The 115,343-nt window shown below is 60.4% G+C and carries 102 protein-coding genes and 1 tRNA gene (2 of these 103 only partly in view); 58 read left to right on the top strand and 45 right to left on the bottom strand.

Annotated elements, in window-relative coordinates:
• Both CFBP5499_RS21230 and CFBP5499_RS21225 read right to left on the bottom strand, forming a co-directional pair.
• Positions 1-966, bottom strand: the 5' portion of a protein-coding gene (locus tag CFBP5499_RS21230) for a polysaccharide pyruvyl transferase family protein (protein ID WP_080828510.1). 3 nt of this gene lie to the left of the window's left edge; 966 of the gene's 969 nt are visible here — the first part of the coding sequence; it begins with the start codon at positions 964-966; its stop codon lies off the left edge, out of view.
• A gap of 52 nt (positions 967-1,018) precedes the next feature.
• Positions 1,019-1,984 carry a glycosyltransferase family 2 protein gene (locus CFBP5499_RS21225; RefSeq protein WP_080828512.1) on the bottom strand — a complete coding sequence of 322 codons (966 nt, stop codon included), beginning with the start codon at positions 1,982-1,984 and terminating at the stop codon, positions 1,019-1,021.
• A gap of 117 nt (positions 1,985-2,101) precedes the next feature.
• Here CFBP5499_RS21225 and CFBP5499_RS21220 point away from each other — a divergent pair, with 117 nt between their 5' ends.
• The 10 genes from CFBP5499_RS21220 to CFBP5499_RS21175 all read left to right on the top strand — a co-directional run bounded on the left by CFBP5499_RS21220 (position 2,102) and on the right by CFBP5499_RS21175 (position 14,554).
• Positions 2,102-3,580, top strand: coding sequence for a lipopolysaccharide biosynthesis protein (locus tag CFBP5499_RS21220; RefSeq protein WP_080828514.1), 1,479 nt, complete (start codon positions 2,102-2,104; stop codon positions 3,578-3,580).
• Between the two features lie 371 nt (positions 3,581-3,951).
• The gene (locus CFBP5499_RS21215) at positions 3,952-5,100 is read left to right on the top strand and encodes an acyltransferase family protein (RefSeq protein WP_080830148.1); all 1,149 of its coding nucleotides are present in this window, start codon (positions 3,952-3,954) and stop codon (positions 5,098-5,100) included.
• Positions 5,101-5,104: 4 nt separating this feature from the next.
• Positions 5,105-5,896 (top strand): family 16 glycosylhydrolase, encoded by a 792-nt coding sequence (locus tag CFBP5499_RS21210; protein ID WP_080828516.1) that lies wholly within the window; start codon positions 5,105-5,107, stop codon positions 5,894-5,896.
• Between the two features lie 25 nt (positions 5,897-5,921).
• Entirely contained in the window at positions 5,922-7,103 is a 1,182-nt protein-coding gene (locus CFBP5499_RS21205) for a glycosyl transferase family 1 (RefSeq protein ID WP_080828518.1), read from the top strand.
• A gap of 17 nt (positions 7,104-7,120) precedes the next feature.
• Positions 7,121-8,119, top strand: a complete 999-nt coding sequence (locus CFBP5499_RS21200) for a glycosyltransferase family 2 protein (protein ID WP_080828520.1) — start codon at positions 7,121-7,123, stop codon at positions 8,117-8,119.
• Entirely contained in the window at positions 8,116-9,060 is a 945-nt protein-coding gene (locus tag CFBP5499_RS21195) for a glycosyltransferase (RefSeq protein ID WP_080828523.1), read from the top strand. Before CFBP5499_RS21200 ends, CFBP5499_RS21195 begins: the two co-directional genes overlap by 4 nt.
• A complete protein-coding gene (locus CFBP5499_RS21190) occupies positions 9,060-10,055 on the top strand; it encodes a glycosyltransferase family 2 protein (protein WP_080828525.1) in 996 nt (331 codons plus the stop codon). Before CFBP5499_RS21195 ends, CFBP5499_RS21190 begins: the two co-directional genes overlap by 1 nt.
• Positions 10,056-10,122: 67 nt before the next feature.
• Positions 10,123-11,028 (top strand): UTP--glucose-1-phosphate uridylyltransferase, encoded by a 906-nt coding sequence (locus CFBP5499_RS21185; RefSeq protein WP_080828527.1) that lies wholly within the window; start codon positions 10,123-10,125, stop codon positions 11,026-11,028.
• Positions 11,029-11,135: 107 nt separating this feature from the next.
• A complete protein-coding gene (locus tag CFBP5499_RS21180) occupies positions 11,136-13,484 on the top strand; it encodes a polysaccharide biosynthesis tyrosine autokinase (protein WP_173989506.1) in 2,349 nt (782 codons plus the stop codon).
• Positions 13,485-13,609: 125 nt separating this feature from the next.
• Positions 13,610-14,554 (top strand): 2-hydroxyacid dehydrogenase, encoded by a 945-nt coding sequence (locus CFBP5499_RS21175; protein WP_080830149.1) that lies wholly within the window; start codon positions 13,610-13,612, stop codon positions 14,552-14,554.
• A gap of 23 nt (positions 14,555-14,577) precedes the next feature.
• Here the strand turns inward: CFBP5499_RS21175 and CFBP5499_RS21170 are convergent, their stop codons facing one another.
• Complete coding sequence (locus tag CFBP5499_RS21170) at positions 14,578-17,553, bottom strand: PAS domain-containing protein (RefSeq protein ID WP_137066447.1); 2,976 nt, start codon at positions 17,551-17,553, stop codon at positions 14,578-14,580.
• A gap of 365 nt (positions 17,554-17,918) precedes the next feature.
• On the opposite strand from CFBP5499_RS21170, the gene CFBP5499_RS21165 reads away from it, so the two are divergent.
• The 3 genes from CFBP5499_RS21165 to CFBP5499_RS21155 all read left to right on the top strand — a co-directional run bounded on the left by CFBP5499_RS21165 (position 17,919) and on the right by CFBP5499_RS21155 (position 21,079).
• Complete coding sequence (locus tag CFBP5499_RS21165) at positions 17,919-18,917, top strand: ABC transporter substrate-binding protein (protein ID WP_080828530.1); 999 nt, start codon at positions 17,919-17,921, stop codon at positions 18,915-18,917.
• Positions 18,918-19,137: 220 nt separating this feature from the next.
• Entirely contained in the window at positions 19,138-20,025 is an 888-nt protein-coding gene (locus CFBP5499_RS21160) for an ABC transporter permease (protein ID WP_080828532.1), read from the top strand.
• Positions 20,018-21,079 carry a quaternary amine ABC transporter ATP-binding protein gene (locus CFBP5499_RS21155; protein ID WP_080828534.1) on the top strand — a complete coding sequence of 354 codons (1,062 nt, stop codon included), beginning with the start codon at positions 20,018-20,020 and terminating at the stop codon, positions 21,077-21,079. Before CFBP5499_RS21160 ends, CFBP5499_RS21155 begins: the two co-directional genes overlap by 8 nt.
• Here CFBP5499_RS21155 and CFBP5499_RS21150 read toward each other — a convergent pair.
• Positions 21,071-22,315 carry a TIGR03862 family flavoprotein gene (locus CFBP5499_RS21150; RefSeq protein ID WP_175416844.1) on the bottom strand — a complete coding sequence of 415 codons (1,245 nt, stop codon included), beginning with the start codon at positions 22,313-22,315 and terminating at the stop codon, positions 21,071-21,073. The two genes, CFBP5499_RS21155 and CFBP5499_RS21150, sit on opposite strands and share 9 nt — an antisense overlap.
• Positions 22,316-22,367: 52 nt before the next feature.
• Here CFBP5499_RS21150 and CFBP5499_RS21145 point away from each other — a divergent pair, with 52 nt between their 5' ends.
• From CFBP5499_RS21145 to CFBP5499_RS21135, 3 genes are read left to right on the top strand one after another with little or no spacing between them, the layout of a single operon-like run.
• Positions 22,368-22,955 carry an IMPACT family protein gene (locus tag CFBP5499_RS21145; protein WP_080830150.1) on the top strand — a complete coding sequence of 196 codons (588 nt, stop codon included), beginning with the start codon at positions 22,368-22,370 and terminating at the stop codon, positions 22,953-22,955.
• A gap of 49 nt (positions 22,956-23,004) precedes the next feature.
• Complete coding sequence (locus CFBP5499_RS21140; RefSeq protein WP_080828539.1) at positions 23,005-23,673, top strand: pseudouridine synthase; 669 nt, start codon at positions 23,005-23,007, stop codon at positions 23,671-23,673.
• Positions 23,674-23,681: 8 nt separating this feature from the next.
• Positions 23,682-24,308, top strand: a complete 627-nt coding sequence (locus tag CFBP5499_RS21135; RefSeq protein ID WP_080828541.1) for a class I SAM-dependent methyltransferase — start codon at positions 23,682-23,684, stop codon at positions 24,306-24,308.
• Here the strand turns inward: CFBP5499_RS21135 and CFBP5499_RS21130 are convergent, their stop codons facing one another.
• A complete protein-coding gene (locus CFBP5499_RS21130; protein ID WP_080828544.1) occupies positions 24,309-24,494 on the bottom strand; it encodes a hypothetical protein in 186 nt (61 codons plus the stop codon).
• Between the two features lie 184 nt (positions 24,495-24,678).
• On the opposite strand from CFBP5499_RS21130, the gene CFBP5499_RS21125 reads away from it, so the two are divergent.
• A complete protein-coding gene (locus CFBP5499_RS21125) occupies positions 24,679-25,902 on the top strand; it encodes a PQQ-dependent sugar dehydrogenase (protein WP_080828547.1) in 1,224 nt (407 codons plus the stop codon).
• Positions 25,903-25,989: 87 nt separating this feature from the next.
• Positions 25,990-27,006, top strand: a complete 1,017-nt coding sequence (locus CFBP5499_RS21120; protein ID WP_080828550.1) for a DNA topoisomerase IB — start codon at positions 25,990-25,992, stop codon at positions 27,004-27,006.
• A 3-nt stretch (positions 27,007-27,009) separates the two neighbouring features.
• Here CFBP5499_RS21120 and CFBP5499_RS21115 read toward each other — a convergent pair whose 3' ends face one another.
• Together CFBP5499_RS21115 and CFBP5499_RS21110 are read right to left on the bottom strand one after the other, a co-directional pair.
• On the bottom strand, positions 27,010-27,732 hold the full coding sequence (locus CFBP5499_RS21115) for a response regulator transcription factor (protein WP_080828556.1): 723 nt from the start codon (positions 27,730-27,732) through the stop codon (positions 27,010-27,012).
• Position 27,733: 1 nt separating this feature from the next.
• On the bottom strand, positions 27,734-28,969 hold the full coding sequence (locus CFBP5499_RS21110; protein ID WP_080828559.1) for a GAF domain-containing sensor histidine kinase: 1,236 nt from the start codon (positions 28,967-28,969) through the stop codon (positions 27,734-27,736).
• A 306-nt stretch (positions 28,970-29,275) separates the two neighbouring features.
• Between CFBP5499_RS21110 and CFBP5499_RS21100 the strand changes: the two genes are divergently transcribed.
• The 6 genes from CFBP5499_RS21100 to recX all read left to right on the top strand — a co-directional run bounded on the left by CFBP5499_RS21100 (position 29,276) and on the right by recX (position 35,349).
• On the top strand, positions 29,276-30,292 hold the full coding sequence (locus tag CFBP5499_RS21100) for an ABC transporter substrate-binding protein (protein ID WP_080828561.1): 1,017 nt from the start codon (positions 29,276-29,278) through the stop codon (positions 30,290-30,292).
• Between the two features lie 93 nt (positions 30,293-30,385).
• A complete protein-coding gene (locus CFBP5499_RS21095; protein ID WP_080828564.1) occupies positions 30,386-31,849 on the top strand; it encodes an ATP-binding cassette domain-containing protein in 1,464 nt (487 codons plus the stop codon).
• Positions 31,846-32,787: an ABC transporter permease gene (locus tag CFBP5499_RS21090; RefSeq protein ID WP_080828568.1), complete on the top strand. Its 942-nt coding sequence runs from the start codon at positions 31,846-31,848 to the stop codon at positions 32,785-32,787. Before CFBP5499_RS21095 ends, CFBP5499_RS21090 begins: the two co-directional genes overlap by 4 nt.
• Positions 32,784-33,731, top strand: coding sequence for an ABC transporter permease (locus CFBP5499_RS21085; protein ID WP_080828571.1), 948 nt, complete (start codon positions 32,784-32,786; stop codon positions 33,729-33,731). The genes CFBP5499_RS21090 and CFBP5499_RS21085 overlap by 4 nt, the downstream gene beginning before the upstream one ends.
• A 35-nt stretch (positions 33,732-33,766) precedes the next feature.
• Positions 33,767-34,687 (top strand): SMP-30/gluconolactonase/LRE family protein, encoded by a 921-nt coding sequence (locus tag CFBP5499_RS21080; RefSeq protein WP_080828574.1) that lies wholly within the window; start codon positions 33,767-33,769, stop codon positions 34,685-34,687.
• Positions 34,688-34,758: 71 nt separating this feature from the next.
• A complete protein-coding gene (recX, locus tag CFBP5499_RS21075; protein ID WP_130932541.1) occupies positions 34,759-35,349 on the top strand; it encodes a recombination regulator RecX in 591 nt (196 codons plus the stop codon).
• A 3-nt stretch (positions 35,350-35,352) separates the two neighbouring features.
• Here recX and CFBP5499_RS21070 read toward each other — a convergent pair whose 3' ends face one another.
• The 6 genes from CFBP5499_RS21070 to CFBP5499_RS21045 form a co-directional block, all read right to left on the bottom strand.
• On the bottom strand, positions 35,353-35,751 hold the full coding sequence (locus tag CFBP5499_RS21070; protein WP_175416843.1) for a c-type cytochrome: 399 nt from the start codon (positions 35,749-35,751) through the stop codon (positions 35,353-35,355).
• Between the two features lie 97 nt (positions 35,752-35,848).
• The gene (locus CFBP5499_RS21065; protein ID WP_003498285.1) at positions 35,849-36,376 is read right to left on the bottom strand and encodes a DUF992 domain-containing protein; all 528 of its coding nucleotides are present in this window, start codon (positions 36,374-36,376) and stop codon (positions 35,849-35,851) included.
• A gap of 247 nt (positions 36,377-36,623) precedes the next feature.
• Positions 36,624-37,433: an ATP-binding cassette domain-containing protein gene (locus tag CFBP5499_RS21060; protein ID WP_080828581.1), complete on the bottom strand. Its 810-nt coding sequence runs from the start codon at positions 37,431-37,433 to the stop codon at positions 36,624-36,626.
• Positions 37,434-37,467: 34 nt separating this feature from the next.
• Positions 37,468-39,432, bottom strand: coding sequence for a Fe(3+)-hydroxamate ABC transporter permease FhuB (gene fhuB / locus CFBP5499_RS21055; protein ID WP_080828585.1), 1,965 nt, complete (start codon positions 39,430-39,432; stop codon positions 37,468-37,470).
• On the bottom strand, positions 39,429-40,331 hold the full coding sequence (locus CFBP5499_RS21050; protein ID WP_175416842.1) for an iron-siderophore ABC transporter substrate-binding protein: 903 nt from the start codon (positions 40,329-40,331) through the stop codon (positions 39,429-39,431). The genes fhuB and CFBP5499_RS21050 overlap by 4 nt, the downstream gene beginning before the upstream one ends.
• Positions 40,332-40,359: 28 nt before the next feature.
• Positions 40,360-42,522: a TonB-dependent siderophore receptor gene (locus tag CFBP5499_RS21045; protein ID WP_175416841.1), complete on the bottom strand. Its 2,163-nt coding sequence runs from the start codon at positions 42,520-42,522 to the stop codon at positions 40,360-40,362.
• A 158-nt stretch (positions 42,523-42,680) separates the two neighbouring features.
• Between CFBP5499_RS21045 and CFBP5499_RS21040 the strand changes: the two genes are divergently transcribed.
• The 5 genes from CFBP5499_RS21040 to CFBP5499_RS21020 all read left to right on the top strand — a co-directional run bounded on the left by CFBP5499_RS21040 (position 42,681) and on the right by CFBP5499_RS21020 (position 48,053).
• Positions 42,681-43,592: a LysR family transcriptional regulator gene (locus CFBP5499_RS21040; RefSeq protein WP_080828588.1), complete on the top strand. Its 912-nt coding sequence runs from the start codon at positions 42,681-42,683 to the stop codon at positions 43,590-43,592.
• 256 nt (positions 43,593-43,848) lie between these two features.
• Positions 43,849-44,112, top strand: a complete 264-nt coding sequence (locus CFBP5499_RS21035) for a spike base protein, RCAP_Rcc01079 family (protein ID WP_080830154.1) — start codon at positions 43,849-43,851, stop codon at positions 44,110-44,112.
• Positions 44,113-44,307: 195 nt separating this feature from the next.
• Positions 44,308-45,975 carry a phosphoethanolamine transferase gene (locus CFBP5499_RS21030; protein WP_175416840.1) on the top strand — a complete coding sequence of 556 codons (1,668 nt, stop codon included), beginning with the start codon at positions 44,308-44,310 and terminating at the stop codon, positions 45,973-45,975.
• 66 nt (positions 45,976-46,041) lie between these two features.
• Positions 46,042-46,695 carry a response regulator transcription factor gene (locus tag CFBP5499_RS21025; protein WP_080828591.1) on the top strand — a complete coding sequence of 218 codons (654 nt, stop codon included), beginning with the start codon at positions 46,042-46,044 and terminating at the stop codon, positions 46,693-46,695.
• Positions 46,696-46,715: 20 nt separating this feature from the next.
• On the top strand, positions 46,716-48,053 hold the full coding sequence (locus CFBP5499_RS21020) for a sensor histidine kinase (protein ID WP_080828593.1): 1,338 nt from the start codon (positions 46,716-46,718) through the stop codon (positions 48,051-48,053).
• Positions 48,054-48,116: 63 nt separating this feature from the next.
• On the opposite strand, the gene CFBP5499_RS21015 is transcribed toward CFBP5499_RS21020, so the two are convergent.
• On the bottom strand, positions 48,117-49,421 hold the full coding sequence (locus CFBP5499_RS21015) for an MFS transporter (protein ID WP_175416905.1): 1,305 nt from the start codon (positions 49,419-49,421) through the stop codon (positions 48,117-48,119).
• Between the two features lie 224 nt (positions 49,422-49,645).
• On the opposite strand from CFBP5499_RS21015, the gene CFBP5499_RS21010 reads away from it, so the two are divergent.
• The 5 genes from CFBP5499_RS21010 (at position 49,646) to CFBP5499_RS20990 (ending at position 55,134) form a co-directional block, all read left to right on the top strand.
• Positions 49,646-50,761: an RHE_PE00001 family protein gene (locus tag CFBP5499_RS21010; RefSeq protein WP_080828603.1), complete on the top strand. Its 1,116-nt coding sequence runs from the start codon at positions 49,646-49,648 to the stop codon at positions 50,759-50,761.
• Positions 50,762-50,974: 213 nt separating this feature from the next.
• Positions 50,975-51,205 carry a helix-turn-helix domain-containing protein gene (locus CFBP5499_RS21005; protein WP_080828606.1) on the top strand — a complete coding sequence of 77 codons (231 nt, stop codon included), beginning with the start codon at positions 50,975-50,977 and terminating at the stop codon, positions 51,203-51,205.
• A gap of 227 nt (positions 51,206-51,432) precedes the next feature.
• Positions 51,433-52,677, top strand: coding sequence for an adenylate/guanylate cyclase domain-containing protein (locus CFBP5499_RS21000; RefSeq protein ID WP_080828609.1), 1,245 nt, complete (start codon positions 51,433-51,435; stop codon positions 52,675-52,677).
• A 215-nt stretch (positions 52,678-52,892) separates the two neighbouring features.
• Complete coding sequence (gene iolG / locus CFBP5499_RS20995; protein WP_080828612.1) at positions 52,893-53,885, top strand: inositol 2-dehydrogenase; 993 nt, start codon at positions 52,893-52,895, stop codon at positions 53,883-53,885.
• Between the two features lie 364 nt (positions 53,886-54,249).
• Positions 54,250-55,134: a DMT family transporter gene (locus CFBP5499_RS20990; protein ID WP_080828616.1), complete on the top strand. Its 885-nt coding sequence runs from the start codon at positions 54,250-54,252 to the stop codon at positions 55,132-55,134.
• Here CFBP5499_RS20990 and CFBP5499_RS20985 read toward each other — a convergent pair.
• Entirely contained in the window at positions 55,131-56,210 is a 1,080-nt protein-coding gene (locus CFBP5499_RS20985) for an ornithine cyclodeaminase (protein WP_080828619.1), read from the bottom strand. The genes CFBP5499_RS20990 and CFBP5499_RS20985 overlap by 4 nt on opposite strands.
• Before the next feature lie 13 nt (positions 56,211-56,223).
• Complete coding sequence (rocF, locus tag CFBP5499_RS20980) at positions 56,224-57,144, bottom strand: arginase (RefSeq protein WP_080828622.1); 921 nt, start codon at positions 57,142-57,144, stop codon at positions 56,224-56,226.
• Between the two features lie 130 nt (positions 57,145-57,274).
• Between rocF and CFBP5499_RS20975 the strand changes: the two genes are divergently transcribed.
• Both CFBP5499_RS20975 and CFBP5499_RS20970 read left to right on the top strand, forming a co-directional pair.
• Positions 57,275-57,712 (top strand): Lrp/AsnC family transcriptional regulator, encoded by a 438-nt coding sequence (locus tag CFBP5499_RS20975; protein WP_080828625.1) that lies wholly within the window; start codon positions 57,275-57,277, stop codon positions 57,710-57,712.
• Positions 57,713-57,834: 122 nt separating this feature from the next.
• A tRNA-Gln gene (locus CFBP5499_RS20970) sits at positions 57,835-57,908 on the top strand.
• A gap of 60 nt (positions 57,909-57,968) precedes the next feature.
• Here CFBP5499_RS20970 and CFBP5499_RS20965 read toward each other — a convergent pair.
• Positions 57,969-58,811, bottom strand: coding sequence for a LysR family transcriptional regulator (locus CFBP5499_RS20965; protein ID WP_080828628.1), 843 nt, complete (start codon positions 58,809-58,811; stop codon positions 57,969-57,971).
• 91 nt (positions 58,812-58,902) lie between these two features.
• Here CFBP5499_RS20965 and CFBP5499_RS20960 point away from each other — a divergent pair, with 91 nt between their 5' ends.
• On the top strand, positions 58,903-59,304 hold the full coding sequence (locus CFBP5499_RS20960; protein WP_080828633.1) for a tautomerase family protein: 402 nt from the start codon (positions 58,903-58,905) through the stop codon (positions 59,302-59,304).
• Between the two features lie 43 nt (positions 59,305-59,347).
• Positions 59,348-60,241 carry a DMT family transporter gene (locus CFBP5499_RS20955; RefSeq protein ID WP_080828636.1) on the top strand — a complete coding sequence of 298 codons (894 nt, stop codon included), beginning with the start codon at positions 59,348-59,350 and terminating at the stop codon, positions 60,239-60,241.
• A gap of 33 nt (positions 60,242-60,274) precedes the next feature.
• On the opposite strand, the gene CFBP5499_RS20950 is transcribed toward CFBP5499_RS20955, so the two are convergent.
• The 5 genes from CFBP5499_RS20950 to bioB are packed head-to-tail and all read right to left on the bottom strand — an operon-like array spanning position 60,275 to position 65,334.
• Complete coding sequence (locus CFBP5499_RS20950; protein WP_080828639.1) at positions 60,275-61,261, bottom strand: beta-ketoacyl-ACP synthase III; 987 nt, start codon at positions 61,259-61,261, stop codon at positions 60,275-60,277.
• A 2-nt stretch (positions 61,262-61,263) separates the two neighbouring features.
• Entirely contained in the window at positions 61,264-62,544 is a 1,281-nt protein-coding gene (locus tag CFBP5499_RS20945; protein ID WP_080828642.1) for an adenosylmethionine--8-amino-7-oxononanoate transaminase, read from the bottom strand.
• Positions 62,541-63,179: a dethiobiotin synthase gene (gene bioD, locus CFBP5499_RS20940; protein WP_080828643.1), complete on the bottom strand. Its 639-nt coding sequence runs from the start codon at positions 63,177-63,179 to the stop codon at positions 62,541-62,543. Before bioD ends, CFBP5499_RS20945 begins: the two co-directional genes overlap by 4 nt.
• Complete coding sequence (locus tag CFBP5499_RS20935) at positions 63,176-64,318, bottom strand: 8-amino-7-oxononanoate synthase (RefSeq protein ID WP_080830156.1); 1,143 nt, start codon at positions 64,316-64,318, stop codon at positions 63,176-63,178. Before CFBP5499_RS20935 ends, bioD begins: the two co-directional genes overlap by 4 nt.
• Positions 64,315-65,334 carry a biotin synthase BioB gene (bioB, locus tag CFBP5499_RS20930; protein ID WP_080828646.1) on the bottom strand — a complete coding sequence of 340 codons (1,020 nt, stop codon included), beginning with the start codon at positions 65,332-65,334 and terminating at the stop codon, positions 64,315-64,317. The genes CFBP5499_RS20935 and bioB overlap by 4 nt, the downstream gene beginning before the upstream one ends.
• Before the next feature lie 233 nt (positions 65,335-65,567).
• Between bioB and CFBP5499_RS20925 the strand changes: the two genes are divergently transcribed.
• The 9 genes from CFBP5499_RS20925 (at position 65,568) to CFBP5499_RS20885 (ending at position 72,523) form a co-directional block, all read left to right on the top strand.
• Positions 65,568-66,014 carry an acetyltransferase gene (locus CFBP5499_RS20925; protein WP_080828648.1) on the top strand — a complete coding sequence of 149 codons (447 nt, stop codon included), beginning with the start codon at positions 65,568-65,570 and terminating at the stop codon, positions 66,012-66,014.
• Positions 66,015-66,114: 100 nt separating this feature from the next.
• Complete coding sequence (locus CFBP5499_RS20920) at positions 66,115-67,014, top strand: AraC family transcriptional regulator (RefSeq protein ID WP_175416839.1); 900 nt, start codon at positions 66,115-66,117, stop codon at positions 67,012-67,014.
• 84 nt (positions 67,015-67,098) lie between these two features.
• Positions 67,099-68,019: a hypothetical protein gene (locus CFBP5499_RS20915; RefSeq protein WP_080828652.1), complete on the top strand. Its 921-nt coding sequence runs from the start codon at positions 67,099-67,101 to the stop codon at positions 68,017-68,019.
• A gap of 96 nt (positions 68,020-68,115) precedes the next feature.
• The gene (locus tag CFBP5499_RS20910) at positions 68,116-68,526 is read left to right on the top strand and encodes a hypothetical protein (protein WP_080828657.1); all 411 of its coding nucleotides are present in this window, start codon (positions 68,116-68,118) and stop codon (positions 68,524-68,526) included.
• Positions 68,527-68,613: 87 nt separating this feature from the next.
• A complete protein-coding gene (locus CFBP5499_RS20905; protein ID WP_080828662.1) occupies positions 68,614-68,844 on the top strand; it encodes a hypothetical protein in 231 nt (76 codons plus the stop codon).
• A complete protein-coding gene (locus CFBP5499_RS20900; protein ID WP_080828665.1) occupies positions 68,841-70,319 on the top strand; it encodes a TolC family protein in 1,479 nt (492 codons plus the stop codon). The genes CFBP5499_RS20905 and CFBP5499_RS20900 overlap by 4 nt, the downstream gene beginning before the upstream one ends.
• A gap of 14 nt (positions 70,320-70,333) precedes the next feature.
• Positions 70,334-71,683, top strand: a complete 1,350-nt coding sequence (locus CFBP5499_RS20895; RefSeq protein WP_080828670.1) for a multicopper oxidase family protein — start codon at positions 70,334-70,336, stop codon at positions 71,681-71,683.
• Positions 71,684-71,737: 54 nt separating this feature from the next.
• Positions 71,738-72,214, top strand: coding sequence for a cupredoxin domain-containing protein (locus CFBP5499_RS20890; RefSeq protein WP_080828673.1), 477 nt, complete (start codon positions 71,738-71,740; stop codon positions 72,212-72,214).
• A gap of 24 nt (positions 72,215-72,238) precedes the next feature.
• Positions 72,239-72,523, top strand: coding sequence for a copper-binding protein (locus CFBP5499_RS20885; RefSeq protein ID WP_080828675.1), 285 nt, complete (start codon positions 72,239-72,241; stop codon positions 72,521-72,523).
• Positions 72,524-72,582: 59 nt separating this feature from the next.
• Here the strand turns inward: CFBP5499_RS20885 and CFBP5499_RS20880 are convergent, their stop codons facing one another.
• Complete coding sequence (locus CFBP5499_RS20880) at positions 72,583-73,413, bottom strand: phosphatase PAP2 family protein (RefSeq protein WP_080828677.1); 831 nt, start codon at positions 73,411-73,413, stop codon at positions 72,583-72,585.
• Between the two features lie 171 nt (positions 73,414-73,584).
• Between CFBP5499_RS20880 and CFBP5499_RS20875 the strand changes: the two genes are divergently transcribed.
• Together CFBP5499_RS20875 and CFBP5499_RS20870 are read left to right on the top strand one after the other, a co-directional pair.
• Positions 73,585-74,283, top strand: a complete 699-nt coding sequence (locus CFBP5499_RS20875) for a response regulator (protein ID WP_080828679.1) — start codon at positions 73,585-73,587, stop codon at positions 74,281-74,283.
• Positions 74,280-75,437: an ATP-binding protein gene (locus tag CFBP5499_RS20870; protein ID WP_080828682.1), complete on the top strand. Its 1,158-nt coding sequence runs from the start codon at positions 74,280-74,282 to the stop codon at positions 75,435-75,437. Before CFBP5499_RS20875 ends, CFBP5499_RS20870 begins: the two co-directional genes overlap by 4 nt.
• Positions 75,438-75,541: 104 nt before the next feature.
• Here CFBP5499_RS20870 and CFBP5499_RS20865 read toward each other — a convergent pair whose 3' ends face one another.
• On the bottom strand, positions 75,542-77,062 hold the full coding sequence (locus CFBP5499_RS20865; RefSeq protein ID WP_080828685.1) for an MFS transporter: 1,521 nt from the start codon (positions 77,060-77,062) through the stop codon (positions 75,542-75,544).
• Between the two features lie 132 nt (positions 77,063-77,194).
• Here CFBP5499_RS20865 and CFBP5499_RS20860 point away from each other — a divergent pair, with 132 nt between their 5' ends.
• Both CFBP5499_RS20860 and CFBP5499_RS20855 read left to right on the top strand, forming a co-directional pair.
• Positions 77,195-78,049, top strand: coding sequence for a LysR family transcriptional regulator (locus CFBP5499_RS20860; RefSeq protein WP_175416838.1), 855 nt, complete (start codon positions 77,195-77,197; stop codon positions 78,047-78,049).
• Positions 78,050-78,159: 110 nt separating this feature from the next.
• A complete protein-coding gene (locus CFBP5499_RS20855; RefSeq protein WP_080828693.1) occupies positions 78,160-78,942 on the top strand; it encodes a pyrroline-5-carboxylate reductase in 783 nt (260 codons plus the stop codon).
• Between the two features lie 56 nt (positions 78,943-78,998).
• Here CFBP5499_RS20855 and CFBP5499_RS20850 read toward each other — a convergent pair whose 3' ends face one another.
• The 6 genes from CFBP5499_RS20850 to CFBP5499_RS20825 form a co-directional block, all read right to left on the bottom strand.
• Positions 78,999-80,597 carry an MFS transporter gene (locus CFBP5499_RS20850; RefSeq protein ID WP_080828695.1) on the bottom strand — a complete coding sequence of 533 codons (1,599 nt, stop codon included), beginning with the start codon at positions 80,595-80,597 and terminating at the stop codon, positions 78,999-79,001.
• Entirely contained in the window at positions 80,594-81,034 is a 441-nt protein-coding gene (locus tag CFBP5499_RS20845; protein WP_080828698.1) for a DoxX family protein, read from the bottom strand. Before CFBP5499_RS20845 ends, CFBP5499_RS20850 begins: the two co-directional genes overlap by 4 nt.
• Before the next feature lie 205 nt (positions 81,035-81,239).
• Complete coding sequence (locus CFBP5499_RS20840) at positions 81,240-83,222, bottom strand: amidohydrolase (protein WP_080828699.1); 1,983 nt, start codon at positions 83,220-83,222, stop codon at positions 81,240-81,242.
• Positions 83,222-83,512, bottom strand: coding sequence for a XapX domain-containing protein (locus tag CFBP5499_RS20835; protein WP_080830158.1), 291 nt, complete (start codon positions 83,510-83,512; stop codon positions 83,222-83,224). The genes CFBP5499_RS20840 and CFBP5499_RS20835 overlap by 1 nt, the downstream gene beginning before the upstream one ends.
• A gap of 73 nt (positions 83,513-83,585) precedes the next feature.
• Complete coding sequence (locus CFBP5499_RS20830; RefSeq protein ID WP_080828702.1) at positions 83,586-84,275, bottom strand: hydrolase; 690 nt, start codon at positions 84,273-84,275, stop codon at positions 83,586-83,588.
• Between the two features lie 141 nt (positions 84,276-84,416).
• Entirely contained in the window at positions 84,417-85,349 is a 933-nt protein-coding gene (locus CFBP5499_RS20825) for a ring-cleaving dioxygenase (protein WP_080830159.1), read from the bottom strand.
• 118 nt (positions 85,350-85,467) lie between these two features.
• Between CFBP5499_RS20825 and CFBP5499_RS20820 the strand changes: the two genes are divergently transcribed.
• From CFBP5499_RS20820 to CFBP5499_RS20805, 4 genes are all read left to right on the top strand, one after another.
• Positions 85,468-86,367, top strand: a complete 900-nt coding sequence (locus CFBP5499_RS20820) for a LysR family transcriptional regulator (RefSeq protein ID WP_080828705.1) — start codon at positions 85,468-85,470, stop codon at positions 86,365-86,367.
• A 642-nt stretch (positions 86,368-87,009) separates the two neighbouring features.
• On the top strand, positions 87,010-89,055 hold the full coding sequence (locus CFBP5499_RS20815) for a hypothetical protein (RefSeq protein ID WP_080828708.1): 2,046 nt from the start codon (positions 87,010-87,012) through the stop codon (positions 89,053-89,055).
• Between the two features lie 98 nt (positions 89,056-89,153).
• Positions 89,154-90,311 (top strand): UDP-galactopyranose mutase, encoded by a 1,158-nt coding sequence (glf, locus tag CFBP5499_RS20810; RefSeq protein ID WP_080828713.1) that lies wholly within the window; start codon positions 89,154-89,156, stop codon positions 90,309-90,311.
• Positions 90,312-90,549: 238 nt separating this feature from the next.
• A complete protein-coding gene (locus CFBP5499_RS20805; protein WP_137066445.1) occupies positions 90,550-95,742 on the top strand; it encodes a beta strand repeat-containing protein in 5,193 nt (1,730 codons plus the stop codon).
• Positions 95,743-95,849: 107 nt separating this feature from the next.
• Here CFBP5499_RS20805 and CFBP5499_RS20800 read toward each other — a convergent pair whose 3' ends face one another.
• From CFBP5499_RS20800 to CFBP5499_RS20755, 10 genes are read right to left on the bottom strand one after another with little or no spacing between them, the layout of a single operon-like run.
• Positions 95,850-96,560 carry a ribonuclease activity regulator RraA gene (locus tag CFBP5499_RS20800; RefSeq protein ID WP_080828718.1) on the bottom strand — a complete coding sequence of 237 codons (711 nt, stop codon included), beginning with the start codon at positions 96,558-96,560 and terminating at the stop codon, positions 95,850-95,852.
• 33 nt (positions 96,561-96,593) lie between these two features.
• Positions 96,594-97,391: an NAD-dependent epimerase/dehydratase family protein gene (locus CFBP5499_RS20795; RefSeq protein ID WP_080828721.1), complete on the bottom strand. Its 798-nt coding sequence runs from the start codon at positions 97,389-97,391 to the stop codon at positions 96,594-96,596.
• Positions 97,392-97,400: 9 nt separating this feature from the next.
• Positions 97,401-99,125, bottom strand: a complete 1,725-nt coding sequence (gene araD / locus CFBP5499_RS20790; protein ID WP_080828726.1) for an L-arabinonate dehydratase — start codon at positions 99,123-99,125, stop codon at positions 97,401-97,403.
• Positions 99,126-99,162: 37 nt separating this feature from the next.
• The gene (locus CFBP5499_RS20785) at positions 99,163-100,242 is read right to left on the bottom strand and encodes an ABC transporter ATP-binding protein (protein WP_080828728.1); all 1,080 of its coding nucleotides are present in this window, start codon (positions 100,240-100,242) and stop codon (positions 99,163-99,165) included.
• Positions 100,243-100,264: 22 nt separating this feature from the next.
• On the bottom strand, positions 100,265-101,308 hold the full coding sequence (locus CFBP5499_RS20780; RefSeq protein WP_130932542.1) for a carbohydrate ABC transporter permease: 1,044 nt from the start codon (positions 101,306-101,308) through the stop codon (positions 100,265-100,267).
• The gene (locus tag CFBP5499_RS20775) at positions 101,301-102,269 is read right to left on the bottom strand and encodes a carbohydrate ABC transporter permease (RefSeq protein WP_080828730.1); all 969 of its coding nucleotides are present in this window, start codon (positions 102,267-102,269) and stop codon (positions 101,301-101,303) included. The genes CFBP5499_RS20780 and CFBP5499_RS20775 overlap by 8 nt, the downstream gene beginning before the upstream one ends.
• Before the next feature lie 57 nt (positions 102,270-102,326).
• On the bottom strand, positions 102,327-103,598 hold the full coding sequence (locus tag CFBP5499_RS20770; protein ID WP_080828733.1) for an ABC transporter substrate-binding protein: 1,272 nt from the start codon (positions 103,596-103,598) through the stop codon (positions 102,327-102,329).
• A 22-nt stretch (positions 103,599-103,620) separates the two neighbouring features.
• Entirely contained in the window at positions 103,621-104,694 is a 1,074-nt protein-coding gene (locus CFBP5499_RS20765) for a Gfo/Idh/MocA family protein (protein WP_080828735.1), read from the bottom strand.
• Entirely contained in the window at positions 104,691-105,707 is a 1,017-nt protein-coding gene (locus CFBP5499_RS20760; protein WP_080828738.1) for a Gfo/Idh/MocA family protein, read from the bottom strand. Before CFBP5499_RS20760 ends, CFBP5499_RS20765 begins: the two co-directional genes overlap by 4 nt.
• Entirely contained in the window at positions 105,700-106,752 is a 1,053-nt protein-coding gene (locus CFBP5499_RS20755; RefSeq protein ID WP_080828744.1) for a Gfo/Idh/MocA family protein, read from the bottom strand. The genes CFBP5499_RS20760 and CFBP5499_RS20755 overlap by 8 nt, the downstream gene beginning before the upstream one ends.
• Before the next feature lie 103 nt (positions 106,753-106,855).
• Here CFBP5499_RS20755 and CFBP5499_RS20750 point away from each other — a divergent pair, with 103 nt between their 5' ends.
• Together CFBP5499_RS20750 and CFBP5499_RS20745 are read left to right on the top strand one after the other, a co-directional pair.
• On the top strand, positions 106,856-107,569 hold the full coding sequence (locus CFBP5499_RS20750; protein ID WP_080830161.1) for a GntR family transcriptional regulator: 714 nt from the start codon (positions 106,856-106,858) through the stop codon (positions 107,567-107,569).
• Between the two features lie 31 nt (positions 107,570-107,600).
• Positions 107,601-108,521, top strand: coding sequence for an SMP-30/gluconolactonase/LRE family protein (locus CFBP5499_RS20745; protein WP_175416837.1), 921 nt, complete (start codon positions 107,601-107,603; stop codon positions 108,519-108,521).
• 37 nt (positions 108,522-108,558) lie between these two features.
• On the opposite strand, the gene CFBP5499_RS20740 is transcribed toward CFBP5499_RS20745, so the two are convergent.
• From CFBP5499_RS20740 to nac, 5 genes are all read right to left on the bottom strand, one after another.
• On the bottom strand, positions 108,559-109,257 hold the full coding sequence (locus tag CFBP5499_RS20740) for an HpcH/HpaI aldolase family protein (protein WP_080828747.1): 699 nt from the start codon (positions 109,255-109,257) through the stop codon (positions 108,559-108,561).
• Positions 109,258-109,270: 13 nt separating this feature from the next.
• Positions 109,271-110,077, bottom strand: a complete 807-nt coding sequence (locus CFBP5499_RS20735; protein ID WP_080828751.1) for an SDR family oxidoreductase — start codon at positions 110,075-110,077, stop codon at positions 109,271-109,273.
• Between the two features lie 8 nt (positions 110,078-110,085).
• Positions 110,086-111,762 (bottom strand): hydantoinase B/oxoprolinase family protein, encoded by a 1,677-nt coding sequence (locus CFBP5499_RS20730; protein WP_080828755.1) that lies wholly within the window; start codon positions 111,760-111,762, stop codon positions 110,086-110,088.
• 11 nt (positions 111,763-111,773) lie between these two features.
• Entirely contained in the window at positions 111,774-113,837 is a 2,064-nt protein-coding gene (locus tag CFBP5499_RS20725) for a hydantoinase/oxoprolinase family protein (protein ID WP_080828758.1), read from the bottom strand.
• A 145-nt stretch (positions 113,838-113,982) separates the two neighbouring features.
• Positions 113,983-114,921 (bottom strand): nitrogen assimilation transcriptional regulator NAC, encoded by a 939-nt coding sequence (gene nac / locus CFBP5499_RS20720; protein WP_080828762.1) that lies wholly within the window; start codon positions 114,919-114,921, stop codon positions 113,983-113,985.
• A 344-nt stretch (positions 114,922-115,265) separates the two neighbouring features.
• Here nac and CFBP5499_RS20715 point away from each other — a divergent pair, with 344 nt between their 5' ends.
• Positions 115,266-115,343, top strand: partial view of an IS110 family transposase gene (locus tag CFBP5499_RS20715; protein ID WP_080825684.1) — the start only. It continues 852 nt past the right edge of the window; 78 of the gene's 930 nt are visible here — the first part of the coding sequence; its start codon is at positions 115,266-115,268; the stop codon falls past the right edge of the window.

Raw genomic sequence — 115,343 nt, 5'->3', positions numbered from 1 at the left:
AAGATAATCCCGCTTCACCGTTTCCAGAACGGCGGCAAAACGCTCCTTGCGCTCCTCCAGCCGGCCATCCGGACTGAGGCGCGGCTCCGCGCGGCTTGCCTGCCAGAGCGCCAGCGTCGAAGGTGCGGCCAGCACCTGCTTGGCCAGTTTGCGCAACGACCGGGGTTGCGTTTCCCGCGGCCGCACCAGCACGTCACCCTCATGGGCCGGGCCCTCATGCGCCGCGGCAGAACCGGCCTCGGTGATGGCGGGTGCTGATGGCGACGGGAAACTCATGCCCCAGAAACGCGAGCCCTTTTTCGCGGCCTCGGCGCGGGTGGAGACCGGAACATAACGCGGCTGATAGTCGACACCCACGCTGCCGGCCCAGTCGCTCCATTTGAAGCTGTTGATCGACAGCGAGGTGCTGACAGCAACCCACGGCACGCGGAAGGCATCGGCAAGGATTGCGCCGTGCATGGATTCGGCCACGATGAATTCCGACTGGGCAATGGCGCGGATGACCGCTTTTGCCTCACCGCGCGGGTCAAGATAGGTCAGCCCCGCCGGTTCGCACACGGTTTCCCACATGCCGAATTCCGCAGATTCCCAATGGGGAACAAAGGTCTTCTTGTAAAGCTTGGGCAGGCCTTTGAAGTCAGGCATCTCGGTGACCATGACGGCCGGATCGACAATGCCCTTTTCGGGTGCGAGCCCGAGCTTCGCCGCGGTTTTTTCGCCGCGCACGCAGCGAATATCCCAGAACTCGGTGCTGGTATCCGGCACTGCGCCATAACCATAACCGCTGCCGATCACCAGCTTGCGCTGTTTTCCGGGCAAAAGAATATCGTTCAGGACAGTGCCGACGCCGACCAGCATGACGTCATCATGCACATCGCGCAGGCCGGGGAGCAGAAAATCCCACAGCCACAGGTTGAGATCGTCACCAAAATTGCCATGATGAGATTCCCAGTGGTAAGGTTTCATGAGGTCACTCCTGGGTAAAAAAACATATAAATTCTTGCGGGCGAGAATTCGCTCATCTTGAGCGGACGATTTTTCCTGCACCCAGCTCGAAAGCGGCCCGCAGCAGTGCGGGATCGCGCATCGCCCATTTGAACAGCAGCCCGAACTGGGGTGCCCTGCGCCGTTTCAGATTGCCGGCCTGGCTCCACAGCGCCTGTTTGCGGGCGGTATTTTTATAGGAGGCGATGGAGGCCACATCGGCCGGCCGGCGTGAAAAACGCCCCTCCAGAGTATCGAGCGCCACCCAGGTATTGAACTGCTGGCGCAGGAATTCCGGCGAGGTATTGTCGATGCTGTGGAAGATATTGACCCCCATTCCGCGCATGGCGCCGGCGTCGTCACATAGAAGCGTGCGCTTCGATGCAAGGATGGAATCACAGAAAAACAGCACATCTTCGGCCGCCAGACGAAGCGCCGGATCGAAGCGAATCTTTTCAAAAAGAGAACGGCCGATCACCATGCAGGAGAGATGCAGGAAGCTCCAGTTACGCAGCATGACGCTTGCGAGATCCGGCAGTTCGATCACCAGCGGTTTCTCGGAAAGCCGTGCCGCGCCCTCATTCTTCTCCAGCTCGGAAATGGCGAAATGGTAATAAAATTCGTCACTTGCCTGCATGGATGCCCAGTAGCACTCACCGCCATAGGTCGTAAGCGCGAAGGCAGCATTTTGCAGATGGTCGGGTGTCCAGATATCGTCGGAATCGAGAAAGGCGACATAGTCGGTGCCATCAGGCACATGGTCGAGACCCGTGTTGCGCGCACCGCCCGGGCCGGCATTGGCCTGTTTAATGACGATAATCCGGTCTTTCTGTTCTTGCGAAAGTTCCGCAAGTTCCTTGTCGATCGGGTATGGCGATTCGTCATCTACGATGACAAGATCGAAGTCCTGGTAAGTCTGCGCAAAAACCGATGCGAGTGCACGTCCCAAGACACCGTGCTGCTTTTGGTAGTAGGGAATGACGACAGTAAATCTTGCCATTGTTTCGCCCCTTGCGTTGATCAAGAAGTGTCGGGCCCGATCCTAAAAGCGGCCCCGATGGTATCGGCAACTCCCAACCGGCTTCCTCCCGCCGGCCTCCAGAAACAGGATGCTTGTATGCCCCCAGCGCCAAATGTAAAGACCATCACCACGAATGTCGGCTGGAGCGTTTTATCAAAAACAGGGACATTCGGGCTTAAGTTTGTCACGGTCCCCATCCTCGCACGTCTCCTCTCTCCGGAAGAATTCGGGGTGGTGGCGGTAGGACTAACGGTTGTACAGTTCCTGACCATGATCGCCGGCGCGGGACTGACCTCTGCGCTGATCGTCGAGAAGGAAGAAGATATGGATACGATCCATACCGTCTTCTGGGCCAATCTGGCGATCTCCTGCACCATGGCCACTGTCCTCTACATCTTCGCGGAATTTTTCGGCGGGTTGCTCGGCGCGGTGGAAAGCGCCTACCTGCTGCGCATCATGGCCTTCCTCATCCCGCTGCAGCTGGCCGGCGATGTCGCCTATTCGCTGCTCGCCCGGCGCATGAATTTCAGCAAGGACGCATTGTGGAGCATGGCTTCGGAAAGCATCGCGGCGGTGGTTGCCGTGGCTCTGGCGCTTCTCGGTTTTGGCGTCTGGGCGCTTATCATCCAGCTTTTTGCCGCCGCCCTTATCCGTCTTGTCGGGCTTTATGCCGTCTCGCGCTATTGCCCGCGTTTCGTCATGAAACCGCGCCGGCTGGTGCCGCTTCTCGGCTTCAGCTCCGGGCTGATGGGCTCGGAAATTGCCAATTTCGTTACCTTCCAGTCGCCGATGGTGGTGATCGCCCGGCATCTCGGGCTGGCGGATGCCGGCGCCTATTCCGCCTCCAACCGCTTTGCCAGCATTCCCAATCAGGTAGTGCTATCAGCCGTCATGGGTGTTCTGTTCCCGGCCTTCAGCCGCATGATGGACGATCCCCAGCGCCGGCGCGACGCCCTGATGTTCAGCACGCAGGTGCTGACCGTGCTGCTCGCGCCGATGATGTTCGGCCTCTGGGCCGTGGCAGAGCCGGCCATGCTCGTCATCTTCGGACAGAACTGGGCCTATGCCTGGCCGGTTCTCGGTCTTCTCGCCCTTTCCAAGGCCATTCTCACCCCCTGCAGCACCTTCATCCCCTATCTCAAAGGGGCTGGTTACGGCCGCGTGCTGTTCTGGTCGGCGACGGTCCGCGCCATCGTCACCACGGTTGCGGTGTGGCTTGCCGCCCTTTATGGCACGCTGATCGACGCCATGGTGTGGCTCTGCATCGTCAATGCGGTGACACTGGTCGCCTATTCCTGGGCCGTATTCAAGGCAAGCGATACGCCGTTTTTCCGAGGCCTCTATGTCAGCAGCAGGCCGATGATCGCGGCACTGATCATGGCCGTTGCGGTGCGTTATCTGCTTCACGCCCTTGCGGGTCATATCCCGAGCGCTACCCTTCAAGTTCTTATCGGCGCGGCCGTGGGTGGCGCCATCTATGGCATCCTGATCCTGCTGACCGAACGGGCGCTGCTTGGAAAAATCCTTGGGATGGTGAAATCACGGCGCATGCGCGACACTGCAACCCAAGGTTAGAAATTTCACTGAAAAATGCGCCTCATTTCCGCCGCTAACCGGTCCCTGCCGCGGCAATCCCCTCCGCCGCGGCAAGGCTGGACACCGCTATTTTTGCAGCGCAGCATCACGGCAAATGACAATTCCACACAGTTCAGCGATTTTTAACGACGGCTAAATTTCATAAATCTTATTTAATTTCATACACTTGACTTTCCGCAACGATAAAAATGGCTAAAACGCCAGACATTCACCCGCAAAATCTAAGCTTGTGTTTTTCCCGCGTCGCCACATTTTATCCCAAAGTCGAAACCAGACTTTCCAGTGCGGGCTTAAGTTCGCTCTGGTTGCAACGCGGCGTGGGTGGACGCCGCCCAATAGGGGTGACTGATGTGACTGTCGATCAGAACCTATCCTCCCGTATCAATTTGATGCGCATATTGCTGATATCAGGAATCGTGTTCGTCCATGTGCCGCACGATGCCGAAACCAGCCCGTTTCTCGGCCTCTACGGCTTCTTCGACTGGCTAAGGGTTTTCCTCGGCGATGCGCTGTTTCGCATCGGCGTGCCCTGTCTCAGCGCCATTTCCGGTTACCTGCTGTTTCGTCGCGGCATGAGCGGTTTCGATTATCCGGCGACGATCCGTTCCAAGTCGAAAACCGTGCTTTTGCCCTTCCTGCTGTGGAATGGCGCGCTGTTTGCCGTTGTGCTGCTGATCCAGCTGTTCGATGTCGGCGTCGGTTATTTCCCCGATCTCTGGAACGCCAGCCCGCGTGAAATCATCAGCCACGGAACGGCGCTCGAAGAGCTGCCGGTGAATGTGCCGCTGTATTTCCTGCGCGATCTCTTCGTCTGCATTCTGCTGTCGCCGGTGCTCGCCTTTCTGATGCGCCGTTTCGCGCTGCCGACACTGGCAATCCTGCTCATCATCACCGCCATGCCGGATCTCACGATCTTCATCGTCCAGAAAAAATCCATCCTCTTCAGCTTTTCGCTCGGCATTGCGCTCGCGCTGCACCGGGTCGATGTCAAGGCGCTCGATCCCTATGCCTTGCCGATCATGGCGCTGACCTTCGCCGCCTCCGCCATGCTGGCGACCGGCCTTTATTTCACCGGCCCGGAATTCACCTTCTGGCTCAATATGTCGCGCAATCTGCTCGCCGTCTTCGGCGCACTCGGTTTCTGGGTCTCGTCCTCCATCCTGATCCGCAGCCGGCTTGGCCAGCGGCTTGCCGACACCGGCAGCCTGAGCTTCTGGATATTCTGCGCCCACTATCCGCTGCTCGTCATGATGTGGATGGTGTGGAACAAGGGCGGGCCGGATTTCTACCCCGCCTTCTATATCAGCGCGACGTTGTCCGCCTTCGTCATTCTGGTGATCAGCAACGCCCAGATCCGCAAATACCTGCCGGCCATTTATGGCGTGCTGACGGGAAGCCGTAACAGCAAACGCAAAACAAAAGCCGATTTTGCAGCCAAACGAACCTCCATGATCGGCCCGCCCACATCCGAAACGCTTTATTCGCAACGACAGAGGTGAACCAATGACAACATTTGTCACCCGCGTTCAGACACGCATTTTTCTTGCCGCCGCCCTCTCGGCCACGGCTTTCGCAACGCCGATGCACGCCCAGGAAGGCAACGGCACGTCCTTCATCGAGAACTTCGATTCTATGGACAGAAGCTTCTGGTACGTTTCCGACGGCTGGAACAACGGTGCACACCAGAACTGCACCTGGTCAAAGAAGCTGGCGACGGTCGAAAACGGCCAGCTGACGCTCGGTTTCGAAGAAGCCAAGGCCGGCGAGCGCAATTTCGCCTGCGGTGAAATCCAGACCAAGGGGCGTTATCGTTACGGCACCTATGAAGCCCGCATGAAGGCCGCCACCGGCTCTGGCCTCAACTCCGCCTTCTTCACCTATATCGGCCCGACCGACAAGAAACCGCACGATGAAATCGACTTCGAAGTGCTGGGCAAGAATACCGGCAAGGTGCAGCTCAACCAGTATATTGCTGCCAAGGGCGGCAATGAGAAGCTGGTGCCGGTGGAAGGTGGCGCCGATGCCAGCTTCAACGACTACGCTTTCGTCTGGGAGCCGCAGCGCCTGCGTTATTACGTCAACGGCAAGCTCGTCCATGAAGTGACGGACGAAACGAAAATTCCGCAAAACGCCCAGAAGATTTTCTTCAGCCTGTGGGGAACCGACACGCTGAAGGACTGGATGGGCGCGTTTTCCTATTCCGGCGCAACCCAGATGATCGTCGACCATTTTGCCTTCACGGCACTCGGCGACAAGTGCCAGTTCCCGGAATCCATCGCCTGCGCCCTCAACTGACCGATTTTAAAAACCGGAACCCCGCATGACCCATGTTCTTTATCTCGCGCATGATCTGTCGGACCCCGCCATTCGCCGGCGGGTGATGACCCTGCTTGCGGGTGGGGCACGGGTAACGCTGGCCGGTTTCCGGCGCGGACAGAACCGGTTGGCGGAGATCGAGCGTGTCGTTCCCGTCGTGCTCGGAGAAACCGCCGACGGGCAGTTTCTGCAGCGCATGGCGGCGGTGGCCAAAGCCAGCCTCTCGCTGGGCAAAACCTTAAGCGGCATTCCCGCACCCGACGTCATCCTGGCCAGAAATCTGGAAATGCTGGCTCTGTCGAAGCGAGCCATGTCGCTTTACGATCGCCAGCCGGCGCTGGTTTACGAGTGTCTCGACATCCACCGCCTGCTTCTGAACGAAGGCAAGCCCGGACAGATACTGAATGCCGCGCAGCGTTATTTCGCCCGTGATGCCAAGCTGCTGGTGACGAGTTCTCCGGCCTTCGTGGAGCATTATTTCAAGCCCATATCGGGCCTAGACCTTCCCGTCCTGTTGCAGGAAAACAAGGTGCTGGCGCTCGACGCCACCTTTGCCGCCACGCCGCAACCACGCGCACCGGCCCCCGGCGAGCCGTGGAAAATCGGCTGGTTCGGCGCACTTCGCTGCCGCAAGTCGCTCGAAATCCTCGCCGAATTTGCCCGCCGCATGGAAGGAGGGGTCGAAATCATCCTGCGCGGCCGGCCGGCCTATTCGGAATTTGCGGACTTCGACGGCTTCGTGACCGCCGCCCCGCATGTACATTTCCATGGGCCCTACAAAAACCCCGAGGATCTCGCCGCCATCTACAACGAGGTGCAGTTCACCTGGGCGATCGATTTTTTCGAGGAAGGCCAGAATTCCAGCTGGCTGCTGCCCAACCGGCTTTATGAGGGCGGCCTTTACGGCACCCTGCCGATTGCGCTTGCCGGCACGGAAACCGCCCGTTTCATCGAAAAACGCGATATCGGTTTTGTCCTGCAACAGGCGCGCCCGGACGACCTCGCCGTCCTGTTCGGCCAGATGACGTCGGAAACCTATGCGGACGCCTTCAACACCCTCTCGGCAATAGACAGGAAACAATGGCTGACGGACCGCGACGATTGCCGTCAGCTGGTCCAGCACTTGTCCTCACTCGCCAAATCCGCTTCCGGCCATGCCCGTGAAGCGCAGTTTTCACCCGTGTAGTGCGTAGGGGGCAAATCATGGAAGGTCTTGGTCATTCCGGCATCAGAACGCTGATCGTCATTCCCTGCCTCAATGAGGCAAAGACGATCGAAGGGCTGCTTGTCAAATTCACCGGCGCGATGCAGGGGCGTCTTTTCCGCATCGTGGTTGCCGATGGCGGCAGCACGGATGGAACCCGCGATATCGTTTCCGCCTTCGCGGCGACGGACGACCGCGTCACGCTTCTCGCCAATCCGAAGCGCATTCAGAGCGCCGGCATCAACCTTGCGGTCGCCACCTTCGGCGAGGATTTCGACTACCTCATTCGCATCGACGCTCACGGCGATTATCCCGATGATTATTGCCAGCGGCTGATCGAGGATGCGGAGCGCACCGGCGCGGATTCCGTCGTCGTCGCCATGGATACGGTCGGCCACGGCCTGTTTCAGAAGGCGACAGCCATTGCCCAGAATTCCAAGCTCGGCAATGGTGGTTCCAAGCACCGCGAAGGCGCCAAGGGTCACTGGATCGACCATGGCCACCATGCGCTGATGCGGATTGCCGCCTTCGATGCGGTCGGCGGTTATGACGAGAGCTTCAGCCATAATGAAGATGCCGAACTGGATTTCCGGCTGCGCAAATCCGGTTTCCGCATCTGGATGACCGACAAGACCCGCATGACCTATTACCCGCGCGCCAGCGTCATGCCGCTGTTCCGGCAATATCTCGCCTATGGCCGCGGCCGCGCGAAGAACCTCGTAAAACACCGGTCGATCCCGAAAATCCGCCAGATGATTCCGCTCGCGGTGCTGCCGGTCTTTATCTTCGCGCTGCTGTCGCTCATCCATTGGGCGGCACTTATTCCGCTCGGCCTCTGGATCGCCGCATGTGTGGGGTATGGCTTGTGGATGGCAATAGGTCAGAAAAACCCATACGGCCCCCTCGCCGCCTTTTCGGCGATGGTGATGCATCTGGCCTGGTCCACCGGCTTCTGGCTGGAACTCCTGAAATTCCGGGGAAGAAAGGCTGTCTCATGACCGACAACACCGTCACCCGCCCGCATGATTCGAAAACCGTCGATATCGGCATCTGCACCTACAGACGCCCGGCGCTGGTTGCCACACTTCTGTCACTCTTCGAGCTGGACGTGCCGGAAGGTGTGAAAGTTCGTTTGATCGTCGCCGATAATGATGAAGAGCCGAGTGCCAAAGCAAGCGTTGATCGCCTGCGCGAAACCGCCCCTTTCGAAATCACCTATGTGCATTGCCCGAAATCGAATATTTCGATTGCCCGCAATGCCTGCCTGTCGGAATGCAAGGCGGATTATCTCGCTTTCATCGATGATGACGAAACTGCTCCGCCGCATTGGCTCGCCGCCCTTCTCGAAAAGGCCGATGAGACCGGTGCGGAAACCGTCCTCGGCCCCGTCACTGCGGTTTACCGGGACAATGCGCCGGGCTGGATGAAACGTGGCGATTTCCACTCGACTGTTCCGGTCTGGGTGAATGGCGAAATCATCACAGGTTATACCTGCAACACGCTTCTCAAGATGGAAGCGCCCTCGGTGAAGGGCCGGCGCTTCGCGCTGGCGCTCGGCCAGAGTGGCGGCGAAGACACGCATTTCTTCTCGCACCTTCATGCCGCCGGCGGCCGCATCGTCTTTGCGGAAGATGCGGTGCTGTCGGAGCCGGTTCCGGAAAATAGGGCGAGCTTTATGTGGCTTGCCAAGCGCCGCTTCCGTTCCGGCCAGACCCACGGCCGGGTGCTGGCCGAGAAAAAGCCCGGCGCACGCCGCGTGGTGCAGGTGCTGAAGGCCGGCTCGAAGGTGCTTTATTGCGGCGTCTTCGCCGCGCTGAACGGTTTCAACGCCGTACGCCGCAACCGCTATGCGCTGCGTGCCGCACTGCATATGGGCTCGATGAGCGGCGCCTTCGGCGTGCGTGAAATCCGCCAATATGGTGCGGTGGAGGCGACCTGATGGAGAACCTTGCCTCGCCGCCCGATATCAGCTTCGTCATCGCCGCCTATAATGCCGCCGATACGATCGAAGCCGCCGTTCAAAGCGCGCTCGACCAGCGCGGGGTGACGCTGGAGGTGATCGTCGTGGATGACCGTTCCGCCGACGATACCATCCCGTTCGTGGAGGCGATTGCCGCCATCGATCCACGCGTCCGCCTGCTTGCGCTTGAAGAAAACCTCGGTCCGGGCGGTGCGCGCAATGCCGGCATCGAAGCCGCGACCGGGCGCTGGATCGCCGTGCTCGATTCTGACGACGTCATCCGCCCGGAACGCTCCGCCTGCGTGATGTGCCGGGCAGAGGCCGCAGGTGCGGTCATCGCGGTCGACAATCTCGATGTCGTCTACACCGATGGCAGACCGATGGAGACGATGTTTCCGGAAGAATTTCTGGAGGAACGAGCGGTTCTCACCCTTGAGGACTTCATTTCGTCCAACATCCTGTTCCGCTCCACTTTCAACTTCGGCTACATGAAACCGATGTTCCGACGAGATTTCCTCAATAGTGAGGTACTGCGCTTCCGCGAGGATATCCGCATCGGTGAGGATTATATCCTGCTCGCCTCGGCGCTCGCCGCCGGCGGTCTCTGCGTCATCGAACCGAAGCCGGGTTATATCTACAATATCCGCGAAGGCTCGATTTCGCGTGTGCTCGAACTTCATCACGTCGAGGCGATGATGCGGGCGGATCAGGAATTTCTGAGCCATTACACATTGCTGCCCGCCGCCATGGATGCGCAGCAGGCGAGAGCCCGCAGCCTGCGGCTGGCGCATAATTTTTTGACATTGGTGGAAAACATCAAGAGCCGCTCGATACTCGGCGCCTTGAAGACCACGATCAGGGATCCTGCCGTGCTGGGGCATTTGCGAATGCCTATTGCAGTGCGGCTGAGGAGGTTGCGGGACGCGATGTTTGCGCCCGCGGCGAATACAGGGGTGAAAAGGCAGATTTCGTGAAATTGACGCGTGGACGAAATCTGCGCGGGGACTGGGGACAGATCAAACCTTGATGAAGGAGAACGCGATGGACCTGAACAGAACTGTCAGAAAAGCCGTCATTCCGGTAGCCGGCAACGGCACGCGGTTTTTGCCCGCCACCAAGGCGATGCCAAAGGAAATGCTGACGATCGTCGATCGGCCGGTCGTGCAATATGCTGTCGATGAAGCCATGCAGGCCGGCATCGAACACATTATTTTCGTAACGAGCCGCAACAAGACCGCCATCGAGGACTATTTCGACAGCGCACCGGAACTCATCAACACGCTCACCCGCTCCGGCAAGACCGTGCAGGTGTTGCAGCTGGAAAAGATGCTGCCCGTCGCCGGCACCGTCAGCTATACGCGCCAGCAGGTGCCGCTCGGTCTCGGCCACGCTGTCTGGTGCGCGCGCGAACTGGTGGGCAAGGAACCCTTCGCCCTGCTACTGCCTGATATGGTTTCCTATGGCGCACGCGGCTGCATTGCCGGGCTGATGGAACTTTACGACGAGGTTGGCGGCAATATTCTCGGTGTCGAGGAATGCCTGCCGGAAGAAGTGTCTTCCTATGGCGTCGTCGGCGTCGGCCAGAAGGTCAACCACGGCTTTTCCGTCACCGAAATGGTCGAGAAGCCGGAACCCTCGAAGGCGCCTTCGAATTATTACCTGAATGGTCGCTACATCCTGCAGCCCGAAATCTTCGATATTCTCGCCAGGCAGGAGCGAGGCGCGGGCAATGAGATTCAGCTGACCGACGGCATGAAGCGGCTCGCCGAAAAGCAGCCGTTCCACGCGCAGAAATATTCGGGCCGCACCTTCGATTGTGGCAGCAAGCAGGGCTTCATTGCCGCCAACGTCGCCTTTTCGCTGATGCGTTCGGATATGGAGGCCCAGGTCCTCGCTTCGGTGAAGGAACTGGTGGCGAACCACGAAAGCCGCGTTCAGGCGGCCTGACTTTCATCGCGCCGCCGGGGAGGCGGCCGGCGCACCAATAACGGGAGGCGGGAAGGCGAGCGATGCTCGGCTTCCCGCGTACCATTTTTAGTTCACAAGGTAGGTCCATGCACCACAAGACCTTTAAATCCAACATCGGTTTTCCGGAATCCGGCAAGGATTCCGACACGTTTATCGACCTCGACCGCCTGTGGGCCGCCGTGGTGCGTCGTGCCAATGTCATTGCCGTCTCCGTCATTGCCGCCGTGGTTCTGGCCGGCCTTTATCTGGTGCTTGCGACCCCCGTTTACACCGCGATGACGCAGGTGCTGCTCGATGAAAGCCTTTCCCGTTATGCGGAAGAGGAATCGCCGGTGCCCGCCGCGCAGATCGTCGACAACCGCATCGCCAGTGCCGTGGAAATCCTCAAATCCAAGGAAATGGCGCTGACCGTGGTCGACAAGGCCAAGCTCGACGAGAACGACACCATCGTCAATCCGCCGATGTCGCCGGTCGAACTCGTCAAGATCTCCGTCCGCGGTATCCTCGATCTCGTCCTGCCGGGCGATCCGCCGGTTTCCGAAGCCGCGATCCGCGCCGGACGCCGCGAAAAGGCCGCCGCCGTGCTGCAGCAGTCGCTGACGGTGGAGCGTGTTGGCCGCAGCTCGGTCATCGCCATCTCCACCCGCTCGACCGACCGGCAGCTCGCCGCGCAGATTGCCAAGACCTATGCGCAGGCCTACCTGACCGAACAGCTGAACGCCAATTTCGACGCCAGCGAACGCGCTTCCGTGTGGTTGCAGGAGCGCATGACAGACCTCAATCAGCGCGCCCAGGCGGCCGAGCTCGCGGTCCAGAAGTTCAAATCCGATAACAACATCGTCTCCTCGCGCGGCGAGTTGATGTCGGAAGGCCAGCTTGCCGATCTGAACGGCCAGCTGATCGCCGCGCAGGCGGATGCCGCGACAGCTTCGGCCCGCTATGGCCAGTACAAGTCCATCATCGACCGGGGACCGGACGTGGCCGTCGACAATGCCGTCGTTTCGGCCCGCGACACCGACAATTCGGTCATTCAGGATCTTCGCAAACGCTACATCACCATTTCCGACCGGCAGCAGGGTATCGTGCAGCAATTCGGTGCGGACCATCCGCAGGCTGTTGCGCTGGACGCTGAAAAGAAAGAGGTTTCGCGGCAGATCTATCAGGAATTGCAGCAACTGACCGGCAGCCTGAAGAACGAATACGACGTTGCCAATTCCCGCGTGCAGTCGCTGCGCGACAATATTGAAGGCGTCGCGGGGCGCAATTCGCAGGCCAATATCACCATGGTGCAATTGCGCGAACTCGAGCAGCGGGCAACCGCATTGCGCACCCTCTATCAGTCCTATCTCGGCCGCTTCGAAGAGGCCTCGCAGAAACAGTCATTGCCGATCGCCAAGGCCCGCATCATTTCCGAAGCTGGCCTGCCGACATCGCCTTCCAGCCCGAAAAAGACCATGACCATGGCGCTTTCGGTCATCCTCGGCCTGATGCTGGGTGGCGGTATCGCAGCGCTTCTCGAATTCCGCGATCGCTTCTTCCACACCGGCAATGATGTGCGTGACAATCTGCGCATGCGCTTCCTGGGTTACCTGCCCTTCATCGGTGAAAGGGGCGTGGAAAATGCCAAGACCGGCAACAGCGCCGCGACCCCCGGCGGCGAGAACGCCACGCTTGACGAAAGCGGGCAGGTTTCCTTCCAGAAAATGCTGCGCCTTGCCGTCGACAGCCCGCGCTCCAGTTTTGCGGAAACGCTGCGCAACGTGAAGCTGACGGCGGATGTCGTCATTCAGGAGCGCCAGTGCCGGGTGATCGGCGTCATTTCCTGCCTGCCGAACGAGGGCAAATCGGTCGTGGCGCTCAATCTCGCCGGGCTGATCGCCTCGACAGGCAAGCGCACGCTTGTCGTGGACGCCGATATCCGCAATCCCGGCCTCAGCCGCATGCTGACGACACGCCAATCCGCCGGCCTTGTCGAAGTCGTGCTCGATGAAGTTCCGTGGACGCAGGCGGTGAAGGTGGATACGCGCACCAAGATGGGCATCCTGCCGGTTTCCACCAGCAACCAGTTCGCCCATTCGAGTGAGTTGCTCTCGTCCTCCGGGATGCGCAAATTCATCGATTCTGCCCGCGAAGCCTGCGATTACATCATCGTTGACCTTGCGCCCGTCGTTCCCGTCATCGACGCCAAGGCCTTTGCGCCGCAGGTGGACGGTTTCGTCTTCGTCACCGAATGGGGCAAGACGCCGATCCAGATGGTGCAGAACCTGATGGCCAACGAACCGCAGATCGCCAACAAGACGCTGGGCATCGTGCTCAACAAGACCGACATGACGGAATTGCAGCGTTATGCTGGCCCCGGCGGTTCGGAGCATTATCACGAGAAATTCTCGGCCTATTACGGCGACGCAAAGCCGCCGGTGAAGGAAGATGCCTGATCATGAAACGGCCCGGTGAAAACCGGGCCGTTTTTTCTGCGAGGGTTCCATCGACAAACCGATGGCATTGCCCAGCGAAATGCGCATTGATGGCGGAAAGCCAAATCGCAAGCAGGACCCATCTCATGCCATCACCCATCGCCTTTGTTTCACGGATGAATGCGGAAACGGAAGCCGTCTGGAAACAGGCGCTGCGCGCCGCCATGCCGGAAGAAGACATCCTCGCCTTTTCCGAATTGTCGGACGACCAGAAACAGGCCGTGGATTTCGCCATCGTCGCCAATCCCGACCCTGCCGATATTGCCGCACTTCCGGGCCTCACATGGATCCACAGCCTGTGGGCGGGTGTCGAGCGGCTGGTGCTGGAACTGGGCGACAAGGCTCCGCCCATCGTTCGATTGAAGGACCCCGAGCTTTCCCGTGTGATGGCGGAAGCTGTGCTGGCATGGACCTATTATCTGCAGCGCGACATGCCCGCCTATCGCGAGAACCAGGAAAAGGCGCTCTGGCAGGAGCTGGACTACCGCCACCCCGGCGAGATGACCATCGGCCTGCTCGGCCTTGGGGCGCTCGGCACGGCGGCGGCGGAGCGCCTCACCCAAGCCGGTTTCAACGTCGCCGGCTGGAGCCGCTCGGAGAAGGCAATCGCGGGTGTGGAAACACTGAAGGGGGATGACGGGCTGCAGGCATTGCTCGAAAAAAGCGACATTCTCGTCTGCCTCGTGCCGCTCACCGATGCGACGCGCGGCCTTCTCGATGCCGGCCGTCTCGCCGTGATGAAACAGGGGGCCGCACTCATCAATTTCGCCCGCGGCGCCGTCATCGTCGCCGACGATCTGATCGCTGCGCTAGATGCCGGCCGGATTTCGCACGCGGTTCTCGATGTCTTCGAACAGGAGCCGCTGCCCACGGCTTCGCCATTCTGGCGGCACCCGAAAGTCACCGTCCTGCCGCATATTTCCGCCCCGACAAGCCGGGAGAGTTCGGCCCGGATCGTGGCGGGCAATGTCCGTGCCTGGCGGCAGACCGGCGGCTTGCCGGAAACGGTCGACATGATCCGCGGTTACTGAGCCGTAACAGGACGCCGGGCGGCCTATTCCGCCCCCGTCGCCTTTGCCGTATGGGCCTGTTCGACGGCCGAGACGATCTGCTGCTCATCATAGGGCTTGGTCAGCAGGACCGCGCTTTCAGGCGCCCCTTCCGGCAGATGGCTGTCACCCGTCGCAAACACGATGGCAAGCCCCGGCTTGCGGCGCAGGGCCTCCACCGCCAGCTCGCCGCCCTTCATGTCGGGCAGGCCGAGATCGGTAACGAGAACGTCTATCCGGTCCGCCTCGATAACCTTCAGCGCCTGCGCGGCATTTCCCGCTTCGACGACGGCAAAGCCGCTTTCCGACAGCATCTCCGTCGAATTCATCCGGATCAACTCATCGTCCTCGACCAGAAGGACGCGGATCGACCTGTTTTCACTGTCGACCGCGCTCGCGGCTTCGGAAGGTTTCGCATAACCCGCTGTGGCCGCCGGCCGTGCTCTCGACAGCGATACCTGCTTGCGATTGGCAATCACATGGCGAATGCGCCGTGCCAGCGCTTCGCGCGTATAGGGCTTGGACAACAGCTCCACCCCCGCATCCAGCTTGCCGCCGTGCACGATGGAGTTTTCCGTGTAACCGGACGTGAAAAGAACGGCGAGATTGGGCAGCCGCTCCTGCGCGCGGCGTGCCATTTCCCGGCTTTTCAAAGGCCCGGGCATCACCACATCGGTGAAGATGACATCGATGGGAATGCCGCTTTCCACCACCGTCAGGCCGGCCTGCGCATCACGGGCGGTCAGCACCCGGTAGCCAAGATCACCAAGCGTCTCGACGACGGTGTTGCGCACCTCTTCGTCGTCCTCCACCACGAGAATGGTTTCCGTTCCTCCCTCGACGGGGCCGGTCGGCATCACCACTTCCCTGTCCTCATCGGCAGCGGAGCGCGGCAGATACATCTTCACCGTCGTGCCCTGCCCCACCTCGCTATAAATGTTGACGTGGCCGCTCGATTGTTTCGCGAAACCATAGACCATCGAAAGGCCGAGACCCGTGCCCTTGCCCTCCGGCTTTGTCGAGAAGAACGGCTCGAAGACCTTTTCGAGAATCTCCGGCGACATGCCTGACCCGGTATCGGTAACGGCGAGCATGACATATTGCCCTGCCGAAACCTCCGAATGCTTGCGGGCATAATCGCGATCGAGCACCGCATTGCCAACTTCGATGGTCAGCTTGCCGTGCCCTTCCATGGCGTCGCGCGCATTGATGGCGAGATTGAGCAGCGCATTCTCCACCTGGTTGGGGTCGGCATAGGTGTTCCAGAGACCACCTGACGTAATGACCTCCACCTCGATCGCTTCGCCAAGCGAACGGCGCAGCAGATCGTCCATGCCGGTGACGAAACGCGCGATGTTGATGACGCGCGGCTCCAACGCCTGCCGGCGGCCGAAGGCCAGCAGCTGACTGGCGAGCTTTGCACCGCGATGGACACCGGCGAGCGCATTTTCCAGCCGCCTTTCGGCGCGTTCATTGCCGGCCACATCCTTCGACAGCAATTGCAGATTGCCCGCGATCACCTGCAGAAGATTGTTGAAGTCATGCGCCACACCGCCCGTCAGTTGACCGATGGATTCCATCTTCTGGGCTTGCTGCAAGGCCTTTTCGGTCTGGCGGCGCTCCGCCATTTCCATCTCGACACGCGCTTCAAGGCCTTCGTTCAATTGCCGAAGCTGCTCTTCCGCCCGGATGCGGTGACGAATCTCGCGCTCGAGATTGCTGGCATGTTCCTTGAGGGTGTCTTCCGATCGCCGTTGCTCGGTAATATCCGTGTGAACCCCGACCCATTCGGCAATAGCGCCGTCCTTGTCGAAAATCGGCACGCCGCGGATCGAAAAGATGCGGTAGACGCCGTCATGGCGCCGCACCCGATGTTCCCAGATGTAGGTCGACTTTTCCGCAACCGCCCTGTTCCAGCTGTCGACGGAACTCTGCCGGTCTTCCGCGTGAACCGCATCCGCCCAGCCAAAATCCTGATATTCTTCAGGGGTTTGGCCGGTCATGGCGGCCCAGGCAGGCTGCTCGCCCCGCATCCTGCCATCGGCGCTGTTAGTCCACAATACGCCGTGCACCGCCTCTACTGCTGCGCGGAAACGGTTGTTGCTGATGAGGATTTCCTGCTCCGAGCGCTTGCGTTCCTCGATGTCGATGATCAGCACATAGATGCCATCGATGGAACCATCCGTAATATAGCGCGGTACATAGCGGATTTCGGCGGCGCGCAGGCTGCCGTCCGGCCTGCGGATCACCGTGTCGGAAACGATCTTCTCACCGGCAAGCGCCCGGTCGAGATAGGCCCTGCGGGCCTCGAAAAATTCCTTGCCGACGATGTCGGGCACACTGTGGCCGATCACCTCCTCGGCGCGCCGGCCGAACCATTCCAGATAGCCGTCATTGGCGAATTTATAGACGTAATCACGATCGACATATCCGACCAGAATGGGCAGGGCATTCGTAAGCCGGGTAAGCTCCTTGCGACTCTGCTCCAGCGCCTCGATCGCCTTCACTTTTTCGGTGTTTTCGAGCACGGTGCATAAAACACCGTCCACCGTGCCGCCCTCGTTATAGATCGGCGTGTAGAACAGATCGAAGATCACCTCTTCGGGCACGCCATGTCGCATCAGCGTCATTGGCTGGTCGCGATAGGCCATCACCTCGCCGCGGAAACCGGCTTCCAGGATGCGGCTGTTCCAGTCCCATATTTCCGGCCAGATGCCGGGCACCGTTCCGCCAAGTGCCTGCGGGTGATAATTGCCGGCGATCTCGGCATAGCCGTCATTATAGATCATCACATGATCGTTGCCCCACATCAGCACCTGCGGAATGGGGGAATTGACGACGGAATTGGCCTTTTGCCTCAAATTTTGCGGCCAGTCGCAAATAGGACCGAGCGATGTCTTCGACCAGTCGAAGCGGCGCACAAGCTCACCCGTTTCACCGCCACCGATCGGCCATACCGGGGCAGCACGAAGATTGGTCATTCAACATCACCACGAAAATCGAGAGGAAACCTCCCGTAATACATGACGAGAGAAAAGTCCAAGAAAACAGAAACTTCCGCTTATTGTTCCCGACATTTTTTTAAAAATTCGAAAAGTTCCACAGGTCCCGAAATATCGTGATGCAAGCGCTAAAGAACTTGAGATTTCAGTAGCTTCACACCACGAATTTCTCAAAGATATGCCTCCAGGCGCCTGTTTGCTTGACGATTGGCATCCTCAATACGCCAGAAATTGCCGCAAACGGAATGGCCACAAAGGAATTATTAAGCCTCAATAAGGGTGCTGGCGGTCGCGGTGCCGTCAGCGCCCGGGTCTTCGCCACACCGCGACCAGAGGGAACAAAAATGAAAATACTTTTGGGTGCCACAATTCTTTCTGCCGGCTTCGCCTTTTCAGGCGGCGCGGCCTATGCCGCCGACTGCGGAAACGTGACGATCGCCAGCATGAACTGGCAATCCGCCGAAGTCGCCGCCAATCTCGATAAATTCATTCTTGAAAAAGGTTATGGTTGCTCAGCCGAAATCGTGACCGGCGACACCGTGCCGACCTTGACCTCCATGGCCGAAAAAGGCCAGCCGGATATCGCGCCTGAGGCCTGGGTCAGCCTGCAGCCGGAAATCGTCAAGCAGGGCCTGGAAGGCGGCAAGGTCGTCGCAGCCGCCAAGATCCTGTCGGACGGCGCCGTCCAGGGCTGGTGGATTCCGAAATATCTCGCCGATGCCAACCCCGATCTCAAGACCATTCCTGACCTTTTCAAACACCCCGAACTGTTCCCCGCGCCGGAAGACAAGTCCAAGGGCGCCGTGTTCAACGGCCCGCAGGGCTGGGGCGGCACGGTCGTCACCGCACAGCTTTTCAAGGCTTTCGGCGGTGAAAAGGCTGGCTTCACCCTCGTCGATACCGGTTCCGCCGCAGGCCTCGACGGCTCCATCGCCAAGGCTTACGAAGCCAAGCAGCCTTGGGTCGGCTATTATTGGGCCCCCACCTCGCTGCTCGGCAAATATGAGATGGTGAAGCTCGGTTTCGGCACCGAATATGATGCCGCCGAATGGAAGCGCTGCACCTCGGTTGCCGATTGTCCGGACCCGAAGCCAAATGCATGGCAGGTCGATGACGTGCAGACGCTCGTCAGCAAGAGCTTTGCCGACCGTGCAGGCCCGGCTATGGACTATCTCAACAAGCGCGCCTGGACCAACAGCACCGTCAACAAGCTGATCGCCTGGATGACCGACAACCAGGCAACCGGTGAAGACGGCGCCAAGCAATTCCTGAAGGAAAACGAAGCCCTCTGGAAGGGTTGGGTTTCTCCTGAGGTCGCGGAAAAGGTCAAGGCCGCCCTTTAAAAAGCGCGTCCTCACATATCTGCCCGGCAACCGGCGTCCGCCAGTGGCGACGCCGCGCCGCATCGGTTCCGGGATGCCTGTCGGCTTCCGGGTGATGATGCGCCGGTTCAACAGAGCGTTCCGCCCTGCGTCCTGAAGGACGCGCGGCGCTCTGGCGATTTTACCCCCGGAGTGCGGAGGATATTGATCCCCGCCTCCGGTTCTTCATGGAGAACAGGATATGGAATGGCTTTTCAAATTTCCGACCATGAATGACGATGCTCTGCGCGCGCTGAAAAAAGTCATCGACGAGGGATTCCGGGGATTCACCCGAACCTATGGTGGCGCGATAGAGGGGCTGTTCACACCCCTGCAGAGCTTTCTCATCTGGGCGGAAAGGCTTTTGATCGGTGCGCCCTGGCCGGTCGTTATTCTTATTGTCGGCGCGCTTGCCTGGTTTGGCAGCCGCAGCGCCACCATCGTTTCACTGTGTTGCGGCATTCTTTTCGCCATCGGCTGGTTCGGCATGTGGGAAGACACGATGAAGACGGTCTCGATGATCTTCGTCTGCGCGGTGATGTCCATCGTCATCGGCCTGCCGATCGGCATCGCCATGGCACGGTCCAACCGCCTGCAGAACGTGGTCAATCCCGTCCTCGACGTGATGCAGACGATGCCGAGTTTCGTTTATCTCATTCCCGTCGTCATGCTGCTGGGCATCGGCCGCGTGCCCGGCGTCATCGCCGTCATCATCTACGCCATTCCGCCCATGATCCGGCTGACCAATCTCGGTATCCGCATGGTCGACCACGACGTGCTGGAGGCGGCCGACGCTTTCGGTTCCTCCAAGCGCCAGAAACTGTTCAAGGTGCAGCTGCCGCTCGCACTCCCCACCATCATGGCCGGCATCAACCAGACCATCATGATGGCGCTCGCCATGGTCGTCATCGCCTCCATGATCGGCGTGCAGGGTCTTGGTCAGCCGGTGCTGAAGGCCATCGCCAACCAGTATTTCACGCTCGGCGTGTTCAACGGGCTTGCCATCGTCGGCATCGCCATCATCTTCGACCGCATCAGCCAGGCCTATGGCCTTCGCCTGCAAAAACACCGGGAAGTGGCGCATGGCTAGTCAATCGATCGAAATTCGCAGCCTCTACAAGATTTTCGGCTCCAAGGCGGCAAATCATGTCGAAGCCGTGAAGGCCGGCATGTCCAAGGCCGAGCTCAACACCACGCATGGCCATGTGCTTGGCCTGCGCGACATCAACATCACCATGCCGGGCGGGCAGATCACCGTCATCATGGGCCTTTCCGGCTCGGGCAAATCGACGCTGATCCGCCACGTCAACCGGCTGATCGACCCGACTGCCGGCGAAATCCTCTATGGCGGCACCGATGTCTGTCGCCTCAACGAAGCAGATCTTCTGGAATTCCGCCGCCACAAGACGGCGATGGTATTCCAGAAATTCGGCCTGCTGCCGCATCGCAACGTGCTGCAAAACGTCGTCTACGGCCTTGAGGTGCAGGGCGTCGACAAGCGCGAGCGCGAGGAACGGGCCGAAGTCTGGATCAGGCGTGTAGGGCTCGAGGGTTTTTCCAACCATTATCCCAACCAGCTTTCCGGCGGTATGCAGCAGCGTGTCGGCCTCGCCCGCGCACTGACCAACAATGCCGAAATCCTTTTGATGGACGAAGCCTATTCCGCACTCGATCCACTGATCCGCGTCGACATGCAGACGGTGCTTCTGGAACTGCAGAAGGAGTTGAAGAAAACCGTGGTCTTCATCACCCACGATCTCGACGAGGCGCTGCGGCTCGGCGACAAGATCGCCATCCTGCGTGACGGCGAGATCATCCAGCAGGGCACGGCCGCCGAGATCGTCATGTCGCCAGCCGACAGCTATATCGAGGCCTTCGTGGAAGAGGTCAATCGCGGCAGGGTCATTCGCCTCGGCGCCATCGTGCAGCCGGAATTCTCCGGCCAGTCCCGCCTTCAGCTCGATGCGGATATGACGGTTGAGGAAGGCCTGCGTGCACTCGTCCGTGAAAATGTCAGCAGCGCCACGGTTGTCGGGGAAAATGCCAAGGTACTCGGCACTGTTACCACCGATGCCATCATGCGCTGCCTCGTCAGGACCGCGAATAGTGAGGAAGGCGGCATGGCGGAGCGGCTGTCAGGCTGAACCTTCAAGCCATCTGGCCATACCCTTCGCCGCCGCCTTGCCGGTGGCGAAGCAGGCGGTCAGCAGATAACCGCCGGTTGGCGCTTCCCAGTCCAGCATTTCCCCGGCAACGAATATGCCGGGGATGCGTTCCAGCATGTAGTTTTCATCGACACCGCTCCATGCGACGCCGCCGGCTGCCGAAATCGCCTCGGCAATCGGCCGCGGCCGCAGGAGCGGTATCTCCATGTGTTTTACTCTCGCTGCGGCAAAATCATCCGGCATGGCCGCGATATCGGGGAATATCTCCCGCAGCAGCCCGACCTTGACGGCGGAGAGGCCGGCGGCCTTACGCATGCGGTTTGCGAAACTCTCCTTCCGGCCAAGCTTTGCCAGGTCGCGGCTGAGCCGTTCCACCGTGCGTCCGGCTGCAAGATCAATCGCGAGTGACGCGCTGCCCGTCTGTTCCAGCCGGTCGCGCAGTGCGGTGGAATGGGCATAGACCACGCTACCCTCGATGCCGTGCTTCGTTATCACGAATTCGCCCTGAAAGGCTCCGGCCGGAGACATGGTCACGGTGGATTTCACGGCCTCGCCGGCAAAACGCTGGCGGAAAATCTCGCTCCAATCGACATCGAAACCGCAATTGGCGGGACGGAAGGGGGCGATCTCCACACCTTTGGCCGCCAGCACCGGCACCCAGGCGGCATCGGAGCCGAGCCGTGGCCAGCTCGCACCACCGAGCGCCATCAGCACGGCATCGGCCTTGATGATGACCTCGCCATCAGGCGTTGCAAACACCAGCCGGTCGCCCGAAAAACCCGTCCAACGATGCCGCGTCCTGATGGTGACGCCCTGCGCTTCCAGCCGGACGAGCCAGGCGCGCAACAATGGCGAAGCCTTCATCACCCTGGGAAACACCCGGCCGGAGGTGCCGACAAAGGTTTCCTGCCCCAGCCGCTCAGCCCAGCCGCGCAGCATGTCAGGCGTGAAATCATCGAGAGCAGCATGCAACCTCGGTTCCGCCTCGCCAAAACGGTGGCGGAAACTGTCGTAATCTTCGGCATGGGTGATGTTGAGGCCGGATTTTCCGGCCATCAGCAATTTGCGCGCCACGGTCGGCATCGCCTCGAACACCGTCACGGCATGGCCCGCGGACGAGAGCATCTCGGCCGCCATCAGCCCCGCCGGCCCGCCGCCGATAATCGCGACCTGCCTTCCCTCGCTCAAAACCCTCTCCATAGCCATCTTTACCATTGAGAGCCTTATACCGATTTCCGGGCGCGAATATATGCGATATTGAACGCGTATGTTCACCCTCGACCGCTCCGTCACCTTTTCGCAGGATATCAAAAAAAGCCGCTTCATCGCCTTTGCCGCACCGGTAACCGGTGAGGAGGATGCGAAGAACTTTCTGGCAGTGCATTCGGACCCCGATGCCAACCATAATTGCTGGGCCTGGCGAAGCGGCCAGACCTATCGTTTCAGCGACGACGGCGAGCCTTCCGGCACGGCGGGAAAACCGATCCTTCAGGCGATAGACGGTCAGGCGCTCGATAATGTCGCGGTTGTCGTCATCCGCTGGTTCGGCGGCATCCTGCTCGGCAGCGGCGGGCTGATGCGCGCCTATGGCGGCACGGCGGCGGCCTGCCTTCGGCTGGGCGAGACCTCACCCGTCATCGCCTATGTAAGCGCGACCTTGATCTGCCCCTTCTCCGATCTGGCGCTGGTGAAATCGCGGCTGTCTGCCACGCCGAACCTGCGACTGGAGAGGGAAGATTTCACCGGCACCGGCGCGGATATGCTGCTTTCCGTTCCGGCCGAAGAAACCGAACGGCTGACCCGGCTCTTGAGCGACCTGACCAGCGGGCGCGTCAATCTTCACATTCCGGACTAGAACATGTCCAGCGACTGTCCGAATGCGTAATTCGTGCTAAGGAAGCGATATGTCATCTGAGTTTTCCAACCCCATCTACAATCCGCCTCTCGACCCCTGGCTCACCATCGTGCACCGGGATGACGACCTGCTGGTGCTGGACAAGCCGAGCGGGCTTCTCTCCGTGCCAGGGCGCGATCCGGCGCTTTCCGACAGCCTGATGACGCGGGTGCAGAAACAGTTCCCCAAAGCGCTGATGATCAACCGGCTGGACAAGGACACGTCAGGCATCGTGCTGATGTCCCTGAACCGCAAGGCGCATGCGGCGATTGCCGCCCAGTTCGAGAAGCGTGAGACGCGCAAGTCCTATGTGGCCATCGTCTGGGGCGCGGTTGCGGGCGAAGAGGGCGAAGTGGACCTGCCGCTGGCAATCGATCCCGACAACAAGCCCCGCCACCGCGTAGACCATGAAAATGGCAAGCCGGCGCAAAGCCTTTGGCGGGTATTGGAGCGATTGCCGCTTCCTGCGACGAGGTTGGCGCTTACGCCCCTCACCGGCCGCACCCACCAATTGCGGGTGCATATGAAGGCGCTTGGCCACCCCATTCTCGGCGATGAATTTTATGCCGAAGGTGAAGCGCTCGCCGCCGCACCGCGTCTGATGCTGCATGCGCAAGAGGTGGGCTTTCGCCACCCCGATGGCCGCGACGTCATCTATACCGTGCCCTGCCCGTTCTGAGGTTGCAGATGAAGGAAGAAAACGAAAGTTTCGTGGTGGATTTTGTCGGCGGCGCGGTCGGCCACCGTTTCCGCTCCGGCGAAGGGCGCGGACAGGCCCTGCCGAAAGCCGCCGGTTTTACCAAAGGCCGCACGCCGAAAATCGTCGATGCCACGGCCGGTCTGGGGCGGGATGCCTTCCTGCTCGCGTCGCTCGGAGCTGACGTCACCCTTATCGAACGATCACCGGACATGCATGCCCATCTGGCCGATGGTATCAGCCGCGCCCTGGAGGCGGGCGGCGCTTATGCCGAGGCGGCGGCGCGCATGACGCTGCTGCAGGGTGATTCCCGTCAATTGCTGAAAGAGCTTTCACCCGAGGTTGTCGTCATCGACCCCATGCATCCGCCCCGCCACAATACGGCGCTGGTGAAAAAGGAAATGCGCGTGCTGCGGGAACTTGTGGGTTCCGATCCCGATCAGGTGGAGCTGATGCAGGTGGCGCTTGAACATGCGACGAAACGGGTGGTGCTGAAATGGCCGCTGCGGGCCGAGCCGATGCCGGGCATTCGCAAGCCCTCGCATCAGATAATGGGCAAAAATACCCGTTATGATGTCTTCATGATCTTCGGAAAATCTGCCGATCCGGAGGAATGATTAGCGGAAGCTGGGCTTGCGCTGCGCGTTCATCAGAAGCTCGTGCCGGGAGGCGAACTCGCCGAACAGCTTTCTGAGCCTGACTTCCTCGGTCTTATCCAGCCGGTAACGGCGGCAGAATTCCGCGACGTTGAGGATCGGCTTCGGTCTGTTCCCGTCTATCGTCTTGTTGTCGATGATCTGCATGGCACCCTCCGTGTATCAGAGGTCAAACGTCGCTCATGCCTCGCGGTTCCCTATGAATTCGCATGGATGAGAAAGAAGCGTGGCGTCTGCACGCGCAATGATCAAGTTTTCTTGAAACTCTCGAAGGAAACGAAATCCTCCCCAAATGGTTTCCTGCGTGACCTAAACGAAGGAAGGGAGACCCATGTTCCGCAACAACCGATTTCTGAGTTCGACGATCCTGTGCGCGATGCTCGCCGTGCCGCTTGCCGGCGCCGCCCACGCCCAGACCACCGCCGAGACGAAGCGGGCCAATGCACCGGATCAGAAACCGGCTTTTGAAGGTCAGACCCGCGCACCGCAGGCCGCCACCCAGCCAAGCATCGAAAAAACCGTTATCGCCGAGGGTTTGCCGCATCTGTGGTCCATGGAATTCCTGCCCGATGGCCGCATGATCGTCGCCGCCAAGGAAGGCGCCATGCACATCATCGCCGATGGCAAGGCCAGCCCGGCGATAGAAGGCGTGCCTGAGGTCGCCTCCGATGGGCAGGGCGGTCTTCTCGACATAGCACTGGCGCCGGATTTCGAGACATCGCGCAAGATATTCTTCTCCTTCTCCGAACCGCGTGATGGCGGCAACGGCACTTCAGTAGCCTCCGCCCAGCTGACCGAAGAGGGCGGCACGGCAAAGCTGGAAGACGTCTCGGTGATTTTCCGCCAGATGCCGACCTATGACGGCGACAAACATTTCGGCTCCCGCCTCGTCTTCGGCCCAAACAACGAGCTTTACGTCACTGTTGGCGAACGTTCGGACGCGAAGCCGCGCGTGCAGGCGCAGGATCTGTCGAGCGGTCTCGGCAAGGTCTTCCGCATCGATACCGAAGGCAAGGCGTTTGAGGGCAACCCCTTCGCCGGAAAGCAGAATGCGCTTCCCGAAATCTGGAGCTATGGTCACCGCAACATGCAGGCGGCGGCACTGGATGGAGAGGGCAGGCTCTGGACCGTAGAACATGGCCCCAAGGGCGGCGATGAGCTGAACCTGCCGAAAGCGGGACTGAATTACGGCTGGCCCGTCATCACCTATGGCGTCGAATATAGCGGCCGGTCCGTCGGTGACGGTGTCACGGCCAGGAAAGGCATGGAGCATCCGGTCTATTATTGGGACCCGGTCATCGGCCCGTCGGGCATGGCCTATTATGATGGCGAACTGATTCCCGAATGGAAGGGTGCCTTCATCGTCGGCGGTCTGGTGAGCCAGGGCCTCGTCATTCTGCACATTGACGGCGACAAGGTCGCGACCGAAAGCCGCCTGCCGCTCGAAGCGCGTATCCGCGACGTGAAGATCGGGCCGGATGGCGCGGTCTACGCCGTGACCGAAGAGCGCGGCGGTGGAGACTCGCAGATTCTGCGGATCGCCAAGGCCGGTTGAGAAAACTCATGATCGGAGCGACAGGCCGCCGGAACGAAGGCGGCCTGTTTTTCGTTTGCCGCAGCGTGAAACCTGCCGGGAAAAACAATGCCACAACCGCCGACCCGCCTTCTTGCCAAAATCGGACTTGCCTATGTCAATGATCAGGAGCCGGGTATTGCCCGCGAGAAACGCGGGCGCGGTTTCTGCTACCGGTTGCCGGGCGGCGAACTCCTCTCCGATAGCGTCGAACTGAAACGCATCAAATCGCTCGGCGTGCCGCCCGCCTACAGGGACGTATGGATATGCATCGACCCGGCAGGCCATCTACAGGCCACCGGCTTCGATGCGCGCGGGCGAAAACAATATCGCTATCATCCCGACTGGCACGCGCTCCGGGGTGAGACGAAGTTCTTCCAGCTGAAAAGCTTCGGTAAGGCCTTGCCCGCCATCCGCCGCCGGGCCATTGCCGATGTCGAAAAGCAGGATCACGGGCAGGAGATGACGCTCGCGGCGCTTACCCTATTGCTTGATGCGGCCTATCTGCGCGTCGGCAACCGCTCCTATCTCGAAACCAATGGCACCTATGGCGCGACGACCCTGCTGAAACGCCACGTCTCCTTCGGTGAGACCATCGAACTGCGGTTTGCCGCCAAGGGCGGTCAGAAAGTGAAGCGGCAGTTACGCCACCCGCGCCTTCAGAAAATCCTCGAGGAAATCGCCGATCTGCCCGGCAAGGAACTCTTCGTCTGGCAGGATAGCGAAAACCGGGTGCATTCCGTCGATTCCAGCGACCTCAACGCTTACCTCTCCCGCATTGGCGGTCAGGGCATTTCGGCCAAGACCTTCCGCACCTGGGGCGGAACGCTTGCGGCTTTCTGCAACGCGATGGAACATGTGGCGGCGGGTGAAAAACCGAGCATCAAGGGCATGTGCCAGGCCGCGGCAGCCGAGCTTTCCAATACGCCCGCCATCTGCCGCAAGAGTTATGTGCACCCCGCTGTTCTCGACATTGCGACAGAAGAAAAGGCACGAAAAAAACTCGGTCGCATCCTGAAGGTCGGCGCAAAGCCCGTCTCCGGCCTCAGGGCCGATGAAAGGCGGCTGCTCGCCTTTCTTCCCTAGCGGTCAGCGGCTAGCAGCCCACTCCGCCAGATCCCGCTCGGCCCTTTCGAGAGCGCTGTAATTCAGGAGCTTGCGCAGGAAAGCCACGGTCACGGCGCGGGTCCGGAGATTGTACCGCCCTTCCGCTTCGTCATCGCCGGCTGCCTGATGCACATTCAGTTTCTCATAAAGGCTCTGCAGCCGGTTTTGCACACTGCGCAGCGACAGGTTGCGGCGGCGCGCAATCGCTTTGTCTGTAAGGCCGAGCGCGACGTCGACAAGGATTTCATATTCGGAATCGGTAAAGCCATGCGCTTTTCCGAGGCTCTTTTCCTGCAACCCGCGCACTTCCCGGTCGATCACACATTGCGCCTCGATGAAGATGCTGCGCAGCGCCAGCCGCAGACGATCATCGGAGGCCGATTTCAGCACATAGCCGTAGGCGGCGCCTTCAGGCACGATGCGGGAAACACCGCGCACATAGGCCTCGTCCGAATAGTTCGACCAGAACAGGATGCGTGTGTCAGGCCTTTCCTTCCAGATGGTGCGCGCCGCCTCGATGCCGTTGCGCTCGTTCATCTGCAAATCCATGACGATATGGGCCGCCCGGTTTTCGCGGGCGAGTTTTTCGCCGGTTCTGCCATTTGCGGCCTCGAGAACCTTGTCGCATTCCGGCAGAGCAGCTCTGACAGCCTCATTCAGATAGGCGCGGTGCAGCGCATCGTCCTCGACGATCAGCACGTCCATGTCACACATCCTCCCGACTGTCGAAAGCACCTTCCGGCAAGGTCACGGTGATGCGGGTTCCCGCCCCGGTGCCGTTGCCGCCAATATCGAATCTCGCCGAAATCAGCCGCGCCCGCGTCTTCATGTTGCCGATGCCGAGACCGCCGGAGGCCGCGCCGTCGCCGCCTCCATTGCCGTCATCGCTGACCGTCACCCTCAGCCCGCCATCGACGGCGCTGAGGTTCACGGCAATCGTTTCCGGCTGGGCATGGCGAATGGCGTTATTGACCGCCTCCTGCACGATGCGGAAAAGGGAAATGGCCACCGTCTTGTCGAGCCTCTCCACCAGCCCGTCCGTCTCATCCGTGACAGACCACACGATTGCCGAACCGCTGTCGCGCACGGAGCGATCCACGTAGGTCTCGATCGCCTCAACGACGCCGAACAATTGCAGGATCGAGGGTTTTGCCTCCTCGATGATCTCACGCAGGTCCTGCATGCAATGCTGCAGGCTGCGCACAACCGGTTCCAGCATCTCGCCCGAGACATCGGTCGAATGGCTCATGCGCTCGATGCGACGCGCAAGCCGCGTCAGATCGGCCAGCGTCTGGTCGTGCAGGTCCATGCCGATGCGTTGCCGCTCGGCCTCCAGCGCCTCCGTCAATTGCAGCGCGCCGAGGCGCAGACCTTCTTCGCGGGCATTGGCGCGCGCCTCCTCGATGGCCGAGCGTTTGGCCTGTTCGGCGGCGCGGATGGCGTAGAAATAGGGCGCCAGCAGATCGGCGACCGCGCGGGCATTGGCCACATCCTCCATCGTATAGGCATTCGACTGGTGCGAAGAGCAACTGAGCGCGCCGATAATGTCGCCATGCACCTTCATCGGCACATGCAGGCGGCTATGCAGGCCAAGTTCGATGATCGGGCTTGAAAACGACCCTTCGAAATGAAAGCGCGGATCGGCGCATGCATCGCCACTCAAAAGATATTCGACCGCACCTGACAGCAGGGACCGGATCGGGCTGCCGGTCAACAGGGCGGGCGGCTGCCGGCTCCAGGCGCTGACCAGACCACTCTCATAGGCGATGTGATATTTATCATCCAGCTGCTTGATGCAGACATCCATATGGTCATGCGGGATGATATGGCTGATCTCGGTGGCGACAGCCTGAATGATGGCGTTAAATTCCAGCTGCCCGGCGAGCAGCCGCGAAATACCCATATAGTGGTGGAAAAGAGCGCTTTTCGGCGTATCCAGCATATACGGACGCCCTCCCAAGCGCCTGCCTTATCGACATCAGGCGGCGCAGTTCGACACATCAGTACGCCGCATCATTCATTCTGCGCCCGGCAATGCCGTTTCGTCCTGCGGGTTCCCGCATGCTTTCTGCGGAAACCCGCAGGAAGATTGCCGTGATCTGCCTATACAAGCCAAATCTTCTTGGTCATTCTCGCTTGTACTGGGGAACGGAGCTCCAGTGCAACGGGATTTCGTCTGCCGCCGAGGAGATTTGCGGCAGGTGAAGGTTCCGGACCCCGAAAGGGCAAGCCACCAGGGAGGAAATCAATGGCTTTCAGAAAGATGCTTCTGGCATCGGCCGCTGTCGCATGCGCAGCTCTGCCGATCACCGCTCAAGCCGATACGTCGGCTAAAAAAATTGCGCTTTCAAACAATTATGCCGGCAATTCCTGGCGTCAGGCGATGCTGACGAGCTGGGACAAGATCACCAAGCAGGCCGTGGCCGACAAACAGGTGGCCGCCGCTGACGCCTTCACCACAGCCGAAAACCAGGCGACCGAACAGGCTGCCCAGATCCAGAACCTCATCCTGCAGGGTTATGACGCCATCGTCATCAACGCCGCTTCGCCGACCGCGCTCAACGGCGCGGTGAAGGAAGCCTGTGATGCCGGCATCACCGTCGTGTCCTTCGACGGCATCGTCACCGAACCCTGCGCCTGGCGTATCGCCGTCGACTTCAAGGCGATGGGCGCAAGCCAGATCGATTATCTCGCCAAGGCCATGCCGAAGGGCGGCAACCTGCTCGAAATCCGCGGTCTCGCCGGCGTTTCCGTGGATGACGAAATCCATGCGGGCATCGCCGCCGGTGTCGCCAAGAACCCGCAGTTCAAGATTGTCGGTTCGGTCAATGGCGACTGGGCGCAGGATGTCGCCCAGCGCGCCGTCGCCGGCATTCTGCCCAGCCTTCCCGAAGTCGCCGCTGTCGTGACCCAGGGCGGTGACGGTTACGGTGCCGCACAGGCCTTCGCCGCTGCCAAGCGCCCGACACCCACCATCGTCATGGGCAACCGCGAGGACGAGTTGCAATGGTGGAAACAGCAGAAGGACGCGAGCGGCTACGAGACCATGTCGGTCTCCATCGCCCCCGGTGTCTCGACGCTCGCTTTCTGGGTGGCGCAGCAGATTCTCGACGGCAAGGACGTGAAAAAGGACCTGACCGTTCCGTTCCTGCGCATCGATCAGGGCAATCTTGAGGAGAACCTTAAGAACACCCAGAAGGGCGGCGTCGCGAATGTGGAATATTCGCAGGAAGACGCCAAGAAGGCCATCGCATCGGCCAAGTAAGGCCGGGCACCGTCCGATGTGACCGATTGCGGCGCCCCCAAAAAGGGCGCCGCAACAACCACCCATATCATCAGATCACTGGCGTAATTGCTCATGAATGACATCATCGAGGCGGAAGAAGTCGTCGCCGCGCGCGGCGTGAAGGTCGTGTTCGGCGCGGTCAAGGCGCTTGACGGGGTCGATCTCGTCATCCGTGCCGGCGAATGCCTCGGGCTCGTCGGCCATAATGGCGCGGGCAAATCCACCATCGTCAACGTCATCAATGGCGGGTTGACGCCGCATGAAGGCTCCATTTCCTACGGCAGTGACCAGAACCGCCACGGCATCGCGGCCGCGCGCGCCAGCGGCGTGCGCTGCGTGTTTCAGGAACTGTCGCTCTGCCCCAACCTGACGATCAGCGAAAATGTCCGCATCATGCATGCCACTATCAGCGGACGGAACTGGCGCGGTCGCGCCCTTTCCATGATCCGACAGACGCTGGACGAGATTTTTCCCGGGCATGGCATCGATTGCGAGCTGACGATTGCCGAACTTTCCATTGCCGAACGACAGATGGTGGAAATCGCCATCAATTTCTGCCGCACGCCTGACGCCCCGAGGCTGGTGATCCTCGATGAACCCACCTCCTCGCTCGACGCCGGCCTTGCCGAACAATTAATGGATTATGTCCGCCGTTTTGTCCGCACGGGCGGCTCGGTGCTGCTGATCTCGCATATTCTCGGCGAAATCCTTTCGACGGCCACCCGCATCGTTGTCATGAAGGATGGCCGTGTGGTGGCCGACCGGGCGGCGGGCGACTTCACGACGCGCACGCTGGTGGAAGCCATGGGCAGCGTCGTCAAGCCGCAGGACAGGCAGAAAAGCGAAAACCGCAAGGCGGGCGAAAAGGTGCTGTCCATGCCGGCGCGCCGGGGCGACGGTCTTGCCTTCAAGGCATTTCGGGGCGAGATCATCGGCCTTGCCGGTCTCGGCGGCCATGGTCAGACGGAAGCGCTTCTCGATCTTTACCTTGCCCGCAACAGCAGCTGGCTGCCGGCGCGCAAGACCGATATCGCCTTCGTGGCGGGTGACCGCAGCCTGAACGGCACCTTCCCGCTGTGGAGCATCCTCAAGAACCTGTCCATCGCTTCGCTCCGGGATATCTCATCCGCAGGCATGGTGGACAGGACGAAGGAAACCGAACGCGGCGATCAGTGGAAAAAGCGCATCGAAATCCGCACGCCCGATATGGGCAACAAGATCCTCTCCCTCTCCGGCGGCAACCAGCAGAAGGTGCTTTTCGCCCGCGCGCTTACCACCACAGCCAGCACGGTTTTGATGGATGACCCGATGCGCGGCGTCGATATCGGCACCAAACAGGAGGTCTATGACATCTTGAGAACCGAAGCCTCCCACGGCCGTACCTTCATCTGGTACTCCACCGAAATGGATGAAATCCGTCTCTGCGACCGGGTCTATGTCTTCCGCGATGGCGCCATCCAGGCGGAACTCGTCGGCGATGACATTACCGAGCAGAATGTACTGGCCGCTTCCTTTGCGGGAGAAGACCACGCATGAAACTCTCGGCAAACGCGCTCCGCCTCATCATTCCTGCCGCCTCGCTCGCCTTCCTGCTCGCCGCCGTCTTTTACATGCAGCCGCGCGCCATGAGCTATAACGGCCTTAACCTGCTGTTCAATCTGGCGGTGCCGATTGCGCTCGCCACCATTGCGCAGATGCTGATCATGTCCGTCAACGATCTCGACCTGTCGATGGGAACCTTCGTCAGTTTCTGCGCCTGCGTCACCGCCACCTTTCTGCAAACCTCGCCGCTGACAGGCATTGCGATCTTTGCCGGGGCGATTGCGGTTTACGCGGTACTGGGCGCGATGATCCACATACGCAACCTGCCTTCCATCGTCGTCACGCTGGGTATGAGTTTCGTCTGGGGCGGCCTTGCCGTCCTCATCCTCCCCTCGCCCGGTGGTCAGGCGCCCGCCTTCATCCGCACGCTGATGACGGCGAAACCGCCCTTCGTGCCAATCGCCATCGTCGCCAGCATCCTGATTGCGGTCGTCGCCCATTACATCGTCATGCGCTCCTCCTTCGGTGTGCTGATGCGCGGGGTTGGCGGCAATTTCCGCTCGGTCGAGCGCTCCGGCTGGTCGGTGGTCGGCATTCGCGCCGCAACCTTTGCGCTCGCCGGTTTCTTCGCGGTGCTTTCCGGCATCGCCCTTGTCGGGCTGACCACTGCGGCCGATGCCAATATCGCCCTGCGTTACACGCTGCTGTCGATCGCCGGCGTCATCCTCGGCGGTGGCGAATTCGTCGGCGGCAGGGTGTCGCCCATCGGCGCGGTCATCGGCGCGCTGACGCTGACGCTCGCCGGTTCCTTCCTCTCCTTCATGCGCATCTCGCCGGATTGGCAGATCGGCGCTCAGGGGGCGATCCTCATCATCGTGCTGGCGCTGCGCATCCTGCTCAACCGCCTCGAAAAGCGGGAGAAAAACCAATGAACGGACTTTCTTCCCTCACCAGAAAACCATGGATCTGGTCCTTTGCCGCAACGGTTGCGGTGTGGATCGTCACCGTGCTCTTTACCGGCGGCGCAAGCTCCTTCGGGCTGTCGCATGCGGCGCTCACCTTTGCGGCTTTCTCGGTCATCGTCGGCATCGGCCAGATGTTCGTCATCACGCTCGGGCCCGGGAATATCGATCTCTGCGTTCCCGCGACGATGACTTTGTCAGGCACGCTGGCCCTGAAATTCATGGATGTGTCGGACAGCCTCATCCTGCCCGGACTGCTGATCGCCATCCTGATCGGCATCGCCATCGGCATCGGCAATTATGCGCTGATCAAGCTCCTGCGCATTCCGCCGATCATCGCCACCCTCTCGATGAGCTTCATCGTGCAATCCATCGCCATCTGGTCGAACCGCGGCCTGCGCATCAAGCCGCCGGAAACATTGGCGACATTCGCGATCTCAAGCTCTTTCGGCATTCCGAATGTGGCGCTTGTTGCGCTGCTGCTCTCGGTCGTCGCCTGGCTGCTGCTCGACCGCACGTTTTACGGACGCTGGATTGCCGCCATCGGCCAGAGCACCTTCGCTGCCCGGATGACCGGCATTCCCGTGGATGGCGCCCGTTTCGTGACCTATGTGCTCTGCGCGGCGCTGGCGGCGATTGCCGGTTATCTGCTTGCCAGCTTTTCCGGCGGTGCTGCTCTCAACATGGGATCGGAATATCTGCTGATGTCCATTGCCGTCGTCGTTATCGGCGGCACGGCGGTGGCGGGCGGGGATTCCAATGTTCCCGGCATCTGGGGCGCCTCGCTTTTCATGTTTCTGGTGGTATCGATGCTGAACACCTATGGTTTCGGCGCCGGCATCCGCCTCATCCTTACCGGCCTCATCATCATTTCAGTCATTCTTCTGGCAAGCGGCCGCAAGGCCACGCGCTGAACCCCGAACGACAAGCCTAAAAGCGGACCACGCTCATGACCACAGACAAGACCTCCCCTTACGAAATCCACGATGACCGCTTCCGCCATCTGATCGTCGGCAATGCGGAACTGGAAGAGCTTTATTCCGGCTGCCGCTGGGCCGAAGGCCCGGTGTGGTTTGCCGATCTCAACTGCCTGCTGTTCAGCGATATCCCAAACGAGCGCATGCTGCGTTGGGTGCCGGATGGCGGTATCTCGGTATTCCGTCAGCCCTCCAACTTCACCAATGGCAATACCCGCGACCGGCAGGGGCGACTTGTCTCCTGCGAACATGGCGGCCGGCGCGTCACCCGCACCGAAGTCGATGGCTCGATCACCGTTCTTGCCGACAGTTACGAGGGCAAAAGATTGAACTCACCCAATGATGTCGTCGTCAAATCCGACGGCAGCATCTGGTTCACTGACCCCACCTACGGCATTCTCTCCGACTACGAGGGCTACAAGGCCGAGCCGGAACAGAAGACCCGCAATGTCTACCGGCTCGACCCCGCAACCGGAAAGATCGACATCGCCATCGACGATTTCGTGCAGCCGAACGGCCTTGCATTCTCACCTGACGAGACGAAGCTTTATGTCGCCGACAGCTCCTACAGCCATGACGTTTCCCGCCCGCGCCACATTCGCGTCTTCGACGTGGTGGATGGCGTGAAGCTCGCCAACGGCCGGGAATTCTGCAATCTCGACAACGGCCTGCCGGATGGCTTCCGCCTGGATACGGCCGGCAATCTCTGGACCAGTGCTGGCGATGGCGTTCACTGCTTCGCGCCCGATGGCACGCTCATCGGCAAGATCAAGGTGCCACAGACGGTGGCGAACCTCACCTTCGGCGGCCCGAAGAAGAACCGCCTGTTCATCACCGCAACCAAATCGCTCTATTCGGTCTATGTCGCCACAACCGGCGCACTGACGCCCTGAAACGCTGATATCAGGAGAATTCAGACCGGGAAGGAACTGGCAAGACGGCTCAAGCGCGTTATAAATGCGCCATGAGTGACGATTCCAGCCCCTTCCTGACTGACGATATGGAGTTCGACGGCGACGCGCAGGCCAATGAGCCCACCAGCCGAATGCGCTCCTGGGCGCGCAATTCCGCTCTCTACCGGCTGGAACAGCGCATGATGACGGAAAAGCAGCTGCGCGACGCCATCATGCGCAAGGCGCGGGAAAAATTCGAGGAAATCAGCCCGGCGCAAGTGAAGGCGCTTGGCGAATTTGCCGTGACCTTCGCTTATGGCATCAAGGCGATCGACGATACCGCCTATGCGGAAATCACCGTGCGAAGCGGCCAGCGCAGCGGCAAGTCGAAACGTGGGCTGGCGCAGAAACTCCAGATCAAGGGCATCGCCCGGGAAACGGCAACGGCCGCGTTGCAGGAGACCAACGATCTCATCGCCGCCGTCATTTTCGCGCGCAAACGCGCTTTCGGGCCTTATCGCCGTGTCGAACCGGACGAGAAACGCAAGGCCAAGGAATTTTCCGCTTTCGCCCGCAATGGCTTCGGCTTTGAGATCGGCGCAAAAGTGATGGCGATGAGCTTCGAAGAGGCGGAAGACATCCTCTCCCACGCTCCCCTCTGACATTTATTGCGGCAGGGGATGAGTCTTCAGATATTCGATCAGATCGGCAATATCGGTTTCGCTCCACAGCCCGAAAAAGCGCATCGCATTTCCGGGTATCGCCTTCTTCGGGCTGGAGAGAAATTTCTGCAGTTCTTCTTCCGTCCAGACCCGGCCAGCCGCGCCGGCGTCCTGTAGCGCCTGCGAATAATGGCCGTAATCGGCCACCGAAGCCATCGGCCTGCCGACCACACCCATCAGATGCGGCCCCATGCGGGTGCGCGGCGCATCCACGCTATGACAGGTGGAACAGCGGCTGAAAACCTTCTCGCCATGCGCCGCATCGCCCTCGGCAAACGCGCTTGCAGCAAGCAGGAGGAAAGACGCGGTCACGGCCGCAGCTTGTCTGGACACGGAAATCATGGCCCGGATAATACAACGCCCTCTCCGTCTGACAACGAAGAGGGCGTGTTTTGACATGCGACAGAATGCCCGGTTAAAGCACCGGGCACTTCGCCGATCAGTTCATGGCGGTCAGCGTCACGGACGTACCGGTCGCGGCAAGGTTGAGGCCAACCTGACCGGTCACGCTGACCGTCTGCAGCTGGATGGAGCCGGAGGTGCCGCCAACGAGAACGTTGGTGCCGACGCCGAGACCGACGGTGACTTCAGCCGTAGCGCCCTGGTAGAGGCCGCCCAGCGAACCACGGTGGTAACCGGCGGTCGGGGCGAAAACGGCCCAGACCAGACGGCCCTGCGTGGTGAAACCGAGGTCAACACCCATCTTGCGGATGGCGCCGGTGTAATGGTCCGTGCGACGCGCGCCCATGGTGGACTGGAAGGTGCAATCCAGTTCCTTGGCCGAGCCGATCACGTAACCGACGCCACCGCCGATATCGCAGGTGAGGTAACCGATCTTGACGCCGTTGCGATCGTCCTGCTCCTGCGGAGCCGGCTCATATCTTGCAAGGTCGGCAGCGAGTGCGGATACGGTTCCGCCAAGGCCCATCGTCAATGCGGCAAAAGTTACGGCAACAGCCTTTTTCATCTGATTTTCTCCTGTTTTATTCCTACCCGCAGCAGCCCTTCTTGCCCTCTCCGGATATTGAATTCCGCACTGTTAACGTTTGTTCCGAAAAATCGATCCAAAACAACTTAATTGGAGGCGATGAAAGCGGAACAGTTAACAATGTCTGATGGCGGTAGGCTGGCATTAAGACATTGTTAGGGCGGTAAATGCGCGCGGAATCACCATCAACAACAAGCGCTTCCGGCCGTTGTTTTGCTGCAACATCTCAAAGCGGCAAGGCGACGGGAAGGCCGGTGGCGGCATGGGTCATGACATCCATGCGCACGCCATAGATGCGCTCCAGCGTCTCCGGCGTCATGATCTCCCGCGGCGTTCCGCGCGCGATCAGTTGCCCGGAATGCAGCGCGACGATCTCGTCACAGAAACGAGCTGCCATGTTGACATCGTGCAGTACGACGATGACACCCAGGCCCTTTTCGCGCGACAGTCTCTGCACCAGAGACAGCACCTCGAGCTGGTGCGCCATGTCGAGCGCGGAGATGGGTTCATCGAGAAGCAGGCTTTCGGCATTCTGGGCCACCAGCATGGCAAGCCACACGCGCTGGCGCTCGCCGCCGGAAAGCGTGTCCACCAGCCGGTCGCGGAAGGCGACGGTATCGGTGAGTTCGATCGCCTCGTCCACCTTCTCCTGATCGGCCTTGCTGAATTGCCCCAGCGCGCCATGCCAGGGATAACGGCCGAGCGCCACCAGTTCACTGGCCAGCATGCCAGAGGCGGCCGGCGTATATTGCGGCAGATAGGCGAGCTTGCGCGCGAATTCGCGATTGCCCCAGGCATTTAACGGTTTTCCCTCGAACGAAACCCTGCCCGCGGTCGGCTCCTGCATGCGCGCCAAAATCTTGAGCAGCGTCGATTTTCCCGAACCGTTATGGCCGATGAGGCCGATGGTTTTGCCGGTCGCAAAACGTGCCGTCAGGGGTTGCAGCAAAGTCCTGCCCGGCACTTCCATGGTGACGCCATCAAGAGAAAAAAGCGGCATATCGTCGTGAGCGACCGCATTCGCTGCCTGACCCATGGTTTTCATCTCCGTAAATCGACTGGAAAAAACATCATCGCCTGCCTGACAGCCAGATCAGGTAAGGCGCGCCGGCCAGAGCCGCAAAAAGCCCGAGCGGCAGTTCATAGGGAAAGGTGACCGTTCGCGCGCCGAGATCGGAAAGCGCCATCAGCGCCGCACCGAACAGGAAAGAGGCGAGCAGATGATCGCGCGGCGTGGTGAAGCCGGCGCGCAGCGCAATATGCGGGGCCATCAACCCGACGAAACTCAAGGGGCCAACGAGCAGCGAGGCGGCTCCGGTGGCGATGCCCGCCACCGTGATGACGGCGACGCGCGCGGCGTTGAGCGGCAGGCCAAGCGAAAGCGGCACGTCACGGCCGAGCGGCAGGATCATCAGCCAGCGCGTCACCGAGAGGGCAGCTGCCAGAAGCACGACGGAAAGAATGGCGAGAAAGATCGCCGAAGCCGGGGTTGCCGTCGAACCCGAACCGCTGAGCCAGGCGAGAATCTGCCACGCCCGCTGATCGCCGATGGCAAGCAACGCCGAAAGCACCGCCGAGCAGAGAGAACTGACAGCAATGCCCGCAAGCAGGATTTTTTCCGGCGCCAGATGCCGGCGCACGGCGAAGAACAGCACGAGTATCATGACGACCGCCGAGCCGATGCCGGCGCCGCAAAACAGTTCGAACAGACCCGCCGCCGGAAAAATCGTGATGGCGGCGGCAAAACCGAGGCCGGCGCCACCGCTGACGCCGATGACCTCCGGGCTTGCCATGGGATTGCCTGTCAGTCGCTGCAAAAGAGCACCTGCCATGGCGAGAAGACCGCCGGCAGCTATGGCGGCCACCAGCCGCGGCCAGCGGAAGGGCAGAAGAGTTTGCAGGTCACCGGCCTTCAGCATTGTCCAGCCCTCAGGCCCCTTGCCGATGGCGAGTGCGGCAAACACCAGCACGGCCATGATGATGAGCACCGGCAGCAGAGCCGCAAGCCTGCGTCTTGTGGCAAGATCGACGCCTTCACCACGATGCACATCTGTCGGCCGGATTTTCGGCAGTAGCCATAAAAGCAGCGGCCCGCCGATCAGAGCCGTCACCGCTCCCGTCGGGAAAACTTCCGCCGTCGTACTCGCCAGAAGCTGCACGAGGCCGTCGCAGAACCAGAGGAGCAGACCGCCCAGCAGTGGTGAAACCAAGAGTACGGAGGATGACCGCCGCACACCAAGCGCCCGGGTGAGCGCCGGCGCGGCAAGGCCGATGAAGCTGACAAGGCCGACCACTGAGGCAACTAAGGCAGCCAGCGCGACCGCAACGGCGGCGACCGCCAGCCTGATTGAGAACAACGATACGCCAAGCGATCGCGCACCAGCATCGCCAAGACCGAGAACCGTCAACGGCTTTATCAGCAAGCCCGTGAGGGCAAGCCCTGCGAGAAGCTGAAAAACGAGCATAACGGCGTTCGACCAGTCCTGCTGGCTGAGCGAGCCGCCGTTCCAGACCACGAGGGACATCAGATATTCGCCCTGCGCCAGCGTCAGCGCCGCGGAAACCGACGCGGCGGTGATGCCGACCAGCAGCCCGGATACCACCATCGTCACCGGCTCAAAGGAGCGCCGCCAGCCGAGAAGGAAGACGATGCCAGCCGCAGCAGCCGCGCCGGCGAGCGCCACCAATGCGCGGTTGCCATCCAGCACCGAAGGAAAGAACAGGGCGGCGATGACGATGGCCAGCTGCGCGCCGGCCGAGATGCCGAGCGTCGAAGGATCGGCAATCGGATTGCGCAGCAATTGCTGGAAAAGAGCACCTGACAAGCCAAGCATCGCACCCGCAAGGATGGCGACCGCTGCGCGCGGCAGCAGGCTGAAAGCGAAGATGATCTGATCCATGGACATGGATGCGGCATCGAATGGCAGGCCCGGCCAAGCACCGAGCGGCAGCCGCTGCAGGCCGGCATGCAGGGAAAGGCCGCAGGCGAAAACAAACAGAAGCCCGAAGAAAAACGGGAGAGGCCGCACTGTCACAGGGCTTCCTCCTGCGCCGTCAGCGCCTCGGTCAGAAGCCGCGCAAACCGCATGCCGGCGGTGATGCCGCCATAGGGGCCGACGTTGCCGAGCGTCACCACCCGGCCTTGCCGCACCGCCGGAAGTGCGCGCCAGATGGCGCTGTTGCGCAGGCTTTCGCGGGCTTCCACCGGAATATCGGAAACGATGACGATACGTGCCTCGGGCGAAGCGGCAAGATTTTCAAGCGGCACCGGCGCCGCAAAGGTGAATTGTGACCGGTCCACCCACGCATTGGCAAGTCCCAGCCGGTCAAGGACATCGCCGAACATGCTATCCGCACCAAAGGCGCGAAAATGCCGGGCATCGCCGATATTGATGACATAGGTCGGCCGCGCGGAAAAACCGGCAAGACGGGTCCGCATGGCCTGCATGGCGGCGTTGGTTTCGATGAGAACCTTGCGCGCTTCCCCGGCGCGCCCGAGCTTTTCACCAAGCGCGGTGACCGCCGCCAGCGCCTTTTCGAACGGCGGCTCGCCCTTCACGTAAAAGGGCAGCGAAAACACCGGAGCGATCGCTTCCAGCCTGCCGGTATAACGTGTGTAGAAAGGCGAAATCAGGATGAGATCGGGCCGGGTGAGTTGCAGAAGCTCGAAATTCGGCGCGCCGCGCAGACCGAGATCGGCGACGCTTTCGGGGATATCAGGCTCGACCGCACCCGCACGGAACTGGATGAGCTCGGTCGCCGCCACCGGCATGATACCGAGCGCCACTGAGGTTTCGAGCATGGCCCAGTCGATGGCGGCAATGCGCGGGGTTGCCTGTGCCCGTGCCGAGCCGGCAAAGGCTGAAGCAGCGAGCAGGCCCAAAAATTCCCGCCGCCCCCAGAGGGGGGACATCCATCGATCCTTGCGCGTCATGCCCCTGCTGCTTCACTTTGATATGGCGTCACCAACGATAGGTCAGCTTGCCCATAACCGTTCTTCCGTCACCGTAATAGCATCCGAAAGTGGAGCAACTAGAAATATATTCTTTATCAGTCAAGTTTTGCACCTGAAGCGAGGCGCGGTAGCCGTTTTTCTCGTAATGCACACCGAGATCGAGCAAAGCGAGGCCCTTCATTTCGAAGGTATTGGCGGCGTCGCCGTAACGCTTTCCGACATACCGGACACCACCTCCGATGCCGAAACCCTCAAGCGCGGTATCTTCGGCAAAGGTGTAATCCAGCCAAAGGCTTGCGGCGTGCCGTGGCGTGCTATCAAGCTCCTTGCCATCATTCACACGGCCGGACACCTCGCTGTCCATGTAGGTATAGGCGGCGCGCAGGTCGAGCCCGTCGGTGAGGCTTGCGACGCCTTCCAGTTCGAGGCCTTTCACGCGCGCCTCGTCCATCTGCTGCGTTACACCGCCCACCGTCGTCGTGACGTTTTTCTGCTTCAGATCGTAGATCGCGGCGGAGAAGAAACCGTCGAAACCCTCAGGTTGGTATTTGATGCCCGCCTCCCACTGCTCGCCCGTGGTGGGCTTCGGCGCATCGCCGACAGCCGGCTGCGGCACCGGCTCGAAGGAGGTGGCGTAGCTGACATAGGGCGCGAAGCCGCCATCGAAAAGGTAACTGACGCCGACGCGGCCCGTCAGCTTGTGGTCGTCCTTGTCGAGCGCGCGGTAGGTCGAGCCGTTGAATGTGGTGCCGCTGGTGCTTGCCCAGTCCTGCCGCAGGCCGGCGGTGATGCGCCAGTTCTCTATCGCCATCTCGTCCTGCGCATAAAGACCGATCTGGGAAATATCCGTCTTCACATCGGCATAAAGCGTGCGCGGGGTCAGGCTGATCGGCCCGCCATAGACAGGGTTGACGGGGTTGAGCGGCGTCGCGGTCCAGAATTCGGTTTTGACGTTATTGTCGAAATAGCGGTAGTCCAGCCCGACGAGCAGGGTATGGTTGATCGGCCCCGTGGAAAAATCCGCCTGCAGGCTGTTGTCGATGTTGAAGGTGTTCAGCAACTCGTCCTGGAACGTCGCGTTGCGGCGGATGAGATTGCCGATCATGCCACCGCTGGTCGAAGACATGCCGAGCGCCCGGTAGGACCAGTCGAAATTGGAATAACGCGCATTCTGCCGGAAGGTGAAGGTCTCGTCGAAACGGTGCTCGAATTCATAACCGATATTGGTGAATTTACGGTTTGACGTGTCGAAGGAGGGATCGCCGACATAAAAGCTGCGATCCAGCATGTTGCCCGGCCGCGAATAAGTCAGCGCCGCCGGCAGGCCGGAGGGCGAACTGGGATTATCGTGCTGATACGAGGCAAGAACCGTCAGCTTCGTGTCCTCATCCGGCTGCCATGTCAGCGCCGGGGCAATGAAATAACGGTCGTTCTGCAGATTGTCCGTCTGGGTGTGAGCATTGCGGGCAAGGCCGGTCAGGCGATAGGCGAAACTGTCGCTATTCGCCACCGGGCCGCCGATGTCGAACATCGACTGGTAATAATCGAAGCTGCCGATCTGCGCGCCCACTTCGCCGAAACGCTCGAATGTCGGCCGCTTGCTGACGAGATTGATGAGACCGCCGGGATTACCCTGACCATAAAGCACCGAAGCCGGCCCGCGAATGACTTCCACCCGCTCCAGACCGTAGACCTCATAAGAAGGCGCACCGGCCGTGCGCATCAGCCGCAGGCCGTTGAGGAACTGCAGCTGGTTCCCCTGAAAGCCGCGAATGCGCGGCGCATCGAAACGCGGATCGGAGCCGAACGGCTGCGCGACGACGCCGGGCACATAATTCAGCGCCTCGCTGAGAGTGCGGACATTCTGCGCATCCATCTGGTCTTTGGTGATGACAGAGACCGATTGCGATGTCTCGATCAGCGCGCGGCCCGTCTTGGTGGCGCTGGCGCTGGTTTTCGCCACATAACCTTTCACCGGCGCCTTGGGATCCTGGTTTTTGGCGCCTTCCACGGTGATGGTTTGCAGCACCGTCGTTCCGGCTTCCTGAGCAAGGGCAGCAGCGGGGGCCAGAAACGCCACATAGGCAATGGCGGCGCAACCACCAGCCAGAATGGAAATGTGTTTGGATTTTCCCTGCACGCCAATACCCTTCATCACCCGCGCCGCCATGAAGCGGTTTTTTTCTGGAGAATTTAAGTCATCTTATTACGCAAGGTGCAGATTGTGATCCAATAAGTGTAGCCGGTTTTTTTCATAACTATTGATTATGAAAAATCGCATCGATAATAGCTTGGAATTATTCAAATCTACCGGGAAAGGCCGTGACGATGGGCAGGAAACCGGCAGGCCGCGCCGATACATTCGAGCTGCGGCACCTGCGCTATTTCACCACGCTGGTGGATGAGCGCAATTTCGAGCGTGCCGCCGCCCGCCTCGGCATTGCCCAGCCGGGTTTGAGCCAGCAGATCATGGCGCTCGAGGATATTGTCGGCATGCCTCTGCTTGACCGGACGCGCCGCTCGGTGAAGCTGACGACATCGGGCCAGCTGCTCTACGAGGATGCCCGGAAAATCCTTGCCAATGCCGAGGCGGCACTTGCCGCACTCAGACGTGTCGGCCGTGGCGAGACCGGCCGCATCTCCATCGGTTATGTCGCCTCCGCTGCCTATTCCGGCCTGCTGATCCAGTCCATCGCCAGTTTCCGCGCCTCCCATCCGGACGTAGAGCTGCAACTCATCGAGATGGAAATGCGGCTGCAACTGGCCAAGATCGCCGATGGCAATCTGGATTTCGCCTTCATCCGCCCGCCCGCGCCGATCCCGGAAGGCGTCACAACCCATGTGGTTCTGCGCGAACCCTTGATGGCCGCCCTGCCGGAGAACCATCCATTGGCCTATGCGCTGCAACTCGATCTCAAGAACCTCGCCGCAGAAACCTTCATCACGCCGCGGCAGCCGCCGGACGTCGGCTTTCACTACAATACGATAGAGGCCTGCAACGAGGCGGGTTTCCAGCCAGTGATCAACCCGGAAGGCCGGGACTACACCACCATTACCAGCATGGTGGCGATCGGCCTCGGCGTCGCGCTGGTGCCACGCTCGCTCGATTGCCTGAGGCTTCCCGGCGTGCGCTACGTGCCGCTTACCGCAAGCGCCACCACGTCCGACCTCGCCATAGCCCACCGGAAAACGGAAGCCTCGCCCGCCGTCAGGGCCTTCATTCTCCACGCCCGCAGCTAAGGCGGGCCTTGTCGGGAGTACGCGTGCCCGCCTGCCGGGCCCGTGGACGAAGAATCAGCCCCATCCTTTTTGTGACGTATCGATGGCAACAGGCCGATACGGCGCAATCGCATGAGATTGCGGGAAAAACACCGCACTCATCGGCAGGCCGGAAACGAGAGTGGAATTCGGCCGGACTATTTTCTCCTCCCCGCTTTTCCCCGTCGCTCCGGCGCGCCGCATAATCACGGCAGATTTCGACTTACAGGAGACAAAAATGGCTGAGACTTACGAACACCATGTGGCAGGCCTCGAATCCCCGGCATCCCACGCCTTCGATGTCGTTCCTGACGATGTGAACCCGCTTTCTTCCCCCACGCGCGCCGTCTATGTGGGCAATGCCGGCCATCTCTGCCTCACCTTGCTTTCAGGCGCGACGGTGACCTTCCAGAACCTGCCGGCGGGCAGCCTGCTGCCGGTGAGAGCCACGCGGGTATTATCAACGCGCACCACCGCCACCGGCATCGTGGGGCTCAATTAGGCCCCGCCTCTCGTGATCCGTCATCAACCTGAAACACAACCCTCTCGGGAAATTCGATGCGATATGACACTTTCGTGACAAGCATTCAGGTTGATGTCAGCCAAATCGGGCATCCGCCACCAAACGGGCCGTGCAGCGACCTGGACTGCGGCGTTTCCGCATTTTCTTCGCTGCCATCGGCCGAGCGGAAATCTGGTGGATCTGATAGTGGCTCTTTTGACCTCGAAAGCGACGGGAACAACAACGTTTCGGCCGGAAATCGGCAGCGTGGCGCTCAGTCTGCTGACGGCGGCCTATCTGCTGCTGTTTACGAACCGCACCTTCTGGTCGAAGGTCCATACCTATCTTTCGGCCTATCCGGTTGCCATCGCAGCGCTTTACCTCGCCATGGCCGCCTTTTTCGGTGCCCTCATCATCATTTTTTCCGCCAAATATATCATCAAGCCGTTCTTGATCTTGCTGGTCTTTGCGGCGGCGGCGGCCTCCTGGTTCATGGATCGCTACGGTATCGTCATAGACAGCGACATGATCCGCAACGCCATGGAAACGACGCAGGCGGAAGCCGGCAACCTGATCACCCCCGACTTTCTCCTTCATATGGCGGTTTACGGGCTGGTGCCGTCCGTTCTCATCACCGCCGTCCGCATCCGGCATCGGCCGATCCTCGACAAGCTGCTGTGGAACACCATCAGCATCCTGATCTGCCTCACCATTGCGGGCATCATCAGCTTTGCGAATTCCAAGACCTTCACCACAGCCATCCGCCAGCACAAGGATATCGTCAAAAGCGTCAACCCGTTGTCGCCGATGATCTCCACCATCCATTATTTCACCCAGGCCGGCCAGGAAGCCGAAATACAGGTGAGCCCCATCGGCAAGGACGCGAAACTCCTGCCGGCACTTGGGGGTGTGCAGAAGCCGCGCATCACCGTCATCGTGGCCGGCGAGACCGCGCGCGCCGCGAATTTTTCCCTGAACGGTTATGGGCGCGACACCAATCCGGAACTCGCAAAACGCAACGTGGTTTATTTCCCCGACACCACCAGCTGCGGCACGGCGACGGCGATTTCAATTCCCTGCATGTTTTCGAAATTCACGCGCTCGCAATATAGCCGCAGCAAGGCGCTCGCCAATGAAAACCTCATGGATGTCCTCGTCCATGCCGGCGTCGGCGCCACATGGCTGGACAACAATACCGGCAGCAAGAATGTCGCCGACCGCATCCCCTATTTCGACCTGCCCTCCACCAATGACAGCCGCTTCTGCACCGGCGGCGAATGCCGCGACGATATCTTTTTCGACAAGCTCGATGCGTGGCTCGACAACGTCAAGAAGGACAGCGTAATCGTGCTGCATCAGATGGGCAGCCACGGGCCGACCTATTATCTGCGCTACACCGATGAATTCCGCAAATTCACCCCGGATTGCCGCACGGCCGAGCTTGGCAACTGCACCGACGCAGAGATCGTCAACTCCTACGACAACACGCTTCTTTACACCGACCACTTCCTCTCGACCGTGATCGACAAGCTCAAGGCACGCTCCGACAAGCTGGCGTCGGGCATGATCTATGCCTCGGACCACGGTGAATCCCTGGGCGAGAACGGCGTCTACCTGCATGGCGCGCCCTATCTGCTTGCGCCTGCCCAGCAGACCCATGTGCCGTTTCTCGTCTGGTTCGACGATGATTTCGCCAAATCCATGGGGCTGGACAAAGCCTGCCTGGCAAGGAGCGCTGCAGAGGGCGGGCGCTCGCATGACAATTATTTCCATAGCATCCTCGGCATGATGGGCGTCTCGACGTCGGTCTACGACCCCTCGCTTGACGTCTTCAGCGGCTGCACCAGGCGGCAGACGAACTGAACAGACAGTGCTTGACGCTTATCCGGACAAAGAGATACGCAAGACGACGCGATAGAGGGAGCTGTCTTGCGAGTTCTGCTTGTTGAAGACGATTATGTGCTGGGAGAGGCGCTGCGAGACCATGTCGGGGCGGCTGGCCATGCTGTTGACTGGTTCAAGACGCTGGGCGACGCCATGGCGGCGACGCTGACCATGGGTTACGGCCTGATCCTGCTTGACATGCGACTGCCTGACGGTGAGGGCATCACCCTTCTGCAAACCCTGCGCAAGCGCGAGGACGCAACGCCGGTGATCATCCTGACGGCGCATGACCAGGTCTCCGACCGGATTGCCGGGCTGAATGCCGGGGCCGACGACTATCTGGTCAAGCCCTTCGATCTCAACGAGCTTTCGGCGCGCATGCTGGCGGTCTCGCGCCGTTACGAGGGCCGCTCCGCACCCGTCATCCGCCTGCCCGGCATCGAGATCAACCAGGTGGCGCGCAACATCACCGTTGACGGCGCGGCGCAGACGCTGAGCGCCCGGGAATGGGCCGTGCTGGAAAAGCTGGTCGAACATCCCGGCGCGGTCGTCTCGAAAGCGCAATTGCACGACACGCTCTATGAATTCGGCGCGGAAATAGAGAGCAACACGGTCGAGGTCTATATCAGCCGGCTGCGCAAGAAAATCGGCCATGACCGCGTCGAAACCGTGCGCGGCGTCGGCTACACTATCAAGTAGACGAACCGCAGGCAGCAGAGATGGCCAGACCGACCAGCATGACCCGCAAACTCGTGACGGCGCTGACAAGCGTTGTCGCCATATCCTGGCTACTCGCCTGCGGGCTTGGCGTCATGGTGATGCAGGACGAATTTGCCGAGATTTTCGATGCCGGCCTCGAAGAAACTTCGGAAAGGCTGCTGCCGCTTCTTCTGGACGACCTGCGCGAAAACAATACCGCACCGGCCGCACAAAAACTCAACCAGTCGGCGGAAGGGGTGGAATATCTGACCTATCAGGTTCGCGACCGGGAGGGCCAGGTCGTGCTGCACTCGCATGACAGTTCGACGGAGCCTTTCGAAGTCGCGCTTGACCCCGGTTTTTCCGAGACATCGTCGCAGCGCATCTTCACGGTCGCCTCGCCCGACGGCAATTATTTCCTGCAGGTGGCCGATGCCTTCGCCAATCGCCGCGAGGCGATCGAAGAGGCCGGCACCGCCTTGATGCTGCCTGTGCTCATTCTCATTCCGGCCAGCATTTTCGCCGTCATCGTCGTTGTGCGCAGAACCCTGCAACCCGTGCAGACGTTGCGTGACGAAATCGGCAAAAAAGACGGCGGCAATCTCGCCCCGCTTGCGACCCAGCCGTTCCCGGCAGAACTGCACCCCATCGCCCGTTCGGTCAACCTGCTGCTCGGGCGGCTGCGATCGACGATCGAGGCCGAGCGGGAATTCACCGCCAACAGCGCCCACGAATTGCGCACGCCGATTGCCGGCGCGCTGGCGCAGGCGCAGAGGCTGCATGCCGATATTCCGCCGGAGCTGGCGCCACGCGTCGAGAATATCGAAAAATCCCTGCAGCATCTCGCGCATCTCGCCGAAAAACTGCTTCAAATGTCGCGGGCGGAAGCGAAGATCGGGGTGACCGACAAAACAAGCGATCTCATCCCCGTGCTCGAACTCGTCATCGACGACATGAGCAGAACGGCGATCGGTACATCCCGCATCCGCTTCAACAATCGCTGTGAAGGCGGCCTGCCCTGTCGGATCGGCGCGGATGCCTTCGGCATCATCATCCGTAACCTTCTTGAAAACGCGCTGATCCACAGTCCCGCGGAAAGCCCGGTGCAGGTTGTCGCCGAAACGGACGGCACGATCCGCATCGTCAATTCCGCGCCTGCCATCGACCCGGCTTTGTTACCCAAGCTGACCACACGCTTCACCCGAGGCCAGACCACGGCTGACGGCACCGGGCTTGGCCTTGCCATCGTCAAAAGCTTGGTGGAACAGGCAGGTGGAGAGCTGATGCTTTCCTCTCCGGTTCCCGGCCGGCAGGATGGTTTCGAAGCCCGCGTGATCCTTCCGGTCGAAACGGCCTGAATGGGCTGAAAACAAAAGCCCCGCCGGCAGGACGGGGCTTTCATGGGTGGGGATCGCTGAGGCTCAATCTTCGTGGATATGGCTGTGATCGCGCGTATCGCGCATCTTCACATAGACCACCAGCGACAGCGCGATCATGATCGTTACATACCAGAAGAACCAGTTTTCATGGCCGATCTGCTTGAACTTCAGAGCCACGAATTCCGCCGTCCCACCGAATATGGTGTTCGCCAGCGCATAGGGCAGGGCAACGCCGAGCGCGCGGATATGGGCGGGGAACATTTCCGCCTTCACCACCGCATTGATGGAGGTGTAACCGGTGACGATCAAAAGCCCGACCAGAACCAGAACGAAAGCCATGATCGGATCCGTCGTCGTCGCCAGCGTGCTGAAGATGAGATAGGTAAACAGGGTTCCGAGAATGCCGAATCCGACCATCAGCGGCTTGCGGCCCACCCTGTCCGACAGCGCGCCGGCAAGCGGCTGGCACAGCATGAAGACGAACAGCGCCGCCGTGGTGATTTCGGTGGCACTTTCCTTGCTGAAGCCCGAGGTGTTGACGAGGAATTTCTGCAGATAGGTTGTATAGGCGTAAAAGGCGAGCGTGCCGCCTGAGGTCAGCGCCATGACCATCAGCGCTTCCCGCGGATAGTGTTTGAACAGCGCCCAGCCGCTGGATTTCGGCTTGTGCGCTTCATCGGTCCTGGCGTTTTCGAAGGATTGCGTTTCGGCAAGGCCGCGGCGGATATAAAACACCGCAATTGCCAGCAGGCCGCCGATGAAGAAGGGAATGCGCCAGCCCCAGGAGCCGAGCTGTTCCGGCGTCAGAACCCGCTGCAGCACCAGAAGCACCGCCAGCGCCAGAAGCTGGCCGGAAATCAGCGTGACATACTGGAAACTGGAGAAGAAGCCACGGCGGCTCTTGCCGGCCATTTCGCTGAGATAGGTGGCGCTCGCACCATATTCGCCGCCGACGCTGATGCCCTGTAAAAGGCGGGCGAAAACCAGAATGGCAGGTGCTGCAATGCCGATCGTCTCATGGCCGGGCGTGATCGCGATCAGAAGCGAACCGAGACACATCAACGTGACGGAGAGTGTGAGGCCCGCCTTGCGCCCCTTGCGGTCGGCATAGGTGCCCATGAACCACGCCCCGATGGGCCGCATCAGAAATCCGACGGCAAAGACGGCGGCCGCGCTCAGCAATTCGGCGGTCTGGTTGCCGGAGGGAAAGAAGACCGGCGCGAAATAAAGGGTGAAGGCCGAATAAACGTACCAGTCATACCATTCGACGAGGTTGCCCGCCGAGCCGCCGATAATCGATTTCAAACGGGTTTTCTGATCCGGCGCGGTGGCGGGACCATTTGCCATAATATTCACGGGTAAACTCCAATTCATCTTCGTCTGGAGATGGAAGGGCGAACGGAAGGTGTGATAATTTGTCGCTCTTGGGTAGGGGGTATATACCCGCCATGCTGCAATGCGCAAGCTTATGCCGCATTGCAGCATGGCAGGGCGCTTGCAACAGGAAAAATTAAAGCCGCGCCATTCCGATCAGCCTTGTAAGCCGCCCGCGCTCAAACTAAAAAATATCAATGATTTACGACATATCGGACATCCAGATCGAAAAGCTCCTCATCGCCGCCGCCCGTGCGGGCGAAGCGCTGGCGCGGCTGGATGAGCGCATCAGCCGCTCACCAATGAAACAGGGCTTCATCGAAAGACAGGATTTCACCGACGCCATTTCCTCCATGTGGGTGGATGGTGAACTCGTCCATATGGAAGATTTGGTGCTGCATGATGCCCATATGGATGTGCGGGCACCAAGCCATGAAATGACAGCGGCACACCGGATTCTGCGGTCGAGACGGCTGATCTATTCCAACGCGGCCGGCTGGGCCTTCACCGCGCCCGGCCTTGCCAGGCTCAGGGGCAAGGTCGCCGCCGCTGGCGCGGAGACCGCCGCGCCGCTAGCAGAAACGATGGATCGATCACCCGAGGAAGATGCCGACGCCGTGGGAGAAACGGCGCTGGATGGCGCCTTTTCCGAGCTGGATGCGCTGCTGGCGCGAAGTTCGGCAACCCTTGATGCCATCACCACCGGCAACGCGCTTCCGACGATACGCAGGGAGGAAAGCCATGACATCATCAACGAACCGGACTGGGACGAGGATGAACGGCTGAAGGAATGGTGGGAGGTGCATGCGCGCACGCAGGAATTGCCCGCAATTCTTCGCGCTGCCATTCTGCTCGATGCCTGGAACATGATCGAGGTGCTGCAGCGCAGCCCCTGGCTCGGGCGGCTTCTGGCCTCCGCTTTCCTGCGTGAAGGCGCGGTCACGCCAGATCACCTGCCGGCGCTGAGCGCCGGTCTTCGCGCCGTGCCGCGGGAACGCCGGCACGCGAGAAACCAGACACAGCGCCTCGCAGCCCTGCTCGACAGCTTTTACGAGGCGGCACAGGCCAGCCTGAAGGAACATGACCGGCTGAGCCACGCAAGGGAGCGCATGATGCGAAAGCTGGCCGGCCGACGCTCCTCCTCGCGGCTGCCCGAACTGGTGGAGCTCGTCGTCTCGCGGCCGGTTGTCTCGGCGGCGATGATCGTCAAGGAACTCGGCACCACGCCGCAGGGGGCAATCGGCCTCGCCAAGCAGCTGGAATTACGGGAAGTCACAGGTCGCGGCCGTTTTCGCGCCTGGGGTATGCTTTAGCCGTCACCGCACTGTGCAAAGGCCCGGAAAACGACGCAGGAATGCGGCGATCACGAATCTTAACAAAATTTAACTATTGCGTAGGTGGGCGAAGCGTCTATGTTCCCCGCTGCGTTGCAGCACGATTTCTTCTCCGGCAACGCGGTCGCATTCGGCCCGGCAACTTTTCTGTGCCGCCCGCATTTAAGTGTCCATCATGAGGGAGATGCAATAATGACAATTTCAATTACACAACCTGATTCCGATCACGAAACCGATGCTCCTTTTGCAAAAAAAGTCCTGACGGCGCGCACGCTTGCCGGCTACACGGTCGAACAGCTTGCCATCACCTGCGGCCTGACCACCAGCGAAATCCGTGCGCTGGAAGACGGCACCGACAGCGATCCGCTGCGCATCCGCCGCGTTGCCGCCGCCCTGCATATTCCTGTCGAAACCGTCATCTGACCGTCCGGCACGAACGGTCACCAAAACTCTGAAGCGCCGCCGGGGACGATGTTCACGGGAACATCCGGGCGGCGCGCATGCCCTTAGGGCCACCGATCTCTTCCGGAACATTTTCTACAGCGCTCTCTTAACATTTTCGTTATCCGGCCCCACATGGGGTTCACGAGCGGCCATGTTGGGCATGACTTCGCCCGTACGAGCGCGGCAACAACCTCCGGAATCCTGCCATGACACTAAGCTTTGACACCGAAGAACGGGTTTCTTCCGCAGTGGACGAATTGTGGCCTGTGGAGAGGACCGAAATCCTTGACTGGCTCGTGACGGGCACCAAGGATGAACGTTTTATCGACGAGATATTCGTGGAGCTTTGCGACAGGCTGCGGGCGAGCGGAGTTTCCGTCGCAAGGGGCGTGCTTGCTTTCCGCATTCGCCATCCGCAATGGCTCGGCGCGCGCATTCTGTGGAAAGCCGGCCTGCCCGTCGCCGATATCGCCACCTATGGCTACGGCATGGAAAACTCCCCCGAATATCTCAATAGCCCGATCAACGACATTCACCAGGGCGCCACCGAAGTCCGCCACCGGCTCACCGGCGAGGAAATCGACGAGCGGGGCTATACCATCTATGAAGAACTGCGGGCCGAAGGGCTGACTGATTATTGCGCCTGGCCGATCGAACACACCTTCGGCAAGCGCCATGTCGCCACCTTCTCCAGCGACCGGCCGGGCGGCTTTACGGAAGCGGAAGTCCTCGCCCTGAAAAACCTTCTGCCCGCCCTGGCGCTGGTGAGCGAGATTCGTCTAAAGAACCGCATGACGCGCACCCTTCTCGAGACCTATGTGGGGCCGCATGCGGGTGAAAAAATCCTCAATGGCGCAACGACACGAGGTAGCGGCATAACGGTGGGCGCAGCAATCCTGATTTGCGACTTGCGCAATTTCACCCATATTTCCGACCTCTGGCCGCGCGACGATGTCATAGAGCTTCTGAACGGTTATTTCGACGCCATGTGCGATCCCATCGAGGAAGCCGGCGGTGAAATCCTGAAATTCATGGGCGATGGGCTGCTCGCGATTTTCCCCCTCAGCGACCCCAAGGCCTGCGAAAATCTGCTGAAAGCCATTGCCAGCGCGCAGAAGGGTCTCGTCGCGCTTAATGAAATCAATTGCCGGAAGGGCCATGATCCCCTGGGTTACGGCATCGGCGTCCATGTCGGTGATGTCATGTATGGCAATATCGGCTCGAAAACCCGCCTCGATTTCACCGTCATCGGCCCCGCCGTGAATATCGCCTCACGGCTGGAAACGCTGACCAAGGAGACCGGGCGCAACGTGCTTTTCTCCGAAGAATTCGTCCGCATGGCCGGGAACCGCGACGCGCTGGAAAATCTCGGCCCCTGGCTTCTGCGCGGTCTCGAAACCCCCGTCGAAGTCTATGCGCTTCCGCCGGAGACGGACACGATCTCGTCCTGAATCGATCGCCGGGCCCCTTCATCCCGCGTCCACCGTGCGGCCTTTTGGCAGCTCGGGGGATTTCACTTTGTCGACGTGCTGCCCGCCCCTCGCCCCTGTCAAAACGCTTGACACATCCGTGATGTCGATCTAGCAAAATAGAACATATATTCCATATTGCATTCATATTCTGTCTCTCCGGGAGTGAGAGACGGGTGTGAGAAACCGGAGGAAAGATGGTTACGAAATTGGCACTGCTCGGCGCTGGACGGATCGGCAAGGTCCACGCCAAGGCGATCACCACCGACAGCCGTGCGCAGCTGGTGGCCGTTGTCGACGCCATGGCCGGTGCTGCGGAAGCCATCGCCCGCGAGGCGCAGTGCAAGGTGAGCACGATTGACGAGGTGCTGGCCGACAAGACGATCGATGCCGTCATCATCTGCACGCCGACCAACACCCATGCCGACCTGATCGAGCGTTTCGCCCGCGCCGGCAAGGCGATTTTCTGCGAAAAGCCCGTTGATCTCGATGTCGCCCGCGCGCAAGCCTGCGCCAAGGTGGTCGAGGAAACCGGCGCGAAGGTAATGCTCGGTTTCAACCGCCGTTTCGACCCGCATTTCCAGGCCGTTCACAAGGCAATCGAAGATGGCCGCATCGGTAAGGTGGAAATGGTCACCATCACCAGCCGCGATCCCGGCCCGCCGCCGGCCGAATATATCAAGGTTTCCGGCGGCATTTTCCGCGACATGACCATTCATGATTTCGACATGGCCCGCTTCCTGCTCGGCGAGGAAGTGGAAAGCGTGTTCGCCACCGGTTCGGTTCTCGTCAATCCTGAGATCGGCGCGCTTGGCGATTTCGACAGCGCCAGCATCATCCTGACGACGAAAAGCGGCAGGCAGGCCGTCATCTCGAATTCGCGCCGCGCGACCTATGGTTACGACCAGCGCATCGAGGTGCACGGTTCGGAAGGCTCGGCAGCGGCCGAAAACCAGCGTCCGGTTTCCATCGAAATCGCCAATGCTGAAGGTTATACCCGCCCGCCGCTGCATGATTTCTTCATGACGCGTTACACGGCGGCCTATGCGGCGGAAATCACCGCCTTCATCGACAGCATCGAAAACAATGTCGCGCCCTCGCCCTCCATCAAGGACGGGCTGATCGCGCTGAAACTCGCAGATGCCGCGCTGAAGTCCGTGACCTCGAAGACGGCAGTGACGATCGGCTGAGAGGCCGTAAGCTCGGGACCGAATCGGCGGCGAAGGCTGCCGTTCTCTCAACGTCATCCTCGGCCCTGTGCCGAGGATCTAATCACGTCGAATAAAATCAATCGTTTGCAGATCCTCGGGACAAGCCCGAGGATGACGTAAGCGTGATTGCCACGATTTTTCATTGCCATCATTGACCCCAAGAATTCCGTAGCACAGCCCGAGCCGGCAATTTACCCTTCTAAAAAACCGGCGTCCGGACTTGCATGGCAGCTATTCGGAAAATAAGGTTGTCTGACAAGGTTCGGCCGTAACATCTGGCTGATACCCACCTCATTCACCCCGAATACTCTTTTGCCGGCGGCAGTCGGATAGCGGTTTTCTTATGTCATCAGCCAGGACCGGTTTTCTTTATGCGCTTGTCGCCTTCACGATCTTTGCGGCGCAGGATGGCATATCGAAACATCTGGGCACCGCCTATCCGCCCGTCTTCGTCGCCATGCTGCGATACTGGGCCTTCGCCGTCTTCGTTCTGTTGATGGCCGCAAGGTCGGCCGGCGGCATCCGCGGCGCCGTCATGGCAAACCGTCCCTGGCTGCAGATCAGCCGCGGTGTGCTACTTGCCGTGCAGATCGTTTTTTCCATCTTCTCCTTCGCCGTCGTCGGGCTGGCGCATAGCCATTCCATCCTCGCCTCGGCACCGCTGATCGTCGCGGCACTGTCCATGCCTTTGCTGGGAGAACATGTGGGCTGGCGGCGCTGGTGCGCCATTTTTGTCGGCTTCATCGGCGTTCTCGTCATCCTCAAACCGGATGGCGAAGGTTTTGACAACAAGCTGATCATCACCTTCGTGGCCGCCTTCATGCTTGCGCTCTACAGCGTCCTGACCCGTCTCGGCAGCAAGAGCGATTCAGCCATGACCAGCTTTTTTTACACCGGTGTGGCCGGCGCAGCGGCGCTCACGCTGGTCGGCCCGTTTTATTGGGTCAATCTCGCTCCCCAGGATTGGGGATGGATGCTGGCGCTGTGCATTACCGGCATGAGCGGCCATTATTGCCTGATAAAGGCGTTTGAACTGGCGGATGCAGCCTCCGTGCAGCCCTTTTCCTATTACCAGCTGGTGCTCGTCTCCATTATCGGCGTCACCATCTATGGCGAGGTGGTGACGTCTAACATGGTCATCGGCGCGGCGATCGTTATTGCCGCCGGCCTCTTCACCATCTGGCGGGAGCATGTGGTTGCCCGCCGGAACCGCCGGGAAGCTAATTAAGCCTGCTGGCGATCACCGGTTTGGACGAGAGCCGCCTCACAGCGTAGCAGCATCCCGAAGAGATCGCGTGGCTCATCCGGATCAGCCAACAGATCCAGCTCGGTATAAAGCCCGGTGGCAGCCAGTTTCGAGCGCACGTATCGCAGCGCCGAAAAGTCCTCCGTCGCGAAACCGACGCTGTCGAACAGCGTGATCTGCCTGTCGCCCGCCCGCCCCTGTTTTTCACCTGATATGACCTGCCAGAGCTCGGTGACCGGATAATCCGCCGGCAATTGCTGGATTTCGCCTTCGATGCGCGTCTGCGGCGGATATTCGACGAAGATATCCGATCGCAGCAGAATGTCCCGGTGCAGTTCCGTCTTGCCGGGGCAATCGCCGCCAACGGCATTGATATGGATGCCAGGCCCGACCATGTTATCGGTCAGGATCGTCGCATATTGCTTGTCGGCGGTGACCGTGGTGATGATGTCAGCCCCTTCGACCGCCTCTTCGGCAGAGCCGCAGATCTTGATGGCAAAACCCTGCCCGGCGAGATTGCGGGCGCATTTTTCACTGGCGGAAGGGTCGATATCAAACAGCCGCAGCGTATCAATACCGAGAATGGCCTTGAAGGCGCGCGCCTGGAATTCGCTCTGCGCGCCATTGCCGATGATGGCCATCGAGCGGGCATTCGGGCGAGCGAGATATTTCGCCGCAACGGCGGAGGTGGCGGCGGTGCGCAGCGCCGTCAGGATCGTCATTTCGGTCAGAAGCAGCGGATAACCATTGCCGACATCGGAAAGCACGCCGAAGGCCGTCACGGTCTGGCGGCCCTCCTTCATGTTCTTCGGGTGGCCGTTGACATATTTGAAGCCGTAAAGCGTGCCGTCGCTGGTCGGCATCAGCTCGATGACACCCTCCTTGGAATGGGAGGCGATGCGCGGGGTCTTGTCAAAGCTTTGCCAGCGGCGGAAATCCTCTTCCACCACATCGGCAAGTTCGCGCAGAAACGTATCGATCCCCACTTTGAGCACCAGCTTCATCATGTGATCGACGCTGACGAAAGGCACGATATTGAGGTTTGGTATCACGGTCATCGCTTTTCCCTTCTCAGCCGGCCCGCGTCGGGCGGTCCATGACACGCTTGCCCATCAGGCTGGTGGCAAGATCCACCATCAGGGTCGCCGTCCTGCCGCGCTCGTCGAGAAACGGATTGAGTTCCACCAGATCGAGACTGCAGACCAGCCCGCTATCATGCAGCATTTCCATGACCAGATGCGCCTCGCGGAACGTCGCGCCGCCCGGAACCGTGGTGCCGACGGCGGGCGCAATGGACGGCTCGAGAAAATCGACATCGAGACTGACATGCAAAAGCCCGTTTGCCGCCTGAACCCGCGCCAGAAATTCGCGCAGCAGAACGGCAACGCCATGCTCGTCTATCGAGCGCATGTCGTGAACGGTGATGCCGCTCTTTTCCAGCACGGCCCTCTCGGCCGGATCGACGCTGCGAATGCCGATCATGCCGATATTTTCTTCCGGAACGGCATGGGAAAGCGGCGGAAAATAGCCGGAAAAACCGTCGCGCCCGCTGAAATAAGCGACCGGCGTGCCATGCAGATTGCCGCTGCGTGTGGTTTCCAGCGTGTGATAATCGGTATGGGCATCGAGCCAGAGTACGAAAAACGGCCGGCCCGTTTCAGCCACCCGACGCGCCATGCCGGCCACGGTGCCCGCTGAAATCGCATGGTCGCCACCGAGGAAGATCGGCACGGCATCCGCGCTTTCACGATAGGCCGCCTCCGTCAACGCCTCGGTCCAGGCCACGGTTTCGGAAAGATGATGCACGGCCGGGTTGGGGTGGCAAAATTCCCTGAGCGGCGCCGGCGTCACATTGCCGGCATCAACCACCCGATGCCCCAGTTCTTCGAGAGCATGGGCAAGTCCCGCGACACGATAGGCGCTCGGCCCCATCTCGCATCCCAATTGCCCGGCCCCGATCTGCAACGGCGCACCAACAAGCCTGATATCCATTCCCGTCCTCGCTTTTCCCAACCAATCGTTCCACTAGACCATGGAGACATGGCAGAATGAACATTAAATATTGGCAATATTATCGAAATGAGTTACCGTTTTGGTAAAATCATTTTATCGAAATGGAATAATGGATAATCTCGACGAACGCCTCATCACCCTTTTGCGGCATAATGGCCGGCGCAGCATTTCCGATTTGGCCGTAGAGACGGAAACCTCACGCGCGACTGTGCGCTCGCGTATCGAAAAAATGGAAAATGAGGGTTCCATCATCGGCTATACCGTCATCCTGCGTGCCGACGCCGTGGAGGCAGCGATCCGCGGTATCATGATGATCGAGATTGAAGGTCATGTGACGGACCGCGTCATCCGCACCCTTGGCGGTTTTCCGGAAATCTCCGAAATCCACACCACCAACGGCCGCTGGGACCTGATCGTGGAACTCAATGCCGCAACCCTCAGCGATTTCGACGCCGTGCTGCGCCGCATCCGCCTCGTGCCCGGCATCACCGGCAGCGAGACCAGCCTGCTGCTCTCCACCCCCCGCTCTACCCGCGCAAGACTCTGACCCGGCGAGGAAACGCAAAAGCGGGATAAAACGCATTTTTCGATTTTTTCGACTTGCGCCCCGCAATAAATCATCTATATGACGACCCACCAAAGCGAACGCGTCAACGCGCTTCAGGCTTTTGGGGAATAGTTCAATGGTAGAACGACGGACTCTGACTCCGTTAATCTTGGTTCGAATCCAGGTTCCCCAGCCAATTCTCCCTAAAAGCCCTTAATTCCTTGATTTTCCAGTCGTGCCGGATATCGTTTTGGCACTATTCACCCGCGCCCGATACCGCAGCGACAAGAGCCCTGATGGCCGATGCGTGGGCGGGTGTCCGCGCGCGGGACAGAAGAACGATGTCCGAGGGTGGCAACGGCGGCAGGCCGAGTTCGGCGCCACGATCAGGCAGGCCTCTGGCGCTGATGTCACCTAGGGCGGCGATGCCTGCACCGGCAAGCACCCCTTCAAGAAGCGCCGAGCAGCTTCCGGCGGTGAATGCATCACGCCAGGCCACACCGGCCTTTCCAAGCTCGGATATCGCAATATCCCGAATACCACATCCCGCCCCAAGAGACACGAGCGGGACGGCGACGTTGGCGCGCGGCCGCCAGTCCGGGGCCACACGCCATCCCAGCCTGTCACTGCGCAGCACTTCGCCGTCGGACCCGCCGCCGTTGCGACGAATGATGGCGGCATCGGCCAGTCCGGAAGCGAAACTTTCCTTCACATGCCGGGAAAAACCCATGGTCACGTCGATGACGGCATTGGCCGGCAGCGATGCCCGCATCGCTCTTATCGCTGCCGAAAGGCGGGTCCCGATCGCGTGATCACTGGCTGCCAGCGCAAAATGCAGCGGCGGTTCGTCGCTGAAGTTCAGCGCATCCTCATGTTTGGCCAGCAGTTCGCGCGCCTTGGGCAGAAACACCTGCCCGTCCTCCGTCAGCCGAAGGTGGCGCGGCGAGCGGTCTACCAACCGTCTGCCGAGACGCTGCTCCAGTATCTTCAGCTTCTGGCTGACCACGGGCTGCACGGTTCCCGCAGCCTCGGCCGCCCTGGTCAGGCTGCCCAGTTCGACGGAGAGAATGAAGAGGCGGACGCTTTCAAGATCAATCATATGAAATCACTATGAATGGAATAATAATCATTATCTTCTCATTATGATGAAATTTGCGCAAGGTGGTTTTCGGCAACAAGGAGATAACACCATGCCCATGATCAAAGCCCGCTACACCAGACCGCAGAACGCAGACGATCCGAAATTGAAAGTCGCAGCGCTCTTGTCCCGGCTGACTGCAGAAATTCTGCACAAGGACCCGGCGGTTACCGCCGTCCTCGTCGAAAGCGCCGATCCCGACGACTGGATCATTGCCGGATCGAGTGTCGCCGAACAGAAGGTCGCAACATTTTATGTCGAGGTCTCGATTACCGATCACACCAACATAAAGGACGAGACGACCGAATGGGTGCACCGGGTTTATGAAGAGATGAACAGGCTGCTTGGCCCCGTGCACGAAGCAAGCTATGTGCTGGTTCACGCCGTGGATGGCGACGCCTATGGTTATGGCGGGCAAACGCAGAACCAACGATGGGCGCGCCTGCACGCATGATGGTGCGAAGCGATGAGACAGACACGCGGAGCAGTGGAACGAGATGGTAATCTATGAACTGGCCGCCGTCGGCGCGGCAACCTGTTGGGCGTTGACGGGACTTATTTCCGCCTGCCCGGCGGGGCATCTCGGCGCGCTGGCCTTCAACAGGACAAGGCAGCTTTTTGTCGCCTCGGTGCTCGGTCTTTACGTCCTCGCATCGGGAACCTGGCGGGATTTGCAGCCAGATGTGCTGTGGGCGCTGCTGCTTTCCGGCTTCATCGGCATCTTCGTTGGCGATACGCTGCTTTTCACCTGTCTTAATCGGCTGGGGCCGCGCCGCTCGGGAATCCTGTTTGCGCTCAATGCTCCGATCGCCGCCGTGCTCGGCTGGGCTGTTCTTGGCGAGCAGCTTTCCGCAACGGCCGTAGCCGGCATCGGCCTCACCCTTGCAGGCGTTCTGCTGGCCATTCTCTTCGGCAAGCGCAAGGCCCAGCTGCACGCATGGGAAAGCGTGAAGGGGCCGCTCTGGCTTGGCGTGCTCGTCGGCCTTCTCGCGGCTCTCAGCCAGGCCGTTGGCTCCCTGATCGCAAGGCCGGTCATGGCGGCGGGTGTCGATCCCATTGCCGCATCCATGCTGCGCGTCGGGGTCGCCGCAATCTGCCTCACGATGCTGACGATGCTCCCCATCAAGGCCGTCAAACCCAGGGGGTCGTTGACGGGCAGCATTTTCCTCCAGACGGCGCTGACCGGCATCATCGCGCTTGGTTTCGGCATGACGCTGCTGCTCTTTGCGCTTTCCGGCGGCAAGGTCGGCATCGTCTCGACGCTTTCGGCCACCACACCCGTCATCATCTTGCCATTGCTTTGGCTCAGAACCGGGGAACGGCCCGCATCTGGTGCATGGGCCGGAGCCGCCCTTGTCGTTATCGGCATGGCGCTCGTGTTCTGGCGGTGAAATACACCGCGTCACCTCATTGCGGTGGACAGGCTAGACACGATAGATGACCGCCCCGCCCGTCATGCCCGCACCCGCCGCCGTCAGAAGCAGAGTTTCACCGTCCGCGAAGGGCCGCTCCCTATTGGTAATGGACAGCGAAAGCGGGATGGTTGCAGCCGATGAATTGCCGAAGCTTTCTATGGTGCGGACCGTCTTTTCCCGCTCGATACCGAGATTGCCGCAGACTGCGTCGAACATGCGGGCATTGGCCTGATGCGGCACGAAGCGGCCGACATCGGCCGCGGTCAGTCCCGCCCCATGCAACACGCGTTGCGAGGTCTCGGTCATCAACGCCACGGCGCGGGAGAAAACCTCCCGACCATCGCGCATCGTCATCAGTGCATCTTCGGCAGGCATGCCGGCGCAAAAGGGCTGGCTGCTGCCACCTGCCGCGATCTGGATGAGATCGTAACCGCTGCCATCGGCAACGAGATCGGCCGATAACAGCCCCCGTTTCGCCTCCGGGCTCGGGGTGAGCACCACGGCGCCGGCGGCATCGGCAAACAGGACGGCGCTCGCCCTTTCCGCCGGATTGATGCGGCGGCTGAGAATATTGGCGGCAACGACTAGGACGGCGCGGCCGTGGGTGCGGACAAAACCATCCGCGAGGGTGAGCGCATAAAGAAAACCGGAACAGGCCCCGGCAAGATCGATCGCGCCGGATCGCGTCAAACCGAGCCTGTGCGCCAGCAGCGGCGCAGAAGGCGGCAGAAGATGATCCGGCGTGGAGGTGGCAAGCAGCGTCAGCGCGATGTCATCGGCATTGATCTTCGCATCCTCCAGCGCCATGCGGCCGGCTCTTTCGGCAAGACCGCTCAGCGTGTCGTCTGCTCCCGCCCAATAACGTGAGCGAATGCCGGTCCGTCGTTCGATCCAGCCAGCTTCCAGCCCCAGATTGGCCTCTATCTCGGCATTGTCGACGCAACGGGCCGGAACGGCATGGCCAAAACCGGCCATGCGAGAAGAACGTGTCTGCATTGTCAGGACTTTCGCGCCGATGCAACCGGGGTAACGATCCCCGCAACCTGGTCGATAACGTCAAAGGCGCGTGTCAGATCGTCAGCCGTCACACAATAGGGCGGCATCAGGTAAAGCACGTTACCGAGCGGGCGGATGAGGAAGCCGCGCTCGCGGAACAGCTGACGCATGCGCGGACCTGCCTCGGAAAGATAACCACCGGCCGGCACCACGAGATCGAGCGCGGCAATGGTGCCTGCCTGCCGGATGTTGGCGAAACGGCCATCATCGGCAAATCGCCTGATATTATCGCCCAGCGCCTGTTGTATTTGCCCGATACGCTGGAGAACCGGTTCATCCCGCCAGACCTGAAGATTGGCGACGGCTGCGGCACAGGCAATCGGATTGGCCGTATAGGAACTCGAGTGGAAAAAGGTCTTGCGGCGGTCGGTCGAAAAATGCGCATCGAAAATCTGCGCGTTGCACAGGGTTGCCGCCAGCGGCAGCGAGCCACCGGTCAGCCCCTTGGAGGTGCAGAGAATATCCGGCGAGATCGCCGCCTGCTCGCAGGCGAAGATGGTCCCGGTCCTGCCCCAACCGGTCATCACCTCATCGGCGATGACGAGGCAGCCATGGCGTTCGGCGATCTGTTTCAGTTCAGCCAGAACGTTGACGTCATAAATCTTCATGCCGCCAGCCCCGAGCACCAGTGGCTCTATCAGCAGGGCGGCGACACGGCCCGAACGGCAGAAGGCCTCGAACATATCCAATGTTCGCTGTTCGCCACCCGCTTCAGGAAAGGCCAGCCGGTCGACGCCGAACAGCAACGGTTCATAGGCGGCGTTGAACACGCCGCGCTCGCCTGTCGACATGGTGCCGATTGTATCGCCGTGATAGCCACGCTCCATCACCACGATGCGATCGCGCTTTTCGCCGCAATTGTGGAAATAACCGAGCGCCATTTTCAGCGCCACCTCTACCGCCGTCGAGCCGCTATCGGAATAAAACACATGGCTTAGTCCGGCGGGGGCAAGCTCGATCAGTCCTCGGGCGAGTTCTTCAGCCGGTTCATGGGAGAATTCGGCGAAGATGACCTGATCCAGGGTCCCGGTCGCGGCGCGGATGGCCGCCATGATCGCAGGATGCCGGTGTCCATGGGTGATGACCCACCAGGATGAAATCGCGTCGAACAGGCGAGTGCCATCTTCATCCACCAGAAATGCCCCTTCCGCTGAAACCACACGTTTCATCGGCGGTTCCAGCCCATGCTGGGTGAAGGGATGCCAGACCGGGGAACGGCTCATGCCGGCACCTCCAGAAAATCAGCAAGATTAAAGTGTTGCGCGAAGGCGCGATGCAGTTTCTCGGACGTCAGCTCCGGCAGGCGCGGCAAACGGCCGAGCGGGCGCACAGCACCGATATTGGTTATGACGCGCTCGTTTTCCCTGTCTTCATCGCCGATGAAAACCACGCCGTGCACCGGAATGGCCCGGTGCCGCAGCGCCTCGAGCGACAGCAGCGTGTGGTTGATGGTGCCGAGCGCGGTTCTGGTGCACAGGATGAGCGGAACTTGCCAGCGGGCGAAAATATCGACGAAGAGTACCCTGTCCGTCAGCGGCACGAGAAGCCCGCCTGCCCCTTCGATGACGAGCGGCCCACCCAGTCGCGGCGGCTGTAAAAGCACGGGATCGATCGAGACATTGTCGAGACGCGCCGAAAGATGCGGTGAGGCAGGTGTCTTTAGCCGATAGGCTTCCGGCAGGATGCGCGTGTGCGGCACGCCGGCAAGCCTTGCCACCGTCTCGCTGTCGGTTTCTTCCTCAAGCCCTGACTGCACGGGCTTCCAGTAATGGGCCTCAAGGGCATGGGTGAGCGCTGCCGCAAAAACCGTCTTGCCGATGCCGGTATCCGTGCCGGAGATGACGAAACGCGGGCTCATGCCGCTTCCCTCAATGAAAGGGCGAGCAGCTCGACCATGGCGGCAATCTGGCTTTCATCCACATTAAGCGTGATGGCGATGCGCAGCCGTGCCGTGCCTTCCGGCACCGTCGGCGGACGGATAGCCCGCACATCGAAACCACCCTCCCGCAGCCGCGCAGCGATCTTGAGTGAGCGGGCATTGTCGCCGATCATCACCGGCAGGATATTCGAACCGCTGGGTGTCACGCCGAACTGACGGCGCAGCTCTTCGCCTGCAAAACTTACCAGTGCCGCCAGTCGCGACCGCCGCCAGGGTTCATCGGCGACGATGCGCAAAGCTTCCCGCACCGCCGCCGCCATCAGCGGCGAAGGCGCGGTGGAATAGATGAAGCCGCGGGCGCGGTTGACCAGGTAATCGGCAAGAACCGCCGGCAGGCTCAAAAGCGCGCCGGAAGCCCCGAGCGCCTTGCCGCAGGTGTGAAGCGCCAGCACATTGCCCCGGCCTTCCAGTTCCGCGGCGAGGCCACGCCCGCCGGGGCCGAAGACGCCGGTGGCATGTGCTTCATCGACGACGAGAAAACCGCCATGCCGTTCGGTAAGATCGGCCAGCGCCGAAAGCGGCGCGCAATCGCCATCCATGGAATAAAGGCTCTCGACCGCAATCCATGGCCGCCCGCTGCCGCCCGCCTGCCGCCAGCGGGTTATCTCCCGCTCGAATGCCTCGACCTCATTGTGCGGCACGGCCGCCGTCTTTGCCTTGCCCGCCGCTATGCCATCATGCACACTGGCATGGATCAGGGCATCGTAGAGAACAAGATCGTCCCGCAACGGCAGGGTGGAAAAAAGCGCGACATTGGCGGCGAAACCGCTGCCGAAATAGATCGCTTTTTCGGCCCCGAAAAACGCCGCCGCTTCCGCTTCCAGCGCCTCATGTTCGGGATGGTTGCCGCGCAGAAGCCGTGAGCCGCCGGCACCCACCGGCACGCCCCTGGCAATGGCCTCGGTGATCACTGCCTTCAGGCGCGGCGCTTCGGCAAGCCCGAGATAATCGTTGGAAGTGAAGTCGATCCCCTCCCGGGGTGCAAGCGCGCGCAGGCGCGATTTGCGGCTGAGGCCGGCCAGTTTCACCTCATAGGGAGAGAGCGCCGCAACGTTCACCGGCAACCTCCCGTCTCCACAGGCTGCAGCTCCATCGGTTTCAGCCCGAGCCGCCGGAAGAGCGCCGCATCGTGGTCCTCCCCCGGATTATCCGCCGTCAGCAGCGTTTCGCCGATGAAGATGGAATTGGCGCCGGCCAGGAAACAGAGCGCCTGCGTCTCATCGCTCATCTCCGTGCGCCCGGCCGACAGGCGCACATGCGAACGCGGCATCAGGATGCGGGCGAGTGCAATGGTGCGGACGAAATCGATCGGATCGACGGGATCGGCGTTGGCGAGTTTGGAACCGGGGATCGGGATCAGCATGTTGATAGGCACGCTTTCCGGCGGAACCGGCAGGTTGGCGAGCGTCACCAGCATCGAGATCCGGTCCTCGACCGTCTCCCCCATGCCGAGAATGCCGCCGGCGCAGACCTTGATGCCGGCATCGCGGACATTGGCGAGCGTCTCCAGCCGGTCCTCGAAGGTGCGGGTGGTGATGATTTCGGAATAAAACCGCTCTGACGTATCGACGTTGTGATTGTAATAATCGAGCCCGGCATCGGCCAACCGTTCGGATTGTTCCGGCGTCAGCATGCCGAGCGTCATGCAGGTTTCCATGCCGAGCGCCTTCACGCCCTCGACCATGGCGACGACGGCCTCCATGTCGCGCTCCTTGGGATTGCGCCAGGCAGCACCCATGCAATAACGCGTCGCCCCGCCCTCCTTCGCCTTCCGCGCCTCGGCCAGCACCCGTTCCACCTCCATGAGCTTGGAGGCTTTCAGACCGGTCGGATTGCGGGCGGACTGGCTGCAATAGCTGCAATCCTCAGGGCAGCCGCCTGTCTTGATCGACAAGAGCCGGCTCATCTGGATCGCGTTCGCATCGAAATGACAGCGGTGGACCTGCTGCGCACGAAACAGCAGGTCGTTAAACGGCAAATTATAGATAATTTTTGCCTCCTCAAGAGAGGAATTCGGCTCAACTACCGGAATCGGGGCTGATTTTCCGTCAATCTGCGTCGCAAACTGGTCCATATGTCGACCTCTTTCCCAAAATAAATAGATAGAACTTCTTTTTATCTATTTTTTTCGGACGGCATTTTGCAAGCACTTTTTTCGGGAGCCTTTTCCGACAGCGGAGACAGATGGGATCAAGTGGGGTTGAGCATACCGTGTTTTGACATAGAAATTTATTGAGTACGCACATGCTCACGAAAAGATCGGGCCGGCCCATGGCGCGAAAAGATCGCAATTGCTAAGAGTTGGGCATGATGAAACTTCGTCCCTCCACCAGTCGCGACGCGGCCCGCATCCTCGACATTTGGAGCAGGGCTGTCGATGCGACCCATGGTTTCCTTCTTCCAGCGGATCGCGCTGCGATCGGCGAGGAAGTCAAAGCGTTCCTGCCACAAGTGCCGCTGACGCTCGCCGTCGATGATTCGGATCATGCCCTCGGCTTCATGTTTCTGCATGAAGGGCACATGGAGGCGCTTTTCATCGATCCGGACCATCACGGCAAAGGCATCGGCATGGCCCTGGTGCAGAGCGCGCTGGCGCTTCACCCCGCGCTGACCACCGATGTTAACGAGCAGAACGGCGAAGCGCTGGGCTTTTATCGCCGGCTGGGTTTCGAGCCGAAGGGACGCTCCGACCTCGACGGACAGGGGCGACCCTATCCGCTCATCCATCTTCGATTTCGCGCAACGGAAAAATAGACCGCCGGGATCGTCGGGGGAGGACAAGGCCACGAACACCATCATCCGTTTCGCAACCGATGATTTTCTGCCCGAGCACCGCTTCGACCAATGGCGGGAGGTGCGCGGCAAAAGTCTGTTCGGCGTGACCATCGAACTGGCACGGGACCTCCGTCACAGCTTCAAGGGTTCGTTTCAGGCGCGCGCGCTGGCCGGCGCCGTCGTAACCGAGATGCACGCCTCCTCCTACCGGGTCAACCGAACAGAAGCCGATATCGCCCGCATTGCCGGCGACAGCCTCTGCATCGGCCTGCAGGTGAAGGGTTCGGGATTTCTGCATGCCGGCCGGGACGAGGTTCACAATGTCAGCGGCGGTGATATCACCATCAACCATTCGGACCTGCCCTATGACGCGATACCGGGCGGCGAGGCTGCTTTTCACTACAACATGCTGAAGATCCCCGTGGACTACGAGGTCATGCTGGGCCAGCCGGCCGACGACCTGTTTGCGACACGTTATGCGGAGAATACCGCCGTTTCCCGGCCCTTCCGGGCGCTTTTCGATGCGCTCAACGCCGATCATGGCAGGCTTATTGACCCCGCGCGCGATGTTGCCCATATCGCCCGGCTTGCGATGGCGGTGCGGGGTCGGCTTTCACCCGCCATGCCGGAGGTGCGCGCAGCACTCAGGACCGGGCTTTGTTATGCGGCCCAGGAAATCATGATGCGGAAAAAAGCCCGGCAGAACCTTTCGCCTGCTGCGGTGGCAAGGGAACTCGGCATTTCGCTGCGGCAATTGCATGTCGTCTTCGAAGGTGCGGAACTGTCGTTTTCCCGCACGCTCTCCGCCATGCGGATCGAGGAAGCAAAACGATTGCTGCTGGCATTTCCCGCTTTGCCGGTCACACAGGTCGCCTATGGCTGCGGCTTCGACAGCCTCGCCACCTTCTACCGGGTGTTCGCCGGCACCTATGGCATGACACCCGGCGAAGCCCGCATCACGGATATGCCGCCGGCTTAAAATTTCAGCTCTGCGCGCAATGAGAAGACGCGCCATTTCAGCTCCTGTAAGGCCCGTAGACCATCCCATCCCGGAGCGCGGCCCATGACCAATTTTTTCGACTTTGCGATTTCCCAATTGCCGACCGCGGCCATCGATCGCCGGGGACCGGCACCGAACGACATCGACGCAATGCTCCGGAAAGACCCCTTCGCGGCGGCGCTGCGCCTGCTGGCGGGAAGCTTCATCTCGCTTTACGAGGGCTCACCCGAGATGACCGCGCTTTTCGCGACACGCCAGAGCCGGCTTCTTTGCCACGCGCTTCTGGCCCTCTATTTTCAGAAATCCAGCACTGAAGAGGGTGAAATCGTCCTGACGCGCGAGGATTTCGGCCATCTGGCGCTCCGGCACGGCCTTGCCAGCCATAGCGTCGCTTATGCCTTCTTCAAGGAAGCGCTGAAACGCGGGCTGACGCGACCGGCAGGTGCCACCGACGAGCAAACGGAAGGCGTCGTTCCGTCATCCCCGGCTCTCGCCATGCTGGTGCAATGGTACGACGTGCATTTTCAGGCACTGGATCTGCTCGACGAGGGTTTTCGGGCATCCCGCTTCATCGAGCGCTCGGAAACCACGCTTCCCCACATTCACCCCCAGGTATCGCGGGTGTTTCTCTCCCATCCGGAAGTGCGTTGTCCGGGCCCGCTCTCCGTCATCTTCAACTGGTTCGACGCGGGCGGGCTGCTGATGGACCGCCTTATCGCCGGGATCGACTGGGAGTACCCGGCCGAACAGGGCAGGCGTTTCACCGACGTACAGACCGTAACACAGCTGGCGACGTCGCTCTCGCTGTCGCGTATCCATGTCGGCCGCAAGCTTGCGGCAGCCGAGCTGATCGGCGGCCTTGGCTGGAGCGGACGGCGTGGTCGCTCCGCGCTGTGGATTTCGCAGGGTTTTTACGAGGAATATGCCCGCACGCAGGCCCGCAAGCTGCTCATTCTCGATGAAGCCTTCATCGATTTCGCATGAAGTTGGAGAGGCGATCGGCCTCGCAACAAGGTTTTCATCAATGGTTATGAAGTATATCCATTGACAAATCACGAAACAGCGGCTTTTCTAAAGCACATGCGTGAGACGTTGCGAGCATCGAAATTGCTGGCCCTGTTGTTCAGACTGGTGATGATCCTATCACTGGCTGGCTACAGCGTTTCCACCGTCAATGCCGCAATGCATGGTCCCGAAACCGGGGGAATGCAGCACGATCAATCCGCCATGATGGATCACGGCAAGATGATGGATCATGGCGGTTCGGCCATGGTGTCCGACAGTCATGATCACCATGATGTGGCCGACGATGACAGCGGCGTCAAAAAGCCCGCGAAGCCGCAATGCTGTGGCGATTTCTGTCTCGGCATGGCGGTTCTGATCGGCCACGACACCGTTGGCACGCCCGTGGTCAGCAGCATCCGTTCCTTCCTCGACGACAGCAAGGCCCTGGGCCAGACCCCGCTGCTGTACCGTCCGCCTAATATCTGAACAGGCAGAGCCCGCCTTTGGGCAATGACCGTGCGTAAGCGGCTTTAGCGCCGCCGCGCCGCTGCATCTCCTGTTCGGAAAACACCCATGAACCCGATCCATATTGTGGTCGCGGCGCCCCTGCTTCTGGGCGGCTGCACAGCCACATCCATGATGAATGACGCCGCCTCCTATGACGACGCGGCAAACCCGACGCTTGGCGTCGCCCCCCTCCCCTACCAGACCCCGGTCTCGGGTTACACGGCCCGCATGCCGGTCGATCCGAAACCCTGGCGTGACCAGAACGATGCGCAGGCTCCGAAAGGAGACGCGCCATGACACCACAGGCATTCAAACTCGGAGCAAAATTCGCAGCCGTCCTATCCCTGCCGGTTTTTCTCGGCGGCTGCGTTACGGCCGCCCAATATGCGGCGCGGGACGCAGGCTTCACCAATGTTTCGGCAAAAACATCGGAGGCGACCGGAAAGCAGGTGGTCTGGGTACAGAACCGGGCCGAAGCGCAGGCAACACAGGCCCGCGTCAAATCACTGATGGCGGCCAGCAAGACCCTTGATGTGGAGACCGCGGTACAGGTGGCGTTGCTCAACAACAAGGGCCTGCAGGCGGCCTATGCCGATCTGGGCGAATCCGCTGCAACCGCATGGCAATCGACCATGCTGGTCAATCCGCGGGTCGGTATTGGGCTGACGGGGATCGGCACGCCGGGGCTCAGGGCCTACAAGGCGATCGAGGGTGTCGTCGTCACCAATATTCTGGCGCTCGCCACCCTCAAGCAGAATGTGGAGATCGCCGATACCGGCTTCCGTAAGGGGCAGCTCGCCGCCGCGCTGAAAACGCTGCAACTGGCGGCGGATACCCGCCGTGCATGGATCAACGCCGTTGCAGCCTTCGAAAATGTCGGCCAGTTGGCCCAGGCGCAGACCGCGGCGGATGCCGCCTCGGAACTCGCCAAAAAGCTTGGAGAGGCCGGCTCGCTCAACAAGGAAGGCCAGGCCCGCGAGCAGGTGTTTTATGCCGAGCTGACGGGCCAGATCGCCAAGGCGCGGCTTGAGGCACGGCTTGCCAAAGAGGAATTGACGCGGCTGATGGGACTGTGGGGCGCGGATATCGACTACTCCATCCCCAACCGCCTGCCTCAGCTTCCGAAAGCACTGGCCAAGCGTGATATGATCGAGGCCGAGGCGCTGCAACGCCGCGTCGATCTGCAGATGGCAAAGCTCGATCTGGAGGCGACCGCGCGGTCCTTCAAGCTCACCGAAGCCACCCGCTATGTCACCGATCTCGAACTGCGCTCCGGTTTCGAGACCGAGCGTGAGCTGGAAGACGGCGAAAAACACAAGCAGACGACCGGCCGCGCCGAACTGGAATTCGTCATTCCAATCTTCGATTCCGGTCAGGCGCGCATGCGGGAATCCGAACTCGCTTACATGCGTGCAGCCAACCTGCTGGCGGAAAAAGCGGTCAATATCCGCTCGGAAGCCCGCTCCGCCTATCAGGCCTATCGCTCGAACTACGATATCGCCCGGCATTACCGCAACAGCGTGGTGCCGTTGCGCACGAAGATCGAGGAGGAATCGCTGCTCACCTATAACGGCATGCTCACCAACACGTTCGAGCTGTTGGCCGACAGCCGCGAAAAGGTCAATTCGAACCTGCTCGCCATCGATGCCAAGCGCGACTTCTGGCTCGCCGAAGCCGGGCTCGCCCCCGCCATTTATGGCGGCGGCGCAGGTGCGGCTGGCGGGGAGGCCGAGGTTGCCGCCGCGTCCGGCGGCGGCGGTGGCGGACATTGAGAAAGGAAAAGACCATGTTCAATAGAAGACAACTTCTGGGCGTCAGCGCCGCGATGGTCTCCTCGGCGGCCTGGGCGAAAACGTCCAATAGCAGCCTGCCGGAAGCGGCCTTGATGGAAACAGCGGCGACGCAGGCCCCGGTGAAACCCACCACGGGCCCCGATTACAATCCCGTCGTCACCCTCAATGGCTGGACCCTGCCCTTCCGGATGAACAACGGCGTCAAGGAATTCCACCTCGTCGCCGAGCCGGTGGAACGCGAAATGGCCGAGGGCATGACCGCTCGTCTATGGGGTTACAACGGCCAGTCGCCCGGCCCGACCATCGAGGCGGTCGAAGGCGACCGGGTGCGCATTTTCGTGACCAACAAGCTGCCGGAACATACGACGATCCACTGGCACGGCATGATCCTGCCTTCAGGCATGGACGGTGTGGGCGGTCTGTCGCAACCGCATATCCCCGTTGGTAAGACCTTCGTCTACGAGTTCGACCTCGTGAAATCAGGCACCTTCATGTACCATCCGCATTCCGACGAGATGGTGCAGATGGCGATGGGCATGATGGGCTTTTTCGTCATCCATCCGAAGGACCCGGCCTTCATGCCCGTGGACCGCGATTTCGTGTTCCTGCTCAACGCCTTCGATATCAATCCTGGTGCCTCCGTCCCCAAAATCATGACGATGACGGATTTCAATCTGTGGGCATGGAACAGCCGGGTGTTCCCGGGCATCGATCCGCTGGTGGTTTCCAAGGATGACCGCGTGCGTGTCAGGGTCGGCAACCTGACCATGACCAACCACCCGATCCATATGCACGGTTACGATTTCGAAGTGACCTGCACGGATGGCGGCTGGGTGCGGCCGGAAGCGCGCTGGCCGGAGGTCAGCATCGATATCCCCGTCGGGGCCATGCGGGCCTATGAATTCGACGCCAAATATGTCGGCGACTGGGCGATCCATTGCCACAAGTCGCACCATACGATGAATGCCATGGGGCATGACGTCCCCACCTTCATCGGCGTCGACAAAAAAACCGTCACCGAAAAGATCCGCAAGGTCCGGCCGGAATATATGCCGATGGGCACCGCCGGCATGGCCGATATGGGTGCGATGGAAATGGAAATTCCGGAGAATACCGTTCCCATGATGACGGGATGGGGTCCACATGGCCCGATTGAAATGGGCGGCATGTTCTCCGTGGTGAAGGTTCGCGAAGGCATCTCCGCGGGCGATTACACCGATCCCGGCTGGTACGAAAACCCGCCCGGCACCCAGGCCTGGGAATGGACCGGCGAGCTGCCGGATACGCAAAAAAACACCGATCCCAAAACGCAGATCACGCCGCACCCGATGAAACACGGCTGAAGACGACCCAACGACACCAGAACCCCAACTCCATTAGAACCAAGGAATAATGACATGATCAGACTGAAACTTGCACTGCTTATCGCTGCCCTCGCCACGCCAGCCTTCGCATCAGGCACCCACGGCGGCGGCCATGAAGCAATGGCGATCGGCGAACCCGGCGACAAGGCCAAGGTGACCCAGACCATTCAGGTGACGATGAAAGAAACGCCCGATGGCAAGATGATCTTCACCCCCGGCAAGTTCGAATTCAAGAAGGGCAAAACCGTTCGTTTTGCCGTGAAGAACATCGGCGAGCTGGACCATGAATTCATCCTCGACGAGCAGACGGCCAATCTGGAGCACAAGGCTGCCATGGCGAAGGCTCCGGAGATGGAGCATGACAATCCGAACGCCATCAGCCTCGCGCCGGGTGAAAGCGGCGAAATCATCTGGAAATTCACCAATGACGGCATGTTCGAATTCGCCTGCCTGAAACCCGGACATTACGAGGCCGGCATGCGCGGCGATCTCAAAGTCTCGGCAAAGTAACCCATCCAACAAAGGAATCTGACCATGAAGACGATCGTTAAAATCACCGTCGCAACAGTGCTTTCGCTGGCCGTTCCCTTCGCCGCTTTCGCGCAGGAGTTCACCAAGGGCACGGTGAAGAAGGTAGACGCTGGCGCAAAGAAAGTCACCATCATCCATGAGGAACTGAAGAACCTCGACATGCCGGCGATGACGATGGTGTTCCGCGTCAAGGACGATGCTTTGCTGGCTAAGCTCAAGGAAGGCGCCAACATCGAGTTCGTCGCCGAACGCGAAGACGGCAAGCTGGTTGTTGCGCAGGTAAAATAAAACAGCCCCGGCCTGTGCCCCCCGTGCCGGTGCCGCATGGGGGGCGAGTCTCACACGGATTATCGCCCGGGGCGTCGCGGTTGTCTCGCAACATATCCCGACAATCTGCGCAGGAACAGGACGTCGATCGCCAGTGCATGTCTCGCGAAGGGTCGGTCGAGTGCAAAAAATACCGTGAACATCAATGGCCAAGCAATCAGGATATCGGACAGGAAATGGGCGCCCATGGCGACCCTGTTCAACGAGCAGAGCACTATTAACGGCATCAGCATTGCAGCCGCACTCAGTCTGAATTTTTCCGGCAGCAGTATGATGAATGCCAGCAGGGCGATGGCAGACGCACTTTCACCGGAGGGAAAAGAGCAATTGCGGAAGCAGCTGCCATCAATGGAAAGAACCGGCGTAAAAAACGAATTTGACCCGAATTCAACGATATGCCGGGGTCTTGCCCGACCGAACAGGTTTTTCAGGACATGCACGGTTGCGCCCGGCCCCAGCCCATAAAAGGTGAGAATGAGCAGCAGCTTGTGCGGACGAAGGGTTCGCCGCAAGCGGGGGACGAACGGCATGACGAGGAGAAGGCAGGCGACTGCTGGCAATAAAATAGCGGGGAGCACGCGGTTCAGGTCGCGGACGGAAACCAGGAACCGGTCCTCGCCAAGACGGAAACCGTCCGTCCAGAACCAGCGGCTGACGTCGAGATCGATATCCGGCTTGACGGTGAAGAAGACCATCATTGCAAGCGCTGAAGAAAACGCTAGCAGGGAGGGGCGGCAGGAAACCCACATAAGGGCCTGGCGCGCCGTCTTGATGACGGCAGAGCCGAGCTTTGGTTTTACCGGCCGGCTTGGCCATTCCTGTTTGGTCGTTTGGGAGAGATACTGGTGCATGGCCAGTTTTCTTCCGCAGAATTGTCAAGGTTCTGCCGAGGAACTCCCAAGACCTAGACGAAAACGGCGCCTGCGGCATCTATCTCGGGCAGCGGCTATTGCCCGGCGCTTTGCATCGGCTTAGCGTCCGGGCATTCAAACGGGTAACATGAGTGAATTCGCAGGATCGGCATGGACAAAGGGCTCATTCTCATCGTTGAAGACGATCCCGACATCATGCAGATTCTGGACGCCTACCTCATTCGCGATGGATACAGAACCGTAAGAGCCGGGGACGGAGAAACGGCGGTAACGCATTTCTCCATGTTGCGGCCGGATCTCATTCTTCTCGATATCGGGCTACCGAAGCTCGATGGCATCGATGTGCTGACACGCATCCGGCGGGAGCGTGATACGCCAATCATCATGGTCACCGCCCTTGCCGAAGATATGGACAAGCTGACCGGTCTGCGCCTGGGCGCCGACGACTACATCGTCAAACCTTTCAACCCGCAGGAAATGGTCGCGCGGGTGCATGCCGTGCTGAAACGCACGCGTCAGCCATCCAGCGGGGGAATTCTGCGTTTCGGCGCCATCGAAATAGATACCGAAGCTTACACCGCGGCTGTTTGCAGCGATGCCGGGCGGACCGTTCTGCCGTTGACTCTCAGCGAGTTCAGGATTCTCGCCCATATGACACGCCGCCCCACCTATGCCTTTCAGCGGGCCGATCTTCTGGATGCCTGCCTGCCGGAAAGCGATGCGCTGGCACGCACGGTCGATACGCATATCGCCAATCTGCGTAAAAAACTGACGGATCACGGTGCTGGCGGCTATCTGGTGTCGGTGCGCAGCATCGGCTACCGACTTGCCAGGGAGCAGACAGTATGAGGCTTCGGCGGCTCCGCCTCAGCACAATGACGGCGATCACCATCACCACGATGCTCATCTTTGCCGTTGCGTTGGTCTATTTCGGCGTTTCCTGGTATTCGGATACCATTGAGGAGCGTGTCCTTGCCGAACTCTCGCCTGATGCCGCTAAGGCTTTCTCGGATATTGACCGGGGCGTGATACCGGATCAGCGCCAACTTCAGGCCCTTATCGAGGTTTTACCGGGCTTGGAGGACCAGGCAGATAACGAGCTTCTCAAATCGGTGTTCGTCTTCGGATTGCTCGGTGTCTTCCTGTGCAGCTTGCTTGGTTATTTCATCTCCCGGCGCATTGCAGCACCTCTCGGTGAGCTTGCCGACGCGGCGCGGCGCATGGCGACCGGCGATTTCAGCGGAGGCGCAAAAATCAAGGCGAACCGCATCGCCGAAGTCGCATTTCTGGTCGATAGTTTCGAGACTTTGACACAGGAACTTCAAATGATGGAGCGCCGGTTGAAGTTCAACACGATGGCGGTGGCCCACGAGCTGCGCACCCCGCTAACCATCTTGCAAGGCCGTTTGCACGGCATTGCCGATGACGTCTTTCCGCTCGACAAGCAGGCCATTCGCCACCTCATCGGCCATGTGGAGGGGCTTGCGCGTCTTGTCGATGATCTGCGCACGCTCTCGCTGGCGGAAACCAACAGCCTCGTTACGGAGATGCGGCCGCTTGATCTCGCCACCGAATGCGCGGCAGTGGCGGAATCCGCGCGGCCTCTTCTCGACGAGGCGGGCATTCGTCTCGATATGTCCCTCGACCCGGCTCCCGTTTATGGTGACCCTCAGCGCCTTCAACAGCTGCTGCTCATCCTGATGGATAATGTACGGCGCTATGCGGCGAGCGGTAAAAGTCTCTTCTGTTCAACCGGAATCCGGGAAGGGCAGTCCTTCATAACAATCGAAGACAAAGGGCCGGGGTTTCCCCCGGGCATCGAGGCGCACGGCATCGAACTCTTCTGGCGGACAGAGCCGTCACGCGCCCGCAAGACCGGTGGCACAGGCCTCGGCCTGTCGATTGCCCGAGCGATCGCCCGGGCGCATGACAGCGATTTGCAGATAGGCCCGCGACAGGATGGCGGAACCGTCGTGACGGTTCTTTTCAAGGCCGCCACCTGAAAAATCCCCACGGGCGCCACTAAGAGGCAGCAGTTCCCAAGCCTTCGGCAGGACTGGAAATCCTGAAAATCGCCTGAAGTCTCGCGTCCGCACAACGCCATCCCCTAAACGTGAACAGGCTTTCGCGCAGGGCCGAAGACCGCAAAGCTGAGAGCGGCGAGCAGCCAGACGCTGATGCCGGCATAGAGCATGACCAGACCGAAACCGTCTGCGAGCACCTGATGGACGAGCGCGTCCGAAACACGCTCCGCCGACGATCCCGCGGTTCCGGCGGCTATCTTCTCCGCGAGCGAACGTAAGTCGGACATGTCAGCGCCGGCAGGCAGGTTTGCCCGCAACGAAGCCCGGACACCCTCCACCAGAATGAAGCCCATGATGGGGATGTTAATGGCAAGCGAGATCATGCGGGCGCTCATGTCGATGCCGGACGCCATGCAGGAACGGGCGGGGGAAACCGCACCCGTGGTGGTGTTGGTGACCGGCGTATTGGTCAAACCAAGCCCGATGCCGGCGAAGATGCAGCCGGGCAGCATGCTAAGCCAGCTCGCATTTTCGATGCCGCTTCCAAATTTCATCAGCATGAAACCCAGGCCGATGGTGAAGAGCCCGGCCGGAATGACGAGGCGCGGCTGGTAACGCAACGACAGACGCTCCGCCAGGGGAGGAACAACCAGCGCCGGCAGCGTATAGGCAAGCAGGCCGAGGCCGGCGGTGACGCTGTCATAACCGAGGCCCGCCTGAAACCAGATCGGCAGATAGATCATGAACGGCCAGAAGCTGATATTCATCGCCGCCGATCCGATGATCGCCCCGGAAAAAGGCCGGATGCGGAACACGGAGAAATCGAACATCGGTCTCGGCGTCAGCTTTTCAGCGACCACGAAGGCAATGAAGCTCGCAACCGAGACACCGACGATAAGAAGCGCCATCGGGCTCGCAAAACCGAGCTCCGGTCCCTGCGTGATGAAAAAGGCGAGGCAAAAGACGGCGGCCGAAAGTGTGGCCATGCCGGCAAGATCAAGACGCGCCGCCTCCGGATCGCGCGATTCCCCTACACCACCCGCGGCGAGCAGCCACGTCACGATGCCGAGCACCACATGAACGAGGAACACCCATTCCCAACTCCACAGCGCGACAATGGCGCCGCCGATGATCGGGCCGAAACCCAGCCCCACGCCGGAGACGATGCCCCACCAGCCGAACGCCATGCCACGCTCCCGGGCCGTGCGGAACTGGTGCGACAGGATGGCGATCTGGCACACCAGCATCGCCCCGCCGCTCAAGCCCTGAAGGAAACGGGCGCCGATCAGCACGGAAACATTCTGCGTCATTCCGCAGGCGAGGGAAGAAAGCCCAAAAGCAGCAATACTGCCAAGAAAGACGCGTTTGCGACCGAAGCGGTCGGCCAGTGCGCCCGTCGCCATCAGCACCGTGGTCACGCCGATCGTATAGGCGTTCATGATCCACTGAAGCTGGCGAAAATCCGCCTGCAGAACCTGTTCGAGTGTGGGCAGGATTGCCGGAACACTGGAAATTTCCAGTCCGAACATCAGGGCGGAGAGACAAACGGCAGCAAGCGCCATGGCGCTTCTGCTGCCCGCTTGTTCGGTAACGGCAAGGGTCATTCTTCAGCCTTTCGTGGGTGGAGGCGCACAGGCGACATCCGCTCAATAAACCGGAGGCAAACTAGCCAAGGCTTGACCATAACGGAATTGGATGATTGACTATTTCAGAGACAACAAATTGGAATGATAGAGATGAGCACGCTGGATGTGGAGGCCGTCGAGGCCTTCGTCACCATCGCCGATCTGCAGAGTTTTACCCGCGCGGCCGAGGCGCTTGGCACTACGCAAGGCGCGATCAGCGTCAAGCTCAAGCGGCTGGAAGACAGGCTTGGCCAGCGGCTGCTCGAAAGAACACCGCGTTCGGTGCGCCTGTCCGCCCAGGGTGCCGTGTTTCTCGCACCCGCCCGCGAATTTCTCGCCGCACACGATCGGGCACTGGCGGGCCTTTCCTCGCCGCGCCGCCGTTTCGGCCTCGGCATTGCCGCGCATGTGGCGGGGCCGGAGGTGCCGACGCTTCTCGCGCGGCTCAACGACCACGACCCCGGCCTTACGATTGAAGTGCGGATGGACCATTCCCGCTCCCTGCTCGACGCCTTTGACCGTGGTGAAATCGATGCGGCCATCATCCGGCGCGAGGACGACCGGCGCGATGGTGAGGTGCTGGGGCCGGAGCATTTCGGCTGGTATGCAGCGCCGCAATTCGACCATCGTCAGGGTGAACCGCTCAGGCTCGCGGCACTTTCGCCGACCTGCGGTGTTCGTGACATCGCTTCTCGGGCACTGGATGCGGCCGGAATTGCCTGGACCGAAGTCTTTCTCGGCGGCACATCCTCGATGGTGACGGCAGCGGTTTCGGCGGGGCTCGCGATTTCAGCCTTTTCCTGCCGTCTTGCTCCACCAGGCACAGTGGAAGTCAGCCAGCGGTTTGGCTTGCCGCCGCTGCCTTCCAGCGAAATCATCATGTTCTCGACCCTGACCGACAGCAGGTCCCGCGAAGCATTGCGCACCCTTGCAGCCGCTTTTCGCGAGCACCGACCGGGAACCTAAAACGGACCCAAGCCGCCTGTTTGTCGACATTTCCGGCCGAAGACTCTAGCCTCTGGCGAATAAGACGCGGTAGGCTCCCTCGACCATCCGTTCATCGCTTTGGAGTATTCATGTCCCTTCCCCAGAAAATCGGTTTCATCGGTACGGGCGCCATCACCGATGCGATGGTGCGCGGCCTGCTTGCCAAGCCCGCCGCCGTACCCCATGTCATGGTGTCCCAGCGCAGCGCGGATATTTCGGCCAGACTTGCCGCCGATTTTCCGCAGGTGATCGTCTCCGGCGACAATCAGACGATTGTTGATGGCTGCGATACCGTCATGCTGGCAATCCGTCCGCAGATCGCCGAAGAGGTCATCCGGCCTCTGCACTTCAGGGACGGGCAGAAGGTCATCAGCGTCGTGGCCGCAACCAGCCGAGACGCGCTTCTGGACTGGATCGGTGCGGATGTGCGTCTCGCCCAAGCGATCCCGCTGCCCTTCGTCGCCCGGCGCAAGGGCGTCACCGCCATTTATCCCGCCGATACGGACACCGCCGCGATCTTCAACGTGCTCGGCGATGCGGTGGAATGCGAAACAAAGACGGAATACGACCTTCTGGCCGCCGCCAGCGCTCTGATGGCCACCTATTTCGGCATCATGCAAACGACGACAGAGTGGCTGGCGGAGAACGGCCTGCCGGAAGAAAAGGCGCGGGCCTATGTCACGCCGCTCTTTGCCGGTCTTTCCGAGGTGGCTGTGCTGTCCGGCGGAAAGACCGACTTCACCGAGATGAGCCGCGAATTCGCCACCAAAGGCGGCCTCAACGAGCAGGTCATGCAGGACTTCGACAGAAACGGCGGTTCCAGTGCGCTGAAAGAGGCATTGAGCCGGGTGATGGAGCGGATCGCGCAATAGCCGGCGGGTGGGCATTAAAACGAGAACGAGAAAGGGGCCTTTCGGCCCCTTTCCATTTATGCCTTTCCTGGACGATTGATCGTGAGGAAGTGGCGCACGACAGGCCTTTCCAGCCCGGAATGGTAAGCAAGCACCTTGCCCTGCAAATCCGCATCGGCATTGGAAACCCGCTTGTGCTGGCGCAGATGCTCGGCCCAGGATTCCACCATGAACCATTCCACGATCTTCTGCGGATCGGCAGAGTCTTCGGTGACACCCCAGCCATAGGCCCCATCGCGGCGGCGTTCCTGAGAGAGTTCGTCCAAGGCATGCAGGAAAGCCGTACGGTGATGCTTCTCGACATTATATTCGATCAGGATCAGAACCGGGCCGCGATCATGGGCCACAGGCTCGGCGACGAGCGGTTCGGGCCAATGGTTGGACGGCACCATATCCGCGTCACCCGCAGGCAATTTCAGGCGATGCATGACGAGACCGGCGATGAAGAGACCGGCTGCACCGATCAGCAGGGTGCCCCGCACACCTGCGGCTTCACCCACAGCACCCCAGCCAATGCTGCCCGCCGTCATCGCACCATTGAAGACAGTGAGATAGACCGCCAGACCACGACCCCGCACCCAGTTCGGCAAGATCGCCTGGGCTGCGCCATTGAGCGTCGTCAGCGCCGTGATCCATGCGCCGCCGAGAAACAGCAGGATGATGATGGCAAGCCATTTCGGCGGTGCGAATGACAGGCCGGCCATGACGAGCGCGGTGATGATGGCGGCGCCGAGAAGCAGGCCATCGGCATCGAAACGGGCACGCAGCTTTGGCATGACCAACGCACCGCCGATCGCACCGGCTCCAACGGCACCGAGCAGGATACCGTAGAAACTTGCATCCCCACCCAGCAATTGCCGGGCGACCAGAGGCAACAGCGCCCAGACGGCACTGGCGAAAGCAAAGAAGATCGCAGCCCGCAGCAGGACGACATGCAACGGTCGGCTGGCGCGCGTGTATCGCAGACCTGCCCGGAATGCGCCAAAAAAGTTCTCCTGCAGCGCATCATTGGCGTTCTTGGCTCGCGGCCACCACAGAAGAGCGGCGATGACAACGAAATAGCTGGCGACATCGGCACCATAGGTAACGGCCGCACCGAAGGCTGCCAGCAGGATGCCGCCGACAGCGGGGCCGATTGAACGGGCGATGTTGATGCCGAGCGAGTTCAGCGCCACGGCGCTCTTGATGTCCTCGCGCTTCACCAGTTCCGGCACGATGGCCTGCCAGGTCGGCCCCATCAGTGCCGCACCGATGCCGCCGAGAAAGGTGAGGCCGATCAGGGCGCTGACGGACAGCATGCCGGTATTGGCGAGAACCATCAGGGTAACGCTGACCGAGGCCAGCAGCAGCTGGACTGCGATGAGGAATTTACGGCGGTCGAGAATATCCGTCAGCACGCCGGCCGGGATCGCCAGAAGAAAGATCGGCAGGGTGCCGGCCGCCTGTACCAGGGCGACCGCTGCCGGCGAGGCCGAAAGATCGGTCATCAACCATGAACTGGCGACATCACGCATGAAGCTGCCGGTATTGCCGAGCACCGTCGCGGCCCAGAGGACGGCGAAAACCGGTTGCGCAAGAGGAGCAAAGCTGCTCGCGGAGGATTTTGCGGCACTCATTTGCCTGTTCCTTTCGTGAGATCGATTGCAGCGACGATAACAAAGGCGCCAGCCAGACCGAGATGTTCGAAGAAGGCATTGGTGGCCATCATGCGGTCCATGCCGGGCGCCATTTCCCAGAACCGAAGGGCGATGAAGGTCGCAAGCAGCGTGAAGCCCGAGAGCGCCAGAGCACCCGCCCAGCGCAGGAAACCCGACACCACCAGGGCGGAGGCGGTGAGTTCAAAAACAATGACAACGACGGCAAATGCCGCTGCCGGCTGCAGGCCAAAATGGTTCATCTCCGCAATCGCGCCGGGGAAATCGAAGATCTTGGTGAGCGGCCCCTGAATATAGGCCGAACAAAGCGCCAGAAGTGCCACGGTTCGTGTGACGGGCGCGGCGACGATTTCAGCAAGAAGCCCGCGAAGACGAAGGGTGGAAGATGGGTCGGTCATTTAATGCTCCTGCGATCTGGCCGGATGTGTGCGGCGCTGCGTTCATCTGATGGAGCGATATTGGCGCAAAGGATTGCCGCCAACAATTGCATCAATAGTTTCGATATAATTGCGTAATCTGCAATATTCTTTTGTTGCCGTCCGGGTCTGGAAGGCAACGGGCGGCAGCATGCGCCGCCCGTTGGATGTCTCTTGTCGATCAGGCTCAGACTGCCCAGCAGGAGCAGCCCAATGCGCCGAAGAAGCCCTTCAGATCGGCAATCGGCAGTTTCGATGTCCAGGCGCCGGCATGGTCGTGACCATGAACGCCGCAATCACTGGCGCAACCGCAGGAGGTGATGGCGGCACGTCTCAGCGAGTTCTTACCCGCCCGTTCAGGCTCACCCCAGGCGGCATAACCGCCGAAGGTGCGCACCGGCGACCAGTCGGGCATGGCGGGCGGAATATTGCTCTCGTCAAGCACCCTGAAGTCGCCGGCGCCATAAACGATCTTGCCGCCTACCATGGTCAGTTCCGAGGTGAGGAAGGATATTTCATCTTCCGCGCAGGAGAAATAATCCTTGTCCGGCACGACGAGATCGGCGAACTGTCCTTTCTCGATACGGCCCTTCTTGCCTTCTTCGTTGGAGAACCATGTGACTTTTTCGGTCCACATGCGCAACGCCGTTTCACGGTCTAGGCAATTGGCGCGCGGATAAAGCTGCATGCCGCCGACGGTCTTGCCGGTCACCATCCAGAACAGCGACACCCATGGGTTATAGGAGGCAACGCGCGTTGCATCCGTGCCCGCCGAGACATTCACGCCCTTTTCCAGCATCCGCGCAATCGGCGGTGTGGCTTCGGCCACGCCCTGGCCATAACGCTCGACGAAATATTCGCCCTGATAGGCCATGCGGTGTTGGGTGGCGATGCCGCCACCAAGGGCTGCAATGCGATCGATCGAGCGATCGGAGATGGTTTCGGCATGGTCGAAGAACCAGTTCAGGCCTTCGAGCGGGATATCCCGGTTGACCTTTTCGAACACATCAAGCGCCCGGGAGATGGTCTCGTCATAGGTGGCGTGCAGACGCCAAGGCCAGCGGTTTTCCGCCAGAATCCGAACGACATCTTCGAGCTCGCCTTCCATCTCCGGTGGCATATCGGGCCGCGGCTGACGGAAATCCTCGAAATCGGCAGCGGAAAAGACCAGCATTTCACCCGCACCATTATGCCGGAAATAATCGTTGCCCTGCTTGTATTTGACCGATGACGTCCAGTTGAGGAAGTCTTCCTTCTCCTGCTTCGGCTTCTGCGTGAACAGGTTGTAGGCCAGCCGAACCGTCATCTGGTTCTCATCCGACAGCTTCTGGATCACCTCGTAATCGTCAGGATAATTCTGGAAGCCGCCACCCGCGTCGATCACGCCGGTCACACCCAGCCGGTTCAGCTCACGCATGAAGTGGCGGGTGGAATTGACCTGATAGTCGAGCGGCAGTTTCGGTCCCTTGGCAAGCGTCGAATAGAGAATCCCGGCATTCGGCTTGGCGAGCAGCAGACCCGTGGGATTGCCGTTGGCATCGCGGGTGATCTCGCCGCCGGGCGGGTTCGGCGTATCCTTGGTATAGCCAACGGCGCGCAGGGCTGCACCGTTCAGCAGCGCCCGGTCATAGAGATGCAGAAGGAAGACCGGCGTATCCGGCGCCACCGCATTGATTTCCTCGATGGTTGGCAGACGCTTTTCAACAAATTGATGCTCGGTGAAACCACCGACGACGCGCACCCATTGCGGGGCCGGCGTGATTGCCACCTGGCGCTTCAGCATATCCATGGCATCGGCAAGCGAGCGAACGCCGTCCCAGCGTAGTTCCATGTTGAAGTTCAGGCCGCCACGAATGACGTGGGTGTGGTTGTCGATCAGGCCGGGCAGCACGCGCTTGCCCTTGAGATCGACGATCTTCGTTTCCGATCCTGCAAGGGCCATGACCTCGGCATCGCTTCCTACCTCAACAAACAGACCGTCCTTGATGGCGACTGCCGTTGCATTCGGATTGCCGCGATCAAGCGTCGTGACGCGGCCATTGTGAAGGATGGTATCTGGATGCATGGACGAAGCTCCGCTCTTGATGGGATCAGCGGCCTTAGCCGGTGAAAACAGATTCGGAAAGGCGAGACTGGATGCCGCGCCGAGGAAAGTGCGTCGTGTCGGCATCAGCTTTTCTCCCGGTTGGTCGGCTGCTGAGTCTGCGCGAGATCAGTGGTTTCAGCGCCACCCTTGGGCATATGGCCGAACATGTGCGGCTTGATCTGGTTGAACCACGAAACGGCGGCCGGTTCCCTGTCGATGATCGTCTTCGCGAAGGGGATGATCTGTTCGCCGACCAATATGCCCAGCAGGCCGACAAGCGCAATGACGGGCGGCGCGGGGGAACGCACATTAAGCAGGCTGTAGACGATGCCGACCAGCAGGCCAGCGCCAAGGGACAGAAGATAGACTTTCATGGAAACCTCCTTTGGATGGATAAAGCCGCGCCGGCCGGGATACTGATCCCGCCGGCGCGGCATGGTTGAAAGCTTATTTCGCGGGGTTCGGGCCGATGCGCTTGCCGTGCTTGATGCGCTCTGCACCGCCATGGACATGGGTGACGGCATAATCGATGCCCATGCCGTAGGCGCCGGAATGTTCCTTCACCAGCGAGGTCACGGCGTCATAGGTTTCCTTGCGTGCCCAGTCGCGCTGCCATTCCAGCAGCACCTGCTGCCAGGTAACGGGAATGACACCCGCCTGCACCATGCGGTCCATGGCATATCTATGCGCGTCGAGAGAAGTGCCGCCGGAGGCGTCCGCCACCATGTAGATCTCGTAATCCGCGACATCATGCAGCGCAGAGAGTGCGAAGGTGGTGTTGCACACTTCCGTCCAAAGGCCGGAGACGACGATCTTCTTGCAGCCACCGGCGGCATTTTTCGCCAAGGAGTTGCGGACATTCTGGTCATCCCAGGAATTCATCGAGGTACGTTCGAGAATGTCGTTTTCCGGGAAGACCGCGAGCAGTTCCGGGAAGGTGTTGCCGGAGAAGCTTTCCGTTTCGACCGTGGTGATGGTCGTCGGGATGTTGAAGATCTTTGCCGCCTTGGCGAGGCCGACGACATTGTTCTTCAGGGTCTGGCGGTCGATCGACTGCACACCGAAAGCCATCTGCGGCTGCTGGTCGATGAAGATCAACTGGCTGTTGGCGGGAGTAAGGACTTCAAGCTTCGACATGGTGGTTCTCCGTTCTGGTGGTGATTGCCGGTCTACGGCGGTGAAATTGATAAGGCTTCGCCGACCGGCTGCCCGGCAGGGGCAGCCGTCTTGGAAAGTGAAAATCTGTTCCGGTCAGTAGGTGCGGATCAAAGACCCGCTCTATGCCGCAAGCGGGGCGAGGTTCGCCTCAATCTGATTGCGGAAAGGCTCGTAGCGGCTGGGCAGCTTCAGCGCTTCGCCCAGATGCGCCGTATCCTCGTCACGGTCGAAGCCGGGTTCGTTGGTTGCGATCTCGAACAGGATCCCGCCCGGGGTCCGGAAATAGATTGCCCAGAAATAATCGCGGTCGATGACCGGCGTCACCTGGTAACCCGTATCCATCAGGGCCTTGCGCACTTCCAGCTGCTTTTCACGGTTTTCGACCGCAAAGGCGATATGGTGGACTGAACCTGCTCCCTGACGGGCAAAAGGCGTGTTTGGCAGGGCCGCAAGATCGATCGTATCGGCCCCGTTACCGCCGGGAATGACATAACGCGTCACATTGCCCTCGGCATCGGTCCGCTCATATCCCATGAAGCGGAGAAGCTCCTCGGTCGCCGCCGTGTCATTGAGATTGAAGCGCGCACCGGAGAAACCGCGGATGGCATTCTCTTCGGAAATGCCCTCAGCCTGCCAGGCGGCGCGTGCATCATTTGCCGTTTCGATCAGCGCCAGACCATCGCCATCGGGACCGGTGAAACGCAGGCGATTGGCGCCGAAGACCGTGTCGGCCTGAATGCCGGCGGCGCCCTTTGCAATCAGCCGGTCTCTCCAGAAACCCATGGCACCCTTCGGGATGGAGAACTGGGTTTCACCCACCTCGCCCACGCCGGGACGGCCCGCCATCATGTGGTCGAAAGGAAAATAGGTCATGACTGTGCCGGGCGTTCCCGTTTCGTCACCGTAATAAAGGTGATAGACGCTGGGTTCGTCGAAGTTGACGGTCTTCTTCACCCGGCGCAGGCCGAGCGTATCGGTGAAAAAGCTGTTGTTCTGCCGCGCATCCGACGCCATCGAGGTAACGTGGTGCAGGCCCTTGATATCCTTGATCATCATCGGCGCCTTTCGTGGTCGCTGTGTTTGTTTCGATGGACAAAGATGTAACCCGCTTGATCATGTCGCGGAATTGCAATATTTCTTTCGAATGAATTGCGATTTTTGAAATAATGCGATGAACGACCACAAAGCTCTCAAAATCTTTCTGATGGCGGCCGAGAAGCGCAATTTTGCGCAGGTCGCCCGCGAACTCAGCATGACGGCCGCAGGCGTCACGCGCGCCATTGCCGCGCTTGAATGTGATCTCGGTGTGCAATTATTCGTCCGCACCACCCGGCAGGTTTCGCTGACCACCGACGGCGCCGTCTTTGCCGCGCAGATACAGCCCGCGGTCGAGGCGCTGGAGAACGCCCGGCGCGATGTGCGCAACGCCCACAAGGCCGATGAGGGGCGGCTGAGGATCAGCGCGCCGACGTGGCTCGGCAAGACGGTGCTGCCGCCGATCCTGTCGGGTTTCCGGGAATTATATCCGAAAATGTGTTTCGAGATTTCCCTGTCGGACGGCCTGGTCAATATTGTCGATGACGATTACGATCTGGCGATCCGCATTTCGTCGGCCCCATCAGATAAATTCACCATCTGGCGCAAGATCAGGGCCGTGCCGAGAATCCTGGTGGCGGCACCGGGCAGCCGGTTCACGCAGATGAAACATCCAGGCGACCTCACCCCTGACGATTGTCTTGCCTATAGTGGTGAAAGCCGGCGGGAAAACTGGGTCCTCTCGGATGGCGGATCGAGCATCACCATAACCGCCGGTCGCGCCTTCAGCGCCAACAACGGCGAGGTTCTGGCCGATATGGCGGCTGATGGCGCAGGTGTGGCCATGCTGCCGGGATTTCATATCGCCGAACATATCCGCAGTGGGCGGCTTGTCCATATTCTGCCGGGCTGGGCCCCACCGGAACTCTGGCTGACGCTCTATTATCCGCCCTATCAAGCCCTGCCGCCCCGCATCGCCACCTTCTCGAAGTTCTTCGAGGAGCAGCTGACGGCCCACATGGTGATGCTGGACTAAAGCCCGCACATTACACCGTGACGAAGCGCGGGAGCGCGGCGGTTATAAGAGCGATCTCGCTACAATAGCGGGAAGGCACTTCGACGTCCATTTGCAGAATAACGTCATCATGGCTGAGAGCTCCGCCTAGGTCGAAGCGGTCATCAAAGCCTACAGGGCAGTATAAGACTTAAAGAACGAGAAAATTCGGTATCTGCAAGAGCAAAGTATCCATCTCCATCCCAACCTTCAAATTGGCCAATCTTATCGACGAGATACACGATAGCTTTCTCCGCACGAAACTGAGATGGGTGTGCTTGTCATCGGCGACGACTATATCGTGTACTCATACCAATATTTCTCACAAGAAGGCATCTGTAGTGTTTATCGAATAAAACATTCGATCTGATCGGCGAACGACAGGATAAAAATTGTCGCCCGCAGAAGATGCCATTAAGACGTCACTCACCATAACTGCGCCAATGCCTAAGAAGTCGCCGTTTAACTGGAAAGACATTTCACTTCTCCGGGTCAATAGCTGATCGGGCAAGCAATCCGGCTTTAAACACATCCAGCCACAGGCAAGTTATCTGCGATAGCTAAAGACGGCCCATCAACACGCTGTTTTATCTTCGACCCATTGTCGCCTTGCCGCAGGATGTCATGACCGCCAACCACGCCTCTCCTTCAAACGACGCCGCCGCTCCCAGCGCCCTTGATCTTGCGCGGAACCAGCGGTTGAGCCTCATGGATCTGCTGAGCGTATCAGAGGCGCTCAATGCCGCCGGCCAGCAGGCGGCGGCTGCGGAGCTTTACAAGACCTGGGTCGCATTCAACGACAATAACCCGACGATCCATCTCGCCTATTTCAACTATGCCGTTATGCTCAACCAGCTGGGCGACCGCGCAGGCGCCGTACAGGCGTTCCGCGCCTGCCTGAAAGCCAATCCGGAATTTGCTCCCGGCCACATCAATCTCGGCCGCGCGCTTGAAGATGCCGGGCTGATCGGCCACGCGGTGGAGCAATGGTCGCACTATGCCGACGCGACAAAGAATGTCGATGCCGAGACGATCGGCCATCGGCATATGACCCTGCAGAACATGGGCCGGGTTCTCGAAGGCGCCGGCAAGCTCGAAGAGGCCGAAACCGCTTTGCTGCAGGCATTCGAACTGCGGCCGGAATTGCCGGAAGCCGGGCAGCACTGGGCATCGTTGCGACAGCGCCAGTGCAAGTGGCCGATCCTCGCTCCTTCGAACCACATTCCTGCGCGCAAGATGCTCGATGCGATGTCGTCGCTGACGCTGAGCTGTTACGCCGACGACCCGATGTTCCAGCTGGCCAAGGCTTACCGCCTCAGCAAAACGCTGATTGGCGCGCGTCCGGACCTCAGCCGTTTTCCGCGCAGGTCGGCGAAACAGAAATCCGGCACCGGGCAGCGTCTGCGCGTCGGCTACCTCTCGTCGGATCTTCGCGATCATGCCGTCGGCTTCGCCCTCTGCGAAGTTCTGGAACTGCATGACAAGGACAGCCTTGAAGTCTTCGCCTATTATTGCGGCAATGTCCGCGGCACTGACAGCACGCAGGCACGCATCAAGGCCGCAGTCCATTGCTGGCGGGATATTCATGGCGTGGATGATGCCACCGCCGCATCACACATCATCGCCGACGAGATCGATATATTGATCGACGTGAATGGCTACACCAAGGACGCACGCGCGAAAATCTTCGCCCATCGTCCTGCACCTGTCATCGTCAGCTTCTGCGGTTACCCCGGATCGATGGGAAGCCCGTTCCATCAATATCTGATCTCTGACGGCTACATGATCCCGCCGGAGAACGAAATCTATTATTCCGAGAAGGTGCTGCGCATCGCCTGCGACCAGCCGCTGGACCGCAAGCGGCCCATCGCCGCCCGGCCGAGCCGGGCCGACGTCGGACTGCCGGAGGATGCCTTCGTTTATGCCAGCTTCAACGGCATGCAGAAGATCACCGAAAATTGCTTCGCACGATGGATGACAATCCTGTCGGAGACGCCCGGCAGCCTGTTGTGGCTGCTGACGGGGGATGAGGACGTCAATCAACGCCTGCGAGACCTTGCGGAAAAGAGCGGCGTGGCGTCTGAGCGGCTCGTCTTCGCACCGAAGGCCCAGAACCCGCAGCATATCGCCCGTATCGGCCTTGCCGATCTATTTCTCGACACGTTCCCCTACGGCGCGCACTCCACGGCATCGGATGCGATAACGTCAGGCCTGCCCGTCCTTACCATGTCCGGCAAGACCTTTGCCGCACGCTTCTGCGGCAGCATCGTCACCGCAGCGGGCGTGCCGGAAATGATCTGCTCTTCACCGGACGATTATGTCGCCCGTGCCATCGGTTTCGAACAAGACCGCCAAAGCCTTCTGGAGGTCAGGGAATCGATCGCCCGGCAGCGCGAGACGAGTGTCCTGCGGGATATTCCCGCCCTGGCGCGACGTCTGGAAGAACTCTTCTGGCAAATGCAGGGCGAATGCGAGCGCGGCGAGACCCCTGTGCCTGATCTCAGCAATCTCGATATTTATTATGAAGCGGGTGCAGAAGCGCTGCTGGAAAACATCGAGTTCGAGGACGAACAAAGCTACCGCGAGCGCTACCTGAAAAAGCTGAGGCAATGGCACGATTATGCGCCGATCCCCTATGACCGCCGCCTCTGGCAGAAACCGGACAATTGAGCGCGGGATCGAACAGCATGGGCCAGGACAAGCGCCATGCGGCGCCCGGCAAATCTTGACCGCCTGCGGGGCGATGGATGAACAGGACTGACTTACCAATGATCGCGGACGAAAGAATTGTCATTGTGGGTGCCGGGCTTTCCGGCGCGGTCATTGGCCGAGAGCTTGCGCTGGCGGGCCATCTGGTCGACATCATCGATGCCCGCGATCACATTGCCGGCAATTGCCATACCGAACGCGACGGCGAAACCGGCGTCATGGTGCATGTTTACGGTCCGCATATTTTCCATACCGATGACAGGGAAGTCTGGGACTATGTCAACAGCTTCCAGACCTTCATGCCCTACAAGAACCGGGTCAAAACGACGAGCAGCGATCAGGTCTACTCCCTTCCCGTCAATCTGCACACGATCAACCAGTTCTTCGGCAAGAATTTCCGACCCGATGAAGCGCGAACCTTCATCGAGGAGAAGGCCGACAAGTCGATTACCGATCCACAGACCTTCGAAGAGCAGGCGCTGCGCTTCGTCGGCCGCGATCTCTATGAAGCTTTCTTCAAGGGATATACCGAGAAGCAATGGGGCTGCTCGCCGACGGAACTGCCGGCCTCCATTCTGAAACGCCTGCCCGTGCGCTTCAATTACGACGACAACTACTTCTTCCACAAATATCAGGGCATGCCGGAAAGCGGTTATACGGACATGATCGAGCGCATCCTCGATCACCCCAATATTACGGTAAAACTCGGCACGCGCTTTGACCGCGCCGAAACGCCGGCCTCCGGACACGTCTTTTATTCCGGTCCGCTTGACGGCTATTTCGATTTCGAATTTGGCAGCCTTGCCTACCGAACGCTCGACTTCGAACGGTTCACCTATGCCGGCGATTACCAGGGCTGCGCCGTGATGAATTACGGTGACGTATCGGTGCCCTTTACCCGCATTACCGAACACAAGCATTTTTCCCCATGGGAAGACCATGCCGGCTCCGTCTGCTACCGGGAGTTTTCCCGCGAATGCGGCCCGCAGGACATTCCCTATTATCCTGTCCGGCTGGTCGAGGACAAAGAACAGCTCGCCGATTATGTGGCGCGGGCCGAGCGGGAAACCTCGGTCACCTTTGTCGGACGGCTCGGAACCTATCGTTATCTCGACATGGATGCGACCATCCGGGAAGCGCTCGATACTGCTCGACTCTATCTAGCCACCCACGCCGAGGGCCGCTCCATGCCGGCATTTCTACATCCTCCGGTCTGAAACGCATTTCGCATTTTTCTTTGCATCTCTCGGCCTGTGAGCGCACCAGTGCCTCAACCTATGCTGCGCTGAAAACCATATTACAAATAAGGATCGACTAAAACGCAACTTAAGGTTCAGGCAAGCCCAATTGCGTACTCAATATCTGAAAAATGATGGACCTGAGTAACCGATGCTCTCGCGGGTGGTTGAGCAGGAAACTCATCTGTCGAGGCTTGGGCTTTAGGATTTTCCAGACATGACGTCGATCATTGCTTCCCTGAATGTCAATCAGATCCGATATCTCTCGACGGAGGCGGTCGCCGCCTGGACAACCGAAGACGTTGCCTCGCTCTCCACAACGCAGATCAAGGCGCTCTCATCGGATCAGATCGCGGCATTGGATGTGGAGGATGTCAAAATCCTCAACTCTCAGCAGCTGAGCGCCATTTCACAGGTCGCCATCGTTGGTTTGACGCTGGATCAGCTCAACATTCTCGATCAATACGCCATCAAAAGTCTGAGCGCGAGCCAGGTTTCCGCGCTGACGACCACCCAGTTTCATGCCCTGACGACGGATCAGGCGGAGGCCCTGACCTCCTCCCAGGTGCGTGTTCTCAGCTCAGCGCAACTTGCGGCGCTGAGCGCCGAGGATATAGCAACCTTCTCGACCGCTGACATGGCGGCGATCACGGCCAAAGCCATACCGGGCCTGGGCACGGAGGTGATCGCAGGACTTACCCCGGATCAGATTGCGGCGCTGAACATCAGCGCGATCGCAAGCCTGACGACCGAACAGATCGCGATCCTGAGCCCGCAGCAGGCTGAAGCCCTGACCCCGACACAGGTGAGGGTGCTGAGCTCGCTTCAGCTCGTTGCCCTCGGCGCAGACGATATCGCCACCTTCTCCGCAGCCGACATCGCCGCCATTACCGGCAAGGCCATAGCGGGCCTGAGCACCCAGGCAATCGCGGAACTGACGGCGGATCGCATAGCCGCGCTGAATGCAAGCGCGATTGCCGGCCTGACGACCGAGCAGATCGAGGCGTTGAGCACCGATCAGATCGCCGCCTTGACGACGGCGCAGATTGCCGCACTCAAAACGACCCATGTCGCGGCCTTGAGCACGAGCCAGGTCGAAGCCCTGTCACCGTTACAGGTACGATCGCTGAATGCGTCGCAACTCGCGGTCCTCAGCGCGGAGGATATCGCGACATTCTCCACCGCCGATATTGCCGCGATCGCCGGCACAGCCATGTCCCGCCTGAACACGGAGGCGATCGGCACTCTGACGCTGGATCAGATCGCCGCGCTGACGACGGCCCAGCTGAACGCCCTCAGTTCAGTACAGTTCCAAGCCCTGAGCGCCGGTCAGGTCGAGGCCCTGTCGGCCACGCACATTGCCGCCCTGAGCACCGCCGTGATCGCAAGCCTGACAGCCGATCAGATGGAAGCCTTTAGTACACAACAGGTCGAGGCCTTCTCCGCCGCACAGGTGAAGCTGCTGAACTCGGCTCAAATTGCAGCCCTGAGCCCGGATGACATAGCGGCATTCTCAACCGCCGATATCGCGGCGATTGCCGGCAAGGCAATGTCGGGCCTGAGCACGGGCGCAATCGCCGCGCTGACCACCGCTCAGATCGCTGCCCTGACGACCGGCGCGATCGCGGCCTTGACGGACGACCAGATCGAAGCCCTGAGCACCAGTCAGGTCGCGGCCCTCTCCCCGACACAGGTGAAATCGCTGAGTTCAACGCAACTCGCGGCCCTGAGCGTGGAGGATCTCGCGACCTTCTCGAGCGCCGATCTTGCCGCGATTACCGGCAAGGCCATGTCGGGCTTGAGCACGGATGTGATTGCAGCACTGACCGCCGCCCAGATCGCCGCCTTCGGCGCCAGCGCGATTGCCGGCCTGACGTCCGATCAGGTCGAAGCCTTGAGCGGCAGCCAGGTCAGCCTTTTGTCCGCCACGCAGATCAAGGCATTGAGTTCGACGCAGGTCGCCGCCCTGGGTAGCGATGTGGCTGCCTTGTCCACCAGCCAGACCGCCGTGTTGAGTGCGGTGGGTATCAAGGGCCTGACCCCGGAGCAGATTGCAATCCTGCGCGCCGATCAATTCTCAGCCTTGACCACAGCCCAGATCGCGGCTTTCAGCTCGGGACAGATAACGGCAATGGGCGCCGGCAACATCGCATCGCTTTCCGTGGCCCAGATTGCGGCCATAAACACGGCAAGCATGACAGGACTTTCAACCGGCCAGATCGCAGCGCTCAGCACCGAGCAGATTTCCAGGCTGTCGAGCAGGCAGATGGCAATGTTGAATGCGGCACAAATTGGGGCGCTCAGCACCGAGGCCGTAGCGGCTCTTTCGACGGCACAGATTTCCGGCCTGAGCGCCGCAGGCATTTCAGGGCTGAGCAAGCAGCAAGTGGCGACATTCAGCACCGCCCAGGTTGAAGCCCTGACGAGTGCGCAGATCCTCAATTTCAGTTCCATGCATATTGCCGAACTGGGGACGGAAGATCTCGCGAAATTCACCACCAAGGATATCGCTGCGATCAGTTCGAGTGCGATCGCGGGATTGTCGGCGGAGGCCATCGCCTCCCTGACGACCGCGCAGATTGCGGCGCTGAACACGCAAAGCATCAATGCGCTGAGCACCGCGCAGATTGCGGCCTTGACGACCGCTCAGGTCGAGGCCTTGACCACCACCCAGGTCAGTGCGCTCACCTCGAAGCAGATCGCGGCCTTGAGCACGGATGACATCGCAAGGTTCTCGACCAAGGACATCGCCGCGATCAGTTCGGATGCAATCTCTGGCCTCTCCGCGGAGACCATAGCGTCGCTGACGACAGCCCAGATCGCTGCACTGAATGTGAAAAGCATCGCTGCGCTCAGCACCGTGCAGATCGTGGCCCTGACGACGGCTCAGGTCGAGGCCTTGACCACCGTTCAGGTCGGTGCTCTCAGCTCGACACAGGTCGCCGTCCTGAGCACGGACGATATCGCAACCTTTTCGACGAGGGAGATTGCCGCGCTCAGTTCAAATGCGATCGCCGGACTCTCAAAGGACACCATAGCGTCGCTGGCGACATCCCAGATCGTCGCGCTGAGCATGGCCAGTATCAGCGGACTGAGCACCGGGCAGATCGCTGCCTTGACGGGCGATCAGCTCAACGTTCTTACCAATACCCAGATCGCCGCCCTCACCTCCAAGCAGGTTGCGGCACTTGATGTGACCGACATCACCGCGCTTTCGACAGGCCAGATCGCCGCCTTCAGCGCGGCCGGTGCGGCGGGTCTCACCACCGATCAGATCGCCGCGTTGAGCACCGATCAGGTCGGGGCGATGACCAGCGGTCAGATCGCAGCTCTCAGCGCAAAACAGATCGCCGCTCTCGGCACCGACGACATTGCGACTTTCTCGACCGGGGATATTGCCGCGCTCAGTTCGAATGCGGTTGCGGGCCTCTCAAAGGACACTGTGGCGTCGCTGACGACAGCCCAGATTGCGGCGCTGAGTTCGGCCGGTATCAGCGGACTGGGCACCGGACAGATCGCCGCCCTGACAGGCGAACAGGTCAACGTCCTCACCAATGCCCAGATCAGCGCCCTCACCTCCAAGCAGGTTGCGGCACTTGACGTGACCGATATCGCCTCGCTTTCAGCGGCACAGATAGCCGCTATCGGCGCCGCGGGCGTGGCAGGCCTCACCACGGATCAGATCGCCGCCTTGAGCACCAGTCAGGTCGAGGCCCTGACCAGCGCCCAGATCGCAGCCCTGAATTCAAAACAGATTGCGGCTCTCAGCGCCGATGATCTCGCTATCTTCACCACCGCGGAAATGGCCGCAATCGGTTCTGGCGCGATCTCCGGCCTGTCGGCATCGACCATCGCATCCCTGACGACGGCGCAGATCGCCGCCCTCGGCACGGCGGCCGTGGCGGGCCTGACAGCGGACCAGATCGCCGCCCTCGGCACCGGTCAAGTGGATGCGCTCACCAATGCGCAGATCGCCGCTCTCACCTCCAAACAGGTGACGGCACTCAGCGTTTCCGGCATCGGCTCGCTTTCATCAGTACAGATGGCCGCCCTCAGCACAGCGGGCGTGGCAGGCCTCACCACGGATCAGATCGCGGCCTTGAGCACCAGTCAGGTCGAGGCCATGACCAGTGTCCAGATCGCGGCCCTGAGCTCGAAACAGATTGCGGCCCTCAGTGCCGATGATCTTGATATCTTCACCACCGCCGAAATCGCGTCGATCGGTTCCAGTGCGGTCTCGGGCCTGTCGGCATCGACCATCGCCTCCCTGACGACGGCGCAGATCGCGGCCCTTGGCACGGCGGCCGTATCGGGCCTCACCACTGACCAGATTGCCGCCCTCGGCACAGGCCAGTTGAACGGCCTTACCAACGCGCAGATCGGTGCCCTCACCTCCAGACAGGTTGCGGCGCTCAGCGCGACCGGCATCGCCGCACTGACGACAAGCCAGATCGCCGCTCTCGACGCCAAGGCTGTCGCGGGCCTTGGCAGCGCGCAGGCCGGTGCCCTGAGCGTCGAGCAGGTCGAAGCCTTATCCACCCGTCAGATAGCGGCGTTGACTTCGGATGCCCTTCAGGGACTGTCTACGGACATGCTGGAGACCTTCTCGCCGGAGGAACTGGCAGCCATTGGCGCTGGCGCAATAAAGGGGCTCTCTACGAACTTTATCGCCACGCTTTCCACGGCAGAGGTTGCGGCCCTAAGTACGGCAGGCATCTCCGGCTTGACCAGCGAGCAGGTCGATGCTCTTGGCAAGGGCGGGATCGAAGCCCTTTCCACCAGCCAGATCGCCGCATTGAGCTCGTCCGGACTGGCCGGGCTGACGACGGAGGATATGGAAACTTTCTCCACCGGCGAACTTGCTGCAATCAGTTCAACGGCCATCAGGGGATTGTCCAACACCGTCGTCGCGGCCCTGTCTTCAGAGTCGATAGCCGCTCTGACGACAGGCCAGGTGGCTTCGCTGAGCTACGGCCAGGTCGCGGCAATGGATGCTGCACAAATCGGCGCATTGTCGACATCCCAAGTCAGCGCCCTCAGCGCAAGGCAGGCGGCCGCGCTCGGCGCAGACGACCTCACGACATTTTCCGCCGAACAGATCATCAGCTTGAGTTCAAGCGCGATACCGGGATTGAGCACCAGCACACTCGCTGGCCTTACAGCTTCTCAGGCTGCAGCCTTCACGCCGGGCCAGATCGCCGCCATGACATCGGCGCAGGTTACGGCGTTGAATAGCAGCAAGCCGGCGAACAGCTCGGTGCAGGAGATCGCTTCCTTCCTCTCAACCACCGAGGCGAAATCTTCGTCGCAAGACAATACGGGCGAGACCAGCGGATCAGTCGGCACGTCGACCAAGACGCAGGAAACGTCCGATGCCGCCTCAGCTATCCTGTCCTATCTTGATGTCTGAGAGGTTCTATCCTCTGACAAAGCGGACAGGATTGTTCGCGGATCGATAAAAAGGAAACGGGCGTCACCGCAAGGGACGCCCGTCAATGCGACTAACGTTGAGAACGATCAGCGTCCGTGCTGCTTGCGCCATGCGGCAAAGGCGACCTGATGTTCTTCCTTGGTGCAGGGATAAAGCCCGATGATCGTCTGGCCCGCCTTGACCTGCTCCACCACGAAATCTTCGTAAGCCGTCATTTCCACCGCTTCCGTCGCCACTTCATCGGCAATGCCGGCGGGGATGACGATGACGCAATCCGCATCACCGACGATGATGTCGCCGGGGAAAACCGGCGCGTCGCCGCAGCCGATCGGGCCGTTGATCTCGATCGCCTCGTGTTTGGTGAGGTTGGTCGGGCTGGATGGCCGGGTGTGGTAGGCCGGAATATCCAGCTCGGCAATGGTGGCGGCATCACGGAAACCACCATCGGAAACGATGCCGGCACCACCGCGAACCATCAGGCGCGTGACCAGAATATCGCCCGCCGAGGCGGCGCTCGCATCCTTGCGGCTGTCCATGACAAGCACATGGCCCGGCGGGCAGGTTTCGATGGCAACGCGCTGCGGATGAGCGGGATTGCGGAATTCCACAAGCTGATTGCGATCCTCGCGGGCCGGCATGTAGCGCAGGGTGAAGGCCGGGCCGACCATGTTCTTGCCCTTGTAACCCAGCGGGCGCACGCCCTGGATGACCTGGTTGCGCAGGCCGCGCTTGTAAAGTGCCGTCGCCAGTGTGGCGACGGAAATCGTCGTCAGTTTTTCGCGCGTTTCATTGTTCATGTCTGTCTCCTCGCAATAGCCGATAAATGCGTTTCAAGTCCTGTGAATGGGCTCGTCGATAAAAATGCCGCCCTGATATTTCGCGATCGCGGCCTCCGGATCGGGGCGCGGCACATCGCGTTCGATTTCCGTCCGGTAGCGTGCAGCATTGTCGCGCCGCTGCCAGCCGAGAAAATCGATATGGGAATTATCCCACCAGCTGTCGTCATTGGCCGAAACGCCCCAGATGACCGGGCATCCGAGTTTCGGCGCACGGAATGTGGCCTCGATCAGCGAGACGAAATCGCCATAGCTGAGCCAGGTGGACAACATCCGCCAGTTGGAGGGTTTTTCTTCGCAGGAGCCGATGCGGACGATCGCCGTCTCCTGGCCGAATTTGGAATGGTAGAGGCTCGCCATCGCCTCGCCGAAAATCTTCGAGACGCCATAAAGACCGTCAGGCAGAAAGGGTGTCTCGGAGACAAGCTTCTGACCCTGGGGATAATAACCGATCGTGTGATTGCTGGAGGCGAACAGAATACGCGGCATGCCGTTCAGTCGTGCCGCCTCATAGAGATTGTAGACCCCTCGCAGATTAGCAGCCTCGATCGGATCGAAAGCCCTCTCGACGGAGACGCCGCCGAGATGAACAATGCCGTCACAACCCTTGACGAGATCGTGCACCGCCTGCTCGTCTTCCAGTGCGCAGCGAACGAGCTCTTCGTGAGGCGCGGCCGAACCGAGGTCAACGACATCAGAAAGGCGGATGGTCTCGGCGATATGGCCAATCCGTCCGCGCAGCATGCTGCCCAGCTTGCCGCCGGCACCGGTGATGAGCAATCGCTTCAACATGTCGCGTCCTTAGAAAATATCGGGCTCGCCGGCGGTGCGGCCGAAATCCGTCTGCAGGAAGTCGAAGTCACAGCCTTGATCGGCCTGGGTGACGTGCTTGGAGAAAAGATAACCATAACCACGTTCATAACGCGGTGCCGGCGCCTGCCAGACCGCCCGGCGACGGGCGATTTCCTCTTCACTGACCAGCATGTCGAGGCGACGTTGCGGCAGGTCGAGGCGCACGATATCGCCGGTTTTCAGGAGCGCCAGCGGGCCGCCGACGAAGCTTTCCGGCGCGACATGCAGCACGCAGGCGCCATAGGACGTGCCGGACATACGGGCGTCGGAAATGCGCACCATGTCGCGGTGGCCCTTCTTGATCAGCGCCTTCGGGATCGGCAGCATGCCCCACTCGGGAAAACCGGGGCCTCCGAGCGGACCGGCATTGCGCAGCACCAGAACATGGTCCGGCGTGACATCCAGGTTTTCATCGTCAATGGCGGCCTTCATTTCGGGGTAGCTGTCGAACACCAGCGCCGGACCCTGATGCACATGGAGTTTCGGATCGCAGGCCGCGGGCTTGATGACGGCGCCGTCCGGGCAGAGATTGCCACGCAGCACCGCAAGCGAGCCTTCCGCATAGACTGGATTATCGAGCGAGCGGATGACGTCGTCATTATAGACCTTCGCGCCTTCGAGGTTTTCACCCATGCTGCGGCCGGTCACGGTCAGCGCCGAACAGTCTAGACGGTTTTCCAGCTGCTTCATCAGCGCCCGAAGGCCGCCGGCGTAATAGAAGTCCTCCATCAGATAGTCTTTGCCGGAAGGGCGGACATTGGCGATCAGCGGCGTGACCCGGCCAAGTTCGTCCAGCTCATCCAGTGTCATCGGCACGCCGGCGCGACGCGCCATGGCGATCAGATGCACGACGGCATTGGTGGAGCAACCGGTCGCCATGGCGACGATGGCGGCATTGCGAAATGCGTTCGCGGTGAGGATACGGTTCGGGGTTAGTTCCTCGCCCACCATCTCCACGATACGCCGGCCGCAAGCTGCCGACATGCGCTGGTGTTCAGCGTCAACGGCAGGAATGGAAGATGCGCCCGGCAGGGTGAGGCCAAGTGCGTCCGTGATGGCAGTCATCGTCGAGGCGGTGCCCATGGTCATGCACACACCGGCCGAGCGGGCGATACCGCCCTGCACGCCGCGCCATTCCTCGTCGGTGACGTTACCGGCGCGACGTTCGTCCCAATATTTCCAGGCATCGGAACCCGAACCCAGCACCTTGCCCGCATAATTGCCGCGCAGCATCGGGCCCGCCGGCAGATAGATCATCGGCACGCCGGCAGAAATCGCCCCCATGACGAGGCCGGGTGTCGTCTTGTCGCAACCGCCCATCAGCACCACGCCGTCGAGCGGATGCGAGCGGATCATCTCCTCCGTCTCCATGGCCAGCATGTTGCGGTAGAGCATCGATGTCGGCTTGGTGAAGCTCTCGTCCACCGAGAGCGACGGCATTTCGACCGGGAAGCCGCCGGCCTGCAGCACGCCGCGCTTTACGTCCTTCACCCGCTCAGGAAAATGCGAATGACAGGTGTTGAGCTCCGACCAGGTGTTGAGGATACCGATGACGGGTTTGCCGACAAAATCCTCCTCCGCATAACCAAGCTGCATCATGCGCGAACGGTGGCCGAAGCTGCGCAGGTCGTCGGGTGCGAACCAGCGGTCGGAACGGAGTTTTTTATCGGTCATGTCAATGGTCCTGCGTTGCGGGTTGCGCCTGAGGCTGTCAGTCCTGCCGGAGCGTCAGCCCGCTCGTCGTATCGAAAAGATGGATGTGTTTCAGCGGCGCCGACAGGCGGATGACTTCGTCCGCCGATGTCGAGGTCTGGCCGGAAAGATGCAGCGTCACCCGGGTGCCATCCCCGAGGGTACCGTAAAGATAGGACTCGCCGCCCAGCTGTTCGGCGGTGCGCACAGACATGGTCAGTGCGCCTTCGCCACCCGCCTGCACATGGTTCGGGCGGATGCCGAGCGTCACTTTCTGACCGGGCTTGTAGGCAAAACCGGTCTGCGGCAGGGGGATCAGTTCGCCGGTTGCGATCTTCAGGGACGGCGTTACATCCGAAGTTACTTCGCCGGCAAAGAAGTTCATCTTCGGCGAGCCGATGAAGCCCGCCACGAAGAGATTGGCCGGGCGGTTATAGAGATCAAGCGGCACGCCGAACTGTTCGAGCTTGCCGGCGCGCAGAACGGCGATCTTGTCGGCCATGGTCATGGCCTCCACCTGATCGTGCGTCACATAGATCATGGTATTGCCGAGCCGCCGGTGCAGGCTGGAAATCTCGCCGCGCATATCGACGCGCAGCTCCGCATCGAGGTTGGAAAGCGGCTCGTCGAAGAGGAACACGCGCGGCTCACGTACCACGGCGCGGCCGATGGCGACGCGCTGGCGCTGGCCACCCGACAGGTCCTTCGGGCGACGCTCCAGAAGCTGGTCGATCTGCAGCATCTTGGCGACCTGGGTGATCTTCTCGGCAATGTCCTTCTTGGCGGTGCCGATGTTTTCCAGGCCGAAGGAGAGGTTTTCGCGCACGGTCATATGCGGATAAAGAGCGTAGGACTGGAATACCATGGCAAGCCCGCGATCTGCGGCCGGCACCGTGTTGACCACGTCGCCGCCGATGACGATATCGCCGCCGCTCAGTTCCTCGAGACCCGAGATCATGCGCAGCAGGGTCGACTTACCGCAGCCGGAAGGGCCAACGAAGACGCAGAATTCGCCGTGCTTGATATCGAGATCGACACCCTTGATCACGTCGAGGGCACCATATGTCTTTTTGACCTGACGAAGCTGAATACTTGCCATTGTCGTGTTTCCTCCCTGAGGATTATTTGCCGCCAGTCGATGCAATGCCGGTGGCGATGTATTTTTGCAGGAACATGAAGACCAGCGCGATCGGGGCGAGTGTCAGCACCGTCATGGCGAGAAGGTTACTCCATTCCGTCGTCATCTCCCCCTGGAAGGAGTTGAGCGCCAGCTGCAGGGTGAAGTTGTCGTTGCGGGTCAGCACGATCAGCGGCCAGAGGAAGTCGTTCCAGCGCCACATGATCGCAAGGATCGCGAGAACCGCAAGCGCCGGGGCCGAGAGCGGCAGGATGATGCGCCAATAGATCTTCCATTCGCTGGCCTTGTCCATGCGCGCCGCATCGAGGATTTCGTCCGGGATTGTCAGCATGTATTGCCGGAGCAGGAAGACGCCGGTCGGTGTCGCAGCGCCCGGAATGATGACGCCCCAGAGACTGTTGATCAGACCGAGCTGGCTGGTGATGAGAAACAGCGGCACGAGCACGACGGTCTGCGGGATCATCAATGTGCCGACGACCAGCGCCAGCACCACGCCCCTGCCCTTGAACTGATACTTCGACAGCGCAAAGGCCGCCATGGAGTTGACGATCAGCATGATGAGGGTGGAAGTCACCGTGATGAAGGTCGAGTTCCAGAAATAAAGCGGAAAATTGAAACGCTGGAAAAGCTCGGTGTAGTTTTCCGTCGCAAGCGCCACCTTTTCAGCCGGCTTCAGCTCGTTGAACGGCATCTTCAGCACTTCAGCCGGCTTGGCTGGGTCGACCACCTGGGCCACGAGACCAACGCGCCTGATCATGCCGAGCTTGCGGCCGTCCTTGTCGACATAGGCCGGCAGCGGCGCTGCCTGCCCATCCACAACAACGGTTTCCTGGCTGTAGGGCAAAAGGCGCGGCGGAAAGCGCTGGAGATCGGCTTCCGTCTTGAACGAAGAGAGCACGAGCCAGACGACAGGACCGAACATCATCAGCACGGCCACGCCGAGATAGGCGTAGGACAGCCAGTCGGTCCAGTGCAGCTTGCCGTTGCGGCCGCGGGTACGGGTCAGAAATGCGCCAATCCTAGCCATCGACCTTGCTCCTGTTTGCCCGGAATTGCAGGCTGGTCAGCACCACGAGCACCACGGCGAGCAGCAGCGAAGCGGCAGCCGCAAGGCCGAAATTGCGGGGCGTCCCGGCAAAGCCGGTCTGATAGATGAACTGAATGATGAAGGTCGTCGCCGAACCCGGGCCGCCGCCCGTGAAGGCAAAGACTTCATCGAAGGTCTGCACCCCCTTGATGAGTGACAGGACGAGAACGACGAGCATGGTGGGTGCGAGCAGCGGCAGGGTGATGCGCCGGAAGATGCGCCACGGACTTGCCTTGTCGAGCTGCGCCGCCTCATAGACATCACGCGGGATCGCCTGCAGGCCGGCAAGAAGAATGAGCGTATAGAAGCCCATATGCGCCCAGACCGACAGGAAGACGGACCAGCCGAAGGCAAGATTGGCTTCAAGCAGCCAGTCCACCGAACCGAGGCCGAGCCCCTCCATCGCCGCATTGAGAACGCCGAAACGCTGGAGAATCCACTTCCAGATCAGCGCCACGACGACGGGCGAAAGCAGAACCGGGAAGAAGAACACCGCGCGGAAGAAACCCCGCGCGCGGATATCGCGGTTGAGCACGATGGCCGTGATCAGCGAAAAACCGACCATGAAACCCACCTGCAGCACGACGAAGAACAGCGTGTTCCAGACCGAGCGCCAGAACAGGTCGCGCTGACAGGAATTGGGATCGAGGTAATTCTGACAGGAGAGAAGGACCGAAAAGTTTTCGCCGCCCACGGAAGGGCGCTCCGAAAGCAATATGTGTTCGCTGCCGGTCACGGAATAGGCCATGTTCAGCGCGATCGGCAGAAAGGCGAAGACCGCAAACAGGATCAGGTTGGGTGTCAGAAACACCCAGGCGATCCGCCGGTGGCCGAGCACCTTCTGCAGGAAGGCGAAGGGCACTTCGACGATGCCCATGACGGGCGCAAGAAATTTATACATGAGGGTCCTCCTTCGATCCGGCGCGGCGCGGCATGCGCCACGCCGGAAGGCGATGGATCACTTCGCCTGTTTCAACGCTTCCTCAAGGTCCGTTTTCGCACGGGCCATGGCTTCATCGACGGTGCTTTCACCGACGATGGCCTGCGTGATGCGCTGGACGGAGATGTTGAACATGGCGCGGTTGTTCTTGTAGCCCTGATAGGCATAGGCAATCGGGCTGAGGCCAGGGATCTGATCGAGCCAGGCATTCATCGCCTTCTGCGTCGCAGGCGTTGCACCCGTATAGGTCACACCCTTGTCGGCCACAGATTTGTTGGCCGGAACGTTGCGGGTGCGGACCGTGAAGTCGAGATAATTCTCGTCCTGAGCGAGGAAGTTCAGGATATCGGCAACGATCTTCGGGTTCTTGGTCTGCTTGAAGCCGACGACGCCGGTGCCACCGGGCATGCCTGTGCAGGCAGTGCCACCGCAGGGCTGCGGCACGACTTCCCAGTCGAACGCATCGCCCACCTGGCTGTCGAAGCGTGCGGTCTGCCAGCTGCCGGAATAATAATAGACCAGCTGGCCGTTGATGAATTCCTGCGCGGCGTCACGATAGGTATTGCCGCCCTGTCCGGCCCAGACGTCACGCGCCATGGTGCCGTCCTTGTTCCATTCGACGAATTTCTTCACGAAGGTGGTGAAACCTTCATCGACCAGGATGGGCTTGCCATCCGCATCGAAAATCTTCGCGCCGTAGGAAATGGCCGGACCGGCAATGCGGTGCCCGGAACGGTCGATTGCCATAGGATAAGGCGTGCCGGTTGCCTTGGCGACGGCAGTTGCGGCCTTCGCCCAGTCGTCCAGCGTTGCATCCTTGCCGGGGACGGCCACATTGGCCTGATCGAACAGGGTGCGGTTTATGAAGGCGCCGGTGATGGTGAGCTGGGTATGCATACCATAGATGCCCTTGTCGTCAGGGCCGCTGCGGTACCATTTCAGCACGTTGGGGAAGTTGTCTTCCCAATATTTCGCGTCCACATAGGGCGTGAGATCAAGATAATAGCGGTTGAGGCCGCCAAGATCGGTCACGGTTGCAAAGTCAGGACCGCTGCCGCCAGCGAGCTGCACGGGAAGGCCTTCCAGCAGCGCCTTGTAGGGCACGACGTCGGTGACGATCTTCACATCGGGATGCTGCTTTTCGTAACGCGCGAGAATATCCTTCAGGATTTCGCAGCCGTTGCCGTCGTAAGCGCAGGTGAAGCGCACTTCCTGGGCCGCATGGGCGGCGCCTGCAAAGGACGCCGCGCCCAGGGCGAGCGCCAATGCCATGCTGTATTTTCTGGTCATCTGGTTTCCTCCCGTTAGATGATTATGCGTTGGCGGATGCGCGCGGAGCCCAGCCCTTGATCCACTCGCCTTCGGCAGCGTCGGACAGGCGAACCGGCTTTCCTTCCCGGACCGAGCGATAGATGGCGGTGACGAGTTCGATGGACTGCAAGCCGTCGTTCACAGTCACTTCCTTGCCGCCGCGTCCTTCCATCGCGTCGGCAATGGCTTCGACAAAACCGGCAAAGCCGTTTTCGCCATCGGCCACCGTTGCCAGAACGGCGTCGATCTGGTCCTGCGTCGTCGGGGCGCGAGCAATAAAGCGCCATGTGTCTTCAGCCGGGCGATAGGGCAGCGTGCCGCTCTCGGCGGTGAAACCTTCAAAGCAGAAGCGCAGGCGCGACGTATCTTCGGCGGCACCCAGCGTGACCGAGCTCGTCGCCAGGGCACCGCTTTTCATGCGGAAGCTGAGGGCGGCGCAGTCTTCGGTTTCGATCGTGTTGACGCGCGTGTCGGCCATGGCGAAAACTTCGTCGATCGGACCGAGAACGTGGCAGAGAAGATCATGGGCGTGGATGGCGTGGCCGAGGATCGCGCCGCCGCACTCGCCCTTCCACGTACCGCGCCACGGAATGTCGTAATAGCTGGCGCCGCGGTTCCAGTGAACTTCCGAACTCGCAACAAATGCCTTGCCGGCAAGACCGGCATCGATCAACGCGCGCAGCTGCCGCATTGCCTGTCCGAAACGGTACTGGAAGACAGGAAACACGCCACGGCCGGTCTTCTTGACGGATTCGATCAGCGCATTTGCCTCTTCCAGCGAGCGGACGAGCGGCTTTTCGCAGACCACGTCCTTGCCCGCCGCATGCGCCTTCAGCGTCACCGGGAAATGCAGGTGCGGAGGAAGGCAGACGTCGATGAGCTGGATGCTCTCATCTGCCAGAACCTCGTCGAGATCGGTGGTCAGGCGGATGGTGGTATCGTCGCCGGCGACGGAGCGGGCGCGCTCCAGGTCGAGATCGCAGATCGCCTTGACGACGAAACGCTTCGGCAGAGCCCGATAACCGCTCAGATGCTGGGCGCCGATGCCGGCGCCAATGATGGCAACACCGATCATTTCGATGCTCCCTCAGCCTTGGCTTGCGCCTGCAGCGACAGGTCGCAGACCTTGAAGACGTGTTCCTGCGTCATCGCCGTTTCCGTGCGGTTGCGGATATCGTCGCACAGGCGGCCGAAATAGGGCAGGCCTGCACCGGAGGCATCGATATATTCGCAGCGGTCGCCATTCACGAGAACGAGGCGGTCCGTGCCTTCGGTGTTGCCGACATCGACATATTTGCGCAGCTCGATGTAACCCTCGGTGCCGAGGATGGTCAGGCGGCCGTCACCCCAGGTCGGCAGCGCATCCGGCGTATACCAGTCAACGCGGATATAGCCGTGGCCCTTGTCGCCGCGCAGGACGACTTCGCCGAAATCCTGAAGGCCCGGATCGTGAGGGTTGGCATAGTTGGCAACGGTTGCGGCCACGATCTCCACTTCGGTCGAGCCGGTGAAGAACATGAACTGATCGATCTGGTGGCTGGCGATATCGGTGATGATGCCGCCGTAAGCCTCGCGCTCGAAGAACCACTTCGGACGGATCTGGCGGTTGAGGCGGTGCGGGCCAAGGCCGACGGTCTGGATGACGCGGCCGATGGCGCCCTGCGCGACGAGTTCAGCCGCCTTGGTCACACTCGGAACTTCAAACCGCTCGGAAAAATCGACGGTCCAGATGCGCTTGGTCTTTGCCACCGTCTGGCGAAGGCGGTCCAGCTGTTCGAAAGTGGTGCAGCCGGGCTTGTCGGACATGACATCCTTGCCGGCTTCCATGGCGGCAATCGCGAGATCGGCACGCTTGGAAGGAATATCGGCGATGACAACGAGGTCGACGGTGCCATCAGCCAGCAAAGCCTCTTTGGATGCTGCGCGCGGCACATCCGGGAAGCGCTTCACGAAACCTTCCACGACATCCGGCTCGCCTTCGGTCCACCAGCCGGCGAATTCCGCGCCAGCATCCAGCAGGTTCTGGGCCATGCCGAAAATGTGGCGGTGCTCTATGCCAAGAGCGACGAACTTGATTGCTTTAGTCATCCTGCAGTTCCACTTCCTTGCCGGTATCGGCCGAGTTGATGATCGCGTCGATCAATCTGTGAGACAAAAGAGCCGCTTCACCGGTGACGACCGGCGGGCGTCCTGAAGAGATGGCGTCCGCGAAATCCTCGAAGACACCCTGATGCCATTCATGCGTGAAAGCCATGGGGTCGGCCCCACCGCCCGTACCGGAGGCCGCGCCACCGAAGGTCTCGTGGCGACCGTCGCGCCAGTCGACATGCAACAGGCCCGAGGCGAGCCGCAGGCTGGCATTGTCGAAGTGGAGGAGGATCGATTCCGCCGCACCGGGAAAACTTGCCGTGCTCGCCACCAGCGAACCGACGGCGCCGTTCCTGAAACGCAGGCCGGCAGAAACATAATCCTCGGTTTCCATACGGTGAAAACGCGTCGTCGCCGCCATGGCCTGAACGCGCGAAACCGGCCCGGCAAGGCTCAGCGCCAGATCGATGGTATGGATTGCCTGGGAGATCAAAACACCGCCGCCATCACGCGCGAGGGTGCCGCGGCCGGGTTCGTCGTAATAGGATTGCGCGCGCCACCATGGCACGGAAATTTCGCAGAGACCAAGCGCCCCGAGCGTACCACCGTCGACCAGTTCACGGGCTTTTTGGGATGCCGCCCGCATGCGGTGCTGGAAGATGATGCCGAGCGTAACGCCCGCGTCGCGACAGAGGGCGACGAGACCATCGGCTTCCTCAGTGTTACGGGCGACGGGCTTTTCCATCAGAATGTGTTTGCCGGCTTTCGCAAGATGTCCGACGATATCGATGCGGGCATTCGGCGGCGTCGCGATGATGGCGAAATCGACATCCGCATCGCGCGCGGCGTCCTCGACCGAGGAATAAACCGCGACATCGTATCCGGCGTGTTTCGACGCTTCGGCCGCCAGCGCCCTGGCGCGACCGGAACCGCTATCCACTAAACCCTTCAGACGAATTTTTTCCGGACTTGCCGCACAGGCGAGCACATGCGTCTTCGCCACCATTCCAGCGCCAACGATGACGCAGGTCTTGATATTTTGCATTTCGGGAGCCTCCTTCCCAATGCGCGATCATTTGCATACCGGTATGCCGGTTGTCAACACACTTGTGTTCCGGTATACCGGTTATGAAAACGCTGGAGGGTATATGCCGAAAATTCCCGTAACAGGTGGCACCGTGCCGACGATGGAGCGACTGGACCTCAACCGTCCCGTCGTTGACCAGATCTATTCCGCGCTGAAATCCGCCATCCTTTCGCGGGAGCTTTTTCCCGGTCAGGCGGTCTCGGAAAACGAGATCGGGCAATCCTTCAGTTCCAGCCGGACGCCGGTGCGCGAGGCGCTCAGCCGGCTGAGAGACGACGGCCTGATCGTCACCCTGCCAAGCCGCGGCACCTATGTTTCCAGATTATCGGAAAAGCACATCCGCAGCGCGCAGTTCATCCGCGAGGCGCTGGAGGTGGCTGCCGTCAGCAGGCTGTGCCAGATCGGCATTACACCGGAAGCCGAACAGGAGATCGAACACGTCCTGAGCGGCCAGCGCGCGGCCATGCATAGGGGCGACAGAAAGGCCTTCCGTGTGCATGACGACCAGTTCCACAGCGCACTTGCCGCCGCGACGGGGCTGGAAAGGCTGGAGACCCTGTTGATCCGGGAAAAAGCCGGACTGGACCGCCTGCGTGCACTCGCCATTACCGACGAGGCGCATATGGCGCGGCTGCTTTCCGAACATGAGGCGGTGTATGCGGCGATCAAGGCCGGGGATGAAACCCTCGCGGCCGAAGAATTGCGCAAACATCTGAGACGCGTCCTCGGCATTCTTTCGCAGGTCTTCCAGAACCACCAGGACTATTTCGAATAGGCTGCGGCATCATTTCAACGGTTCGAGCATCATGAATACGGTAAATCCCGGACAAGCGCCTGCCATGTCGCAGGCAAAAATTTTGTGCGACACCATGAGCACGCTGGCGGAATCCCCTGTTTGGGACGAGCGGCGCCAGGTGCTTTTCTGGTGCGATATCCTCGGCAAGACAGTGCGGTCCGCAGCACTTGAGCCCGGCCAATATCGCGAATGGTCGTTTTCTCACACGGTGTCGAGCCTCGGGCTTTGTGAGAACGGCGATCTCGTCGTCGCCTGCGGCATGGATATCGTCATCCTCGATCCAGATAGCGGCAAGACGCGTCTCCTCCACTCCATTCCCGCGCCGGAGGGCATCCCCTGCCGGCTGAATGACGGCCGTGTCGGCCCCGACGGCGCTTTCTGGGTGGGAACGATGCACAATGTTCCGCTCTCCGAGATGCAGCCCCATGGCGAGCTTTGGCGGATCACCGGAAAAAGCACCCAGCGCATGCAGACGGGGCTGACCTGCCCGAACGGGCTGGCTTTCTCCCCTGATGGTTCCATCATGTGGCAGAGCGATTCCGTGCAGAAATGGATACGCAGACGCAATTTCGACAGGGTGAACGGCCTGTTCAACGAGGGTGTGCTGGTAGCTGAGATGACGGAAGAAACGGGACGGCCCGATGGCGGCTGCCTGGATAGCAGCGGCATCTACTACAGTGCGGGCGTTTCCGCCGGCAAGTTGAATGTCTTCGCCGCAGATGGCGGCAAACAGACCGCCTCGATAAAGATGCCCGTGCCGCACCCGACAATGCCCTGCTTCGGCGGGCCTGATTTTGGCACTCTTTTCGTCACCTCGCACCGCCACAACATGTCGGCAGAGCGGCTCGAACAGGCACCTTTCTCGGGCGGCGTGTGGATGATCCCGACGCAGAAAAGAGGATTTGCGGCCTTCCGTTTTGATGAAGGGTAATGCCGGCTGTCCAACCCGTGCCGGGGAGCGCTCTACATCAGGCGAGGGCCTTCTTCACCGCCGTCAAACCTCGGCGCAGGAACGGATCTGAATGGACGTAGAAGAACTGCACACCACGTTCGCGCCAGTGCGGGATCTCCTCCAGTGTCGCAAGGGTGCCGGCGATCTGTCCTGCAGCGCGTATTTTGTCCACGGCGACGGCTACCTTGTCCATCACCACGTCCGGGCGCGGTTCGCCGAATGGCGGTGCGGGCGGGTATCCCATATCCTGCGATAGATCGCCGGGGCCGATGAAAAAAACGTCGATGCCTTCGACCGTCAACATCTCTTCAAGAGCATCGATCGCATCGACGGTTTCGATCATGGCGATCACCAGCCGCTTCTCATAATCAGCAGGCAAGGCATAACGCACCGCATCGACGATTGCCCGCGCTTCATCGGCATTGGCGACCATGGGAATCATGATCCCGTCGGCGCCGGCATTGAGATAACGGATGATGAGCGGCCGCTCGTGCGAATGCGGCCGCACAATTACGGCACCACCGACAGAACGCACCACCTGTCCGGTTGCCCGCACATCCTCGAAGCTCCATGTGCCATGTTCGCAATCGACGAAAACCGCATCCGCGCCAAGCTCCACAAGCCGGGCGGAAAGACCTGAATGTGTATGGTGTGGCGTAAACATGCTAATAGCCTCACCCGCCGCAAGGCGGGCGCGCAGCTTTGCTCCATTCATGGAAATCTCTCCCTTAGTTGTTTTTCGGCATATCCGGCGTGTCGTCCGGCGCGCCCACCCAGCGGGCAATCTCGATATCCTTTGAGGTATCGCGCATACGGGTCGGGCAAATGTGCAGTTCGGGAATGACGGCGCTACCGTTCAGGCTCGCGCAAAGCACGATTGCACGGGCCACATCATGCGGGTCCATCATAACCGCACGTTCTTCCTTCAGGGGCGGACGCGCACGGTTGTTCATGATCGGCGTATCGGTCTCGCCCGGCAGGATGGTCGTCGCGCGGATTCCCTGATTGCGATAGGTATTATGCAGGAAGGTCATGAAATTCTTCACACCCGCCTTCGCTGCGCCATAGGCAACACCACCCAAGAGGTTTGGATTGAGAGCGGCAAGCGAGGAAACGGTGATGACTGTTCCCTCACCCTTTTCAATCATGTCCGGCAGCACCGCCTGCGTGAGGTTGAACACCGCGGTCAGGTTAACGTTGATGGTGGCGTTCCATTCCTCCTCGCTGATAAAGCGGGCATTCAGCACCTTGCTGGCGGAACCGGCATTGTTGACGAGAATATCGATGGAACCGACTGCCTCACCGATCGATTTGACCGTATCGAAGATCGCCTCGCGGGACGCAATATCGAGCGTGCGGGCGATGGCCTTGCCCTTCTTTTTCTCGATCAGTTCCGCAACCTCCCGCAGCGGATCGAGACGGCGGCCTGTCAGAACGACTGTCGCGCCTTCTTTGGCAAGCAGGATGGCGGTTTCACGGCCGATGCCCGAACCGGCCCCGGTTACCAGCGCAATCTTTCCACTCAGCAGTCCCATGTCATCTCCTATTCAGCTGCGGCAGCAATGGCGCCAGAATAGCCGAAGATTTCCTTCGCGGCCTTCGCGGTTACCAGTCCTTCTGAAATATCCTGCTCGATCAGTTCGCGCGAGCGTTCGCTGGCCCTGCCCCAGCCGCCGCCGCCGGGTGTGTGGACTTCCAGACGCTCGCCCGTCTGGAGAACGACCTTGCCCTTCGGAAAATGCGGCTTGTCTTGTTTCATGACCTTGCCGGGCGATCCACTCTGGCCTTCAACGACGCCGAAGCAGGGATGGCGTACGCGTTCCGACGCCAGATAGATGTTCATCGCATTGCGGCCGAGATTGCGCAGGATGACGCGCTGGCCGAGCCCGCCGCGATGTTTGCCGGCACCCCCGGAATCGGCAATCAGCTCCTTGCGTTCGGTCAAGACCGGAACGGCGACCTCGAACATTTCAACGGCCGTGACCTTGCAGTTGGACGGGAAGCTCAGCGTATCCAGCCCGTCGAATTCGGCGCGGGCGCCCTGCCCACCGTGGAAATTCTGCACGGAGGCATATTGGCTTCCGTCATTGCGCTGGCCCACACAATTGGCCGCCCATATCGGCGCGCCGCCGCTGTCGCCCAGAACCTTCTCTGGCACAATGCCTTCCAGCGCCCTGAAGATCAGCGAAGGAATGACGTGGCCGATAAGGTTACGCGAGTTTCCAGCCGTCCATTCCTGCGGATTGAGGATGCAGCCGAGCGGCGCTTCATCGGTGATCGGGACGATGCAGCCTTCATTATTCGGCGTTTCGGCATCGAGCAGGCACTTCAGCGCGTAAACCGAATGGGCGTAACGATAGTTCGTGCGGCAGTTGATCGAGTGCAGGACCTGATCGGAGGTCCCCGTGTAATCCACATGGATCGAATCGTCCCGGACAATCACCGAAGCTTTCAGTTTGACGTCGACATCGTAACCATCGAGCAGGACTTCCGCCGAGTAGGTGCCGTTCGGCCATTCGCGGATGGCCTTGCGGGTCTGCGCCTCGGAGCGGGTGTGGATGGCGGCCGCCAGACCGTCGACATCGTCCAGCCCGTATTCATCGAGGAATTTGACGAGTTCGCGGCCCATGACGTTATTGGCGGCGATCATCGATTCCAGATCGCCGCGCACTTCCGTGGGAAGGCGAACGGAAGCTGCGATGATATCGAAAACATCCTCGTTCGGAACGCCTGCCTTGAGCAGCTTGACGATGGGGAAACGGATACCTTCCGCAAAAATGTCGCTGGCTTCCGAATGCAGCGGTGCGCCACCGATATCGGGAAGATGGGCGATCGATCCCGCATAGGCGACGACCTTGCCGTTCTTGAAGATCGGCGTGATCATCGTCACGTCAGGCAGGTGGCCGGTTCCGATTTCCGGATCGTTGGTGGCCAGCACGTCGCCCTCTTGAAGAGCTTCGACCGGGAACTTCGGCAGGAAATATTTCTGCGCGGCCGCCGGCAGGGAGGTGATGAAGACCGGGATCGACCAGGTGCATTGCGCCAGCGCCCTGCCCTTGCTGTCGAGAAGGACGGTAACGTAATCGTGGTTCTCGCGCACGATCGGCGAAAATGCCGTCTTTCCAAGCACATTATCGGCCTGATCAGCGATGAAGATCAGGCGGTTCCACATGACCTGAAGGTTGATCGGATCGTTGAAATCGGTTGCGGGTTTCGACATCTGACTGCCCCTTAGAGAATGTTGATCACGAGATTGCCGTGGGCATCGACGTGGAAAGTGCCGCTCGGCCCGACGACAGCCGTCGATTCACGCTGTTCGACGATGGCAGGCCCCTTAACCTCATGGCCGACCGGCAGCTTGTAGTGATCGTAGACCGACGTCTCGACATAGCCGCTTGCCTCCTGAAAATAGACCTGTCGGCTGCCCTTCCTGGCTTCGGCAACGACGGTTTCATGCGGCCTGGTGACCTGGTCCTTCTCGCCACTGGCGCGCAGGCGCCAGGTGATGACTTCCAGCGGTGCGGCGACGGTACGGCCAAACAATTCGCTGTAGAGCTTGAAGAAGCTGCTGCGGAGTTCTTCGAGGAAGGTTTCTTTCGGCAGGTTACGGTCAGGCAGCACCACCGTGATCTCGTGTCCCTGCCCCACATGGCGCATATCCACGGTATAACGATTGGTGATCGTATCCTTCGGAATGCCGGCGGCTGAAACGACTTCCGCGCCCTGAGCCGAAAGTTCGTTGAGCAGACGGTTCATCGCATCGATATCCCACGCATCGATCGCCATCGGATGGCTTGCCGAGAGATCGACGGCGACCGGAGCGATCAACAGGCCGATGGCGGAACTGACGCCCGCGCCTGTCGGGCAGATGATGCGCGAAATGCCGAGCTTGCGGGCGATGCCATAGGCATGGACCGGACCGGCGCCGCCGAAGGCCACCATCGGCAGCGAACGCGGATCGACGCCAAGGTCGGTTGCGTGCATGGCGGCTGCCTTGCTCATGGATTCATTGACGAGATCGTGGATGCCCCAGGCGCAACGCTCGACCGAGACATCGAGAGAGGCAGCCAGTTTAGACATCGCCCCATGCGCAGCGTCCCTGGAAACCTTGAACGAGCCGCCGACGAAGGATTCCGTTCCCATGTAACCAAGCAGAATGTCGGCATCTGTTACTGTCGGCTCCGTTCCGCCGCGCTGGTAGGCGGCCGGTCCCGGCATTGCGCCGGCAGAATGCGGACCGACATCGAGAAGGCCGAGAGGGTTCTTCGCCGCAATGGAACCGCCGCCAGCACCAATCTCGATCATCTGGATCGACTGGATTTTCAGCGGAAAACCAGATCCCTTGCGGAAGCGCTGATAATGCGCGACTTCGAGATCGGTGCCGACATTCGGTTCACCATTGGGGATGAGGCAGAGCTTGGCCGTGGTGCCGCCCATATCGAAGGAAAGCACACTTGCCTCACCAGCGGTGCGGCCGAATTCTGCGGCGGCGACAGCACCCGCGGCGGGGCCGGACTCGATCAGTCGCACGGGAAGTTCGGCGGCGCGGCGGCTCGGGACAAGGCCGCCCGAAGAAGTCATCCAGAGCACCTGCCGGTCGATGCCCCTGTCGGCGAATTCCCGTTGCAGATGGGCGACGTGGCCCGACATTTGCGGACGGGTATAGGCATTGACCACGGTGGTCGAGGCGCGGTCGAATTCGCGCATTTCCGGGCAGACTTCGGAAGACAGCGACACGAAGATGTCAGGGGCTTCCTCGCGCAGCAGGGCGGCGACGCGCTGCTCGTGCTGCGGATATTTATAGGCATGCAGCAGGCAGACCGCCACAGAGCGGATGCCCTTTTGCTTCAGCCGCCCGGCAATCTCGCGGACGGTCTCTTCCTTGAGTTCCGTCATCACCTCGCCATCGGCGGCGATACGTTCTTCAGCGCCAAAACTATTGGCGCGGGTGACGAGCGGATCGGGATATTTGATGTTCAGGTCGTAGAGATCGTAGCGCCCCTCATTGCGGATACGCAGCATGTCCTGAAAGCCGTCGGTGGTGACGAAGCCGGTTTCCACGCCCTTGCGTTCCAGCACCGCATTGGTGACGACGGTGGTTGCGCCGAGCACCTGCAGGTTTTCGATCGCGATCGCATCCGCATGCTTTTCGAGCAATTCAGACACGCCCTGAACAACGGCTTCGGCCGGGTTTTTCGGCGTGCTCAGGACTTTATGGAGGTGAAGTTCGCCGCTGTCGTCCAGAAGCGCGAAATCGGTAAAGGTACCGCCAGTATCGAAAGCCAGTTTTGCCATTGTTCCCTCGAGCGACCATGCAGCCTCTCCGGCTGCCTTGTGGACCCACGATTTGGGTCCGTTCACTGAGGGAAAATTGAAGCCTTCAGCCGGCCTTTACCAACACAACCTCGGTCTGCCGCCATAGGGTTTGCTTATAGCAAATTCAGACGTTACGAATGCCCGGATGATGCCCGCTTTTGAGCTTGCTGACGATTTCCAGAAGTACGGAACGCGCCGCCAATGCCGGCTCGGAGAGCGGCATATGGTCGGACACGCAAAGCGAAACCGTGGCGTCGATGACGGGGGTTGTGAGTGGGTGCAGCTGCGCGCCGCTGAAGCTCGGGGTTTCCAGAACCACCGAGGCCGGAAGGATGGTCGAGCCGAGACCGTCCAATACTGCAGCCCCGAGGGCCGGTACTGATTCCAGCTCTGAAATGACCTCTGGCCGTGCCCTCGCCCGTGCGAGCCCTTCATCTATGAGCCGGCGAAGAAAATGCGTCTTGCTTGGCAACAACATGGCGTGGCCGTCGAGTGCCGAGAGCGGAAGCGGCTGACCGGGTTCGGCCGGCAGCTCCATGTCCGCTGGCGAGACAAGGAACATTTCCTCCCGGAACAGGGGCTCCAGAGTCACACCCTTGATCGGATCGGAGGTGTAGATGAGCGCCATGTCCATCTTGCCGGTCATGATCAGCTCGCTGAGGATATGGCCGAAACTGTCATTGATATGGACCGTGATGGCGGGAAATCGCGCCCTCATTTCCTTGATAAGAGGCAGAGAAAGCGCGCTGGAGGAGGAATAGGTCGCAAGTCCGATGGAAACCCGACCGGAGACCGAAAGTGCCGAGCGGTCAATGTCGGTCTGCGCCTGCTCGATCTGCTTCAGCATGATCTGCGCGTGACGATAGAGGATAAGTCCGGCTTCGGTCGGTGTGATGCCGACATTGCTGCGCAACAGAAGCTGATGTTTGAAGTGCTGTTCCAGCGAGGCTATCTGCTGCGACAGCGCCGGCTGCGCCACACGAAGAATGCCGGCGGCACGCGATACGCTGCCGGTATCGACGATCTTGACGAAGCTTTTGAGTTTTTTGAAATCGACGCTCATTGGTTCCCGCTTTTTGAGGGAAATCCTAGCGCATCGATGCGGAAACAGAAACGGATTTCTGCTAGGAGGATGCGTAATTTCAATGGGATAGGTGTTTTTCGGTATATGTGCACGTGCACGACACAGCTGTGCGCGTACATTCCCACCTCCGTCATTCCGGCCTTGAGCCGGAATCCTGTGTATTGGCTTTGTGATATAAGGAGAGTGGGCGGAAGGCCGTCGGAATCCTGGTCGTTTGAGACCGCCTGCTGGCTTTTGGACCTCCGCCCACCTTTATTGATCCCAGCCTGAACAGTTGATTGAGGCCGTTGGCGCGGACCTCGTAGCACAGGATGAGGCTTGCCATGATACACCCTGTTTACATCGGATGCGATGTCTCAAAGGCACATCTCGATCTTTTCGATACCATAACCCAAAAGCAC

The organism is Agrobacterium tumefaciens (assembly GCF_005221325.1).
Taxonomy (GTDB): Bacteria; Pseudomonadota; Alphaproteobacteria; order Rhizobiales; family Rhizobiaceae; genus Agrobacterium.
The sequence above is the reverse complement of the archived record's forward strand: the minus strand, read 5'-3'. Positions and strand labels throughout refer to the sequence as shown.

Coding starts and splice junctions, on each gene's coding strand:
- CFBP5499_RS21225 (WP_080828512.1), bottom strand. CDS start 1,984: ATGGCAAGATTTACTGTCGTCATTCCCTACTACCAAAAGCAGCACGGT.
- CFBP5499_RS21220 (WP_080828514.1), top strand. CDS start 2,102: ATGCCCCCAGCGCCAAATGTAAAGACCATCACCACGAATGTCGGCTGG.
- CFBP5499_RS21210 (WP_080828516.1), top strand. CDS start 5,105: ATGACAACATTTGTCACCCGCGTTCAGACACGCATTTTTCTTGCCGCC.
- CFBP5499_RS21205 (WP_080828518.1), top strand. CDS start 5,922: ATGACCCATGTTCTTTATCTCGCGCATGATCTGTCGGACCCCGCCATT.
- CFBP5499_RS21200 (WP_080828520.1), top strand. CDS start 7,121: ATGGAAGGTCTTGGTCATTCCGGCATCAGAACGCTGATCGTCATTCCC.
- CFBP5499_RS21195 (WP_080828523.1), top strand. CDS start 8,116: ATGACCGACAACACCGTCACCCGCCCGCATGATTCGAAAACCGTCGAT.
- CFBP5499_RS21190 (WP_080828525.1), top strand. CDS start 9,060: ATGGAGAACCTTGCCTCGCCGCCCGATATCAGCTTCGTCATCGCCGCC.
- CFBP5499_RS21185 (WP_080828527.1), top strand. CDS start 10,123: ATGGACCTGAACAGAACTGTCAGAAAAGCCGTCATTCCGGTAGCCGGC.
- CFBP5499_RS21180 (WP_173989506.1), top strand. CDS start 11,136: ATGCACCACAAGACCTTTAAATCCAACATCGGTTTTCCGGAATCCGGC.
- CFBP5499_RS21175 (WP_080830149.1), top strand. CDS start 13,610: ATGCCATCACCCATCGCCTTTGTTTCACGGATGAATGCGGAAACGGAA.
- CFBP5499_RS21170 (WP_137066447.1), bottom strand. CDS start 17,553: ATGACCAATCTTCGTGCTGCCCCGGTATGGCCGATCGGTGGCGGTGAA.
- CFBP5499_RS21165 (WP_080828530.1), top strand. CDS start 17,919: ATGAAAATACTTTTGGGTGCCACAATTCTTTCTGCCGGCTTCGCCTTT.
- CFBP5499_RS21160 (WP_080828532.1), top strand. CDS start 19,138: ATGGAATGGCTTTTCAAATTTCCGACCATGAATGACGATGCTCTGCGC.
- CFBP5499_RS21155 (WP_080828534.1), top strand. CDS start 20,018: ATGGCTAGTCAATCGATCGAAATTCGCAGCCTCTACAAGATTTTCGGC.
- CFBP5499_RS21150 (WP_175416844.1), bottom strand. CDS start 22,315: ATGGTAAAGATGGCTATGGAGAGGGTTTTGAGCGAGGGAAGGCAGGTC.
- CFBP5499_RS21145 (WP_080830150.1), top strand. CDS start 22,368: ATGTTCACCCTCGACCGCTCCGTCACCTTTTCGCAGGATATCAAAAAA.
- CFBP5499_RS21140 (WP_080828539.1), top strand. CDS start 23,005: ATGTCATCTGAGTTTTCCAACCCCATCTACAATCCGCCTCTCGACCCC.
- CFBP5499_RS21135 (WP_080828541.1), top strand. CDS start 23,682: ATGAAGGAAGAAAACGAAAGTTTCGTGGTGGATTTTGTCGGCGGCGCG.
- CFBP5499_RS21130 (WP_080828544.1), bottom strand. CDS start 24,494: ATGCAGATCATCGACAACAAGACGATAGACGGGAACAGACCGAAGCCG.
- CFBP5499_RS21125 (WP_080828547.1), top strand. CDS start 24,679: ATGTTCCGCAACAACCGATTTCTGAGTTCGACGATCCTGTGCGCGATG.
- CFBP5499_RS21120 (WP_080828550.1), top strand. CDS start 25,990: ATGCCACAACCGCCGACCCGCCTTCTTGCCAAAATCGGACTTGCCTAT.
- CFBP5499_RS21115 (WP_080828556.1), bottom strand. CDS start 27,732: ATGGACGTGCTGATCGTCGAGGACGATGCGCTGCACCGCGCCTATCTG.
- CFBP5499_RS21110 (WP_080828559.1), bottom strand. CDS start 28,969: ATGCTGGATACGCCGAAAAGCGCTCTTTTCCACCACTATATGGGTATT.
- CFBP5499_RS21100 (WP_080828561.1), top strand. CDS start 29,276: ATGGCTTTCAGAAAGATGCTTCTGGCATCGGCCGCTGTCGCATGCGCA.
- CFBP5499_RS21095 (WP_080828564.1), top strand. CDS start 30,386: ATGAATGACATCATCGAGGCGGAAGAAGTCGTCGCCGCGCGCGGCGTG.
- CFBP5499_RS21090 (WP_080828568.1), top strand. CDS start 31,846: ATGAAACTCTCGGCAAACGCGCTCCGCCTCATCATTCCTGCCGCCTCG.
- CFBP5499_RS21085 (WP_080828571.1), top strand. CDS start 32,784: ATGAACGGACTTTCTTCCCTCACCAGAAAACCATGGATCTGGTCCTTT.
- CFBP5499_RS21080 (WP_080828574.1), top strand. CDS start 33,767: ATGACCACAGACAAGACCTCCCCTTACGAAATCCACGATGACCGCTTC.
- recX (WP_130932541.1), top strand. CDS start 34,759: ATGAGTGACGATTCCAGCCCCTTCCTGACTGACGATATGGAGTTCGAC.
- CFBP5499_RS21070 (WP_175416843.1), bottom strand. CDS start 35,751: ATGATTTCCGTGTCCAGACAAGCTGCGGCCGTGACCGCGTCTTTCCTC.
- CFBP5499_RS21065 (WP_003498285.1), bottom strand. CDS start 36,376: ATGAAAAAGGCTGTTGCCGTAACTTTTGCCGCATTGACGATGGGCCTT.
- CFBP5499_RS21060 (WP_080828581.1), bottom strand. CDS start 37,433: ATGGGTCAGGCAGCGAATGCGGTCGCTCACGACGATATGCCGCTTTTT.
- CFBP5499_RS21050 (WP_175416842.1), bottom strand. CDS start 40,331: ATGACGCGCAAGGATCGATGGATGTCCCCCCTCTGGGGGCGGCGGGAA.
- CFBP5499_RS21045 (WP_175416841.1), bottom strand. CDS start 42,522: ATGGCGGCGCGGGTGATGAAGGGTATTGGCGTGCAGGGAAAATCCAAA.
- CFBP5499_RS21040 (WP_080828588.1), top strand. CDS start 42,681: ATGGGCAGGAAACCGGCAGGCCGCGCCGATACATTCGAGCTGCGGCAC.
- CFBP5499_RS21035 (WP_080830154.1), top strand. CDS start 43,849: ATGGCTGAGACTTACGAACACCATGTGGCAGGCCTCGAATCCCCGGCA.
- CFBP5499_RS21020 (WP_080828593.1), top strand. CDS start 46,716: ATGGCCAGACCGACCAGCATGACCCGCAAACTCGTGACGGCGCTGACA.
- CFBP5499_RS21015 (WP_175416905.1), bottom strand. CDS start 49,421: ATGGCAAATGGTCCCGCCACCGCGCCGGATCAGAAAACCCGTTTGAAA.
- CFBP5499_RS21010 (WP_080828603.1), top strand. CDS start 49,646: ATGATTTACGACATATCGGACATCCAGATCGAAAAGCTCCTCATCGCC.
- CFBP5499_RS21005 (WP_080828606.1), top strand. CDS start 50,975: ATGACAATTTCAATTACACAACCTGATTCCGATCACGAAACCGATGCT.
- CFBP5499_RS21000 (WP_080828609.1), top strand. CDS start 51,433: ATGACACTAAGCTTTGACACCGAAGAACGGGTTTCTTCCGCAGTGGAC.
- iolG (WP_080828612.1), top strand. CDS start 52,893: ATGGTTACGAAATTGGCACTGCTCGGCGCTGGACGGATCGGCAAGGTC.
- CFBP5499_RS20990 (WP_080828616.1), top strand. CDS start 54,250: ATGTCATCAGCCAGGACCGGTTTTCTTTATGCGCTTGTCGCCTTCACG.
- CFBP5499_RS20985 (WP_080828619.1), bottom strand. CDS start 56,210: ATGACCGTGATACCAAACCTCAATATCGTGCCTTTCGTCAGCGTCGAT.
- rocF (WP_080828622.1), bottom strand. CDS start 57,144: ATGGATATCAGGCTTGTTGGTGCGCCGTTGCAGATCGGGGCCGGGCAA.
- CFBP5499_RS20975 (WP_080828625.1), top strand. CDS start 57,275: ATGGATAATCTCGACGAACGCCTCATCACCCTTTTGCGGCATAATGGC.
- CFBP5499_RS20965 (WP_080828628.1), bottom strand. CDS start 58,811: ATGATTGATCTTGAAAGCGTCCGCCTCTTCATTCTCTCCGTCGAACTG.
- CFBP5499_RS20960 (WP_080828633.1), top strand. CDS start 58,903: ATGCCCATGATCAAAGCCCGCTACACCAGACCGCAGAACGCAGACGAT.
- CFBP5499_RS20955 (WP_080828636.1), top strand. CDS start 59,348: ATGGTAATCTATGAACTGGCCGCCGTCGGCGCGGCAACCTGTTGGGCG.
- CFBP5499_RS20950 (WP_080828639.1), bottom strand. CDS start 61,261: ATGCAGACACGTTCTTCTCGCATGGCCGGTTTTGGCCATGCCGTTCCG.
- CFBP5499_RS20945 (WP_080828642.1), bottom strand. CDS start 62,544: ATGAGCCGTTCCCCGGTCTGGCATCCCTTCACCCAGCATGGGCTGGAA.
- bioD (WP_080828643.1), bottom strand. CDS start 63,179: ATGAGCCCGCGTTTCGTCATCTCCGGCACGGATACCGGCATCGGCAAG.
- bioB (WP_080828646.1), bottom strand. CDS start 65,334: ATGGACCAGTTTGCGACGCAGATTGACGGAAAATCAGCCCCGATTCCG.
- CFBP5499_RS20925 (WP_080828648.1), top strand. CDS start 65,568: ATGATGAAACTTCGTCCCTCCACCAGTCGCGACGCGGCCCGCATCCTC.
- CFBP5499_RS20915 (WP_080828652.1), top strand. CDS start 67,099: ATGACCAATTTTTTCGACTTTGCGATTTCCCAATTGCCGACCGCGGCC.
- CFBP5499_RS20910 (WP_080828657.1), top strand. CDS start 68,116: ATGCGTGAGACGTTGCGAGCATCGAAATTGCTGGCCCTGTTGTTCAGA.
- CFBP5499_RS20905 (WP_080828662.1), top strand. CDS start 68,614: ATGAACCCGATCCATATTGTGGTCGCGGCGCCCCTGCTTCTGGGCGGC.
- CFBP5499_RS20900 (WP_080828665.1), top strand. CDS start 68,841: ATGACACCACAGGCATTCAAACTCGGAGCAAAATTCGCAGCCGTCCTA.
- CFBP5499_RS20895 (WP_080828670.1), top strand. CDS start 70,334: ATGTTCAATAGAAGACAACTTCTGGGCGTCAGCGCCGCGATGGTCTCC.
- CFBP5499_RS20890 (WP_080828673.1), top strand. CDS start 71,738: ATGATCAGACTGAAACTTGCACTGCTTATCGCTGCCCTCGCCACGCCA.
- CFBP5499_RS20885 (WP_080828675.1), top strand. CDS start 72,239: ATGAAGACGATCGTTAAAATCACCGTCGCAACAGTGCTTTCGCTGGCC.
- CFBP5499_RS20880 (WP_080828677.1), bottom strand. CDS start 73,413: ATGCACCAGTATCTCTCCCAAACGACCAAACAGGAATGGCCAAGCCGG.
- CFBP5499_RS20875 (WP_080828679.1), top strand. CDS start 73,585: ATGGACAAAGGGCTCATTCTCATCGTTGAAGACGATCCCGACATCATG.
- CFBP5499_RS20870 (WP_080828682.1), top strand. CDS start 74,280: ATGAGGCTTCGGCGGCTCCGCCTCAGCACAATGACGGCGATCACCATC.
- CFBP5499_RS20865 (WP_080828685.1), bottom strand. CDS start 77,062: ATGACCCTTGCCGTTACCGAACAAGCGGGCAGCAGAAGCGCCATGGCG.
- CFBP5499_RS20860 (WP_175416838.1), top strand. CDS start 77,195: ATGAGCACGCTGGATGTGGAGGCCGTCGAGGCCTTCGTCACCATCGCC.
- CFBP5499_RS20855 (WP_080828693.1), top strand. CDS start 78,160: ATGTCCCTTCCCCAGAAAATCGGTTTCATCGGTACGGGCGCCATCACC.
- CFBP5499_RS20850 (WP_080828695.1), bottom strand. CDS start 80,597: ATGAGTGCCGCAAAATCCTCCGCGAGCAGCTTTGCTCCTCTTGCGCAA.
- CFBP5499_RS20845 (WP_080828698.1), bottom strand. CDS start 81,034: ATGACCGACCCATCTTCCACCCTTCGTCTTCGCGGGCTTCTTGCTGAA.
- CFBP5499_RS20840 (WP_080828699.1), bottom strand. CDS start 83,222: ATGCCGACACGACGCACTTTCCTCGGCGCGGCATCCAGTCTCGCCTTT.
- CFBP5499_RS20835 (WP_080830158.1), bottom strand. CDS start 83,512: ATGAAAGTCTATCTTCTGTCCCTTGGCGCTGGCCTGCTGGTCGGCATC.
- CFBP5499_RS20830 (WP_080828702.1), bottom strand. CDS start 84,275: ATGTCGAAGCTTGAAGTCCTTACTCCCGCCAACAGCCAGTTGATCTTC.
- CFBP5499_RS20825 (WP_080830159.1), bottom strand. CDS start 85,349: ATGATCAAGGATATCAAGGGCCTGCACCACGTTACCTCGATGGCGTCG.
- CFBP5499_RS20820 (WP_080828705.1), top strand. CDS start 85,468: ATGAACGACCACAAAGCTCTCAAAATCTTTCTGATGGCGGCCGAGAAG.
- CFBP5499_RS20815 (WP_080828708.1), top strand. CDS start 87,010: ATGACCGCCAACCACGCCTCTCCTTCAAACGACGCCGCCGCTCCCAGC.
- glf (WP_080828713.1), top strand. CDS start 89,154: ATGATCGCGGACGAAAGAATTGTCATTGTGGGTGCCGGGCTTTCCGGC.
- CFBP5499_RS20805 (WP_137066445.1), top strand. CDS start 90,550: ATGACGTCGATCATTGCTTCCCTGAATGTCAATCAGATCCGATATCTC.
- CFBP5499_RS20800 (WP_080828718.1), bottom strand. CDS start 96,560: ATGAACAATGAAACGCGCGAAAAACTGACGACGATTTCCGTCGCCACA.
- CFBP5499_RS20795 (WP_080828721.1), bottom strand. CDS start 97,391: ATGTTGAAGCGATTGCTCATCACCGGTGCCGGCGGCAAGCTGGGCAGC.
- araD (WP_080828726.1), bottom strand. CDS start 99,125: ATGACCGATAAAAAACTCCGTTCCGACCGCTGGTTCGCACCCGACGAC.
- CFBP5499_RS20785 (WP_080828728.1), bottom strand. CDS start 100,242: ATGGCAAGTATTCAGCTTCGTCAGGTCAAAAAGACATATGGTGCCCTC.
- CFBP5499_RS20780 (WP_130932542.1), bottom strand. CDS start 101,308: ATGGCTAGGATTGGCGCATTTCTGACCCGTACCCGCGGCCGCAACGGC.
- CFBP5499_RS20775 (WP_080828730.1), bottom strand. CDS start 102,269: ATGTATAAATTTCTTGCGCCCGTCATGGGCATCGTCGAAGTGCCCTTC.
- CFBP5499_RS20770 (WP_080828733.1), bottom strand. CDS start 103,598: ATGACCAGAAAATACAGCATGGCATTGGCGCTCGCCCTGGGCGCGGCG.
- CFBP5499_RS20765 (WP_080828735.1), bottom strand. CDS start 104,694: ATGATCGGTGTTGCCATCATTGGCGCCGGCATCGGCGCCCAGCATCTG.
- CFBP5499_RS20760 (WP_080828738.1), bottom strand. CDS start 105,707: ATGACTAAAGCAATCAAGTTCGTCGCTCTTGGCATAGAGCACCGCCAC.
- CFBP5499_RS20755 (WP_080828744.1), bottom strand. CDS start 106,752: ATGCAAAATATCAAGACCTGCGTCATCGTTGGCGCTGGAATGGTGGCG.
- CFBP5499_RS20750 (WP_080830161.1), top strand. CDS start 106,856: ATGCCGAAAATTCCCGTAACAGGTGGCACCGTGCCGACGATGGAGCGA.
- CFBP5499_RS20745 (WP_175416837.1), top strand. CDS start 107,601: ATGAATACGGTAAATCCCGGACAAGCGCCTGCCATGTCGCAGGCAAAA.
- CFBP5499_RS20740 (WP_080828747.1), bottom strand. CDS start 109,257: ATGAATGGAGCAAAGCTGCGCGCCCGCCTTGCGGCGGGTGAGGCTATT.
- CFBP5499_RS20735 (WP_080828751.1), bottom strand. CDS start 110,077: ATGGGACTGCTGAGTGGAAAGATTGCGCTGGTAACCGGGGCCGGTTCG.
- CFBP5499_RS20730 (WP_080828755.1), bottom strand. CDS start 111,762: ATGTCGAAACCCGCAACCGATTTCAACGATCCGATCAACCTTCAGGTC.
- CFBP5499_RS20725 (WP_080828758.1), bottom strand. CDS start 113,837: ATGGCAAAACTGGCTTTCGATACTGGCGGTACCTTTACCGATTTCGCG.
- nac (WP_080828762.1), bottom strand. CDS start 114,921: ATGAGCGTCGATTTCAAAAAACTCAAAAGCTTCGTCAAGATCGTCGAT.